Genomic DNA, 114727 nt, shown 5'->3' with positions numbered 1-114727 from the left:
CATCGCGCTCGATTACCGCCTTCCCATCGCCAACGCGATCCTCACCACCGAAAACCTAGCGCAGGCCGTCGCACGGCAGACCGACAAGGGCCGCGACGCAGCCCAGGTCGCCGTCGAGATGGCGCAACTGCTGGCCACCCTTTCATGACCGAAGACACCACCAAGGCAGGCGGCGCCAAGCCCCGCCAGTCGCGCACGGGCCTCACCAGCACCGGCGCGCGCAAGGCTTCGGCCAAGTCCAACCGCAGCCGCGCACGCGAGTTCGCGCTGCAGGCGCTCTACCAGCATCTGGTGGGCCGCAACGACCCGACCGACATCGACCATTTCACGCGCGACCTCGCCGGCTTTCACAAGGCCGATGCGGCGCACTACGACGCGCTGTTGCACGGCTCGATCGAAGGCGCCGAGCAGCTCGACGCGCTGATCCGCCCGCTGCTCGACCGCAAGTTCGAGGAAATCTCGCCGATCGAGCACGCCGTGATGTGGATCGGCGTGTACGAGTTTCAGAACTGCCCTGACGTGCCGTGGCGCGTGGTGCTCAACGAGTGCATCGAGCTCGCCAAGGAATTCGGCGGCACCGACGGCCACAAGTACGTGAACGCGGTGCTCAACGGCCTGGCGCCGCAGCTGCGCCCGCTCGAAGTGGAAGCGGATCGCGCTTCCGGCAAGGCGAAGGCATGAGGAGCGCCGCACGGCCGCCCGAAGGCGCTCGCCCCCTCGCTTGCGAGGGGGAAGGCGAAGGCGCGCAGCGCCGCAGCCTGGGGGAGCCATGAAAATTTCGACGCGCGCGGAGCGCATCGAGCCCTTCTATGTGATGGAGGTGGCGAAGGCCGCCGGCGCACTGGCGCGCGAAGTGGCCCACACGGACCGGCCGATGATCTTCCTGAACATCGGCGAGCCCGATTTCACCGCGCCGCCGCTGGTGCAAGAAGCGGCTCTTCGCGCCGTGCGCGCCGGCGCCACGCAGTACACGCAGGCGACTGGCCTCGACCACCTGCGCGAACGCATCAGCGGCTGGTACCGCGAGCGTTTCAACGTCGACGTGCCCGCCCGCCGCATCGTGGTGACGGCCGGCGCCTCGGCTGCATTGCAGCTCGCATGCCTCGCGCTGATCGAATCGGGCGACGAGATCCTGCTGCCCGATCCGAGCTACCCCTGCAACCGCCACTTCGTGAGTGCGGCGGACGGCAAGGCGGTGCTCATCCCGACCACGGCCGAAGAGCGCTTCCAGCTCACCGCCGCCAAGGTCGAGGCCGCCTGGACGGACAAGACGCGCGGCGTGCTGCTCGCCTCGCCCTCCAACCCGACCGGCACCTCGATCGCGCCCGACGAGCTGCGCCGCATCCACAAGGTCGTGTCCGACCGCGGCGGCATCACGCTGATCGACGAGATCTACCTGGGCCTCTCCTACGACGATACCTTCGGGCAGACCGCGCTGGCCATCGACGACAACGTCATCAGCATCAACAGCTTCAGCAAGTACTTCAACATGACCGGCTGGCGTCTGGGCTGGCTGGTGGTGCCCGAAGTGCTGGTGCCGGTGGTCGAGCGCCTCGCGCAGAACCTCTTCATCTGCGCGAGCACGGTGTCGCAGTACGCGGCGCTCGCCTGCTTCGAGGACGCGAGCATCGCCGAGTACGAACGCCGCCGCGCCGAGTTCAAGGCGCGCCGCGACTGGTTCATTCCGCAACTCGACGCCCTGGGCCTGAACGTGCCCGTGGTGCCCGATGGCGCCTTCTACGCCTGGGCCGACTGCACCAGCTTTGCCGAGAAGCTCGGCATCTCGGGCAGCTGGGATTTCGCCTTCGAGACCATGAAGCGCGCCCACGTCGCCGTGACGCCCGGCCGCGATTTCGGCACGGCAGAAACGGCGAAGTTCGTGCGCTTCTCCACCGCGAGCTCGATGGAACACCTGAAGGAAGCCGTCGAGCGTCTGCGCGCAATGGCCGAGAACCGGGCGCAATGAGCGCAGCGCAGGGCCGCCCCAAGCAAGCTCGCGCCGCAGTGCAAAGCACGGAGGCATGCCGATGAGCTACGCGTTTCCGATCCGCGTCTACTGGGAAGACACCGACGCCGGCGGCATCGTGTTCTATGCCAACTACCTGAAGTTCATGGAGCGCGGGCGCACCGAGTGGCTGCGCTCCCTGGGCGTCGAGCAGCGCAAGCTCAAGGAAGAAACCGGCGGCCAGTTCGTGGTGAGCGAAACGCAGCTCAAATACCATCGGCCCTCCCGGCTCGACGACGAACTGCTGGTCACAGCCGATCTTCAACAATTGGGCACTGCCTCATTGATAATCGGACAGCAAGTGCTATCAAAAACAGAGCAACAGAGAATCGGCGCCGCGGCACCGGTCTTGCTGTGCGAAGGCACGATCCGTATCGGGTGGGTGAATGCCGCCACTTTGCGTCCCGCACGCATCCCTTCCCGGGTTTCGGGAACCCTCGAGCGCTGCGGCGGCTCCATGACTCAACCTTTCAAGCCATGAACCAAGATCTATCCATCATCAACCTCCTGCTCCACGCCAGCTTCGTGGTGCAAATGGTCGTGCTGCTGCTCGTGATCGTCTCGATTGCCAGCTGGGCCGCGATCATCCGCAAGTACTTCGCGCTGCGGCGCATGCGCGCGCTGAACGACGACTTCGAGCGCGAGTTCTGGTCGGGCACCAGCCTCAACGAGCTGTTTGCCTCGGCCGCCCAGAACGCCAAGTTCGCGGGACCGATGGAGCGCATCTTCGCCTCGGGCATGCGCGAATACCAAAAACTGCGCGAACGCCATGTGAGCGACCCGGCCACGCTGCTGGACGGCGCCCGCCGCGCGATGCGTGCGAGCTTCCAGCGCGAACTCGATGCGGCCGAGCAGAACCTCTCGTTCCTGGCCACCGTCGGTTCGGTGTCGCCGTATGTCGGCCTCTTCGGCACGGTCTGGGGGATCATGCATGCCTTCACCGGCCTGGCCGCCCTCACGCAGGTGACGCTCGCCACCGTGGCGCCCGGCATTGCCGAAGCGCTGGTGGCCACCGCCATCGGCCTCTTCGCCGCGATTCCCGCGGTGGTCGGCTACAACCGCTTCGCCCGCGAGATCGACAAGATCGCCATCGCCTTGGAGACCTACATCGAGGAGTTCTCCAACATCCTGCAGCGCAACCTCTCGGCCAACCCGGGCGCGGCCGCCGCTGCAACCACGGTGGCTCCGGCCAACCGCTGAGCGGAGTTCGAGCGCATGCCCGCCGTTTCATCCCGGGGCCGCGGCCGCCGGACGATCAACGAGATCAACATGGTCCCGTTCATCGACGTGATGCTGGTGCTGCTGATCATCTTCATGGTCACAGCGCCGCTCATCACGCCGAGCGTGATCAACCTGCCCTCGGTCGACCGCGCCAACAAGCAGCCCGACAAGCCCATCGAGATCGTCATCAAGAGCGACGACGAAGTGCAGATCAAGAAGGACCCGTCCACCGGCAACACGGGCAGCACGTCCATCCCCATGACCCAGATCGGCGCTGCCGCCAAGCAGGCGCAGGGCGGCGACGCCCAGCGGCCGGTGGTCATCAGCGCCGACAAGTCGGTGAAGTACGAAACCGTCGTGAAGGCGATGAACCAGCTCAAGCGCAGCGGCATCGAGCGCGTGGGCCTGTCGGTCACGACCACGGGCGGCAAATAAGGCATGTCGCTCGCACTGGATCGCCCCGAGTTCGCGCCGCCGCCGCAGCGCGGCACGCCGCGCGCCGTCGTGCTCGCCCTCATCGCGCATGCGCTGCTGATTGCCGCGCTGACGTGGGGCGTGCGCTGGCGCAGCGATGCCGACGAAGGCGCTGTCGATGCGGAGCTGTGGTCCTCCACCGTGCAGCAGGCCGCGCCGCGCCTGTCCGCACCGGAGGCGCCGACACCCGCGCCCGCCCCGCCTCCGCCCGCTCCCACGCCACCACCGCCTCCGGCAGCCAAGGCGCCCGAGCCCGCACCCGCGCCGAAGGCCCCCGACATTGCCCTGGAGCGCGAGAAGAAGCTCAAGGAGCAGAAGGAACAGAAAGAGCGCGAGCTCGAGCAGCAGCAACAACAGCAAAAGAAGAAAGAGCTCGAAGCCAAGCAGCGCGCCGAAGACGACGCCCAGCGCAAGAAAGAACAGCAGCAAAAGCTCGCCGAGCAGAAGAAGCAGCAGGAAGCCGAAGCCAAGCAGGCCGAAGCCAAGAAGGCCGAGGCCGCCGCGAAACAGGCCGCCGCCGACCGCGCCGCCACGCTCAAGCGCATGCAGGGCCTGGCGGGCGCGAGCGGCGCCGACGACTCGAAGGGCACGGCCCTGCGGTCTTCGGGTCCGTCGAGCGGCTATGCCGGACGCATCGCCGCCGCCGTGCGCCCGAACATCACCTTCCCCGATGCCGACACGGTGAACGGCAACCCGGCGGCCGAGTTCGAGGTGAACCTCGCGCCCGACGGCACCATCGTCGGCGTGAAGCTCACGCGTTCCAGCGGCCTGCCCGCCTGGGACGAAGCGGCCGAGCGCGGCCTGCGCAAGACCGACAAGCTGCCGCGCGACACCGACGGGCGCATCTTCCCGTCGCTGATCGTCTCGCTCCGGCCCAAGCGCTGATTCGCGCCAGTTCCGGACGGCCTTTCGCAAGGCCGCCCGGAACTCCGTTGTTGCCACGCTGTCTACCCGCGCACAACAACAGCCGGGCTCCGTGCCCGCACAAGAGCGCAAGATGAAATCCACCGGTCGCATCCGCTACGGGAGCAGTCCGCTGCTCGCCAGTCCCACCCCCGTCTGGCGCAGCAAGTTCATCGTGGCCAGCATCGCCTTCGGCTTCGTGCTGCTGGCCGGCCGGGCCGCCTACATCCAGGTCTTCAACCACGACTTCTTCCAGCACCAGGGCGAGGTGCGCTACCAGCGCACGCTGGAGCTGCCCGCGAACCGCGGGCGCATCCTCGACCGCAACGGGCTGATCCTCGCCTCCGACATTCCGGCGCCCAGCATCTGGGCCATTCCCGAGGACATCGAGCGCGACGATCCCGCCGTGCAGGCCAAGTTGAAGCAGGCGGCCAAGCTGCTCGGCATGCAACAGAAGGAGTTCGACAAGAAGCTGGAGGACGAAGACAAGAGCTTCGTCTGGATCAAGCGCCAGGTCGATACCGCCGTCGGCAAGCAGATCGCCGAACTCGGCATCAAGGGCATCTACCTGCGCCGCGACTACCGGCGCCAATACCCCGAGGGCGAGGCTGCCGCGCATCTGGCGGGCTTCACCAACGTCGAGGACACGGGGCAGGAAGGCGTCGAGCTGGCCTTCAACAGCGAGCTGGCCGGCAAGGCGGGCTCGCGCCACGTCATCAAGGACCGCCTGGGCCACATCGTGGAGGACACCGAGGACCAGGTGCCGCCGACCGACGGCCACGACATCCAGTTGAGCATCGACGACCGCGTGCAGTTCGTCGCCTACGAGAAGATCCGCGACGCAGTGGTCGCCAACAAGGCCCGTGCCGGCAGCGTGGTGGTGGTCGATGCGGAAACGGGTGAGCTGCTCGCCATGGCCAACTACCCGAGCTACGACCCGAACGACCGCCACAACCTCACCGGCGAACAGCTTCGCAACCGCGCGATGACCGACGTGTTCGAGCCGGGCTCGACGATGAAGCCGATCACCATCGCCACCGCGCTGCAGCTCGGGCGCGTGACGCCGCAGACCATCATCGACACAAACCCCGGCCGCATCACCGTCACGGGCGCGACGATCCACGACGACGAGAACTTCGGCGTGCTCACGGTGCAGGGCGTGATCCAGAAATCCAGCAACGTGGGCGCCACCAAGATCTCGCAGCGCATGTCGGCGCAGGAAATGTGGAACTCGTTCACCGCGCTCGGCCTCGGCCAGAAGCCGCAGACGCCCTTCCCCGGCGCGGTGACCGGGCGCCTGCGGCCCTGGAAGTCGTGGCGGCCGATCGAGCAGGCCACCATGTCGTATGGCTACGGGCTCTCGGCATCGCTGTTCCAGATCGCGCACGCGTACACGGCCTTTGCGCACAACGGCGAAGTCATCCCGGTGGGCCTTTTGAAAAGCACGAACACCGAGCCGCCCGGCGTGCAGGTTTTCTCGCCGCAGGTCGCGAGCGAGGTGCGCAAGATGATGCACATGGCCGCCGCGCCCGGCGGCACCGCCCCGCTCGCGCAGACCGAGGGCTATTCGGTCGGCGGCAAGACCGGCACCGCGCACAAGCAGGTGGGCAAGGGCTATGCGAGCAACAAGTACCGCGCCTGGTACACCGGCATGTCGCCGATCGACAAGCCCCGCATCATCGTCGCGGTGATGATCGACGAGCCCGGCGCGGGCAAGTACTTCGGCGGGCTGGTCGCGGCGCCGGTGTTCAGCCAGGTGGTGCAGCAGACGCTGCGCATCCTGAACGTGCTGCCCGACCTGCCGGTGGCCTCCATGGCGCACTGATGGCGCATTGATGGCGCGCTGGTTCACCTCGCTCGTTTAGGATCGTCGGCACCTCATTGCCGGCGCTCCTGACATGGTCGATTTCCCTCCTGCCGTTCGCCTCGAAGACCTGACCCCGCTCCCCTACCAGCAGGCCCTGGCCGCCCACTTGCAGGCGAACGAGCCCGAAGTCTGGCGCTGGGCCGCCTCCGCCGAGGCGCGCGAGGAGCACGCCGCAGCCGTGCGCGCCGACCTGCTGCGCAATTCGTACCGGCTCGATGCCGATGCCCACCCCGAGCTGCATGCGCATTGCAACGCGGCTGTGCAGCGCCTGGGCATCACGGCGCGCGTGGCGCTCTACCAGGCGGGCGACGGCACGATGAATGCCACGCTCTTCTTTCTGCCGGGCGAGGCGCACATCGTGCTCTCGGGGCCGCTCATGGAGCGACTGCAGGGCGCCGAGCTGCAGGCCGTGCTCGGCCATGAACTCGCGCACTACCTGCTGTGGGAGCGCGACGGCGGCAAGTACCACGTGGTCGACCGCATCCTGCAGGCTGCGGCCGCCGATTCCCGTGCCGACGCGAGCCACCTGCATGCGGCACGGCGCTACGGCCTCTACACCGAGGCCTTTGCCGACCGCGGCGCCTGCATCGCCTGCGAGGCGCTCGAACCCGCTGTGACCGCGCTGGTCAAGGTTCAGACGGGCCTGAACCAGGTGAACGCAGCGAGCTATCTGCGGCAGGCCGACGAAATCTGCGCCGCGCCCGAGATCCAGACCCGCGGCACCAGCCACCCCGAGGTGTTCGTGCGGGCGCGGGCACTGCGGCTGTGGACCGAGCGCCAGCCCGGGGCCGACGAATGGCTGGCCGGCGCGCTCGAAGGCCCGCTGGATATCGCCACGCTCGACCTGCTCGGGCAGCAGCGCACCGATGCGCTGACGCGGGAAACCATCGCCCAGTTGCTGCAGCGGCCCTTCCTGCAATCCGATTCGCTGCTGGCGCATGCGCGCCGCTTCTTTCCGAACTTCGCACCGCCCTCGGCGCCCTTGCCGCCACCCGCACCAGTGCCGGCCGGCGTGCACGACTACCTCGCCAGCGTGCTGGTCGATTTCGTCGCCGCCGACCCCGACCTGGACGACATCACGCTCGCCGCCGCACTCGGCCTCGCCGAAGCGATGGGTTGCGCCACGCAACTCGAAGAGCGCGTGGTGAAGGACATGCGTTTTCCCAAGCGCAGCCTCACGCGCGTGAAGCGCGATGCCGCCACGCTGCTCGAAAAGGCAGCAGCTCAACACCTGCAAGCCGCCTCCGCATGAACGCTACCGTCGCTCCCCTGCTTCAACTGCTCGACACCGCCGACACCCACGGCGGCCTGCAGACCGACGATGTGCTCAGCCTCGTGCTGCCGCTGCTGCGCGAGGTGTCCGCATTGCATGAGCAAGGCAAGGTCGCCGCGCTCGGCAGCGCCTTCGCCTATCGCGTTGACGACACACCCGCCCTCGTCCTCGCCCAGCCCGAAGGCGCCGAGCCGCGCCAGAACCGCGCAGCCATCGCACCGCTGGAAGCGCCCGCCGCCTCCGTGCTGCGCGTGGTCGGCGAACACCGCGTGACGCTCGATGCCGACGAAGGTGTCTCGGTCGAGAACCTCGCGCTCATGGCCGATGCCGCGCCCGACGCGCTGCCCACGCGCCCCGTCTATCTGCCCGGCTACACCGCGTGGGAATTGCGATTCGCACATCACGACGCGCTGACCGACATCCTCTGCCTCGGCCAGGTGCTCGCCAGCCTTTCGTGCGGCCTCGACTTCACCGACAGCGAGGAACTCGGCCGCTTCGTCGCGAACCGCGCCAACCTCTTCGCCCTCAACCGCCGGCTGCATCCGGTGGTGGGCGCGGTGATCGGCGAGATGACCGCACTCGATCGCCACGAACGCGCGCGCGACCTGCCCTCGGTGATCCGCCGGCTCGAGACCTACCGCGACCAACCGCTGGATCTCGGCCTCGACCGCATCGCACCCGCGAAAGACGGTGCAGGCCAGCGCCGCCAGGCGATCCGCGTGCACCTGCGCGATCGCCTCTTCGATCTCTCGCGCCGCAACCGCCTGCTGCATTTCAAGCCGAGCCAGACGCATGTGAACCTCACGGTGGCGAGCGTGCCGCTGGTGGTCGACATCAAGAACATCCGCGTCGACCAGCTCTGCGTGTGGGACGGCCGCTTCGCGAGCGACATCGCCACCTGCGACCCGGTGCCGCTCGCGCGCTGGCTGCGCTTCGAAGACCAACCCTACCTGCCGGGCGCACTCGACCGCATCCTGCAGGAGGCGCGGCGCGACCGCTCCGAATACGGCTTCTCGCAGCTCTCGCTGGTGATCGTGTTCCTGCGCTGGCACAACCTGAAGGAAGGGGAAGCCGAGCGGGCCGAGCGCATCGCCTCGCCGCTCCTCATGCTGTCGGTCGAGCTCACCCGCAAGAAGGGCGTGAAGGACCAGTACCTGCTCGAAGCCGCAGCTAGCGAGGCGCAGGTGAATCCGACGCTCAGGCACCACCTGCGCCAGCTCTACGGCATCGTGCTGCCCGAGAGCATCGACCTGCGCGAAACCACCATCGAGCAGTTCCACGCCCAGCTGTCTGCGCAGATCGCGGCGACCGAGCCCGGCGTGCAGCTGCGGCTCGTGAAGCAGCCCGAGATCGAATTGATCCACCAGCGCGCCCGCCAGCGGCTCGAACAGTTCAAGCGGCGCACCCGCGTGCGCAACCCCGGCACGCAGCCGGTGGCGGCGCAGGACTTCAGCTATGCGAAGGACGACTTCCGTCCGCTCGGCCTGCAGCTCTATCACGCCAAGGTGCGGCCGGTTCCGCTGACGCTGCGCGATGCGGTCGGCGCGCGGCCCATGCCGCGCGCGCCGCAGATGGCGTCCACCACGGCGCAGACCGAACAGCAGACTTACTCGCTGCATGAAAGCACCGGCAATCCCTACCAGTGGGATGTCGACCTCACCTCGGTGACGCTCGGCAACTTCAACCACCGCAAGATGTCGCTGGTGCGCGACTACTCGGCACTGAGCGAATCGGAAATCGCGAGCGATGCCTTCGACCGCGTGTTCTCGCTGCAGCCGCGCCAGGTCGATGCCGAAACGCCCGCCGCCCTGCCGCTCGCCGACCAGTGGCCCGTGGTGCAAGCCGATGCCACGCAGACCGCCGCCGTGGCGCTCGCGCGCACCGGCACCAGCTACATCATCCAGGGGCCGCCCGGCACAGGGAAGTCGCAGACCATCACCAACCTCATCGCCGACTACGTGGGACGCGGGCAGCGCGTGCTGTTCGTCTGCGAGAAGCGGGCGGCCATCGACGTGGTGTTCCACCGGCTGCGGCAGCAGGGGCTGGACGAGCTGTGCTGCATGATCCACGACTCGCAGGGCGACAAGAAGGCCTTCGTGCAGAACCTCAAGAAGACCTACGAGCATTGGCTCGCGGCGCCCGAGGAACTGGACGCCGAAACCCGCGAGCGCACGCAACTCGTCGACACGATGGATGCCGACCTGAAGGCGTTGGAACGCTTCGACGCCGCGATGCGCGAAGTGCCCGAGCATTTGGCCGTGGCGGTGCGCACGCTGATGGCGCGGCTGATCGCGCTCAAGCCGCACGATCCCGCTTTGACACCGTTGCAGGCCGAGGCCCTGCCCGCTTTCGCTGCCTGGCGAAAACATGAGGACCTGGTTGCGCGCCTTCACCTCGCGGTCACCGAAAGCCTGGGCGTGCCGTATCTGTCGGCGCATGCGTTCGCGCAACTCGCGCCCGTGTTGCTGCGGCAGGAGCGGCCGCTTGCACGATTGGTCGAGCTCAGCGACCGCGCGGCGGAACAGACCGGTCCGCATCGGGATGCGTTGACCGACGCTTGGCCGCCCCTGGGCGATGCGCCCACGCTCTGGGGCGACGCGCTGGCCGTGGTGGCCGATGCTCGCCGCGTGGCCGCGCTCGCCGCGCGCGGGCATCTCTCGCTGCTCGACACCGCGCACCCGACGAGCCTCGCGTTCGGCGAGGCGATGGCGCAGCGCCGCGCGCTGCAGCAAGTCCTGAACGAAGCCGCAGCACGCACCAGCCATTGGAAAGACAAGTTCTCGCCGAGCGACACCGAAGCCGGCCTCGCCCAGGCCAAGGTGCAGCAAAGCTCCTTGCTGCGCTGGCTCCAGCCGTCGTGGTGGCGGCTGTCGGGCGAACTCAAGCGCCGCTACGACTTCGCCAAGCACGCCGTCCGCCCGCAGCCGAGCCAGGTGCTCGAAGAACTGCTGGCCGAGCACACGGCCCGCGCGGCGGTCGGCAAGCAAACCGCGGAGATCGAAGCCACCTACGGCTGCACCGACCCTGACGACTTCGTGCAGCAACTCGACGCCCTGCGCCGCGGCGATGCGACGGGCACCGGCGTGCGCGCGGCCTTCCACGCGCACCTGCGCACCGAACCCGGCGCGAGCCGCAACGTCGAACGGCTGGCCGCCCTCGGCGAACGCACCGACGCGCTCGATGCCCTGTGGCACGACCTGCTCGACGACCCGGCCGCACAACCGCTGGCTTCCCTCGAAGCACTTGCCCGCACGCTGCGCGAACAGGCCGACACCCTGCCGACCGTGCTGCCGCACCTGCAGGAACTGGCCGATGCCGACCCTGCCTTGGCCAAGGCCCTGCGCACGCTGACGCTTGCACCCGACGCCATCGAATACGCCGTCGCGCGCGAAGGCCTGGAGCGCGTCTACCGCACCGAGCGCTGGCTGCCGCGCTTCGACAGCGCCGCGCTCGCGCGCCATGCGCAGCGCCTGGCCGAGGGAGAGCGCAAGCTGCTCGATCGCAATGCCCGCACGCTCGCCGCCGCGGTGCGCCAGCGCTTTCGGGAGCACGTGCGCACCAGCGCCCTCCCCGCGAGCCAGCTCGACGCCGGCGGCAAGCTCTTCAAGAAGAGCTACAACGCGGGCCGGCGCGAGCTCGAGCACGAGTTCGGCAAGACCATGCGCTACAAGGCGATCCGCGAACTCGCCTCGGGCGAGACCGGCCAGGTGGTGCGCGACATGAAGCCGATCTGGCTCATGAGCCCGCTCTCGGTGTCCGACACGCTGCCGCTCGCGGCCGACCTCTTCGACGTGGTGATCTTCGACGAGGCGAGCCAGATCCCGGTGGAAGAAGCCGTGCCCGCGCTCTACCGCGCGCCGCAGATCATCGTGGTGGGCGACGAGATGCAGTTGCCGCCGACGAGCTTCTTCTCCTCGGGCCGCGACCCCGAGGACGACACCGTCTCGGTCGAAGACGAAGGTGACCGCATCGCCGTGGTGCTCGATGCCGACAGCCTTTTGAACCAGGGCGCGCGCAACCTGCCGGCCACGCTGCTCGCCTGGCACTACCGCAGCCGCTACGAGTCGCTGATCGGTTTTTCGAACGCGGCCTTCTATGCGGGCAACCTCTTCACCATTCCGGACCGGAGCCTGCCTTCGGACGCGCGCGACGAGATCCTCGTGCAGTCGCGCACGCCGACCGAAGAATCAGTCGCCGCGAATGTAGACGCCCTGCTCTCTCGCGCCATCAGCTTTCACCGCGTGACCGATGCGGTGTACGAGAACCGCATCAACGACGGCGAGGCGCGCCACATCGCGCAGCTGGTGCGCGAGCTGCTGAAACGCGAGACCGGGCGCAGCCTGGGCATCGTCGCGTTCTCCGAGGCGCAGCAGACCGAGATCGAAGCCGAACTCGATGCGCTGGGCGCCATCGACACCGACTTCGCCGCGCGCCTGGAAGCCGAGTACGTGCGCGAGGAAGACGACCAGTTCTGCGGCCTCTTCATCAAGAACCTGGAGAACGTGCAGGGCGACGAGCGCGACATCATCATTTTGAGCATCTGCTACGGCCCGAACCCCGAGGGCCGCATGCTGATGAACTTCGGCCCGATCAACCAGCGCGGCGGCGAGAAGCGGCTCAACGTGATCTTCAGCCGCGCGCGGCATCACATGGCCGTGGTCTCGACGATCCGCCACGAGGCGATCACCAACGACCACAACGAAGGCGCCGCGGCGCTCAAGCAGTTCCTGCGCTATGCGGAGTGTTTGTCGCGCGGCGATTCGGCGACGGCGCGGCGCGTGCTCGAAAGCATGAACCCGCTCACGCGGACCAGCGGTGCGCAGCACGCGCGTGCGGACGAGGTGACGGCGCAGCTCGCGGCCGCGCTGCGTGCGCGCGGCCATGCGGTCGACGAACAGGTGGGACAGTCACGCTTTCGCTGCGACCTCGCGCTGCGTGCGCCGGAGGCCGGGCACTACGCGCTGGGCATCCTCGTGGACACCGCGACGCACTACGAGAACCGCAACGTGCTCGAGCGCTATGTCTCGCGCCCGCGCGTGCTCGATGCGTTCGGATGGCAGGTGGTGCAGGTGCTCGCCAAGGACTGGCTGCACGCGCCGGAGGCCGTGCTCGAGCAGATCGAGTCGGCGCTCCGGAAGAAAGGCAAGAAGGCAGCGGCGGAAGAACCCGCCGCCGCCGAGGTCATCAGCGCACCAGGCTCAGCCGCTTGACGTCCAGCTCGGCCTTGTTGCCGACGAGGTCCTTGTCGAACTCGCCCGTGATCTCGACGCGCACCTTGTCGTCGATCTTCACGCCGGCCGGGAAGTGCTTGGCATCGATCTCCACCTTCATGCGGCCGCTGTCGTCGGCAAAGGTGTAGTGCTCGCCGCCGTCATGCGAGACGATGAAGCCGCGCAGCGTGGCGTGCTGGTCGTCCTTGCCGGTGTCCAGCAGTTGCTTGACCGTCATCGTCGGCACGGTGCTCGGGCCGGCGTACTGAGCGAAGGCGGTCGACATCGCCAGCGACATGCCGAGCGCGAGCGCGGCGGTCTTCAGGGTTTTGGTCTTGGTATGGGTATTGGTCATGGCCATCGTTCCTCCTTGAACGGCTTGGTTGTGAAGAAACAGATGGACGCCGGAGGCGCCCAAATGTTCCACGACCCTCGAAACCCAGGGGCCATTCACTCGTAGACGATCAGCGCCTTGCCCGCCTCCGCCTGGGCCGTCCAGCTCGCGAGCGCGGCATCGGTCGGGAAGAACTTGGCGCGCTCGCCCAGCTGCAGCTCGACCTGCGCGCCGCCGCGCGCCATCGACAGGCGCACCGGCAGGCCTTGCACGAGGTCGCCGACTTCCGTCTGCTCGGTGCGCGGCGGAAAGTCCTTCACCAGCCGCGCGATGTCCGGCGCCTTGCCATTGACCGCCACGCGCAGGAACTTGCCGAAGCGGCAGCGCGCCGTCGCGAGGTCCCACACCTGCTGCACCTGGAAGCGCGCCTCGAAACCGCCGCGCGCGGGTTGCAGCCGGCCGCTCACGATCACGAGCTCGTCGTCTTTCAGCGTGTTGCGGTTGGCGTTGATGAGCGCCTCGTCGGCCGTCGCGTCGATGGACTCCGACTTGTCGTCGAGCTTGAAGATCGCGAGCCGTCCGCGCTGCCCGTTGATCACGCGGAAGTCGCTCACGATGCCCGCGATGACCTGCTGGTCGCGGCTGTCGAGCAGGTCGCCGATCTCGCGCTTGCAGAAGCGCCGCACCTCGTGCGAGACCTCATCGAACAGATGGCCCGACAGGTAGAAGCCGATGGCGGTTTTTTCGAGCGTCAGCCGCTCCTTCACACCCCACGGTGTGGCGTCGACCAGATCGGGTTCGGCCGTGGCCGAGCCGTGCTCCGCGTCTCCGAAGATGTCGACCTGCGCAGCATTGGCGGCCGTCGCGCTGGCGAATTCGAAGGCGCGGTCCACCGAGGCGATCAACGCCGCGCGGTTCTGCTGGATCGCATCGAACGCGCCGGCCTTGATGAGCGCCTCGACCGTGCGCTTGTTGATGCGCTGGCGATCGATGCGCACGCAGAAATCGAACAGGCTCTTGAACGGCCCGCCCTCTTCGCGCGCCCGCACCACGGCCTCGACCGCGAGCTGGCCCGTGCCCTTGACGGCACCCAGGCCGTAGCGGATCACCTTGTCGGTGACCGGCTCGAAGCGGTAGTTGCCGCGGTTCACGTCCGGCGGCTCGAAGGTGATGCCGAAGTTCTTCTGGGCGTCTTCGAACAAGAGCTTGAGCTTGTCCGTGTCGTCCATTTCCACGGTCATGTTGGCGCAGAAGAATTCGGCCGTGTAGTGGACCTTGAGCCAGCCCGTGTGATACGCGAGCAGCGAGTACGCGGCGGCGTGCGACTTGTTGAAGCCGTAGCCCGCGAACTTCTCCATCAAGTCGAAGATTTCGTCGGCCTTGTCCTGCGGAATGCCGTGCGTGGCGAGCGCGCCCGCGCGGAATTTCTCGCGGTGCTCGGCCATCTCCTCGAGCTTCTTCTTGCCCATCGCGCGGCGCAGCAGGTCGGCGCCGCCGAGCGAGTAGCCGCCCAGGATCTGCGCGGTCTGCATCACCTGCTCCTGGTAGACCATGATCCCGTAGGTCTCCGAGAGCATCTCGGCCACGGCCGGGTGCGGGTACTCGACCTCTTCGCGGCCGTGCTTGCGCGCCACGAAGCTGGGAATCAGGTCCATCGGGCCCGGACGGTACAGCGCGTTCAGCGCGATCAGGTCTTCCAGGCGCGTGGGCCGCGCATCCTTCAGCATGCCCTGCATGCCGCGGCTTTCAAACTGGAACACCGCCTCCGTCTTGCCTTCGGAGAAGAGCCGGTAGGTGGCCGCGTCCTTGAGCGGAATGTTCTCGAACGCGAAGTTCTCCTGGCCCTTGTGGCGCGCGACGATGAACTCTTTGGCGATCTCCAGGATGGTGAGCGTGGCCAGGCCCAAGAAGTCGAACTTCACCAGGCCGATGGCCTCGACGTCGTCCTTGTCGTACTGGCTCACGGCCGAGTCGCTGCCCGGCTGCTGGTAGAGCGGGCAGAAGTCGGTGAGCTTGCCCGGCGCAATGAGCACGCCGCCCGCGTGCATGCCGATGTTGCGGGTCATGCCTTCGAGCTTCTGCGCGAGCTCGACCAGCATGCGCACTTCTTCTTCCTTCTCGATGCGCTGCGCGAGCTGCGGCTCCATCTCGATGGCGTAGTTGTTCTTGTCGCCCTCGATCTTTTTCTCGGGCGGGTACTGCAGCGTGACCGACATGCCCGGCTTGTTCGGAATCAGCTTGCTGATGCCGTCGCAGAACATGTAGCTCATGTCCAGCACGCGGCCCACGTCGCGGATGGCGGCGCGCGCGGCCATGGTGCCGAAGGTGGCGATCTGACTCACGGCGTTGCGGCCGTACTTGTCCTTCACGTAGTCGATCACGCGGTCCCGGTTGCCCTGGCAGAAGTCGATGTCGAAGTCGGGCATCGAGACGCGCTCGGGGTTCAGGAAACGCTCGAACAGCAGCTTGTATTCGAGCGGATCGAGGTCGGTGATCTTCAGCGCATAGGCCACCAGCGAGCCCGCACCCGAGCCCCGGCCCGGGCCCACGGGGCAGCCGTTTTCCTTGGCCCACTTGATGAAGTCGCCCACGATCAGGAAGTAGCCGGGGAAGCCCATGTTCAGGATCGTGTTGATCTCGAACTCAAGCCGTTCCACATAGCGCGGCCGCTCGGCATCGCGCTTGGCCGCGTCGGGGTAGAGATGCGCGAGGCGCACCTCCAGCCCTTCGAACGACTCTTGCCGGAAGAAGTCGTCGATCGGCATGCGCACGCCTTCGCTGACGAAGGGCGTCGGAAAGTCGGGGAGTTGCGGCTTGCCGAGCACCAGCGTCAGGTTGCAGCGCTTGGCGATTTCCACCGTGTTGGCCAGCGCGCTCGGCACGTCGGCGAACAGCGCCTGCATTTCGGCGGTCGACTTGAAGTACTGCTCTTCGGTGAACTTGCGCACGCGGCGCGGGTTGCCGAGGATCTCGCCTTCGGAAATGCACACGCGCGCCTCGTGCGCCTCGTAGTCCTGGCGTTCGGCGAACTGCACCGGGTGCGTGGCGACCACCGGCAGCTTCAGGCGGGCCGCGAGCTTCACGGCGGCGATGACATGCGGCTCGTCTTCGGGACGGCCCGCGCGCTGCAGCTCGATGTAGAAGCGGTGCGGGAACATGCCGGCCAGCTTCAGCGCCAGTTCGGCCGCGCGCTCGCCCTGGCCTTGCAGCAGCGGCACGCCCAGCGGCCCCGCCTGCGCGCCCGAGAGCGCGATCAGCCCGCCCGAAAGCTCTTCGAGCCATTCGAGCTTGCAGGCCGCCTGCGACTGGCCGCGGCCGACGTTCTGCGTCCAGGCGCGTGCGAGCAGTTCGGACAGGCTCAGGTAGCCCTCCATGTTCTGCACCAGCAGCACGAGGCGGGTGAGCACGCCGGGCTCCTTGCCCAGCCCTTCGATGAAGATTTCAGCGCCGATGACGGGCTTGACGCCCTTGCCCCGCCCCTGCTTGTAGAACTTGACCGCCCCGAACAGGTTGTTCAGGTCGGTGATGGCCAGTGCGGGCTGCTTGTCGGCAGCGGCGGCCTTGATGACTTCGTCGATCCGGTTGGTGCCGTCGACGACGGAAAATTCGGTGTGCAGGCGCAGGTGAACAAACATCCCGCCATTGTAGAAACCGGCACCTTCACGATGTGGGTTGGCAATCCCTAAATCGCCCCGCCGGCAAGGGAAAGACCGCGGCGGCCCGCATCCGGCCCGGCGGCGCCACCTAGAATCGCGCCCCGTGCAAGAGATCCTGAACATCGCGGCCTACAAATTCGTGGCCATCCACGACAGCCCCGAGCTGCGTGAAGACCTGCGTGCCCGCACCCAGGCGTTGGGCCTCATGGGCACCATCCTGCTGGCGCCCGAAGGTATCAACCTGTTTCTGGCGGGCACCGCCGACGCCATCCACACCTTCCTGGCCGACCTGCGCGCCGATGCGCGCTTCGCCGACCTCGAGACCAAGGAAAGCTGGTCCGAAACGCAGCCGTTCCGGCGCATGCTGGTGAAGCTCAAGCGCGAGATCATCCGCATGGACCATCCCGCCATTCAGCCGGCTGCCGGGCGCGCCCCGGGTGTCGACGCCCTCACCCTCAAGCGCTGGCTCGACCAGGGCCACGACGACGAAGGCCGCGAGATCGCATTGCTGGACACGCGCAACGACTTCGAGGTCGACGAAGGCACCTTCGACGGCGCGATCGACTGGCGCATCACCAAGTTCACCGAATTCCCGCCCGCGCTGAAAGCGCACCGCGCCGAATTCGAAGGCAAGACCGTGGTGAGTTTCTGCACCGGCGGCATCCGCTGCGAGAAGGCCGCGATCCTGATGCGCGAAGAAGGCGTGGAGCATGTGCTGCAGCTCGAAGGCGGCATCCTCAAATACTTCGAGGAAGTCGGCGGCGCGCACTACCACGGCGACTGCTTCGTGTTCGACGGTCGGCGCGCATTGGCGCCCGACCTGAGCGCACGCGCGGCCGATGCCAGCGCCCGCGCGTCGGAAGACATCGACCTGGGCCGCGGCCTGAAGAAATAACCGGCACCAAGCGGCACTCACCGGCAATCCCTCATGCGCATCCTCCTGGTCGAAGACGAACTGGACATGGCCTCCTGGCTCATCCGGGCGTTGACCCAGAGCGGCTTCGTCGCCGACCACGCGCCCGATGCGCGCACCGCCGAAGCCTTCATGGCCGGCACCGAATACGACGCCATCGTTCTGGACCTGCGCCTGCCCGACAAGCACGGCCTGAGCGTGCTGGCCGACATGCGCGATGCCGACGACCGCACGCCCGTGCTCATCCTCACCGCGCAGGGCGCGCTGCAGGACCGGGTGCGCGGCCTCAACCTCGGCGCCGACGATTTCCTCACCAAGCCCTTCGAGTTGGTCGAGCTCGAGGCGCGCCTGGCGGCACTGGTGCGGCGCAGCCGCGGCAAGCAGCATCCACGCCTTCAGTGCGCCTCGCTCTCGTACGACAGCGAGAGCCATGCCTTCACGCTGCGCGGCACGCTGCTGTCGCTCACGCCGCGGGAGCAGGCCGCGCTCACCGCGCTGCTGATGCGCAGCGGCGCGCCGGTCGGCAAGTCGCAGCTCTTCGCCAAGGTGTTCACCAACGACAGCACCGCGGGCCCCGACGCCATCGAGGTGGTGCTGCACCGCCTGCGCCGCAAGCTCGCGGACAGCGACGTGCGCATCGTCACCGTGCGCGGGCTGGGCTACATGCTCGAGGGCATTGCCGATGGACCCCCAGGCTCCGCCCCACCCGCCGCGGACTGAGCCGCAGCGCTTCGGCGTGCGCGCACGCCTGCTCGCGCTGCTGCTGCCGGGCATCGTCGCGCTGCTGGCGCTGGACAGCTGGAACGACTACCGCACGCTCACCGATTCGCTGGTGGTCGCCTACGACCAGAGCCTGCTCGAACCGGTGCAGGCGTTGGCCAACGGCATCGTGGTCGCGAGCGACGGCAGCGTGCGGGTGCAGGAGGCCTTCTCGGTGCAGGCGATGTTCGAGTCCACGCACCTGCGCTACAAGTACCTGCACGTCGGCGTGCAACGCATTCCCAAGGGCGGGACGCTCGATCCCAGCGCGCCCGAAGAAACGCTCATGGGCGTGCCCGGCCTGCCCCGCCCCGCACAAACGCCGGCCGACGGCACACCGGTGTTCTACGACGCGGTGCACGAGCAGCACCCGGTGCGCGTGGCCGCGCTGCGCCAGACGGTCTACGACAACACCCGCTCGGGCGCCGCCGCGTACAGCGTGCTGATCCAGGCCGCCGAGGGCACCGGCCCGCGCCTGCAGGCGCAGAACGAATCGCTCAGGCAGGAGCTGCTGCGCGACGCGCGCATGGTGCTGGTGATGGCCGTGCTGGTGTGGCTCGGCGTGGCCTGGACGCTGCGGCCGCTGGAACGGCTGCGCCGGTCGTTGCGCGAACGCCCGCGCGACGACCTGAAGCCACTCGACGCGAGCGGCGTGCCGCAGGAGGTGGTGCCGCTGGTGGACGCGGTCAACCACCACATCGCGGACCACCGGCGCATGGTCGCGGAGCAGTCGCAGTTTCTGGCCGATGCCTCGCACCAGCTGCGCACACCGCTGAGCATCCTGTCGATCCAGGCCGGCTACGCGGTGCGCGAGACCGATCCGGCGCGCATGCGCGAATCGCTGCACGCGATCGTCGCGCAGCTCGCGCGCACGCGGCGCCTGAGCGAGCAATTGCTGGCGCTGGCGCATGCGACGACTGAAGAGGAAATAGCTGGCGGCACCGAGCCCGCGGTGGTCGACCTCAGCGACATCGCGCGCGCCGTGGTGCTGCAGTACCTGCCGCTCGCACGCGAGCACGACCAGGACCTGGGCTGGGTCGATGCGCGCGGCGAACCGGAAGACGAAGACGAGCCGCCGCCCCTGCCGGTGAAGGCCAACGGCGCCGAGCTGCACGAGGTGCTCGCGAACCTTGTGCACAACGCCATCAAGTACACGCCGCGCGGCGGCAACATCACGGTGACCGTGCGGCGCGAGGCCTCGCATGCACTGGCCGAGGTGTGCGACAGCGGCCCGGGCATTGCGCCCGAGCGGCGCGACAGCGTGTTCGAGCGCTTCCATCGCGACCCGTCAACCGACGCCGCCACAAAGGGCGCGGGCCTCGGCCTCACCATCGCGCGCAGCTATGCGCGGCGCAACGGCGGCGAGATCGAACTCGACAGCGCCGACATGCCGGAGAGCGCCAACGGCGGCGGTCTCCGCGCGATCCTGAAGCTGCCGCTGGCGGTCGGTTCCTCTTAGGGTTTTCGCGGGTAGCGCTGTAAGCAATTACACGTATTTTGAGCTTCGCGGGCCCTCCGAAGCCTTCGTCGAAAGGCGATTGAAAGCCTCGATTCCTAGACTGCGCTCCTTCCAAATCGAAGGAGACTCAATGCACCCGCACGGTGAAGATCCGGCCTCGCACGCGCTTCGGCCCGCCCCCAAATTCAAGAAGGATTACTACGGCGGCGCGTTGCTCGTGGTCATCGGCCTCGCGGCCGTCTATGCCGGTGTCGGCTACCGCGTCGGCGAGCTGGCGCACATGGGACCGGGCTTCTTCCCGGTGGCCCTCGGCGGCCTGCTCGCGCTGACCGGCCTGCTCATCGCCCTGTCCGCGCGCGGCGACAAGCCCTCGAGCGGCGAAGAGGCCGCTTCGCACGGCCATCCGGGCGGCATGCCCGACCTGCGCGGCGGCATCTGCATCATCGTGGGCATCCTGTCGTTCCTGCTGCTGGGCGAATACGGCGGCCTGCTGCCGGCGACCTTTGCGATCGTGTTCATCTCGGCGCTCGGCGACCGCGACAACACGCTGACCGAGGCGCTGCTGCTGGCGCTTGCGATGTGCTTCATCGCGGTGGTGGTGTTCTGGTGGGCGCTGAAATTGCAGCTGCCGTTGTTCCAGTGGGGAGGCTGAAATCATGATCGGTCAATCGCTCCACGACCTCTGGTTCGGCTTCGGCGTCGCGTTCCAGGGCTCCAATCTCCTGTGGTCGTTCTTCGGCGTGCTGGTGGGCAACCTCATCGGCGTGCTGCCGGGCATGGGCGCGCTGCAGGCCATCTCGATCCTCTTGCCGCTCACCTACGCGATGCACCCGGTGCCCGCGATCCTGATGCTGGCGGGCATCTTCTACGGCTCGCAGTACGGCGGTGCCATCGGCGCCATTTTGATGAACATGCCCTCGCACCCGCCGCATGCGGTGACGTGCCTCGATGGCTACCCGATGACCAAGCAGGGCAAGGGCGGCGTCGCGCTCGGGGTGACGATGATCGCCTCGTTCTTCGCGGCCTCGGTCGGCATCATCGTGATGATCTTCGCCTCGCCGCTCCTGGTGCAGATCGCGTTCAAGTTCGGCCCGACCGAGATCTTCTCGATCATGCTGCTGGGCCTGCTTGCGGGCTCGACCATGTCGCGCGGCTCGCCGCTCAAGGGCGTGGCGATGACGATCTTCGGCCTCCTGTGCGGCGTGGTCGGCACCGACGTGAACAGCGGCAGCTTCCGCTTCGCATTCGGCCTGCCCGAGCTGAGCGATGGCCTCGAACTGGTGGCCATCTCGATGGGCCTCTTCGGCGTGGCCGACTTCCTGCTCAACGTGAACCGCATGAAGGCCATCGGCGACACCGGCACGCTCAAGCTGAGCGACATGCGACCGAGCAAGGAAGAACTGAAGCGCGCCTTCCCCGCGATGATCCGCGGCACCATCGTGGGCACCGTGTTCGGTGCCATGCCCGGCACCGGCCCGACCATCACCACCTTCATCGCCTACGCGCTGGAGCGCAAGGTGTCGAAGACGCCCGACAAGTTCGGCACCGGCATGATCGAAGGCGTGGCCGGCCCCGAGGCCTCGGCGCATTCGAAGACGCAGGTCGACTTCATCCCGACGATGAGCCTCGGTATTCCGGGCGACGCGGTGATGGCGCTGATCCTCGGTGCGCTGCTGATCCAGGGCATCCAGCCCGGCCCGCAGCTCATCACCGAGCATCCGGACATCTTCTGGGGCCTGATCGCCTCGTTCTGGATCGGCAACGTGATCCTGGTGATCCTGAACGTGCCGATGATCGGCGTGTGGGTGAAGCTCCTGAAGGTGCCTTACAAGTACCTGTTCCCTGCCGCGATGTTCTTCATTGCGACCGGCGTGTACAGCACGCAGAACAGCCTGTTCCAGATCTGGGAAGTGCTGGTGTTCGGCATCGTCGGCGCCGTGCTGATGACGCTGGAGTTCTCGGTCGCGCCGATCCTGCTGGGCTTCGTGCTCGGGCCGATGGTGGAAGAAAACTTCCGCCGCGCGCTGCTGCTCTCGCGCGGCGACATGTCGGTGTTCGTCACACGGCCGATCAGCGGCACCTTCATCGGGTTGTGCGTGCTGCTGCTGGCCGGCGTGGGCTTCTCGGCATGGCGCGGTCGCGCGGGCCGCAAGGCGATGATCGAACTGCCGAAGGCGCCCGATGGTGCGCCGCCTGCGGAGGCCGTCTCGATCGGCGGCAAGTAAGCCTCAGGCGAGAAAAGAAAAAGGGTCCGACCAGTCGGACCCTTTTTTTCGTTGGCGCTTCTTTCTACTTGAGCTTCTGCGCGAACGCCAGCATGCGCTCGCCGTCGGCGTCGGTGAACACCACCGCCGGCGTGAGGCCCACATAGCGCCCGCCTTCGTGCGGCCGGGCCTCCACGAGCTGCAGGCCGACGAGCTTGCCGCTCTTGACGTAGCGCGTCTCGATGTAGATGCCCGTCTGGCCCTTCTTGTTGATCGGCAGTTGCGCGACGGCGGCGTAGTCGTCGGTCTTGAGCAGGTGCGTGATGCGGTCCTTCAGGTGGAAGTCGTACCAGGCCTGTTCATAGACCATCGACTCGCCGGTCTGCACATGCTTGAGCATGATCACCAACTGCCGCTTGAAGAGCTTGAGCTCCTTCATGAGGAACTCGAAAAGATCGCCGTATTCGCCCGGTGCAACCTCGGGGGTTCGGAAAACTGCCATGTGCCTTGCTCCCTTTCTGGGGATGTCGTTGGGACGGCGATCCCCTCGATCGCCGTTTGCGGGGCGCAGCTTACTACCCGTGTGTGAAGGTGAGTTCGGGGCGGCGATCACGCCCTGGACAAAGAAAGACCAGAGATCAGACAGGCGTAGTGCCCGTATCCGGCTCGCGCACGCCAAAAGGCTTGCCCGGCAGCGGAATGAATTCGGTCTCGCCGGGCACATAGCCCATGCGTTGTGCGGCCCAATCGGCACCAGCTTCGAGAATCCGCTCGCGCCGGCTCGAAACGAAATTCCAGGTGATGTAGCGCGGACCGTCGAGCGGCGCGCCGCCGATCACCATCAGGCGCACGGCAACTTCGGACGTCAGCACCGCGCCCTGCCCGTCGGGCAGCACCGCCATCGTGTGCGCAGGAATCGCCTCGCCATTGACGCTCGCATCGGCATCGACGGCGTAGATGGCCAGCTCGGGCGCCATCGCAGGCAGCTCGAAGCGGCCACCCGCAGGCAAAGCGATGTCGAGGTAGACCGTCTGCACCAATGTCTTCACGGGGGAGCGCTGGCCGAAGGCCTCGCCCACCAGCACGCGCACATGGGCGCCCTGCTCCACCACTTCGGGGATGGCGCTGGCCGCCGTGTGCTCGAAGCTCGGCTCGACCTCTTCATGCGCCTGGGGCAACGCGGCCCAGAGCTGCAGCCCGTGGTTCACGTAGGTGTCGGCCTTCAGGCGCTCGGGCTTGCGTTCGGAGTGCACGATGCCGCGCCCCGAGGTCATCCAGTTGATCGCGCCGGGCAGGATCTCCTGCACGCTGCCGAGGCTGTCGCGATGCATCATCGCGCCCTCGAAAAGATAGGTGACCGTCGCGAGGCCGATGTGCGGATGCGGCCGCACGTCGTGCTCGGTGCCGGGCTTCTCGGTGGCCGGTCCGAAATGGTCGAAGAACACGAAGGGCCCGACCGAGCGGCGCTGCGCGGCGGGCAGGAGGCGCCTCACGTTGAAGCCACCGCCCAGGTCTTTGTCGTGCGGTTGAAGCAGTTGGGGCAACTGAGTCTGGGCGTTGGTATCGGTCATCGTGGGCTCCGTGGGTGGCTGGGTTTTATCCGCGCGATCTTGCCACTGCGGCAATGCGCTCGCCGAACGCGCGGGCGGTATCGAAGTCGCCCTTGAACATCTCGGCCGGGCTCGCGTCCGATGGCGATTGCGTCAGCAGGCCGCCGTAGCCGCCCACATAGTTCATCGACTCGCGCGTGGCGGCCTTGTTGTTGGTCGGAAGGATCCCCATGCTGACCCAGATGCCGCTGTGCTGCATCGCGAGCGTCCAGAGATACGCCATGGTCGTGACCTTGTCGCCGTTCATGGTGGCACTGTTGGTGAAGCCGGCGAAGAGCTTGTCTTTCCAGCCCTGCGTGTACCAGACCTTCGACGACGCATCGGCGAATTTCTTGAACTGCCAGCTCACGCCGCCCATGTAGGTCGGCGAGCCGAAGACGATCGCGTCGGCCGCGGCCAGCGTCTCCCAGCCGCCTTCGGGCAGGTTGCCGTCGGCGTCGATGGCGAGCAATTGCGCGCCGGCGGATTCGGCCACGGCTTGCGCGATGCGTTGGGTGTGGCCGTAGCCGGAATGGAAGACGACAACGATGTTTGCCATGTTCGGGTGCTCCTTGTGTTGCGGTTCGGGGGTGGATCAGCGCTTGTCGATGCTGAAACGACCGGGGCCAAAAGCGGCGAAAGCGAGCAGGCCACCGGCAATCGCGATGTTCTTGTTGAAGTTGATCTGCTGCATCATCTTCATCGCATCGGGCACCGCCCAGTACTTGTGGAAGAACAGCGCGGTGGCCACGGTGAAGATCGCCATCGCAATGGCGGTCCAGCGGGTCTTGAAGCCCAGCAGCAGCGCGATGCCGAGGCCGAGTTCGACCACGATGGCGATCACGGCGGCCACTTCCGGCAATGGCAAGCCCACCGAGTTGATGTAGCCCACGGTGCCCGCGAAGCCCATGAGCTTGCCGATGCCGGCGGGGATGAACAGGTATGCGATCAGGATGCGGCCGATCAGCGCCAGGGTGTCCTGGGCAGCGTTGGGGGTGGTGGTGGTGGTTGCCATGGTTGAAAACTCCTCGGTTGTTGAAATAGAAACGGGACAGGGGAAAACAAAAAGCCGGGCGACAGGCGCCCGGCGGTGGATCAAGCGGTCAGGTCGAACACCAGCACTTCGGCATCCTTGCCGGCGCCGAGCGTCAGTTGCGATTCGCCTTCGAGCATCGCAGCGTCGCCGCCCACGAGCTTCTGGCCGTTCACTTCGAGCTCGCCGCGCACCAGGTGCACGTAGCTCTTGCGCGCCGGGTCGAGCGCGAGGCTGGCCTTCTCTTCACCGTCGAGCAGTCCGGCGAAGAGACGCGCATCGGCATTCACCTTCACCGAACCTTCGCTGCCGTCGGGCGACGCCACCAGGCGCAGCTTGCCGCGCTTCTCGGCATCGCTGAACTGCTTCTGCTCGTAGCCGGGTGCGATGCCGCGCACATTGGGCTCGATCCAGATCTGCAGGAAGTGCGTGGTCTCGTCCTTCTTGTGGTTGAACTCGCTGTGCATCACGCCGCGGCCGGCGCTCATGCGCTGGACGTCGCCCGGCGGAATGGATTCGATGTTCCCCATGCTGTCCTTGTGCGCCAGTTCGCCCGAGAGCACGTAGCTGATGATTTCCATGTCCTTGTGGCCGTGGGTGCCGAAGCCGGCGCCCGCCGCCACGCGGTCTTCGTTGATCACCCGCAGGTTGCCGAAGCCCATGTGGGCCGGGTCGTAGTAACCGGCGAAGGAAAAGCTGTGGAACGAGCGCAGCCAGCCATGGTCGGCATAACCGCGTTCCTGTGATTTACGGACTTGCAACATCGTCAAACTCCTTTTGGCCGTTCCCCGTGGGGATGTTCTGGCCTTCTTCGTATGCCGCGCCGGATGCGCAGCGGATGTGAAGAACTTTAGGCCCGCACCCCCGAGTGAAAAGCGCCTGGTTTTGATGGCATCATTCAAATTTTTTGATCAATCGATGGAGCCACCATGCCCAGCGCCAGAGACGTACTGACCCCCGACGCGCTCGCCATGCTGCAGACCGTGGCCAACACCGGCAGCTTTGCCGGCGCGGCGCGCGCGCTCAACCTCGTGCCGAGTGCATTGAGCTACCGGGTTCGGCAGATCGAGGATGCGCTCGACGTGCTGCTGTTCGACCGCAGCGCGCGCCAGGCCCGCATCACCGAGGCCGGCGCCGAGCTGCTGCGCGAATCGGCGCGCCTCTTGAACGAGATCGACGCGGTGGCCAACCGGGTGAAGCGCGTGGCCACGGGCTGGGAGCCGATGCTGACCATCGCGGTCGACAGCGTCATCGCGCGCGATCCGCTGCTCGACCTGGCCACCGCCTTCTTCGCGCTAGAGCCGCCCACGCGGCTCAAGCTGCGCGACGAAACGCTGCTCGGCACCATCGAGGCGCTGACCAGCGGCGAGGCCGATCTCGCCATCGGCGCGGTGCTCGATGCCGCGAGCCTCGCCTTCACGGCCACCGGAATCCGCAGCCGACCCATCGGCGAACTGTGCTTCGTGTACGCGGTGGCACCGCACCACCCGCTCGCGCGCCTGCCCGAACCGCTGACCGACGAAGTGCTGCGCCAGTACCGCGCGGTCGCCGCGGCCGACTCGGTGCGCAGCGGGCCGAGCATGACGGTGAATCTTGTCGGCGGGCAGGACGTGCTCACCGTGCCGAGCATGCAGTTCAAGCTCGCGGCGCAACTGCATGGGCTGGGCGGCGGCTTCCTGCCCGAGCCGATGGCGCGGCCGTACATCGAGGCGGGCCACCTCATCGAGCGCAAGACCGAGCGCACGCCGCCGCTCGGCACCATGCATTGCGCATGGCGCGTGCGCAGCGCGGGCGGGCCGGGGCGTGCGCTCGAATGGTGGCTCGCGCAGTTCGAGCACGAGGCCACGCGGCGCGCGCTGCTCGAGCGGCATCGGGGACGCTGAGGAAACACCTAAGGGTCAGTCCTCCTGCCGCCCTCGCAGACCGAGGTAGAGTGCGGACACATTCATCGTCTCCCTGTCAAAAGAAAAGAGTCCGCCATGACCACTCGTGCAACTGCAAAGCAGACCGACCGCCACCGAACCCCCTCCACCCCCCGCCACTACGCCGTCGTCGGCGCCGGCATCGCCGGGGTAGCCGCTGCACGCACGCTGGTGCAGGCGGGCCACAAGGTCACGCTGTTCGAACGCGAAGCCGCACCCGGTGGCCGCATGGCGAGCATCGACACGACCTTCGGCCGCTTCGACAGCGGCGCGCAGTACTTCACCGTGCGTGATCCGCGCTTTGCGCTGGCGCTCGAAGCCACGCCCAGCCTCTGCCGCCCCTGGAGCGCCAACCTCGTGCGCGTGCTCGACGCCCACGGCCGCGTGGCCGAAGCGGCACTGCCGGGCCGTGAGTCGCATTGGGTCGCGCAGCCCGGCATGGACGCGCTGGTCGCCTACTGGGCTGCGCCGCTGGGCGGCAACCTCATCACGAACACGCAGGTCACGCAGATCGAGCCCGATGCGCTCGACCCCAAGCGCTGGCAGTTGCGCACCGCGGGCGAAGACGATTCGCAGCATGTGTACTCGGGCTTCGACGCCGTGCTGCTCGCCGTGCCGCCTTCGCGCACCCGCGCGCTGCTGGGCGACGGCAAGCTTTCCGCCGCCATCAGCCAGAAGATCGAGCCGGTGCGCATCGCGCCCTGCTGGACGCTGATGATCGCGTTCCCCCAGGCCAACCAGGCCAACATGTCGCACCTCGGCCCGCAGTGGAATGCGGCGCGAAGCACCCACCACCGCGTGGCATGGCTCGCGCGCGAATCGTCCAAGCCCGGCCGCGAACGCATCGAGCGCTGGACGCTGCAGGCCAGCGCCACCTGGTCGCAGGAACATCTGCGCGACGACGCACCGCGCGTCGAAGCCAAGCTCCTGCGCGCCTTCGCCGAGATCACCGGCATCCACGCCGTGCCCTCGCATGCGCAGACGCGCTGCTGGACCGAGGCCCAGACGCAGGTGCCAGTTGGCAAGACCCACCTGTGGGATGCCAAAGCCCGCATCGGCGTGGCCGGTGACTGGTGCACGGGGCATCGGGTGGAAGACGCGTTCCTCTCGGGCCTTTCGCTGGCGCTTGCAGTGATCTGATCGATTCGCGGGATGCGTGAGACCGGCCGTTTCGCGCCCTCGCCCACCGGGCCGCTGCACGCCGGCTCGCTGGTGGCCGCGCTCGCAAGCTGGCTCGACGTGCGTGCGCGCGGCCCGCAGGCGCGCTGGCTGATCCGCATCGAAGACGCCGACACCGAGCGCTGCCTGCCCGGCATGGGCGAGCACATGCTGCGGCAGCTCGCCGATTGCCATCTGCTGCCCGACGAAACGCCCGTGTGGCAGACACAGCGCACGGCGCTCTACGAGGCGGCGCTGCAGCGGTTGCAGGCCCTCGGCCTTGCCTACCCCTGCGGCTGTTCGCGCAAGGACATCGACACCGCGCTCGCCCGGCTAGGCCACCGGCACGAACGGCATGGCGAGCGCGTGTACCCCGGCACCTGCCGCGACGGCCTGCACGGCAAGCCCGCGCGGGCCTGGCGCTTTGCCACCGAAAAGTTCGAATCGGCACAGCCGGGCGAACTGCGCTGGACCGACCGGCGCCTGGGCGAGCAGCGCCAGGACGTCAGCCGCGAGGTCGGCGACTTCGTGCTGCGCCGCGCCGATGGCCCCTGGGCCTATCAGCTCGCCGTGGTCGTAGACGACGCCGAACAGGGCGTGACCGACGTGGTGCGCGGCGAGGACCTGGCCGACAACACCGCGCGCCAGATCCTGCTGCAGCGCGCGCTCGGCCTGCCGACCCCGAGCTATCTGCACACGCCGCTGGTGCGCGGCGCCGATGGCGACAAGCTCTCCAAGCAGAACGGTGCGACGCCCATCGACACCGCTACACCCGAAGCGGCATTGGCCGCGCTCGACACGGCCGCGCGCGTGCTCGGCCTCGGCCCCGCGACAGCCACATCCTGCGCGGCTGCGTTGGCCGGCTGGGTGCCCGAATGGCACGCTCTCTACAATTCGCGGCCGTAATGACCTTTCCCGACACCGTGCCCCACGACCTTCCGCCCAGCGACGACCACACAGACGACAGTGCCGGCGACAGCGACAACAACAAGCCGCATCCGCTGCACCGCCGCCTCAAGAGCTTCGTGAAGCGCGCCGGCCGCACGACCGACGGCCAGGCGCGGGCCTTCTCCGAGCTGGGCCCGCTGTTCCTCATTCCCTACACGCCCGAGCCGCTCGACCTGACGGCAGCCTTTGGCGGCCGCGCTGCGCCCACGGTGCTGGAGATCGGCTTCGGCATGGGCGAGGCCACCGCGCACATCGCCACGGTGCGGCCCGAGACCAATTTCTTCTGCTGCGAGGTGCACGAGCCCGGCGTCGGCGCCCTGCTCAAGCGCATCGGCGAGCAGTCGATCCCGAACATCCGCATCTGCGCGCACGACGCGGTCGACGTGCTCGACCACATGCTGCAGCCCGGCACGCTGGCCGGCGTGCATGTGTTCTTTCCCGACCCGTGGCACAAGAAGCGCCACAACAAGCGCCGGCTGATCCAGCCCGAATTCGTGACCAAGCTGGCGCAGCACCTGCGCCCCGGCGGCTACATCCATTGCGCCACCGACTGGCAGCCCTACGCCGAGCAGATGCTCGAGGTGCTGTCGGCCGAGCCGCTCCTGCGCAACACGGCCGAGGCCTATGCGCCGAAGCCGGAATACCGGCCGCTCACCAAGTTCGAGAATCGCGGCATCAAGCTGGGCCACGGCGTGTGGGACCTGGTGTTCGAACGCGCCTGAAGCCCTCAGCTACTCGGCCTGGAAGCGGAACGGCAGCCGCATCCGGGTGCGCACCGGGCGGCCGTCCGCCGATCGTGCCGGATCGAAGCGCCATCCCTTGAGCGCATCGGTCACCGCCTTCGACAGCAGCGGATGCGGCGAGCGTTCGATGCGCACGTCTTCCGGCACGCCTGCTTCACCCACGTAGAAGACGGCGATCACCTGGCCTTCCACGCCCTCGTTCGCCAGCGCGGTCGGATAGTCGGGCAGGCGCCGCTGGCGGATCACCGGATCCTTCTCGATGGCGGGCGCCTGGGGCCGCGTGGCTGCGGTCGGCGGCGCACTGATGACCATGGGCGGCGGCTCCGGCGCGGCGTCCGGCGACGGTGCCGGAACGGGCTGCGAGATTTCCACCACATCGCGCGGCGGTACGGTGCATCCCGCGAGTGCCACGCACAACCCCACACCGCCCCAGAGAAAAGCAAGTTTCATAAGGGAATTCTGTAGCAGCCCCGCCTATCGTCTTGGCCTCGATATTGCTACACTTTTTTACTACTGTAAGCAAAGGGTGTCCAGATGAACACGTCACGCAGGGAATGGCTGGGCAAGGCGTATGGCGCGCTGCTGCTGGGAGGCGGCATCGGCATGACCCACAGGGTCTCGGCGCAGACGCGCACGGCCGGCGCAGCGCGCGTCGTGCTGCTCGGGCAATCGGTGCCATTGACGGGCGGCGCCTCCGAAATCGGCAGCGCCTTCGCGGCGGGCAGCCGGCTCGCGGTGAGCGACTTCAACACGCGCAACGCCAGCACCGGGCTGCAGCTGAAGCTGGTGCAACTCGACGACGGCTACGACGCGGCGCGCGCCACCGCCAACGCACGCACCCTGCTCGGCGCCCAGAAGGCCGACCTGCTCTTCGGCTTCGTCGGCACCGCCAGCAGCGAGGCCGGTGCGAACGTCGCCACGCAGCAGGGCAGCCTGCTCTTTGCGCCGTTCGCGGCCTCCGACAACCTGCGCAGCGCCGATCACCCCAATGTGTTCCACGTGCGGCCCGGCATGATCGACGAGGCTCTCAAGATCGTGCGCCAGTGCGCCACCGTGGGGCAGACGCGCGTCGCGCTCGTGGGCGACGACGACGCCATGGGCCGTGCCGGCCTGGCCGCCGTGCAACAGGCCATCGCCGAACTCAAGCTCACGCCGCTGGTCGCGAGTGCGCTGGTGCCCGCGGGCGGCGACAAGCTCGATGCCGCGCTGAAAGAAGTGCAGAAGCAGTCGCCCCAGGCCATCGTGCTGGTGTCGCTCTCGGGCACCACCGCCAGCGCCATCCGCAAGCTGCGCAAGAGCGGCTACACGGGCAACTTCATGGCCTTCTCGATCGTGGGCATCGACCCGCTCTACGCGGAGCTGGGCAAGGACATCGGCGGCATCGTGATCTCGCAGGTTGTGCCCTCGCCGCGGCCCTCGGCCATTCCGATCGTCAAGGAGTACCTCGCGGCAGTCGACAACTCCGATCAGACCGCGTCGTACGAAGGGCTCGAAGGCTTCATCGCCGCCAAGGCCGTGGGCGAAGCGGTGCGCCGCGCGGGCCGCGGCTTCAACACCGCGACCCTGCAGCGCACGATGACCGCGATGACCGACTACGACGTCGGCGGCTTTCGCATCAACCTGCGCCCGGGCCTGCGCGACAACGTGCGCAGCATCGACCTGATCAGCATCTCGGCCGACGGGCGCGTGCTGCGCTGAAGCGCACCGGCGTCCGTCAGACGGCGCTCGCCGCCTCGTCGATCAACGCCGCCACCTCCACCGGCTTCGATGCCAGCGAAGCGTGGCTCGCAACCAGCGTGATGATCTTGCGTGCGCCCAGGCGCGCCGACATGCGCTCCTGGTTGGCCGGCGCGATCATGCGGTCGTCGCTGGAAATCTGATACCAAGAGGGCTTCTTCTTCCATGCCGGCGAAGTGATGGCATCACCGAAGGTGCTGGCCAGCGGCGCCTTCTGCGTCACGCCCATCACGAGGCCTTCTTCGGCGCTCAGGTCCTGGCAGAAGCTCTCGTGGAATTTGTCGGGCTTGACCCACAGATAGCCGTCGCTGTCGGGCGCGAGGTTGGGCACCGCGACCGGTGGATGCTGCTCGGTGATGGCGCCGGGGCTCTCGCCCGCGTCGGGCGCGAAGGCCGCGATGTAGACCAGCCCAACCACGTTGGGCAAATCACCAGCCTGCGTGATCACTGCGCCGCCGTACGAGTGGCCCACCAGCAGCACCGGCCCCTGCACTTTCGCCACAAGTTTGCGCATGCGCTCGGCATCGTCGGCCAGCGAGGTCAGCGGCAGCTCGACCGCGCGAATGCCCGTGTGGCCCTTGCGCGAAAGCTCCACGATGACCTTGCTCCAGTGCGCCGCACCGCCCCAGAAACCATGGACCAGAACGACCGTCGGTTTGTTGCTCATGATTCGAATACTCCCTGTGAAAACTAAAGACCGCCGGGCCACCATGACACGGCGGGGGCGCATTTATACGCCGCCCTGTGCGCGTTTTCGGTGACACCTATTCAGCCGGTACTGACAAGCCGCTGCAGCGCATCGAGCGACAGCAGCTCGATGCGCCCGTAGCCCAGCGCAATCACGCCCTCGCCCGCCAGCGCATTGAGCTCCTTCGAGAGCGTCTGGCGCGTCACGCCGAGCATCATGGCCAGCGCCTCTTGCGGCAGTTGCAGGCTGTGCCGCAGGTGCACCGATTGCGTCGCATCGCCGCGCGCGAGCACCAGCAGCCGGTGCGCCACCCGCGCGCGCAGGCTGCGCAAGGTGGCGTCTTCCGCGAGGCCGTAGAGCATGCGCACGCGCGCCGCGAGCATCGCGCCGATGGCGTTGGAGAACACCACGTCGCGCATCTGCCGCGCGAAGGCCTCGGGCGGCACCACCAGGAGGTCGAGCGCTTCAAGCGCGGTGGCGTCGTGCGTGCGCGGCGAGCCGTCGATCAGCGTGATCTCGCCGAACCAGTTGCCCGGCTCCAGCACCGCGAGGATGGCCTCGCGCCCGTCCTGGCGCAGCGACGAGATCTTGATCGTGCCCGCCACGAGTCCGTAGAAGCCACCGCCCGCCGCTTGAATCGGATCTCCCTGGCGGAACACCATGGTCCCGCGCCGCACGTGGATGAGCTCGGCCGCGCCCACCAGCGCGTCGCGCTGCGCGCGCGGCATGCTGGTGAACCACGGGTTGCCCTCCAGCGCGGCACGGTGCGGGGCGGAGAGGCGCGGCTTGGAGGAAGGAGGCATCGGAAAGGCTTAGTTGCCTGTGAGCACAGGGGTTTACCAGCACCCCACATTGTCAAATTCTTGACAGTTGAGCGTCAAGTGCAGGTCTACAGTGGCCGCCACCCCACGGACGAACAACGGAGACGACACGATGAATGCAAGGGCAAGTTTCACGAGCATGCAGGAGAGCACGCGCGAAGACTGGCAACTGATCGGCGGCGAGTTCATGCAGTTCTCGCGCGGACTGCCGGAGCGCGTGATCAAGCACCTGCAGATCCTCGAAGGCGACTACGGCGGTTTTCCCGTCGACCGCTACACCCACTCGCTGCAGACCGCCACCCGCGCGCTGCGCGACGGGCGTGACGAGGAGTACGTGGTGTGCGCGCTGCTGCACGACATCGGCGACACGCTCGGCAGCTTCAACCACCCCGACATCGCGGCCGCCGTCCTCAAGCCCTTCGTGAGCGAGGCCAACCACTGGATGGTGCAGCACCACGGCATCTTCCAGGGCCACTACTTCTTTCACCACATCGGCCTGGACCGCGACATGCGCGAGAACTTCAAGGACCACCCGCACTACGAGCGCACGGCCGAGTTCTGCGCGCTCTACGACAACCCGGCCTTCGACCCGAAGGCCGAGACCTTGCCGATCAGCGAATTCGAGCCCATGCTGCGCCGGTTGATGGCGCAGCCCAAGCAGAGCATCTACAAGACCGTGCTCAAAGAGCCGGCCGCGGCCTGAACCGAACCCAAAGGACACATCCCCATGAACGCAAATTCCCAATCCGAAATCCAGAAGCTCGTTTCCGCCGAAGAGTGGCAACTGCGCGTCGACCTCGCCGCCTGCTACCGCCTCGTCGCGCTCTACGGCTGGAGCGACCTCGTGTTCACGCACATCAGCGCGCGCGTGCCCGGCCCGGAGCATCACTTCCTCATCAATCCCTACGGTCTGATGTTCGACGAGATCACCGCGTCGAGCCTCGTGAAGGTCGACCAGCAGTGCAACAAGATCATCGACTCGCCCTACCCGGTGAACCCGGCCGGCTTCGTGATCCACAGCGCGGTGCATGCCGCGCGCGAAGACATCCAGTGCGTGCTGCACACCCACACCAAGGCCGGCATCGCGGTGAGCGCTCAGAAAAATGGCGTGCTGCCCATCAGCCAGCAATCGACCTTCGTGCTGGCCTCGCTGGCGTATCACGACTACGAAGGCGTGGCCTTCCGCGACGACGAGAAGCCGCGCCTGCAAGCCGACATGGGCCACGCCAACTTCCTCATGCTGCGCAACCATGGCCTCCTGACCTGCGGCAAGACCATTGCCGATGCGTTTCTTTCGATGTACACCTTCGAGAACACCTGCCAGATCCAGATCGCGGCGCAATCGGGCGGCAGCGAACTCACGCATGTCGACCCGAGGATCATCGATGGCGTGGGCCAGGCGATGAAGGTGCAAAGCGGCGGTCTCGGCGGCATGTTCGTCTGGCCTTCGCTGATCCGGAAACTCGACCGCATCGACGACAGCTACAAACAATAAGACGCGTCGACCCCGGTTTCCACGGCTGCCAGCGCCCGCGCGACGGGTGCGGGCAGCCATTTTTTTAGACAGAAGAAGCAAAGAGGAGACACAACCCATGGACGCCACGCTCATCGTGACCCGGTTCCTGTTCGGCGCGCTCGCGCTCGTGATGTTCGGGCTGGGGCTGTCGCTCTCGCTCGCCGACTTCCGGCGCCTGTTCAAGCACCCGAAGGCGGTAACCATCGCGCTCGTGCTGCAGGTCATCGGCCTGCCGCTCGCCTGCTACGCGATCATCGTGGGCTTCGGGCTCTCGCCGGTGTTCGCCATCGGGCTCATGCTGCTGGCGGCCTCGCCAGGCGGCATTTCGGCGAACCTCTTCTCGCACCTCTTCGGCGGCAACGTGGCGATGAACATCTCGCTCACTGCGGTGAACACGCTGCTGTCGATCGTCACGCTGCCGCTCATCGCCAACTGGGCGATCGGCCATTTCGCGCAGAGCGGCCAGGTCGTGCCGCTGCAGACGCGCAAGCTGGCGGAGGTGATCGCGGTCGTGATGGTGCCGGTGGCCATTGGCATGTTCGTGGCCTCGCGCAAGCCCGGCTTCGCCGCGCGCATGGAAAAGCCGACCAAGATTTTCAGCGCCGTGGTGCTCGCGGTGGTCACGGTGCTCGCGATCGCGAACGAGTGGAAGACCATCACCGCCACCTTCGCGGAGATCGGCATTCCGGTGCTGCTGTTCAACCTGGTGAGCCTGCTCGCGGGCTACTACCTGAGCCGCGCCGCGGGCCTGGACAAGCCGCTCGCCACCGCCATCAGCTACGAGATCGGCATCCACAACTCCACGCTCGCCATCTTCATCGCGGTGAGCGTGCTCGGGAGTTTTCCGCTCGCGCTGCCGGCCGCCATCTACTCGGTGGTGATGTACATCACGGCCCCGCTGTTCGGATGGTTGCTGCTGCGGCGCGGCCAGGCGGCTGTTGTGCCTGCGCGATGATGCGCGCATGGAACTGAGGCAACTGCGCTACTTCGTCAAGGTCTGCGAACTGCGCAGCATGGGCCGCGCGGCCGTGGAGCTGGGCGTGGTCACCTCGGCGCTGAGCCAGCAGATCAGCCGGCTCGAAAGCGAACTCGCCACGCGCCTCCTGCAACGCAGTTCGACGGGCGTCACGCCCACCGATGCGGGCCTGGCCTTCTTGCAGCAGGCACAGCTCACCTTGCGCCATGCCGACGACGCGGTGCGCGCGGCGCAGCAGGCGCGCCTCTCGGGCCATGTGAGCGTGGGCCTCGCGCCCACCACCGCCACCGTGCTCGGCGTGCCGCTGATGCGCGCGATGCAGGAGCGCTACCCGGAGGTGCGGCTGCACATGGTCGAGGCGCTTTCGGGCCACCTCACGACGATGCTGCATGCGCGGCAGCTCGACCTGGCCGTGCTGTTCCAGACCGACACGCCGCGGCGCTGGAGCGTCGCGCCGCTGCTGGCCGAAAAGCTCTTCGTGGTCGCCTCGCCTACCCTGGCCGAACGCCCCAAGGGCACCAAGGTGCGCCTCTCGCAATTGGCCGATGTGCCGTTGATCCTGCCGAGCGGCAGCCACGGCCTGCGCGCCACGTTGATGGCCGCCTTTCTCCGGGCGCGCGTCACGCCACGCATCGTGGCCGAGGTCGACGGCCTCGCGCTGCTCATGGACGCGGTGCGCGCCGGTTACGGCGCCACGGTGCAGCCTGGCGCGGCCACCGCGCGGCACGACCGCGACGACCTCGAGCTCACGCAGATCAGCGATGCCCACGTCGGCCGCCGCAACCTGCTCGTGAGCCTGTCGGACGACGAGCTCTCGCCGGCCGCGCTGGCCGCGCGCGTGGTGGTCGCCGACACCGCCCGTGCCCTCGTGCGCGAGGGCCGCTGGACAGGCGCGAGTCTTCTCGAAAACTGAACACCCGTTGCCTGTTCAGGCCTTTCGCGTGAAGGCCGCGCTCCCTAAAGTCCCGTGGATTCCAAGGAGACCCACGAGTGACAGATGTACTGGTTGTCGGTGGCGGAAATGCCGCACTGTGCGCCGCGCTGATGGCGCGCGAGGCCGGCGCTTCGGTGCTGCTGCTGGAAGCCTCGCCCAAGGAGTGGCGCGGCGGCAATTCGCAGCACACCCGCAACCTGCGCTGCATGCACGACGCACCGCAGGACGTGCTGGTCGATGCCTACCCTGAAGAGGAGTACTGGCAAGACCTCTTGAAGGTGACCGGTGGCCTCACCGACGAGCACCTCGCGCGCCTGGTGATCCGCGCCTCCTCGAACTGCCGCGACTGGATGCGCAGCCACGGCGTGCATTTCCAGCCGCCGCTGTCGGGCGCGCTGCACGTGGCGCGCACCAACGCTTTCTTCATGGGCGGCGGCAAGGCGCTGGTGAATGCCTATTTCCGCAGCGCCGAAAAGCTGGGCGTGCAGATCCGCTACGACACGCCCGTGGCCTCGGTCGAACTCGACGGCGACCGCTTCGTGGCCGTGCGCACCGAGGCCGGCGAGCGCATCGAAGCGAAGAGCTGCGTGCTGGCCTCGGGCGGCTTCGAATCGAACCGCGAATGGCTGCGCGAGGCCTGGGGCCAGAACGAGCGCGGCGAATGGCCGGCCGACAACTTCCTTATCCGCGGCACGCGCTTCAACCAGGGCGTGCTGCTGAAGTACATGATCGCCGCGGGCGCCGACAGCATCGGCGATCCGTCGCAGGGCCACATGGTGGCCATCGATGCGCGCGCGCCGCTCTACGACGGCGGCATCTGCACGCGCATCGATTGCGTGTCGCTCGGCGTGGTGGTCAACCGCGAGGCGCAGCGCTTCTACGACGAGGGCGAAGACTTCTGGCCCAAGCGCTATGCGATCTGGGGCCGGCTCGTGGCGCAGCAGCCGGGGCAGATCGCCTGGTCGGTCATCGACCAGAAGGCGGTCGGCCGTTTCATGCCGCCGGTGTTCACCGGCACGCAGGCCAACACGCTCGGCGAACTCGCGCAGAAGATCGGCCTGGACGAAGCCACCTTCGTTCGCACAGTGCAGGACTACAACGCCGCCTGCCGCGTCGGCCGCTTCGACCACACCGCACTGGACGACTGCCACACCGAAGGCATCGCGCCCGCCAAGACGCATTGGGCGCGCCCGCTGGACACAGCGCCCTTCTACGCCTACCCGGTGCGCCCCGGCATCACCTTCACCTACCTGGGCCTGAAGGTGGACGAGACCGCCGCTGTGCGCTTCGGCGGACGCGCGAGCCCCAACCTGTTCGTGGCCGGCGAAATGATGGCCGGCAACGTGCTGGGCAAGGGCTACACGGCCGGCGTCGGCATGAGCATCGGCACGGCCTTCGGCCGCATCGCCGGCACGCAGGCGGCGAAGGCCGCACGCGCAGCAAAGAACCTTTCGAAGAATTCCCCGGAGGCCGCCCTTGCAGCAACTCACTGATCTCGTCGCACGCGCCCGTGCGGATGCCAACGGCATCGGCAGCGCTTCGTCGCGCGTGATTCCCATCCGCCCCGCCCTGCCGTTGACCGCCAGCGAGGGCGAGGTCGCGCGCATCCTGCAGATCTGCAACGCCTGCCGCTACTGCGAAGGCTTCTGCGCCGTGTTCCCCGCGATGACGCGCCGGCTCGAATTCGGCAAGGCCGACACGCACTACCTCGCGAACCTCTGCCACAACTGCGGCTCGTGCCTGCATGCCTGCCAGTACGCGCCGCCGCACGAGTTCGCGGTGAACGTGCCGCAGGCAATGGCGCAGGTGCGCATGCAGACGTACCACGACTACGCCTGGCCGCCCGCGATGGGCGCGCTCTACAAGAAGGCCGGACTCACCGTCGCGCTGGCCCTCGCGGGCGGGCTCGCGCTGTTCCTGGTGCTGGCCGTCGCGATGTCGGGCTCGCTGTTGCACGAGCCGCTTGCCGGAAACTTCTACGCGATCTTTCCGCACAACTTCCTCGCGCTGGTGTTCGGCGCGGTGTTCCTCTTCGTGATGTTCGCGCTGGCCATGGGCGTGCGGCGCTTCTGGCGCGAGGTGTCGCCCGCGAACGATCCGGGCAATGCGCCGTCGATGCCCGGCGTGCGTGGTCCGGCGAGCGCTGAAGCGGCACACGACGCGCTGCGCCTGAAGTACCTGGGCGGCGGCCATGGCGAAGGCTGCAACAACGAGGACGACCGCTTCACGCTCTGGCGCCGGCGCTTCCACCACTTCACCTTCTACGGCTTCATGCTGTGCTTCGCCTCGACCTGCGTGGCGACGCTCTACCACTACCTCTTCAACCTGCACGCGCCCTATGCGCTCACGAGCCTGCCGGTGCTGCTGGGCACCGCGGGCGGTATCGGCCTCGTGATCGGTCCCATCGGCCTGCTGTGGCTGAACCTGCGCCGCAACGCCGCGCACGGCGACGTGGCGCAGCGGCCGATGGACCGCGGCTTCATCGCGCTGCTGCTGCTCACGAGCGTGACCGGCCTCGCGCTCCTCGCATGGCGCGACACGACCTTCATGGCGCTCCTGCTCGCCGTGCACCTGGGCGTGGTGATGGCGCTCTTCCTCACGCTGCCCTACGGCAAGTTCGCGCACGGCATCTTCCGCTCGGCGGCGCTCTTGAAGTTCGCGATCGAGAAACGCCTGCCCAGCCGCCTGCAGCTCGGCGCCGACTGACTTTCACCGCTATCGAAAGGAACCCCACGATGACGAACCCTGGTGTGCTCCAGATCCCCTCCATGAAGGACAAATGCTCCGCCGCCGAATGGCAGGCCCGCATCGACCTCGCCGCGTGCTACCGGCTGGTCGACCTGTACGGCATGTCGGACATGATGGCCAACCACATCTCCTCGCACGTGCCGGGCGAACACGGCGCGTTCCTCATCAACCCCTACGGGATGATGTACGAGGAGATCACCGCGTCCAGCCTCATCAAGGTCGACGCCGACGGCCGCATCCTCTCGTCGCCCGATTTCGGCGACCTGAACTACGGCATCAACAAGGCCGGCTACGTGATCCACAGCGCGGTGCATGCCGCGCGGCCCGACGTGGCCTGCGTGATCCACACGCACAGCTGGGCGTCGATGGCGGTGTCGTCGCTCGAATGCGGGCTGCTGCCGCTCACCCAGACGGCCATGCGCTTCCTGAAGATCGGCTATCACGACTACCAGGGCGTGGTGCTGAACACCGAAGAGCAAGCATCGCTGCTCGCGGACCTCGGCGATGGCGAGGCGGTGATCTTCCGCAACCACGGCGCGCTCGTCGTGGGCCGCAGCGTGGGCGAGGCTTTCAACTGGATGCACCGGCTCGAGCTGGCCTGTCGCGCGCAGATCGGCGCGATGTCGTGCAACACGCCGCTGAAGGCCGTGCCGCAAGAGGTGCTCGAGGAAACCTGGAACAACTACCAGCCCGGCACCCGCCGCCCCTACGGGCTCATGGAGTGGCCCGCGCTGCTGCGCAAGCTCGACCGCATGGACCCGGGCTTTCGCGACTGACGCATGCAACACACCGAAGAACAGCAGAGACAACGCCCCATGAAGAGAAGACTCGTTCCCGCCGTGCTGGCGGCGCTCGCGGCAGCGACCTTCGCGCTGCCCGCCCTCGCGCAGAAATTCCCGCAGAAGCCGGTCAGCCTCGTCGTGCCGTTCGCGCCCGGCGGCAACCTCGACGTCGTCGCACGCACGCTGGCACCGGCGTTGGGCCAGATCCTCGGCCAGTCGGTGATCGTGGACAACCGCGCGGGCGCGGGCGGTGCCATCGGTGCCTCGTACGTGGCGCGTGCGCAGCCCGACGGCTACACGCTGCTGGTCAGCACGCCGAACGCACTCGTCGTGCTGCCGCTGATGACAAAGACGACCTACGCGCTCGACAACTTCGCCCCCATCGGCCTCGCTGCCACCACGCCGCTGGTGATCGCGGTGCGCGGACAAGGCCCGTACAAGGACATCGACGCCGTGCTCTCGGCCGCGCGCGGCAAGCCGGGCCAGGTCACGGCCGGCCATGCGGGCCCGGGCACCACCAACCATGTCGCGCTGCTGCAGCTCGAGCAGGCCGGCAAGCTGAGCCTGAACACCGTGCCGTACAAGGGTTCGGCCCCGGCGCTCACCGACCTTCTGGGCGGGCAGATCGACCTGGTGGTGGACCAGCTCACGAGCTCGGCCGCGCACATCCAGTCGGGCATGCTGCGCGCGGTGGCCGTGATGTCGAAGGACCGCGATCCCGCATTGCCCAACGTGCCCACGCTGCGCGAAGCCGGCCTGAAGGATTTCGACGCCACCACCGCGACCGGCCTGCTTGCGCCCGCCGGCACGCCGCCGGATGTCATCAACGCGCTCAACGCAGCGCTGCGCAAGGCGCTGGCCGACGAGAACGTCAAGCGCCACCTCGTCTCGGTCGGCAGCCCCGGCAAGGCCTCGTCGCCCGACGAATGGCTCGCGATGCTGAAGAAGGAAGACGCGGGCGCCCGGCTTCTTGCCAAGAGCGGCAAGCTCAAGGTCGACTGAGAGGACGCACGCACCATGACCCGCCCCTGCCTGCCTCCCCGCAATGCATTCACGCCCGTGTCTTTCGCGCTGCCGCCCGGCGCGTGCGACAGCCACGCCCATGTCTTCGGGCCCTACGACCGCTTTCCTCTGGCGGACGACCGCAGCTACACACCGGGCGAATACCCCGGCGAAGCCTTCATCGCGCACCTCGACCGGCTGGGCCTCTTGCGCGGCGTGCTGGTGACCGGCAGCGCGAGCGGCACCGACAACGGCGCGGTGCTCGCCGCGCTCGCGCAGTACCCCGAGCGCCTGCGCGGCATCGCCGTGCCCCAGGCGGACACCAGCGATGCGGAACTCGACCGATGGCACGCCGCCGGCATCCGCGGCGTGCGCTTCAACCTCTTCAAGCGAGACGGCCATGCCGTGTACCGCAACGGCGTCGGCATCGAGGTGCTGGAAGCGCTGGCGCCGCGCCTCGCCGAGCGCGGCTGGCACGCGCAGATATGGATCCACGCGCCCGACCTCGTCGAACTCGCGCCGCGTCTGCTGCGTCTCGGCCTGCCGCTCGTTATCGACCACATGGGCCGCATGGCGGCGTCGCGCGGCATCGACGACCCGGGCTTTCGCACGCTGTGCCGGCTGCTCGCCGAAGGCAAGGCCTGGACCAAGATTTCGGGCGCCGACCGCAACACCGGCATGGGCCCGCCCTATGCCGACATCGACCCCTTCGCCACCGCGCTGCTGCAGGCGAACGCAGAGCGCGTGGTGTGGGGCACCGACTGGCCGCACATCAACTACTTCGAAGCGCAGCAGGTGCCGGACGACGGCGCCCTGGTGAACCTGCTCGCGCGCTGGCTGCCCGACGAGGCGCAGCGCAGGCGCGTGCTGGTCGACAACCCGGCGGCGCTGTACGACTTTCCTCCGCCCGTGTAGAGACCTGAAGACAAAGGATCAGAAAAATGAAACGAGACAAGCCTTCCTCCCTCTTCCTGCAAAAGCTCATGGGCACGGCCACCGCCGTGCTGCTGGCTGCCGGCCTCGGCTCCGCGCCGCGCGCCGAGGCGCAATCCGCGTACCCCAACAAACCTGTGCGCGTGGTCGTCGCCTTCACCGCGGGCGGCACCACCGACATCCTCGCGCGCGCCGTGACGCAGCAGATGTCCGAGAAGCTCGGCCAGCCCTTCGTCATCGACAACAAGCCCGGCGGCGGCGGCAACATCGGCACGGAGTTCGTGGTGCGCGCGCCGGCCGACGGCTACACGCTCATCGTCAATTCGGTCGGCCCGATGGCCGTGAACCAGACGCTCTACAAGAACATGACCTACGACCCGCTCGCCGACCTCGTGCCGGTGGTGCAGATCGCCGACGTGCCCAACGTGCTGGTCGTGAACCCCGAGGTGCCCGCGAAGACGATGGAGGAGTTCATCGCCTACGCCAAGGCCAACCCCAACAAGCTGAACTACGGCTCGACCGGCATCGGCACCTCGTCGCACCTGTCGAGCTACATGCTCAGCAAGCGCATCGGCGCCGAGACGCTGCACGTGCCCTACAAGGGCGCCAACGCGCTGACCGACCTGCTCGCGGGGCGCATCCAGTTCATGTTCGCGACCATTCCCTCGGTGATCCCGCACATCCGCGCGGGCAAGCTGCGTGCGATTGCGGTGAGCAGCCTGAAGCGCTCGCGTTCGCTGCCAGACGTGCCGACCGTGGCCGAGAAGGGCTTCGCCGGCTTCTCGGCGGGCTCGTGGTTCGGCTTCTTCGCGCCCAAGGGCACGCCGGCGCCGGTGATCGCGTTGCTCAACAAATCGGTGAACGACGCGCTGCCTTCGCTCGAAGCGCAGATGATCCGCGAGGGCGCCGACCCGGTGGGCGGCACCCCCGAGCAGTTCGGCAAGTTCACGCGGCAGGAGTACGACAAGTGGAAAGTGATCGTGCGCGAGTCGGGCGCAACGGCGGAATGAATTCGCCACTGCGCATCTTGATGACGCCAGCGGCCGAACGGCAGGCGGGGGCGGGTCTTTCCGATGCGCTCGGCGGGCGCGCGTACGTGGTGGTGAACCCCGGAGACGATGCGGATGTCGCCTTCGTTTCGCGCGACGTGACCGGCCTCTCGACCAAGCACGAGGTGCTGCCCCACACGCAGCAGTTTCACGACGCCTTGCGCAACGCACCCTCGCTGCGCTGGGTGCATGCGCATTCGTCGGGCGCCGACCGGCCCGTGTACGGCGAGCTGCGTGCGCGCGGCGTGGAAGTGACGACTTCGTCGGGCGCCAATGCGGGCGTGGTCGTGCAGACCGCGCTGGCCGGCGTGCTGATGCTGGCGCGCTGCTTTCCGCAACTTCTCGCGGCGCAACGCGCGAAGACCTGGGCGCCGCTCGTGGGCAGCGGGCTGCCGCGCGACCTGGCAGGGCAGACAGCGGTGATCGTGGGCTGGGGCCCGATCGGACAAGGCATTGGGGCGTTGCTCTCCGCGCTTGGCTTGCACGTGATCCCCGTGCGCAGCAGCACAAGCGCAGACAGCGTGCGCTTTGAAGACATCCACACTGTCCTTCCGCGCGCCGACTGGCTGCTGCTCGCCTGCCCGCTGACCGACCGCACGCGCGGCCTCGTCGATGCAGCCGCGCTCACATTGCTGCCGCACGGTGCGCGACTCGTGAACGTCTCGCGTGGCGAGGTCGTCGATGAACCTGCGCTCATCGCAGCCCTCCGCGGCGGTGCGCTTTCAGGCGCCTACCTCGACGTGTTCGCCCACGAGCCCCTGCCGGCCGAATCCCCGCTGTGGGACATGCCGAACGTGATCGTCACGCCCCACACCGCCGGCCACTCGGACGGCAACGAGGCGCGGGTCGCCGCGCTCTTCCTCGACAACCTGAAACGCTGGAACGAAGGCCGGCCGCTGCTGAACCGCGTGGCCTGACGCCATCCCCTTTTTCAAACAACAACACCAAGACCCCACGACCATGAACCGAAAGAATTTCCTTCGCACCGCCGTCGCCGCACTGATGCTCGCCACGGGCGCGTCTTCGGCACTTGCCGCCGACTGGCCCACCAAACCCATCACCCTCATCGTTCCCTTCGTGGCCGGCGGCACCACCGACATCGTCGCGCGCACCATCGGCCAGAAACTCTCCGAGGCGCTCAAGCAGCCGGTGATCATCGACAACCGCGGCGGCGCGGGCGGCACCGTGGGCGCGACCATCGCCTCGAAGGCGCCGGCCGACGGCTACACGCTGTTCCTGGCAACCATCGCGCATTCGATCGCGCCGGGCCTCTACAAGAAGCTCGCCTACGACTTCCAGCGCGACTTCGATCCGGTGGCGCTCGCTGCCTCGACGCCCAATGTGCTGATCGTCAACGACAAGGTGCCCGCGAAGACCGTGGCCGAGCTTGTGGCGTACATCAAGGCGAACCCGGGCAAGGTCAACTTCGGCTCGGCCGGCAACGGCAGCACCGAGCACATCTCGGGAGAACTCTTCCGCTCGATGACGAAGACCGACATCGTCCACGTGCCCTACAAGGGCGGCGCGCCGATGATGGCCGACCTCATGGGCGGCCAGATCCAGATGGCCATCGAGACCAGCCCCTCGGCCTCGCCGCACATCAAGGCCGGCAAGGTGCATGCGCTGGCCGTGACGACGAAGACGCGTTCGCCCGCCTACCCCGGCGTGCCCACGCTAGACGAAGCGGGCCTCAAGGGCTACGACATGACGACCTGGTTCGCGCTGATGGCGCCGCACGGCACGCCGCCCGACATCGTGCAGCGCCTGAACACCGAACTCGCCCGCGCGGTGCAGCAGCCCGACGTGGTCAAGCGCTTCGAGGAACAGGGCGTGACGGCCGGGAACATGAAGCCCGCCGAGCTTGCGAAGTTCATCGGCAGCGAGACGACGAAGTGGGTCAAGGTGGCGAAAGAAGCCGGCGCTACCGCCGAGTGATGCGGCAGCGCAAGACATAGCCCTACGGGCACGACGGAAACCCGCTTGCCGGGGGCGAAGGGCGTTGTCTGCAGAATAGGCGGCCATGCACGTTCGAAAAGCGGCGCTCGCCGCCCTCCTCCTCTCCCTCTCGTCCGGCTTCCTTCCCCCCGCTTCAGCCGCCTCGGTTCCCGATGACCCCGCAGCCACCGCCGCGGCGGACGCGCGCATCGAATCGCTGATCGCGCGCATGACCGTCGAGGAAAAGGCCGGCCAGCTGAGCCTGTACGGCCCCGCGGACATCGACACCCCCAACAACCCGCAGGCGGGCTGGCGCAACGGCCAGCAGGAGACGGCCGACGTGCGCGCCGGCCGCCTCACCGGCCTCTTCAACAACGCGGGCCTCGAAGGCAAGCGGCGGTTGCAGCAGATCGCGGTGCGCGAATCGCGCCTCGGTATTCCGCTGATCTTCGGCGCCGACGTGATCCACGGCTTTCGCACGATCTTCCCGATGCCCTTGGCCGAGGCCTCCAGCTGGGAGCCCGCGCTGGCCGAACGCACCACGCGCGCGGCGGCGGTCGAGGCCACGGCGGACGGCTTTCGCTGGACCTTCGCGCCGATGGTGGACATCGCGCGCGATGCACGCTGGGGCCGCGGCCTCGAGGGCGTGGGCGAAGACCCGTTCCTCGCGCGCCAGTTCGCTGCGGCGCGGGTGCGTGGTTTCCAGGGCAGCAGCCTCTCGAACGCCGATTCGATGCTTGCCACACCCAAGCACTTCGCGGCCTACGGCGCGGCCGAAGGCGGGCTCGACTACAACTCAAGCGACATCTCGGAGCGCACGCTGCGCGAGGTCTACCTGCCGCCGTTCCGCGCAGCCATCGACGCGGGCGCGCTCTCGGTCATGAGCGCCTTCAATGAAATCGGCGGCGTGCCCTCGACCGCGAACCCGGCGCTCTTGACCGGCGTACTGCGCGACGAATGGAAGTTCAAGGGATTCGTGGTGTCCGACTTCACGGCCGATGAGGAACTCATCGAGCACGGCTATGCCGCCAACGGCCGCGAGGCCGCCAAGATGGCCTTCATGGCCGGCACCGACGTGAGCATGCAGAGCGGGCTCTACATGCGCCACCTGCCCGACCTCGTGGCCTCCGGCGAAGTACCGATGGCGCGGCTCGACGAGGCGGTGCGCCGCGTGCTGCACGTCAAGCAGAAGCTGGGCCTCTTCGACGACCCGTTCCGCAACCTCGACGGGCCGCCCGCCGCCCAGCGCGCCGAGAACCCCGAGTTCATCGCGCTCGCCCGCGAGGACGCGCGACGCTCCATCGTCATGCTGAAGAACGAAGCCAAGCTGCTGCCGCTGCCCAAGGCCGGCACGAAGATCGCGCTGATCGGTCCGTTCTCCGAAGGCACGAAGGACCTGATGGGATCGTGGAGCCTGTTCCCGGGCCAGTCGGCGCCGGTGGGCATCGACGAAGGGCTGCGCGCCGCACTCGGGCCCGATTCGTCCGTGACGATCGCGCGCGGCTCGAACGTCGAATCGCCGCTGCCCGGCGGCATCGAGGCCGCCGTGGCTGCCGCGCGCGATGCCGACGTGGTGGTGCTGGCCATCGGCGAAAGCCAGAAGATGTCGGGCGAGTCGCGCTCGCGCAGCGACATCGGCCTGCCGCAGCCGCAGCAGGACCTGGCCGAAGCCGTGGCCGCCACCGGCAAGCCGGTGGTCGTGCTCCTGAGCAACGGGCGCGCGATGGCGCTCAAGGGCGCGGTGCGCAACGCGCGCGCCATCCTCGTGACCTGGTTCCTCGGCGTGCAGACGGGCCACGCCATCGCCGACGTGGTGTTCGGCGACTTCAATCCTTCCGGCCGCCTGCCGGTGAGCTTTCCGCAGACCGCCGGCCAGGTGCCTTACTACTACGCGCACAAGCGCACCGGACGGCCCTCGCCCGAAGGCGCGCCGGGCACGTCGTTCAAGACGCGCTATGTCGATGCGACGAACGAGGCGCTCTACCCCTTCGGCTTCGGCATCGGCTACGCACCCGTGCGCTACGACAGCGTGGAGCTGAGCGAAGACCGCATGGGGATGGGCGACACGCTGCGCGTGCGCGCCACGGTCACCAACACCGGCATGCGCGAGGCCGAGGAAGTGGTGCAGCTCTACCTGTCGGAGCGCGCCGCGAGCGTGACCCGGCCGGTGCGCGAGCTCAAGGGTTTCCAGAAGGTGCGCATCGAGCCGGGCGCATCGAAGGTGGTCGAGTTCACGCTCACCGCGGCCGACATGGCATTCATCGGCCGCGACATGAAGCCTGTGGTCGAACCCGGCGAGTTCGACCTGTGGGTGGCGCCTTCGGCTGCGAGTGGCATCCGAAAGCGCTTTGTGCTCACCCGCGAGTGAAGCTCGAGTGAAGCGCGAGTGAGCCGGGCGGCTTACTCGCCGCTCGCCGTCGCGGAAGGCAGGTTCGCCGACGCCACCGGCGGCTGCACCTGCGATTCGAGGATCTCGGTCGGATGCATCGCGTTGTTGGCGCGCACAGCCTCGGCCTGGACCTGCGCGCGGTCGGCGCCCGCCACAGACGGCTGCACCTGCGACTCGGCGATCTCGGTGGCGTGCATGCTGTTGTTGGCGCGCATGGCGTCCGCGGCCACCGCGTCGCGCGACTGGGTCGAGTTCGACATCTGCGGATAGTCGGGGTCGCCGCGCCCGCCCGCGTATGCGAGTGGGGCCAGCATCAGCACCGGCACGGCGGCGATGCAAAGGGCTGCAATACGGACTCTCATGGTGTCTCCTTGAGTGATTGGTTCTTTCACTCTAGGACGGCGCACTTACAGGCCAGTGAGAGCTTGCTTAGACCTGCGTGAGAAGGCGCGCCGGCAGGCGCACGCCTTCTCACGCATTGCGAACTCAGTCGAATACGCCCGTGAACGCCACCCGACTCACCACGCCCGAACTGGTCACGCCCGCGCCGAACGTGATGCTGTAGCGGCCGTCTTCCGAGGTGCGGCGCAGCGACCCGCCCATCGCGTTCTCGCTGCGGAAGTTGCCCAGGCCCACGGCGTAGCTGACCTTGCCGGGCACCACCGGGGCAGCTTCCATCGCCGCGACACCCGCGATGCCCGCATACGCGCGCCGTGCGTTGTCGCTGATCTCGTTCTGCAGGCGCGCAGCCGTGAGGTCGGTGTAGGCCTTGCCGAACGGCAGGCCCTGCGCCGCGACGGTGTCGGTGTAGGCGTTGGCCGAGGCCACGCCGTTCTGCACCATGCCCTGCACCTGGCCCACGTTGGTCGCGTCGGTCGGTGCGCTGCCGGGCGCCACGCCGGTGAGCTGGCGGTTGCCCAGCGCCACTTCGCCGGCCGACGACTGCAGCCCGGCCACGCCGGTGGCCACGTAGTTCGACTGCGCGCCGCGCATGGTCACGCTGCCCGCGCCGAGCGCCACGCTGTTGGCGTGCTGCACGAGCGCATTGGCACCGAGCGCGATGCCCGCATCGGCCCGCGCCTCTGCGCCGCTGCCGATGGCCATTGCGTTGTCGGCGCTGGAGCGCGCCGAGGTGCCGATCGACAGCGTCTGGCTCGCGTTCACGTAGATGCCCGCGTCGTTGCCGATGGCGATGTTGGCATTGCCGCTCACATGCCGGCCCGCGCCATTGCCCTGTGCCATGTTGTCGTTGCCGATCACACCCTGCCCGGCCGTTGCGCCGAAGGCCTGGTTGCGGTTGCCCTGCACGCCGCCGCCCGCGCCCTGTCCGGTCGCGATGTTGCTGTTGCCCGAGACCTGCGCGCCGGCCATCTGGCCCGAGGCCTGGTTGTTCGACCCCGTGACGCCCGCGCCTGCGCCCGCACCGCTGGAGATGTTGTTGCTGCCGTTCACGTCGCGGCCCGCGCTGTTGCCATAAGCCTGGTTGTTGTTGCCCGTGACGTTGCCGCCGGCGCTGGTGCCGTAGGCCTCGTTGTCGGAGCCCGTCACATGCTGGCCGGCATTGGAGCCGGTGGCGTCGTTGCGGTTGCCGGTGACGAACTGGCCGGCGGCGTAGCCGTTCGAATTGTTGTAGTCGCCGGTGACGTTCTCGCCCGAGCTGCGGCCCATGGTCTGGTTCCAGCCGCCCTTTACGTCGGTGCCCGCGTAGTAGCCGATCGCCTGGTTGGCGTTCTTGCCCGACACGTTGGTGCCCGCGCCCTCGCCGATGGCCAGATTCCAGTTGGTGCCGACGTTGTTGCCCGCGCCCTCTCCCATCGACACGTTGTTGCTGCCGGTCACGTTGCTGCCGGCGTTGGTGCCGATGCCGGTGTTGTCGCTGCCTGTGACGTTGCTGCCCGCACCGTTGCCCATCGCGTTGTTGTTGCTGCCCGCGACGGTCATGCCCGCGTTCGTGCCGGTCGAGTTGTTGTCCGAGCCGGTCACGCCGCTGCCGGCGTGAAAGCCCGTCGCATTGTTGTGATTGCCCGTGACGTTGTCGCCTGCACTGCGGCCGAAGGACTGGTTCCAGCCGCCCTTCACGTCGGTACCGGCCTGGAAGCCGATGGCCTGGTTGGCGTTGTCGCCGCTCACGTTGGTGCCCGCGCCGTCGCCGATGGCCAGGTTGTACTTGGTGCTGACGTTGTTGCCGGTGTTGGTGCCGATCGCCTGGTTGTTGGTGCCGGTGACGCCGGTGATGCCCGTGCCGGTGCCGATCCCGAGGTTGGACTTGGCCGGGTCCCAGGTGATGGTCTGGGCATGGCCGAGACCCACACCCGAGCCGAGCGCGACGGCCAGCCCGACCAGGGCTGCGCCGCGCGTTGCGCGCTTGTGTTTCATGCTTCTCCTCTTTGTTGTCGTTGAAGGTGCGCGTTCAGACGGCCGACAGATGCAGTGCCATCGCCGGATCGCTCACGCTCGGCTTGCCCGTTTCGACGCGGCCCGAGAAGCGGCGCTCGAAGTTGTCGGCGGTCACGGTGAAGTCGTACCAGTGGCCGCTGTTCTCCAGGTTCCAGTGCAGGAGGCCGGTGGCGCCCGCGGCCACGTCGAGCGACCAGGGACCGTCGGTGCGGTAGGCATTGGCCTTGACCGACACCGTGCCGGCGCCCGTGCCGGCGCCCGTGCCGGTGTTGTGCACCTTCACGTAGACCTGGCCAGCGGCCGGGTCGTAGCAGACCTGCACTTCGGGCTTGAAGGCCGCGGCGTCGGTGGCCAGCGCGTCGCCCTTGAAGGTGCGCACGAAGCCGTTGCTGCTGTACACCCACAGCTCGTACTTGCCGCTGTCGGTGGCGCCGGCGTTCCAGTAGTCGGTGAGCTGCTTGCCGGCTTCCACGGTGTAGCGGCGCGGAATGCGGTCCAGGTGCAGCTTGTCGTAGACGTGGAACACCGCGCCCTGGTTGCCGGTGTTGCTGAAGATCAGCGACACGAGACCGCGCGGCTCGATGCGCGCGCTGGTGTGCAGCTCGTAGGGCAGCGCGCGCGAGAAGCGCGTGCCGGTTTCCTGGTACAGCGGCTGCGGCGTGGCGGGGGCCTTGGTCACGGCGCCCGTGTTGCCCAGCAGCTTCTGCGCCGCATTGACCGCGGGATAGCCGCTCGTGTCGGGCAGCTTGGGAACGACCGGATCGTTCGGGCTCACGAAATCGAAGCACGAGGTGAGATCGCCGCAGACCGCACGATGCCATGGGCTGATCGCGTCGATCGTGATGCCGAAGCGCTGCTCCAGGAAGCGGCCCATCGAGGTGTGGTCGAACACCTGCGAATTGACCCAGCCGCCCTTGCTCCACGGCGAGACCACGTACATCGGCACGCGCGAGCTCAGGCCCCAGGGGCGCGTCTTGCCGCTGGTGGTGTCGGCCGCGTTCAGGTAGCTGCCCACGGAGGCGTCGAAGTATTCGCCGTCCAGCGGCACGGTGGACTTGCCCATCAGCTCGCCGTTGGCGTCGTACGAGGGCACCGCGGGCATCGCCAGGTGGTCGAAGAAGCCGTCGTTCTCGTCGAAGGTGACGAACAGTGCCGTCTTGCTCCAGACCGCGAGGTTCGAGGTCAGCGCGGTCAGCACGTCGGAGATGAAGTCGGCCGCGCCGGCCACGCCTTCGCTGCTGCCCGGATGCTCGGCCAGCGCCTGCGTGGGCAGCACCCACGAGACCTGCGGCAGGGTGTCGTTCAGCACGTCCTGCTTGAGCTGGGCGAGGAAGTTCGTGGCGCCGTCCGCCGTCGCGGGTCCGCCCGTGAGGCCGTGCTCATAGATCGGCGAGCCCGGCTGCGCGGTGCGGAAGCTCTCGAAGGCCAGGCAGCCGTTCATGGCGCCCGTCCAGTTGTTGTTCATGTTCTGGTAGATGTGCCAGGTGATGCCGGCCTTCTGCAGCACGTCGGGCAGCGTGTCCCACTTGAAGGAGTTGTTGACGTACTTGTAGTTGTAGGCACCCGTCGCATCGGTCTGGCCCGTGCCGTCGGTCTTTTGCGCCCGTCCCGCGACCCAGTTGGAGGGGCTGGGCCAGCAGCGCGAGTTCACCGGTTCGGAATCGGTGTCCGTGCTGTTGATGCCCTTCTTGCGCAGTTCCGGATTGAAGTTGGAGCCCGACCAGAACACGATGCGGTTCGGATCGGTGCCGGTGAGGATGGAGCAGTGATAGCCGTCGCAGATCGTGAAGGCATCGGCCAGCGCGAACTGGAACGGAATGTCTTCGCGGAGGTAATAGCCCATCGTCGCCTGGTTCTTGAACTGGATCCAGCGGTCCATCTTTCCCTGGTTCCATGCGCCCTGCATGTCGGGGAAGTTGTGCGGCGTGCCCGAGCCGATCAGCGCATTGGCGATCGTGGAGTCACGGCGGAAGGGCTGGATATCAGGGCCGCCGACAACGGAGTTGGGCTGGAAGTACACCGGCTTGCCGTTGGCCAGCGGAATCGGGAAGCGGTCGCCGAAGCCGCGCACGCCGCGCAGGGTGCCGAAGTAGTGGTCGAAGCTGCGGTTCTCCTGCATCAGGATCACGATGTGCTTGATGTCCTTGATGGTGCCGGTGTCGACGGCAGCCTCGACGGCGAGCGCCTTGCGGATCACGGGCGGCAGCATCGTCAGGGCCGAGGCGGCGCCGATGGCGCCTGCCGACTTGCGGAAGAAATCGCGACGGTTGGTGGTGTTCATGGGTGGTCTTTCAACGCGGGGAATTAGGGGGCTGATCGGTTGTCGATGGACGCTGTCAGGGCGCGCACTTCAAGGCGGGCTGCTGGGGTTGGTCGCCGCCCGGCTGCTGCGGGCCGCTACCGGCAGGCGGCGTCTGGCCCGGCGGAAGGATGGGCAAGCCGCCACTGCCGCCGCCACCACCACCGCAGGCGGCGAGGCCAAGGCACAAGACGAGGGCCGCCGCAGCGAGGCCGTACCGGGAAGAAGCTGATTTCATGAGGTGTCCTTTGGAGTCGGTTGGGCGTGAGGGAGGAAGCAAAAAAGCGAAATCGGAGGCAAAGCCGCTCCCCTGCGGGCCCGTGAAGGGCTCGCACCGGAGTCGGAAGAAAGTCGGGGGATGGGTGGGGCTAGCGCTCAGGCATAGCGGCTGCGCAGGCGGGCTGCGACCCTGTCGAGCACGAGGACCGTCAGGAAGATCGCGATCAGGATCGTTCCGACGTGCGCATAGTTGTACATGTCGTAGCGGCCCTTCAGTTCCTGCCCGATGCCGCCCGCGCCCACCAGGCCCACCACGGTGGCCATGCGCACGTTGCGGTCCAGCACGTAGAGCGTGTAGGCAATGAACTGCGGCATCACCTGGGGCAGCACCGCGAAGCGCATCACCTTCAGCTTGTTCGCGCCGATGGCGCGCAGTGCCTCTTGCGGCTTGTCGTCGGCGGTCTCGATGTCTTCCGCGTAGAACTTGCCGAGAAAGCCCGCCGAGTGCAGCGCGAGGGCCAGCACGCCGGCGATGGGGCCGAAGCCGTAGGCCAGCACCAGGAACAACGCGCTCACCAGCTCGGGCACCGCGCGGAACATGCCCACCACGCTGCGCGCCAGCGTGTAGACGGTGCGGTTCGGCGTGTAGTTCTTCGCGCTGCACCAGGCCAGCGGCGCGCTCAGCACGATGGCCAGCAGCGTGGCCCAGATGGCGATCTCGAAGGTCTCGAGCATCTTCACCGCCACATGCCAGAGATAGCCGAAGGGCTCGACGAGCACCTCGCGCCGGTCGACCACCTCCTCCATCTGCAGCGTCTGCGGATTGAGCTTGGGCTGGTGCGATTCCTCGGTCTCGACATGCGAGAACCAGGGCAGCTGGTTGCGGTCGAAGCCCTCGATGCGCGCGACCTCGGTGCGCTCCGAAACCTGCGGCGGAAAGAGCGAGCGCGCGATGGTGCCGAGGCCCGAGAGCACCTGCGACTGGTCGCGCAGGCCCACGGCGGCGAGCACGCCTTCGCCAGTGAGCGAGAGCATGCGGCCCATCTCCACGCGCTGGCCGGCGAAGAAGCCGGCGACGAGCACGAGGAACAGCACGACGAGGCTGCGGGTGCCGAAGGGGCGCGGCAGTTCCCAAGCGGATGCGGGTCTTGTCATTGCGCCATTTCCAGCAGTCCCGCGTGGCCGGTGTGCAATGGCAGCACGGCCTCGGGTTCGGTCAGTGGACCTTGCGGTTGCGAAGCAGTCGCGGGCCGGCCGTAGATCGCATCGAAGACCTTGGGATCGAAAGCTTCGGGCGCGCCGTCGAATACCACCGCGCCGTGGCGCAGCGCCACGATGCGGTCGGCGAATTCGCAGGCCAGCTCGATCTGGTGCAGGCTGCACAGCACCGTGGTGCCGCGCTCGCGCGCCTCGCGCCGCAGGAGCGAAAGCACGTCGTGGCTGGTCTGCGGATCGAGGCTCGCCACCGGCTCGTCGGCGAGCACCAGCGGCGGATCGAGCATGAAGGCGCGGGCGATGCCCACGCGCTGCTGCTGGCCGCCCGAGAGTTCGCTCACGCGGCGCAGCAGGTGCTGCTCCTGCAGGCCGACCGATTCGATCAGCGCACAGGCCTTGGCGCGCTGCGCGTCGGTGAACAGGCCCAGCAGCGCGCGCCATGTCGGCATCGCGGGCAGCGCGCCGGCCAGCACGTTCTCGGCGACGGTGGAGCGCAGCACGAGGTTGAACTGCTGGTGGATCATGCCGATGCGCGGCCGGACGCGGGCCAGCGCCGCGGCCACGATCGGCACGCCTTCGACCTGCACCGCGCCCTGCGTGGGCTTGACCAGCCCGTTGGCCATGCGCAGCAGCGTCGACTTGCCCGCGCCCGAGGAGCCCAGCACCACGCAGAACTGGCCGGCCGGCACCTGCAGCGAGACGCCGTCGAGCGCGCGCGTGCCGTCGGCATAGCGCATGGCGACCGAATCGAAGTTCAGCATGGCCGTGCTCAACGCTCCGCGGCCTTGGCGAGGATGCGGCCCTTGAGTTCGTCGGTCAGGAGGCCGAGCTTCTCGGCGGCGACGTTGAACTCGTCTTCCGAGAACTTCGTGTCGTAGCCGTCGATCTTGCCGCCGCCATAGCCGCGGATCATGTCGGGCGTGATGCCGGGGGCCTTGTTGACCGTCTGGAAGGCGTCCTTCAGCTTGGTCTTGAGCGGCTCGGGCAGCTTCGAGTTGAGCGCGAGCGGCGGGTATGGAATTGCGATGCTCTTCGCGATGACCTTCACCGTCTTCGGATCGACAGCGCCCTGCTTCACGGCCTTCTCGTACGAGTCGAACGAGAGCGAGGCCACATCGACCTGGTCCTGCACCAGCGCGGCCAGGCTGCTTGCGTGGCTGCCGGTCATGCGGATGGCCGCGAGGTCCTTGGCAGGGTCCATGCCGGCGTCCATCAGCATCGCGACCTGGAAGGTGAAGCTCGATGCCGAGTTGACGTCGCCGAAGGCCACGCGCTTGCCCTTCACGTCCTTGATCGCGGCGATGGGCGCATTGGCCTTGGCGAACATGCCGGCGTAGTACACCGAGGCGCCCTTCTCCACGCCGACCGCCAGCAATTGCGCGCAGCCGCGCTTGTGGGCCTGCACATAGGACACGGGGCCGAAGAAGGCGATGTCGGCGAGCTGGTTGCACATGCCCTCGACCACGGCGCCGTACGACTGGCCGACCTTCAGGTCGAAGTTCAGGCCCGTGGTGCGGGTGATGGCGTTGAAGACGGGCGCGTAGTCGGCCTTGGTGCCCGACTCGGTGCCGCCGTCGGCGGGAATCAGCAGCACGCGCAGCGGATGCTCGCGCGAGCCGTCGGCCACGGATTGCGCATGCGCCGGCAGGGAAAGCGCAGCGGACAGCGAGAAGACTGCGGCCGCGACGGCGAGGAGCTTTTTCATGATCGGTTCCTTGGTTTCGGATCGGGGTAGCGAGCGGAGTTCATCGCTCGGATGCCGGTGAGCTTAGAAACCAAAGATGACAAGAAAATGAAATTAGCTCAATTCAAAATCTCAAATCCACTGAGCAATGTTCAATACAATCCGCCGCCATGGCCGAGATACCGGTCGGCCGACACCGGAGATCCATGAGCACGAATTTCAAGACAGCAATAGCAACAGCGAAAGGCGAATGGCTCACCCAGGCCCGCCACTTGCTCGTCGACCTCGATGGCACGCTGGTGCGCCAGCAGGAAGCGATCGACGGCGCGGCCGGGCTGCTCGCGCACTTTCACGACCGCTACGCCATCGTTTCGAACAACTCCACGCACACGGCCCGGGGCCTTGCGCAGCGCCTGCGCCGGCTGGGCCTGCGCGTGCCGCCGGGGCGCATCGTGCTGGCCGGCGAGCTGGCGGTGCGGCAGCTGGCGCAGCAGCACCCGGGCGCGCGCGTGCTGCTGATCGGCAGCATCGCCTTGCAGCGCTTCGCGCGTGCCGAGGGCTGCGACCTCGTTCAGGCGAATGCCGACTTCGTGCTGCTCGCGCTGGACATGCACTTCAGCCATGCACGCCTGGCCGCTGCCGCGAACGAACTGCTGCGCGGCGCCAGGCTGATGGTGACCAATGCCGACGCCACGCACCCCGGTCCGCAAGGCCGCGTGGTGCCCGAGACCGGCTCGCTGCTCGCGGCCGTGGTCGCCGCGAGCGGCGTGCAGCCGTGGCGCGTGATCGGCAAGCCCGCGCCGCTGCTGTTCGAGGAAGGCCTGCGCCGCCTGGGCGCAGAGCCCGCAAGCACCGTGGTCATCGGCGACAACCCGCTCACCGATGCGGAAGGCGCCGCGCGGCTGGGCATCGGCTGCCTGCTGGTCGGGCAAGCACCGGGGGCGGTCGCGCCCACCGTGGCCGGGCTGTTCAGGCCTTCGCCACCTGCGCAGGAAGACGCGCCTCAGTACCTCTTGAGCGAAAGCACGTCGAAGGTCTGGCGCAACGTGCGCACCGAGGTGTCGTAGTCCGACAGCGCGAGGCAGGCGATCAGCACATCGATGATCGCCAGCTGCGCGAGCCGGCTGGTCATCGCCTCGGTGCGAAAGCTGGTTTCGCGCGCCATGGTGAACAGCACCACGTCGGCAAAGGCCTGGAGCGGCGACTTGCCGAAGTTGGTGATGCACACCGTCGAGGCGCCCGCCTCCTTGGCCAGCCGCGTGGCCGTGACCGTCTCGTGCGTGCTGCCCGAATGCGAAATGGTGAGCACCGCCACCCTCGGATCGGTGAGCGAAGCGCTGATGGCCTGCACGTGCGAATCGACCACCACCTTGGCATTCAGGCCAATGCGCAGCATGCGGTAGTGGGCGTCTTCGGCGATGGTGGCGGAGCTTCCGATGCCGTAGATCTCGATGCGCTCTGCCGCGCGAAAAAGCTTGACCGCGCGCTCCAGCGCCTTCGCGTCGAGCGTGGCCTGCGTGTCGCGCAGCGTCTGCACATTGCTCTGGAAGATCTTGCGGATCACCGCGTCGGCCTTGTCCTGCGGATCGAGGTCTTCATGGATGAACTGCACCGGCTGCACGATCTCCTGTGCGAGCGCGATCTTGATCTGCTGGAAGCCGGTGGCGCCGAGGTTCTTGCACAGGCCCACGATGCTGCCTTCGCTGGAGCCGGTGCGCTCGGCCACCTCGCTCACCGACATGTGGACCACCTCGCGCGGGTTCTTCACGATGAAGTCGGCAATGCGCTGGCCCACGGGGCCGAGCGACGACCACAGCGTCTCGATGCGTGCCAATACCGCCGAGACCTGGCCGTCCGGCAACTCGGGCGGCGGCGTACCGGCGGCCTTGATGACCTTGGAACCGGCGGATCTGGGGGGGCTGTTGCGCTTCATGGGGCGCGAGCTTACCCGCCCTCGATGGCGGTTTCGTGCGGCGCGCAATGCGCAGCACCTCCACAACGACGAGTAGATCGCCACCTGGACGCTCGAGGCATTCAGGACCGGACGACGAGGCCGCCGCGGAAACGAAAAAACGGACCCGAGGGTCCGTTCTTCATGGTGCCGATCTGAGCAATCGGATCAGAGGCCGGCTTGGCGCGTGAACGACACGCTGGGCTTCTTGTAGGCAGCAGGCACTTCGTCGCGGTAGAACGCGCGGCGGTCGAGGCTCGCGAACGGATCGTGGGCCTTGGCAACGGCTTCGGCCTGGATGGTCGCGCGGTTCGCGGTCGAGGTGAAGGGTTGCGCACCGGCGGTGGCACCTTCGCCGTATTCGTTGCCGGCGCGTGCGGCGGCAACGGCTTGCGGAGCGACTTCCGCACGCGACACCGACGAGTTCACGGTGTGCACGCCGTCATAGGTTTCTGCTTGCGCACCGGCGGCAGCCAGGAGCGAGAGAGCAGCAGCAGCGAGGATCTTCGAGGCATTCATTTCAATCTCCTTCAAACGGTTGGTTGGTGAGGAGAAGTTTGATCCTGAAGCCCTTCAAAAAACCGCGGCAAAAAGAATCGCGGCGTTCACAAGATTGAAACAATCGTCAATTGCTCCGGCTTGCTGCACGGCCGCGCCCTTGCGTGCAGCATCAATGCGAAATCATCCAGGGCCGCTTCGACGGCGCCGACTTCGCACCGCTCGGCGCGGTCACCGTCGCGCTGCGGCGGGACGATGCCGAGCAGCAGCCGCAGCCCGCCGGATGCTTGAAGCGCGCGTAGTCGCGGGAACTCCCCGGCTCGTGCCGCGCGCGCTCGTTGGTCTCCATCGCACTGCGCGTGCCCGAAGCCATCAACGCGAGCCGCGGTGCGGCCGAAAGTACACGCGGCGAAGCACATCCGCAGTCGGGGCACGCAGCCGGTTCGTCGCGCTGGCCCGAAGGCCGCAGCGCATCGAAGCCGCCGCATTGCCCGCAGGCGTAGTCGTAGGTCGGCATGGCTGGTTTCTCTTCAGCGCAGGTCGTGCGACAGCGGCATGTCGATGCTGCCGTCGATGAACTTCACCGGGCCCGATGCGTTGGGGTTGATGTCGAAGTCGAAGATGCCCGTGGGCAGCCACAGCGTCGCGCATGAATTCGGCACATCGACCACACCGCTGATGTGGCCTTGCACCGGCGCCGTGCCGAGGATCGAATAAGCCTGCGCGCCCGAGTAGCCGAACTTCTTCAGGTACTCGATGGCGTTCAGGCACGCCTGGCGATAGGCCACGTTCACGTCGAGGTAATGCTGCTTGCCGCTCTCGTCGACCGAGATGCCTTCGAAGATCAGGTAGTCGTTGTACTGCGGCGTGATCGGGCTGGGCTTGAAGATCGGGTTCTTGATGCCGTACTTGGCCATGCCGCCCTTGATGAGTGTGACCTTCATGTGCACCCAGCCCGCCATCTCGATGGCACCGCAGAAGGTGATTTCGCCGTCGCCCTGGCTGAAGTGCAGGTCGCCCACGCTCAGGCCCGCGCCATCGACGTACACGGGGAAGAACACCTTGGAGCCGCGCGAGAGGTCCTTGATATCGCAGTTGCCGCCGTGCTCGCGCGGCGGCACCGTGCGCGCGCCCTCTGCTGCTGCCTTCGCGCGTGCTTCGCCGGTCATCCTGCCCATGTGCGCAGTGCCGGCGAACGGCGGATTCGCAAGGCCGGGCACGCGGTCCGGGTCGGTGGCGATGAGCTTGCCTTCGCGCTCGTTCCACATGTCCAGCATCGGCTTGTCGGGCAGGCAACCGATGAGGCCCGGATGGATCAGTCCCGCGAAGTTGACGCCCGGAATGTGGCGCGAGCTCGTGAACATGCCCTTGAAGTCCCAGATCGATTTCTGCGCCTCGGGGAAGTGATCGGTGAGGAAGCCGCCGCCGTTCTTCTTCGAGAAGAAACCATTGAAGCCCCAGAGGCTGTCCTGCTTCGCGCCGATATCCAGCAGGTCGACCACCAGCAAGTCGCCGGGCTCCGCGCCCTTCACGCCCACCGGGCCCGAGAGGTAGTGCACCGTGCTCAGGTCGATGTCGCGCACGGTCGTCGGCGCTGTCGTTGTTCTTGATGAAGCCGCCGGTCCAGTCGAAGGTTTCCAGGATGAAGTCGTCGCCGGGGTTGACCCAGCAGGCCATCGGGATGTCCGGGTGCCAGCGGTTGTGGATGTTCTCGTTCTCCGTGGGTGACTTGGTCAGGTCGACCTTGATCAGCGTGTCCGTCATTTGCAGTGGCTCCTGGGGTTGTGGTTAGACAGAGAGATAGGCTTTGATGTGATCGACATCGGTCTTGTCGCGCGCGGTCTCGTGCACCAGCCGGCCGCCTTCGATGACGAAGAGCCGGTCGGCCACGTCCATCGCGAAACTCAGCACCTGCTCGGACACGACGATGGTGATGCCGCGCAGCTTGCGGATCTCGTTCAACGCCTTGGCGATGTCCTTGATGATCGAAGGCTGAATGCCTTCGGTGGGCTCGTCGAGCAGCAGCACCTTGGGGTCGGTGACGAGTGCGCGTGCAATCGCAAGCTGCTGTTGCTGACCGCCCGAAAGGTTGCCGCCCTTGCGGCGCTTCATGTCCCAGAGCACGGGGAACAGCGCGTAGATCTCTTCGGGAATGCGCCTGGTCTTCGAGTTCTCCAGGCCCGTCTGAATGTTCTCTTCCACCGTGAGCGTCGGGAAGATCATCCGGCCCTGCGGCACGTAGGCGATGCCCTTGGCCACACGGCGGAAACTCTCGTCGCGCGACACGTCCTGACCGGCCACTTCGATGCGTCCGCTCTTGATCGGCAGCACGCCCATCAGGCTCTTGAACAGCGTGGTCTTGCCCATGCCGTTGCGGCCCATGATGGCGACGGTTTCGTTGGCATGGCCTACGAACGAAATGCCGTGCAGCGCCTCGCTCTGACCGTAGGCGGTGTGCAGGTCGTCGACCTTCAGCATGATGTTGCTCATCTCGATGACTCCGGGTTTTTGTGTGCTGGTCGTTGTCGTTCGGGGCGTGTGCACAGGCCACCGGGTACTCCCCTCCGCGAATGTCCCCCGGGCTTCGCCCTCCTCCTTGATTTCGCTGCGGGGAGCACCCGATGCCCTGCGCACTTGCGAGCGCTGCCGGCAGATCGCCGATCAACGACTGCACTGAAAAACGAGCACGCCGATGGGGTGCCTTGCGCAGCGAAATCAAGGAGGAGGCGAAGCCGGGGGACATTCGCTTCGCCGCGTACCCCGTCGGCGTGATCGCGCCCTGAACGACGGTGTTTCATCTAGTGCCCCAGATAAACGTCGATGACCTTCGGGTCCGCCTGCACCTTCTCCATCGGCCCTTCGGCGAGGATCTTTCCCTGATGCATCACGGTGACCTTGTGCGCGATCTGCTTGACGAAGGCCATGTCGTGCTCGATGACGATCACCGCGCGGTTCTGGCAGATGCGCTTGAGCAAGTCGGCGGTGAGTTCGCGTTCGCGCGCGCTCATGCCGGCGATGGGCTCGTCGAGCATCAGCAGCTCGGGCTCCTGCATCAGCAGCATGCCGATTTCCAGCCACTGCTTCTGGCCGTGGCTCAGCAGGCCCGCTTCGGTGCGCAGTTTGTCCGCCAGGCCGATGTCATCGGCCACCGCCTGCACCTTGGCCTTGACCTCGTCGTCGCACTTGAACGCCAGCGCACCGAACACCGAGCGGCCTTTCGGAAAGGACACCTCCAGGTTCTGGAACACGCTGAGGTTCTCGTAGATGGACGGCGTCTGGAACTTGCGGCCGATGCCGAGCCGCACGCGCTTGTGCTCGGCCATCTTCGTGAGCTCGGTGTTCTTGAACTTGATGCTGCCGGCACTGGCCTTGGTCTTGCCGCAGATCAGGTCGAGCAGCGTGGTCTTGCCGGCGCCGTTGGGGCCGATGATCACGCGCAGCTCGTTCTTGTCGATGTAGAGCGTCAGGTCGTCGATGGCCTTGAAGCCGTCGAAGGAGACGGTGAGGTCTTCCACGGCGAGCGCGAAGTCGGTGTTGCTCATGAGGGTGTTCCGGGTTCAGGCGCGTTGGCTGCCGACACCTTCAGGCAGGTGGGGTTCGGGCGATACGACGGGTGCCGCGGGCGTCATCGGCATGGCGGGCGGCGGTTGCACCGCGGCCTCGCGCAGCGCCTGGCGGCGGCCCTTCCACCAGGGCTTGATCTTCTCGTCCCACAGGCCCGCCAAGCCCATCGGGAACGCCATCGTCACGCCGATGAAGAGCCCGGCCATCAGGAAGAGCCACAGGTCCGGAAAGCTCTCGGAGAACAGCGTCTTGCCCGCATTGACCAGCAGCGCGCCGTACACCGCGCCCACCAGGCTCATGCGCCCACCGACCGCGCAGAAGATCACCATCTCGATGGAGGGCACGATGCCCACGAAGCTCGGCGACATGAAGCCCACTTGCAGCGCGAACATCGCGCCACCGATGCCCGAGAGCCCGGCCGCGAGGCAGAAGATGAAGACCTTGAAGTTCGACACGTCGTAGCCCGAGAAGCGCACGCGGTCTTCCTTGTCGCGCATTGCGAGCAGCAGCGTGCCGAGCTTGCTGGTCTGGATGAAGCGGCACAGGAGGATGCTCGCGACCAGCAGGCCGACGCACACGTAGTAGAGGATGTACTTTGCGCCGTCGGTGCGCGTGTCCCAGCCCAGCATCGTCTTCAGGTCGGTCATGCCATTGACGCCGCCAGTGTAGCCCTGCTGTCCGATGATGAGCACGGTGCAGATCAGCGCCACCGCCTGCGTGATGATCGCGAAGTACACGCCGCCCACGCGGCGCTTGAACATCGCGAAGCTCACGAGCCAGGCCAGCGCCATCGGTGCGAGCACCACCAGCGCGAGGCTCAGCGGCAAGCTCTTGAAGGGCAGCCACAGCGCGGGCAACTCGGTGATCTGGTTCCAGTCCATGAAGTCCGGAATGCCGGGGGTCGACTGGATCTTGGTGGTGATCGGGTCGGAGGCTTCGAGCTTCAGAAACATCGCCATCGCATAGCCGCCGATGCCGAAGAACACGCCCTGCCCCAGGCTCAGCACGCCGCCGTAGCCCCACACCATGACGAGCCCCACGGCGACGAAGGCGTAGGTGAGGTACTTGCCCACGAGGTTCAAGCGAAAGATGTCGAGCGAGAGCGGCAGCACGACCGCCAGCAGCAGCACCAGCAGCAGGAGACTGCCCAGCTGGTAGCGCAGGATCGAGGCCTTGATGAAATTCATCGGAACGTTCTCCAGGAAGAAATCGGGTTCATCAACGACGCACCTTGACTGCAAAGAGGCCTTGGGGCCGCATCATCAAAATCAGCACGATCAGCGAGAGCGTCAGCACCTTGGCCATCGAGCCTGTCATGAAGAACTCGGAGATCGACTGCGTCTGCGCAATGCCAAAGGCCGAGACCACGGTACCCAAGAGGCTCGCGGCGCCGCCGAAGGTGACGACCAGGAAGGCATCGACGATGTAGAGCGAGCCCGAGGTCGGCCCGGTCGATCCGATGGTGGTGAAGGCCGCGCCCGCCATGCCGGCAATGCCGCAGCCGATGGCGAAGGTCAGGCGGTCGGTCTTCATGGTGTCGATGCCGGTGGCATTGGCCATCGTGCGGTTGGCCACGGTGGCGCGCACGCGCAGGCCCCAGCGGCTCTTGTGCAGCGCGATGAGCACGCCGCAGGTGACCAGCCCGGTGAGCGCGAGCACGAAGAGGCCGTTGATCGGAATATCGAGGCCTTCATGCGGCGTCCATGAGCCCATGATCCATTCCGGCAGCGTCGGGCTCACTTCCTTCGGGCCGATGAAGGTGCGGAAAATCTGCTGCAGCCCCAGGCTCACGCCCCAGGTGGCGAGCAGCGTGTCGAGCGGGCGCTTGTAGAGGTGGCGAATCAGCACCCACTCCACGATCCAGCCGACGATGAAGGCGAACACGAACGCCAGGCCGATGGCGATCGGAAAGTAATACGGCATGAACGCGGGCGCCATCCGCTCCGTCACCTGTGCGGCCAGGTAGATCGAGTAGGCGCCGATGGTCATGAACTCGCCATGCGCCATGTTGATGACGCCCATCTGGCCGAAGATGATCGCGAGGCCCAGGCCCATGAGCAGCAGCACCGCGAAGAGGCTCAGCCCCGCGAAGCCCTGCATGAGGCCGATGTTCATCATGTCCGACAGAGTCATGGCGACAGGTTCCAGGTATTTGGATGTTGGCCCTTCCCCCTCCGGGGGAAGGTTGGGATGGGGGCTCGGCGGCGCTCGCGAGCGCAAGGCTTTATCGATGGCCGCTGGCCCCCACCCCAACCCTCCCCCGGGAGGGGAGGGAGAAAGGCAAAGACTTACTGGTAGCCCTTGGGGAACGGATCGGGTTTGATCAACTCAGCCGATTCGGCAACCACCTTGAACGTCCCGTCGAGCTGCCCCTGCCCGATGCGCGCCTTGCTCCACAGGTGATGGTTCGCGTCCAGCTTCACGTAGCCTTCGGGCGCCGTCTTCAACTCGATGCCCGGCGAACCCGCCACGACCTTGTCGACATCGAAGCTGCCGGCCTTCTCGACCGCGGCCTTCCACAGCCATGGACCGAGGTAGCCCGCCTGCGTCACGTCGCCGATGACGGCGTCCTTGCCGTACTTGGCCTTGAAGGCGGCCACGAACTTCTTGTTGTTCTCGTTGTCGAGCGACTGGAAGTACTTCATGGACGAATAGAAGCCCGCGAAGTTCTCGCCGCCCACGCCGGTCATCTCGTCCTCGGTCACGGCCAGCGTCAAGAGGAACTGCTTGTCGCCGGTGATGCCCGCGGCCTTCAGCTGCTTGTAGAAGGCCACGTTGGACCCGCCCACCACGGCAGCGAAGATGCAGTCGGGCTTGGCGACCTTGATCTTGTTGATCAGCGAGTTGAAGTTGGTGTGGCCCAGCGGGTAGTACTCCTCGCCCTTGACCGAACCCTTCTGGAAGTTCTCGATGTGCTTGCGCGCGATCTTCATCGAGGTGCGCGGCCAGATGTAGTCGGAGCCGACGAGGAAGAAGGTCTTGGCCTTCTTCTCCTTCGCGCCCCAATCGAGGCCCCAGATGATCTGCTGCGTGGCCTCTTGCCCGGTGTAGATCACGTTCTTGCTCTGCTCCAGGCCTTCGTAGAAGGTGGGGTAGTACAGGAGGCCGTTTTCCTTCTCGAACACCGGCAGCACGGCCTTGCGCGAGGCGCTGGTCCAGCAGCCGAAGACGGCCGCGCAGTGGTCGTTGACCAGGAGCTTCTTCGACTTCTCGGCGAAGGTGGGCCAGTCGGAGGCGCCGTCTTCCTTGATGACCTTGATCTTGCGGCCGAGGATGCCGCCCATGGCGTTGATCTGGTCGATGGCCAGTTGCTCGGCCTGGATCGAGCCGGTCTCCGAGATGGCCATGGTGCCGGTGGACGAATGCAGCTGGCCCACCGTGACTTCGGTGTCGGTCACCGCAAGCTTGGTGGTGTTGACCTTGGCGGTGGGGAACTGCGACTGGCCGAAGCTCAGGCCGCTCAGGCCCATCACGGGCAGCGCGGCGGCGCCCTGCAGCAGGCGACGACGGCGCAAGGCCATGGCGTCGAGGGCATCGAAGGAAGGATCGGAATCACGCGGCATCAGGAACTCCAGGCAGGTTGAGAAGCAGGTTGGGAAGGGTGAGCCGCGCACCATCGCAGTGCATCGGACGGTGCCCCGAGCACCATGGCTGGTACTTTAGAAATCAGTTCCTCTCCGGCGAATACGTCATTCAACGTAGCGGCGGGAACCCGTCCTGCCCGCAGACTCGCAAGCCGGCCACGGGGGAAGAAGGCACAGGGAGCGCTTCTTGCTGTACCTGCCCATGCCACCGCCGCCGCGAGAACCCGCCATGACATCCGTCTCCGGACAGAAGATCTTTCGCATCCGCCGCGACTACAACGCCTGGGTCGCGAACGAGACGCTGGAGGACTACGCGCTGCGCTACACGCCGCGCAGCTTTCGCAAGTGGTCCGAATTCCGGGTGGCGAACGCGGCTTTCGGCGCCACGTCGTTCCTCGCGCTGGAGGCGATCGGCGGGGCCATCGCACTGAGCTACGGCTTCTCGAATGCGCTGTGGGCGATCCTGGTGGTGGGGCTCATCACCTTTCTCACGGGCCTGCCGATCTCGTACTACGCGGCACGGCACGGCGTGGACATGGACCTGCTCACCCGCGGCGCGGGCTTCGGCTACCTGGGCTCCACGCTCACCTCGCTCATCTATGCGAGCTTCACCTTCATCTTCTTCGCGCTGGAGGCGGCGATCCTCGCGCTCGCGCTGCAGATGTACCTCGACTGGCCGCTGTGGCTGCTGTACCTCGTGTCGTCGATCGTGATCATTCCGCTGGTGGCGCGCGGCATCACGCTCATCTCGGGGCTGCAACTCTGGACGCAGCCGATCTGGATCGTTCTCTTCGTGTGCCCCTTCATCGCGGTGATGGTGAAAAAGCCCGAGCTCTACGCCGACTTCACCGGCCTCGTGGGCCGCACCTCCGACAGCAGCGGCTTCGATCCGCTGATGTTCGGCGCGGCGGCCACGGTGGCCTTCTCGCTCGTGGTGCAGATCGGCGAGCAGGTCGACTACCTGCGCTTCCTGCCCGAGAAGACCGCCGCCAACCGCGGCCGCTGGTGGACCGCGGTGCTGGTCGCGGGGCCAGGCTGGATCGTGCCGGGCATGCTCAAGATGATGGGCGGCGCCTTTCTCGCGTTTCTCGCGCTGCAGCACGAGATACCGGCCGCGCATGCGGTCGAGCCGACGCAGATGTACCTCACGGGGTTCTCGTACGTGCTGCGCGATCCGGCGTGGATCCTCGGCGTGACGGTGCTCTTCGTCGTCGTCTCGCAGATGAAGATCAACCTCACGAACGCCTATGCGGGGTCGCTCGCCTGGTCGAACTTCTTCGCGCGGCTCACGCACAGCCACCCGGGTCGCGTGGTGTGGCTGGTGTTCAACGTGGCCATCGCGATCCTGCTGATGGCGCTCGGCGTGTTTGCCGCGCTGGAACATGTGCTGGGCTTCTACAGCAACATCGCCATCGCCTGGGTCGGTGCGCTGGTGGCCGACCTCGTCATCAACAAGCCGCTGGGCTGGAGCCCGAAGACCATCGAGTTCAAGCGCGCGCACCTGTACGACATCAACCCCGTGGGCCTGGTCGCGATGCTGGTCGCGGCCGCGCTAGCGATGCTCGCGTATTCGGGCGCACTCGGCCAATGGGCCAAGGCTTTTTCGCCCTTCATCGCGCTGGCGACGGCCATGGCGGTGTCGCCGCTGCTCGCGTGGAAGACGCGCGGCCGCTACTACCTCGCGCGCACCGACATCGACCGATGGGCGCCCGGCCAGAGCGTGAAGTGCTCGGTGTGCGACAACAGCTTCGAATCGGAAGACATGGCGCACTGCCCGGCCTACAGCGCGCCGATCTGCTCGCTGTGCTGCACGCTCGAATCGCGCTGCCACGACCGCTGCAAGACCGACTCGCGCGCCGCCGAGCAGATGAGCGGGTGGCTGCAGGCGCTGCTGCCGCCTGCGCTCTCCGCGCGGCTCAACTTCCGCGTGGCGCACTATCTTCTGGTGGCCACCTCGCTGATCGCGCTGCTCGCCACCGTGGTCGGCGTGGTCTATGCGCAGGAGGCCATCGCGGGCACGAGCGACCCGACCTTGTCCACGGCCTTTCTGAAGGTGTTCGCACTGCTGTCGGTCGTGGCCGCAGTGGCCGCATGGTGGGTGGTGCTGGGCAGCGAGAGCCGCCAGATGGCGCAGGAGGAATCGAACCGCCACAACAATCTGCTCGCGCTGGAAATCGAAGCCCACCGCCGCACCGACGCCGCATTGCAGACCGCCAAGGAAGCGGCCGAGGCAGCAAACCAAGCCAAGACGCGCTACGTCGCGGGCATGACGCACGAACTGCGCACACCGCTCAACAGCATCCTGGGCTATTCGCAGATCCTGCTCAAGGGCGATGCCGCCGCACCGCCGCGCGAGGCGGTGCAGACCATCCACCGCAGCGGCGAACACATGCTCGGCCTCATCGACGGCCTGCTCGACCTCGCGCGCATCGAGGCCGGCCGCCTGCAGCTGGAACCGGCGCCGCTCGCGCTGCCGGCCTTTCTCGACCAGTTGGTGCACATGGTGCGGCCGCAGGCGGAGAACAAGGGCCTGGCCTTCGTCTTCACGCACGCAGGGCAGTTGCCGGCCTGGGTGCATGCCGATGCCAAGTGGCTGCGGCAGATCCTCATCAACCTGCTGACGAACGCGGTGCGCTTCACCGACAGCGGCACCGTCACGCTGCATGTGGACGCGCGACGCGAGGTGCTGCGCTTCGACGTGGTCGACACCGGCATCGGCGTCGCGCCGCAGGACCACCTGCGCATCTTCGAGCCCTTCGAGCGCGGAGCCGCGGGGCGCCGGCGCGGCGAGCCGGGCACGGGGCTGGGCCTCACGATCACCGCCCTGCTGACTTCGCTGATGGGCGGCGAGCTGGTCCTGGCGCAGACCTCGCCCGCGGGCAGCACCTTCAGCGTGCGCGTGTACCTGCGCGAGGTCGCCGACCCCGGCCCGCAAGCCAGGGGCGGTGCCCTGCGGCAGCCGGTGTCGGGCTACATCGGCGCGCGCCGCACGCTGCTCGTGGTGGACGACCAGCCCGTGCAGCGCCAGATGCTCGCCGGCATGCTGATGCCGCTGGGCTTCGAGATTCGCGAGGCCGCGAGCGGCACCGAGTGCCTGGACAGCCTGCGCGAAGAGCTGCCCTCGGCGATCCTGCTCGACCTCACGATGGACGACATGGACGGCTGGCAGACCGCCACCTCGGTGCGCGCCTCGGGCTTCAAGGACATCCCGATCATCATCGTCTCGGCCAACATGTTCGAGAACCAGACCGAGCGCTTGAACGCCGCGGGCTGCCAGGCCTTCGTCGGCAAGCCGGTGATCGAGTCGGAACTCATCGCCACGCTGGAGCGGCACCTGGGCCTCGAATGGCTGACGGCCAGCGACGCGATACCCCCCGCGAGCGAAGAAGAAAGCGCGCTGCGCCCGCCGCAGCTCGTGCTTTCGGAAGACGATCGCGCCGAGCTGATGCGCCTCGTTCAGATGGGCCATGTACGCGGCCTGCAGACCGTGCTCGACCGGCTGGCCGCCGCGTCGCCCGCCGCGGCCGCTACCTGCACGTGGCTGCGCGGCATGGTCACCCGCTTCGAACTCGACAACCTCCGCAACGCACTGGCAGAAGATGCAGACACTCCCCTTGCCCAGCCATGAATCCGAGCGCCCCGTGGTGCTGGTGGTGGACGACGCCCCCAGCAGCCTGGGCATGCTGTGCGACACGCTGGAGGCCAGCGGCTACACCGTGCTGGTCGCTGCCGACGGCGAGGCCGCGCTGCAGCGGCTCGAACTCGTGGTGCCCGATGCGATCCTGCTCGACGGTTTGATGCCTGGCCTCTCGGGTTTCGAGACCTGCCGGCGCATCAAGGCCAACCCGGCGTGGGCGCACATTCCCGTGCTGTTCATGACCGGCCTTTCGGAAACCTCGCACGTGGTCGAAGGCTTCGAATGCGGCGGCGTGGACTACGTGGTGAAGCCGATCCGCGCGCAGGAGGTTCTGGCGCGCCTGCACACGCACGCGCGCAATGCCCGCATCACCCGCATGGCGCGCGATGCGGTCGATGTGGCCGGCATGGGCGTGGTGTTCGTGGACACGCGCGGGCGCATCGCGTGGCGCTCACCGCAAGCGGCGCTGTGGCTGCACGCGCTCGAAGACCCGGTGTCGCCGGGGCTGCTGCCGCGGTCGCTCGAAGGGGCGCTCGTGGCGGGCGCGGCGATCGTCATCGGCACCGCGACGGGCATGCGGCTGTCGGTGCGCAACCTGGGCGCGGCGGCGCTCGGCGAAACCATGCTGCTGTTCGCGATGCAGCGCGACGGCACCGCTGGCGCTTCGTCGGCGCGGCTGGCCGAAGCCGCGCTCACACCGCGCGAGACCGAGGTGCTGTCATGGCTCGCCAAGGGCAAGACCAACCGCGACATCGGCGAGATCCTGGGCACCAGTCCGCGCACGGTGAACAAGCACCTGGAGCACATCTTCGAGAAGCTCGGCGTGGAGACGCGCGCAGCGGCCGCGGCGCTCGCGAGCGGGCAGCTCGCCTAGGAGGGGGTGGGTACCTACCCCCGGGTTTTCCGGTCATTGAATGCGCCTGTGTTGCTCTGCAGAATGAATGCATCACCGGAGAAAAAAATGCTCTCGAAACTGCGGCCGTTTTCCTCCCCTTCCCTCTCCCCCGAAGACGCCTATCGGCAGAAGTTTCTCGACAACACCGACGAGAACCTCTTCATGGGTTCGTTCGAGAGCTTCGCCGCAGCGGAAGCCAACGCGCCGCCTTCCAAGGCCGTGGGCTACGACCATGCCGAAGCGGCCGGTCTCTACAGCCCGCAGATCTATTTCTACGACTACCCGGGCCTGTTCTGGCTGGGACGCTCGATCGATGCGGGCCTCACGCGCGTGTTCGATCTCGGCGGCCACATCGGCATCAAGTACTACGCGTTCCGCCGCGTGCTGAGCTACCCCGACAGCCTGCGCTGGACCGTGTGCGACGTGCCCAGCGTCATCGAGCAAGGCCGCGCCACGGCCGCGCAGCGCGAGGTGAGCGGCCAGCTCGCCTTCACCACCGACTACCGCGACGCCAGCGGCTGCGATGTGCTGTACGCCTCGGGCAGCCTGCAGTACCTGCCGGTGCGCATCGACGGCATCCTGTCGTCGCTGGCCGCGAAGCCGCGACGCATCGTGCTGAACACGACGGCCGTGCACCCCGAACGCACGCTCTACACGCTCAACAGCATCGGCGTGGCCGTATGCCCCTACCGCATCGAGCACCACGAGGGGCTGCTCGCGACGCTGACGCAGGCGGGCTACAAGCGGCGCGACGTGTGGCGCAACGAAGGCAAGCCGATCGAGGTGCCCTTTGTGAGCGGCGGCGACCTGCCCTATTACGCGGGGTGCTGTTTCGACCTGGCCTGAGGGGCGACCAGTGGGGCATGCGCCCCCTTGATCTGGAACCGGCTCGGTACACTGCCCCGGCTTTTCATATCAGGGAGAAAAAACATGTCTGTCGCCTTCAGGCGCCTGCGGCGCCTCGCCGCGCTCTGTCTCGCCGGATCCGGCATCGCCTTTGCAGCCGAGCCGCCAGATTCGCCGCCACCACCACCCGCCCCTATTCCCGTGCAGGCCTTCGCGGAACTCCCCGCCATCGAGATGCTGCGCATGTCTCCTGACGGACGTGGCGCCGCCATGGTCCAGAACGTCGAGGGCAAGAGCTACGTAGTGGTGAGCGGCTTCGGCAACAAGCCGAAGATCGTCCTGCGCACCGACAACGACAAGTACATCGTCTCGTCGCTTCGTTGGGCCGGCAACAAGCGCCTGTTGATCGGCGCCTTCTTTCCCGACCACCGGCGCGGCGTGGCGACGGGCGAGACCCGGCTGATCGCGATCGACCCCGACGGCAGCAACCTGAAGGCGGACCTCGCGAGTGCGCTGCAGAACGGCCCCTTCTTCGAGCGGCAACGGCACATGCCGCAGTACCAGGACCGCATCGTCGGCGCCCTGCGCGACGAACCGGAAACGGTGCTGATCGCCTATGACGCGCAATCGCCCGGACAGCCCGATGTCTATCGCCTGGATGCGCGCACCGGACGGTCGCGCCTGCTGCAACGCAACCTCGGCGGCATCCGCCACTGGATGGCCGACCCCCAAGGCGTGGTGCGGCTGGGCAGCGGCTCGACGCGTACCACCTTGCGCGTGATGGTCAAGCCGCCCGAGTCGCAAGGGCGCCCGTCCGAATGGGCAGCTCTTGCCACCTACGACGGCACCGACCCCACGGAGGCTCGCCGGCAGGCACTCACGCCACTGGGCTTCGACGCCGATCCGCGCTTTCTCTATGCCCTTGCGCCTGTGGACGGGCGCAACGCGCTGGTGCGCATCGACCTGCAGGACCCCGCGTTTCCGCGCCAGACGCTGCTGGCCGATGCCCGCTTCGACATACGCGGCGACCTGATCCGGGACCCGGCAACGCAGCGCGTCGTCGGCATCGAGTACCGCACCGACGTGCCCCGCCTGCTGTACTGGGACGATGCGGCTCGGCAGCGACAGGACGCGCTGGACCGCGCTTTGCCGAAGCGCGGCAACCGCATCGTGAGCGACGACGAAACGGGGCAGCGCAGCATCGTCCTGTCGGTCCAGGGTTCGCGGCCGCCGAAGTACTACACGATGGACTGGGCGAGCGGCACGCTCGGGCTCATCAGCGACACGCACCCTGCCCTGGAGAAGCAGCCGCTGGCCACGCCCAAGCGCGTTGCGCTGCGTAGCCGCGACGGCCTGCAGCTGGAAGGCTACCTGACCCTGCCGCCTGCACGCGAGGCCAAAGCCGAAATGGCCGGCGCTCCGTCCGCCCACAGCTTGCCCACCATCATGCTGCCGCACGGCGGCCCCGCATCGATCAACACCGGCAGCTACGACTATTGGGCGCAGTTCTTCGCCAGCCGTGGCTGGGCTGTGCTGCAGATCAACTTCCGCGGATCGATTGGCTACGGCCAGGACTTCCGCGAAGCCGGCCGCCGCCGCTGGGGCCTGGAGATGCAGGACGATCTCGCCGATGGCCTGCGCTGGCTGGTCGAGCAGGGCATTGCCGATCCGCAGCGCGCCTGCATCGTGGGCGGCAGCTACGGCGGTTATGCCGCGTTGATGGGGGCGGTGAAGGACCCCACGCTCTATCGCTGCGCCATCAGCTTTGCCGGCCCCTCGGACCTGCGCGACCTGCTCAGCCATTCGCAGAACTACATGGGCTATGAACTGGGTGCCGAAGCGGAAATCGGCACCTGGTGGGGCGATCGCGAAAAGCTGCGCCAGACCTCACCGGCCCTGCGTGCCGCGGAGATCCGCGTGCCAGTGCTGCTGGTCCACGGCGCCAACGACCTCATCGTGCCGGTAGAGCAATCGCGCGACATGGCCGAGGCGCTGAAGAAGGCGAACCGCACCGATGCACGCTACGTCGAACTGCCGCTCGGCGACCACAGGCTGAGCCGCGAGGAAGACCGGGTGCGGGTGCTGACGGAGATGGAGCAGTTCCTGCGGAAGAACCTGGAATAGGCGAGGATCCGTCCCGCTTTGCCCCGCTTCAGACCGCGAACAACGAATCCAGGTTTGCAAACGACTTCATCTCGATCGCATTGCCCGAGGGGTCGAGAAAGAACATCGTCGCCTGCTCGCCCGGCTCGCCCTTGAAGCGGATGTAGGGCTCGATCACGAACTTCGTGCCGCGGGCGACGAGCTTGTCGGCCATGGCCTGCCATTTGTCCATCGGCAGGATCGCGCCGAAGTGGCGCACAGGCACGTCGTGGCCGTCCACCGCGCTCAGGGCCTTGTGGCCGCACTCGTCGGGCGCGAGGTGCGCCACGATCTGGTGCCCGTAGAAATCGAAATCCACCCACTGCGGCGCACTGCGCCCTTCCGGACATCCCAGCAGCTCGCCGTAGAACGCGCGGGCTTCGGCGATGTCGCGAACGGGGAAAGCCAGGTGAAAAGGGATGCGTGTGTCGTGGGTGCTCATGGGATCCGCCGCATTGGCGCTCAGTGGAAGAGGTCGAAATACCCCGACTTTAGGCAACGAGCCTCATAGGCGAAAGCGATATATTTCTTCGCTGAGTCCCGATAATTTTGATGAGTCAAACATGATCAACGAACTCCAGACCTTCATCACCGTCTGCCGCCACGGCACCTTTGCGGCGGCGGGCGAGCGCATCGGCCTCACGCAATCGGCGGTCAGCAGCCAGATCAAGCGGCTCGAAGAGAGCCTCGGCTTCGCGCTCTTCGACAGGACGGGACGCTCCGCCACCCTGAATGCCGCAGGCGAGACGACGCTGGCGCGCGCCGAGGAGATCTGCGCCCTCTACGCCAGGCTCGGCGACGTGCCCGACGACGCCGCGAACCGCGGGCTGCTGCGCATCGGCGCCATCGCCTCGGCGCAGCCGACGCTGGTGGCGCGGGCGCTGGCCCGGCTGCGGCAAAGCCTGCCGCTGCTGCGGGTGCATGTCTCGCCCGGCGTGTCGATGCGGCTGATGGACGACCTCGATGCGGGCAGCATCGATGCGGCCGTGATCATCCGGCCGCCCTTCGGCCTCCTTCCCGATCTGGCGTGGCAGCCGCTGGTGCAGGAGCCCTACGTGCTGATCGTGCCGGCGGGCACGCCCGCAAGGAAGGATTGGCGCACCCTGCTGCAGGAGCAACCGTTCCTGCGCTACGACCGCGCGTCGTTCGGCGGGCGGATGGTCGAGCGCTTCCTTCGGCGCCAAGGGCTGCAGGTCAGCGATTCCGTCGAGGTGGACGAGATCCCTGCCCTCATCCATCTCGCGGCGAAGGGGCTGGGCGCCGGCCTCGTTCCGTTGGTCGAGGCGCACCTGCCGCTGCCGCCCGGCGTTCGCGCGCTGCCGCTCGGCGAGCACACATTCCATCGCGAAGTCGGCCTGCTCCAGCGCAAGCCGCGGGCCGGATCGCCGGTGGTCGCGCACTTGGCGCAGTGCCTTGAGGAAGCAGCGAAAGTGCCCCGGGCGAGAGGATCTGGAAGGCCCGCCACTCGGTATTAACCATTAATGCGATGAAGGCTGACTGACAGCCCCGGCTTCTACGATGGCAACTGCGGGCAGCACGGCACCGGGCCGCCGCCCTCTTCCTCCAGGAGACATCGTGAAGCCCCTTTCCCCTCTCTTCTCTCTCACCCGCCGCGCTGCGCTTCCACTCGTCGCGGCCCTCGTTCTCGCCGGCTGCGGCACTGTCGGCAACAACAAGGCAGCCACCGACGACATCCACGTCATGACCTCCGGCGGCTTCACCGCTGCCTACAACGGCCTGCGCCCCGAGTTCGAGCGCAGCAGCGGACGTTCGGTGAAGACGGCGTACGGCGCCTCGATGGGCAACGCGCAGGACTCGATCCCGAGCCGCCTTGCGCGCAACGAGCCGGTCGACGTGGTCATCCTCGCGCGCCCCGCCCTCGACGACCTCGTCGCCAAGGGCAAGGTGGTGCCGGGCAGCCAAGTCGACCTCGTGCGCTCGGCCATCGGCTTCGCGGTGCGCAAGGGCGCGCCCCGGCCGGACATCAGCACCGTCGATGCGCTCAAGCGCACGCTGATCGCGGCGCCGTCGATCGCCTACTCGGCAAGCGCGAGCGGCACCTACTACGAGACCGAGTTGCTCAAGAAGCTCGGCATCGAAGACCAGGTCAAACCCAAGAGCAAGCGCATCCTGAGCGAGCGCGTCGGCACCGTCGTCGCGCGCGGCGATGCGGCGCTCGGCCTGCAACAGGTGAGCGAGCTGCTGCCGATCGCCGGCATCGACTACATCGGCCCGCTGCCCGCCGATGTGCAGCAGAACACCGTGTTCTCGGCCGGCATCGCCACCGCGTCGAAGCAGCCCGAGGCGGCGCGGCAGTTGATCCGCTACCTGAACTCGCCGGCCGCCGCGCCCACCATCGCCAAGACCGGCCTAGAGCCGCTCACGGCGCGCTGAGCCTGCCGCCGGCGGCGCTCGCTCGCTAGCTAGCTAGCTAGCGCGACTCGATCAGCGCCTTCACCCTTCGCGCGAGCACATCCATCTCGAACGGCTTGGTCATCACATGCATGCCGCGATCGAGATGGCCGTGGCTCAGCACCGCGTTCTCCGCGTAGCCGGTGATGAACAGCACCTTGAGCCCCGGCCGCGCGGTGCGCGCCGCATCGGCGACCTGTCGGCCGTTCATGCCGCCGGGCAGGCCCACGTCGCTCACCAGCAGGTCGATGCGCTGCCGCGGCGACTGCAGGATGCGCAGCGCGCCCGCGCCGTCGGCGGCCTCCAGCGTGGCGTAGCCGAGGCCCCGCATCACCTCCACGATGATCATGCGCAGCGCGGGTTCGTCGTCCACCACGAGCACCGTGTCGCCCTGGTCGGCGCGCGGCGCGAGCGTGGCCTCCACCGGTTCGCTCGCGGCTTCCTCCTGCTCGTCGTGGCGCGGCAGATAGAGGCTGACCGAGGTGCCCTTGCCCAGCTCCGAATAGATGCGCACCTGCCCGCCCGACTGCTTGGCGAAGCCGTAGATCATCGACAGGCCCAGGCCCGTGCCCATGCCGATCGGCTTGGTCGTGAAGAAGGGATCGAAGGCCCGCGCCACCACCTCGGGCGTCATGCCCACGCCGTTGTCGCTGACGGTGAGCGACACGTACTGGCCAGTGGGCATGTCGCGCTCCTGCGCGGTGCGCACATCGACCCAGCGGTTGGCGGTTTCGATCACCAGCTTGCCACCCTCGGGCATGGCGTCGCGCGCGTTGATGCACAGGTTGAGCAGCGCGTTCTCGAGTTGGCTCGGATCGGCATGCACGTTCCACAGGCCCACCGCCGCCACCACCTCCAGCGAAATCTGCGGGCCGAGCGTGCGGCGCAGCAGCTCTTCCATGTCGGAGACCAGCCGGTTGGCATTCAGCGGCTTCGGCTCCAGCGTCTGGCGCCGCGAGAACGCCAGCAGCCGGTGCGTGAGCGCCGCCGCGCGCTTGACCGCGCCCTGCGCCACACCGATGTAGCGCTCCATCTCGGCGGGCTTGCCATCGAGCCCGCGCCGGCGCATGAGCTCCAGGCTGCCGCTGATGGCGGCCAGCAGGTTGTTGAAGTCATGCGCGAGCCCGCCCGTGAGCTGGCCCACGGCTTCGAGCTTCTGGCTTTGGCGCAGTTGCTCGCGCGCAGCTTCCAGTTCGGCGGCGCGCTCCTCGACCTGCCGCTCCAGCGACTCGGCAAAGGCCTGTAATTCGATCTGCGCCTCGCGCCGCGCAATGGCCGAGCGCACCCGGTCGCCCGTCTCGCGCACGAAGTCGAGTTCGTCGCGCGTCCACTCGCGCGCCTGCCCGTGGTTGAGGTACAGCAGCCCCACCAGCCCGCCGCGTTCGGTGAGCGGCATGTTGACCACCGCGCGCGCGGTGATCGCGTCCAGCGCATCGGCGTTGTCGCGGGTGCGGGGGTCGAGCCGCGCATCGGCGAAGGCCACCGTCACGCCGCGCAGCAGGTCCTCGATGTAGGAGCCGTAGTCGCGAAAGTGCAGCAGGCCCGCGAGGCTGGCGACGCCGGGCGCGGTCCAGTCGCGGTCGATCGAGATCGTCTCGGCCGCCTTGTCCACCAGCCCGTAGCCCGCGCGGTCCACGCCCAGCCGCTGGCCCAGCATGGCCGAAGCCACGTAGGCGATCTCGGCGGGGTCGTCGATGTCGCGGATGCGGTCGCCCAGTTCCATGAGCGCAAGCCGGCGCGACTCCGCCTCGCGGAAAGTCTCGTTGGCCACCTGCAGCTGGAACTCGGCCACGCGCTTGGCGCGCCGGTCGGCCGCCTCCTTCAAGGCGCGCTCCAGCACCACCGGCAGCCGCGCGAGGCGCCCCTTGCTCACATAGTCGGTAGCGCCGCGCTTGAGCAGCTCGACCGCGTTGTCCTCGCCGATCACGCCCGACACGAAGACGAAGGGCGTCTCGGGCGCCACGCGCTGCGCGATCGCCAGCGCCTCCGCGCCGGAGAAGCCGGGCAGCTCGTAGTCCGACAGGATCAGCGCATGGCTGCGCTCGCCCAGCGCCGCGACGAAGCCGCGCTCGTCGCGCACCACATGCGTCCGCGCCTGCGGCAACGCCACGGAAAGGGCCTCGCCCAGGAGTTCGACGTCGAAGCGCGAGTCCTCCAGGATCAGGACGTCGATCGGTCCGGGCGTCACCGAGCCCGGAACATCCGCAGCATCCGGGGCGTTCACCGCGTCAGCCATGTCCACATCGTCCAGCACGCTCGCGACGCCGGGCCTATTCATGTCGGCGCGTCGCCTTCAAGGAACCTGGCGGCGGCTCGTTGAGCACCGCCCAGAAGACTCCCAGTTCGGCGATGGCCGAGACGAACTGGTCGAACGCCACCGGCTTCACCACATAGGCGTTCACGCCCAACTCGTAGCTGCGCAGCACGTCCGACTCTTCCTGCGAAGAGGTGAGCATGACCACCGGAATGCTGCGCAGCGCCGCGTCGGCGCGCACCGCCTGAAGAACCTCCAGGCCGGTCACCTTGGGCAGCTTCAGGTCCAGCAGGATCACGGCCGGGTTGCCCTCGGAGCGCGCGGCGTGTTCGCCCTCGCGCCGCAGGTAGTCGAGCGCTTGCGCGCCGTCGCGCAGCACGATGACATCGTTCGCGAGCTGGCTGCGCTCCAGCGCGATGAGGGTGAGTTCCAGGTCTCGCTTGTCGTCCTCGACGAGCAGGATCGGCTTAAGCATGTTTTCCTCCGTTGTCTGGCGGCGTGCCCACCGCGTGTTCATTGCCCGGTTCCCGGTTCGGCAGGATGAAGCCGAAGGTCGCACCCTCGCCCATCGCGCCCTTGGCCCAGACCGTCCCGCCATGGCGCTCGACGATCCGCTTCACGTTGGCCAGGCCGATGCCCGTGCCTTCGAATTCCTCGGCCTGGTGCAGCCGCTGGAACACGCCGAACAGCTTGTCGACGTACTTCATCTGGAAGCCCACGCCGTTGTCCTCGACCTCCAGCCCGCTGCCCAGGTCGCTGCGGATCGCGCGCACCGCAATGCGCTGCGGATCGCGGGTGCGCGAATACTTCACCGCGTTGGCCAGCAGGTTGCGAACGGCCACCTGCAGCAGCAGCGGATCGGCGTAGAGCGCCGGCAGTCCGGGGTCGACTTGCCACTCGATGCGGCGCGCCGGCTCCAGCCGCGCGAGTTCGTGCGCCAGGCCTTCGACCAGCGATTCGGTGTCGACCATGCGCTGCTTCAGTGCGGCACGGCCCATGCGCGAAAAATCGAGCAGCGCATCGACCATCTGTCCCGCGAAAGCGGCCGCATCCTTGACGTGGCCGAGGTAGCGGTGCGCGCGTTCGCTGAGCTGCTTGCCTTCGGTCTGCGCGACGAGATCGACGTAGCCCGCGATGTGCCGCATCGGCGCGCGCAGGTCGTGCGAGACGGTGTATGAAAAGGCTTCGAGCTCCTTGTTGACGCGGCCGAGCTCGGTGGCCACGGCCGCCAGTTCTTCCGCGCGGCGCAGCACCACGCCGATGAGCGCCTGGCGCAGTTCCACCGCAGCGCCCACTTCGGCCGGGGTCCAGGCCGCCGAACGGCCGCGCACCTCCTCGACCCAGCTGGAGAAGCTGATGCGCGGATGGATGCGCCCGCTGGCCGCGGCCTTCGGCTTCTTCGGATCGCCGGCCCACTGGATCGTCTGCACGATCTCGGGCCGGAACCACAGGATGAGGTGCCGGTGCACCTGCGAGATCGAGATCGCGAGCACGCCAGCCGCCACCTCGCGGAACTCGTTCGCCGCCGCGAAGTGCGCGGGCAGCTCGCTGCTCTCGTAGACCTCGGTGCCGAGGCCGGCGATCCAGCTCGCCAGCTCCTGCACCTGCGCGCGCGCGGGCACGTCGCCCACGCTCCAGACCTCGTCGTCCAGCACCACGGCCGCGCCGGTGGCGCGTGCCAGCCGCAGCATGAGCGACGACTCCGCCACCAGCCGCTGCAGCGTGGCGTCGCTGTCCGCGAGGTGCGAGACGATCTGCAGCGTGAGCTGGCGCAGCTCCAGCCGCTCGGCCACCGCGACGTTGCTCTCCTTCGACTGGATCTGCAGCGACAGCAACTGCCCCAGGTGCTCGCACGCCAGGCGGGTGCCGGGGTCCAGAAAGCGCGGCTGGTGGTCGTGGCACGAGATCAGCCCCCACAGCCGCCCGTCGATCACGATCGACACCGACATGGACGCGAGCGTGCCCATGTTGCGCATGTACTCGAGGTGGATGGGCGACACGCTGCGCAACTGCGCCTGCGAGAGGTCGAGGTCGGCCGCGGTGAGCGCCGGGTCGGCGGCACGCAGCGGCACCGGCGTGTAGGTGGCGTCGGCGATCAGCCGGAAGTGGTTGACCAGGTACAGCGCGCGCGCCTGCTGCGGAATGTCGGAGGCTGGAAAGCGGTGGCCGGTGTAGCTGTCGTAGCCGGGGTCAGCCTCCTCGGCCAGCACCTCGCCATGGCCGACCGCATCGAAGCGGTAGATCAGGCAGCGGCCGAAGCCGGTCAGGCGCTTCATCTCGGCCGCCGCCAGCTGCGTGAGCTGTTCGAGCGTGCGCGCTTCCTGCAGCTTCGGCAGGAAGACGCGCCCGAGCGAATAGATCGGCGCCTCGTTGCCGGCGGCGGGCAAGGCGGCCTCGAACTCGGCGAACAGGTGGCGGTCGCTGCGGTGCGCGGCGACGTCGAAGGTCTCATGCGCCACGCGCAAAGCGCCGAGCGACACAGGCGTCGCGCCCGGCGCGAGCGCGGGCAGCACCAGCCCGCGAAGCACCTGCTGCGCGGCATCGAGTTGGCCGTCGGGCCAGTTGTCGCTCCAGGCGACGAGCTCGAGGGAATCGGGCTCCAGCACCAGCATGCGGCCATGCGGCTGGATCGATCCGGGAACGCGAATGGGCTCGAGGTCGCAGGACGACAGGTCGACCTCGGGCGGCCGCAAGGCGTGGGGGGTTGGGGTGGTCGCGTGAGGCTGGGGCACGTTCAATCGGCGCGTGCGGCGGCGCGCTGGGTCCGGGAAAAGAATCTGAAAAAACGGGTGGCGGGGATCATGCCTCGGCGTCCTTGGGGGATCTCGTCGGCCGTTTCCTACAAACCCTGCAATCCGAAGCGGGGCATGAGGCTGCGAAAGCCCGCGACCGCTCCGCGGCGGGCTGCGTCGATGGCCAACGGGTCCGCCAGCGCGGCACCGAGCTGGGCGACGAATTCCTTCCATTGCGCCGCAAACCCGCCGGGCGCATCCACCGGCTGGAAGTACCGCAGCGGATGCGGCGCGAGGCGTGCACCGAGCCGCTTGCGCATCGCCATGCCGCCGAGCTGGGAGCCTTCGAGCACATAGGCCAGGCCCCAGGCGAAGGCGGGGTCGCGTGCGGCTTCATCGGCCAGTCCAGGGACAGCGGATTGAAAAGCGCTCTCTTGCCCGCTGGTGTTCGATGCCCCGAGATCGTCGAGATCGAGCGCAAGCGCAGCAAGCCGCCGGTCGGTGCGCCGGGCGATGCGTTCGAGGCCCGGCACGCCGGAAGCGGCGAGCGCGTCGCGCACCGCCTGCAACCAGGGCCGAAGGGCGCGCAGGTGCCCCGCGTAGTCGGCCAGCGATGCATCGTCCCGCGCGATCGGCAGGCGGCTGTCCAGCGCCTCATGCAGCGCGTGTGTGGCGGTACGAAGGGGGCGCAGGACGTCGGCGATATCGGGCGGGTTGGTCGTCATGAAGCAGGCGAAACGGCAAGTCGGAGCGACCGAGGCGGATGCTCGATCCAGGGTAGACCGAGCCTACGCAAACGCCGCGCGGCGCCGGTGGGCGCGCTTCCCTTTCTCCAGTAGGAAATCCGGCCGGCCCCCACGTAAACTGGCCGCAGCCTCTGCCTCGCCCTCTTTTTTTCCTCCGACTTTTCCTGGAAGAACGCACGCCGTGACTCAGCCCCAGCCCTCACCCGCCCTTGTCTCCGCCTTCGCGCCCAGCGGCACGCTGCGCGCGTCCATCAACCTCGGCAATCCGATCCTTGCCAACAAGGACGCCGCGAGCGGCGAGCCGGTGGGCGTATCGATCGATCTCGCACGCGAGTTCGCGCGCCGGCTCGGCGTGAGTGTCGAACTCGTGGTGTTCGAGAAGGCCGCGGCCTCGGTCGATGCGGTGAAGAACGAGAAGGCCGACATCGGCTTCTTCGCCCTCGACCCGGCCCGCAGCGAAGGCCTGCGCTTCACCGCGCCCTATGTGCTGATCGAGGGCAGCTACCTCGTGCCCGAATCGTCCGCATTGACCGACAACGCGCAGGTCGATGCGCCGGGCCACCGCATCTCGGTCGGCTCGGGCAGCGCCTACGACCTGTTCCTCACGCGTGAAATCAAGCAGGCCGAGATCGTGCGGCTGCAAGGCGCCGGGCCCGCACTGGCGGCAGTGCGGTCAGGTGAAGTCGAAGTGGCAGCCGGCATTCGCCAACTGCTCGAAGGCGAAGCGGCACGCGCACCGGGCGTGCGTGTGCTGCCGGGGCGCTTCATGGTGATCCAGCAAGCCATGGGCACCCCGGCGAGCCGCGGTGCCGAGGCGCAGGCGATGCTTGCGGCGTTTGTCGAGGAGATGAAGGCAAGCGGGTTTGTGGCCGATGCGCTCGAGCGCCACCGGATCGAAGGGGCGATTGTCGCGCCGTAGTTTTTCGGGCGACTGTCTGTGTTCGGGGGCGTGTGTTCAGGGCGGGTGCACAGGCCACCGGGTACTCCCCTCCGCGAATGTCCCCCGGCTTCGCCTCCTCCTTGATTTCGCTGCGGGGAGCACCCGATGCCCTGCGCACTTGGACGCGCTGCTGGTGGATCGCTGATCAACCAGTGCTCTGAAAACGAGCGCGCCGATGGGGTGCCTTGCGCAGCGAAATCAAGGGGGAGCCCGAAGGGCGGAGGACATTCGCGGAGCAAGGTACCCCGTCGGCGTGATCGCCGCCCTGAACTGAACCGACCCAAACGAACGACCCGCAAGCCGTCAGAGCTTGTAGGCCTCCACCGGCCCCTGCGAATAGAACAGGAAGTACCCGGTCTCCGTCTTGAAGCTGTTCTTCTGCCACCCCGGCGGCACCTTGAAGATCGCGAGCTGGTCGCTCGACACGCCCACGAACTTCGTGTTCTCGCTGTCGGTGGTGATCTTGGTCCAGCGCTCGCGCGTCACCGGCTGCATCTGCATCTTGGGTTCGCTCCACTCGGGCGTGCGCACCTTGTCGCGCATGATGTAGCGGTTGCCCTGGCGCTCGATCTTCACGACTTCCTTGAGCGCGCCATTCTTCTTGATGGCGTAGACGCCGACCAGCTCGGCTTCGGGTCCGCCGCCCGCGCCGCAGCCGGCCAGCAGCGAGACGCAGGCGCCCGCCACGATGTACTTGAACAGGTTTTTCATGATGGTCATGGTGTGAGGCATGAGCCGCCGGACGCACCCGAAAAGGTGCGCCCGGCGGGCATCACGCGTGGGTCAGATGTGAATCACGAGGCTCGGTCAGCGTTTGTCGTTCTCGCGCAGCTTCAGGCTGCCCTGGAAGCGCAGTGCGTGCGGGTACTCTTCCTTCTCGCCCGCATCCACCGCCGCCATCTTCTGCTGGCTCAGGTCCGTCTTGGCGAGCAGCGGCGCCGGCAGGTTCAGCACGCCCTTGATCTGGTCGTACTGCACCTGCGTGATGCGGCCCACTTCCTTCAGGCGGAACGCGTCGCGCTCGATGTTCAGCAAGAGCGGCTTGTTGGCCGCGAAGTTCTGCACCTTGGCCAAGAGGTCGCTCCACGACTGCGCGCTGTAGTTGCTCACGTAGTAGTCCTGCCCGGTCGGCCCGGCCAGCACCGCCGTGCAACCCGGCAGCTCGAGCTGCACCGCGTTGTTGGACATCACGAAGGTCTTGCGCTGCTCCATCGAATTGCCGTACGCCAGCGTGACGGGAATGGTCCACGTCGAGGCCGGGAACTGGTTCTGGTTGGGGAACGATTCCTGGCTGATGTTCACGTAGGTGCGGTCGCCGGCGCATTGCGCGTCCACCGTCAGGAGCGGAATCCCCGTCTGGCGGATGAGGCTGTCGCCGATGTCGCTCACCTTCTTGTCGGTGACCTTCTCCAGCGAACTCCAGAGGCGCGACGGCGTGACGTTGCCGTATGCGTAGTCCTTCAGGTAGATCTGCAGGCCCTTCTGCATCGCCTCTTCGCCGATGTAGTTCTGGATGGTCTCCAATACATGGCTGCCCTTGTTGTAGACGAAGATCGATGGGCTGATGAAGCCGAAGGAGCCCGCATCGTTCAGGTTGCGCTGCACCGGCACTGCTGTGTTTTTCAGGTCGGCCACGATCACGTTGTGCTTGTCGAGCACGTAGTCCGAGAAGCTGTAGTACTCGGGGTGGAACTTGATGGTGGTGCGCCTTTCGAACCAGCGCGCGAACGATTCGTTGAGCCACACGTTGTCCCACCAGTCGAGCGTGACCAGGTCACCGAACCACTGGTGCGCGATCTCGTGCGTCACCACCGTCACCGAGTACAGCGTGGGCTTGTCGCCCGGCCTGGTCAGCACCGAATCGGCGAACTCGAAGATCGAGCCCCAGTTCTCCATGCCGCCGAACCCGGTGTTGGGCTTGTTGTCGTAGCTGTCGTTGGCCGCGACGGTGTCGAACTTCTTGAAGGGCAGCGGGATGCCGGTGTACTTGTAGTAGTAGTCCATCGACACCTTGGTCCACTCCATCGCGAACTTGGCCCAGTCGGAGCGGCCCGGCGGCGTGAACCAGCGCAGCGGCATGTCGCTGCGGTCGAGCGGATTCTTGAAGGTGTCGGCCAGGATGTCGAACTTGCCGCCGCCGAAGAAGGTGAGGTACATCGGCATCGAAGGCGTCTTCTCGAAGGCCACGCGCTGGTAGCCGTCGGGCAGCTTCGTCGCCTCGATCTGCGCGGCGTTCGACACCGTCTTCCAGTCGCCGGGCACTTCGGCCGAGATCTCGAAGGTGTGGCGGAAGGCCGGCTCGTCCCAACCCGGGAACCACTGCCGCGCGTAGTTGGTTTCGCCCTGCGTCACGATGGCATCGCTGCTCACGCCTTCGGGCGTGGAGAGGCCCACCTTGAAGATGCCGGTGGCGGCCGAGCAGAACGGGTTGCGCGCCATCTCGGCGGGCGGGCAGTACTCCGCATCGGAGAACTGGATCTTGCCGTCCCACTCCATGTGCAGCAGGTACTTGCCCTTGGCGATCTGGCCGTCGTTCAAACGCAGCTGCACGAAGTCGCCAAGCGTCTGCGGCGTGGGGATCAGCGGGATCGCTTCGCCCGGATTCGACACCTTGCGCAGCGTGGTTCGGCCTTTGGCGAAGTTGAGGTTGTGTGCAGCGACCACGATCGCATCGACGGGCTTGAGCACTTCGATCTCCACATCGCCGCGGCCCACGAAAGTCTTGAGCGCCGCATCGGGACGGAACCACAGCTTGTAGTTGCTCGGCCAGACGGTGTCGGGCAATTCCATCGGCTTGGCCGACTTGTCGACCGCGGACACGGCGGCAGGTGCCGGCACGCCGTCGTCCGGTGTCTTTCCTGTGCTGTCGGATGCCGGGCCGGAGGTGATCGGGCCTGAAAGGCCGACACCCGAACCGCCACCGAACGAAGGGCTACTGTCTCCGCCGCCGCCGCAAGCCGTGAGAACGGCAAGGGTCACTGCGGTGATGGCAAGATGATTCACGAGGGAGTAATTGAGTTTTTTCATGATCGCCTTTTGGTAAGGACATTGCGCTGTCCTTGCATGCATCGGCGGGTAGCCGGTGATGCGCGGAGACGCGCGGTGATGGAAGAACGACTGACGCTGCGAACAGGCAGCACCGCACCCTCCCGGCGAACAAGACGTTCGTCAGGACAAAACGGAACCACCGGAATTTTTCTTAAGTCGATGTGCTGCGTACAAGCGAATGCACGTGCGACACCAAGCCACGCTGCAAGCTATGCAGGCGGCCCCAGGATGCGGGGGGTGATGGCTTCCATTCCCGTCGGATCGCGGGTGGATGGGATGCGGGGGGAGCGGGCCTTAAGGCTTCTGTGTGCCTTAGTACCCGTGCATCGACGCTGGCCGTTCATGCGCAGCAGAAACGACACGCGTTGTGCTCGTCAGGATCAGAATTCTTGCGGCTCTTGTCGTTGATATCACGCGCATTCCCTCGTCCATTGAATGCGCTCAGTTGTAGCTGATCGAATGCGACATCTCAACGACTCACGGAACTTTTCGCTCTCAAAATGTTCGCGTGCGATAGGACGAATGGAGTCACCGCATTCAATGCGTGCCGTGCGATACGAAGTTGGTTTCGCAGATGCGGCACATGCGCGGCGCGCGTACGAAAACTCGTAGTCGTCGAGTGTGACGATGCAGCCACACTCCCTGCCTCAAGGCGATACAGGCGCTACAAAACCTGTGAATGCGCGGCGCTCGAAGCCACGCGCGTGCGTTCGCGCAACCACAGCACGAAGCCGCAGCCGAACACGATGACCTGCGTACCTATGAGCAGCGCGAAACCTGCGAAGAAGCCGGATGCGGATGCGGCCGACGCAGTGGCTGCGCCCGATGCCGACGAGCCGTGCGACACCGCGCTGATCACGCCGCCCATCAACGCCGGCATGAAGCCCGCCACGAGGCTCCCTGCCCCGTTGGTCACGCCGAAGGCGCTCGCGGTGTGCTCGGGCCGCGAGCAGTATTGAATGGTGCTCGGGATCGCGGGGCTCTGCAGTCCCCAGAAGAAGTTGGCCGCAACGAGGCAGCACGCCGCAGCGTACGGATCGTGCGCGTTGATGGCCATCAGCACCGACAGCGCCACGCCCACGCTCGCCCCCATGAAGATGAAGGGCACGTGCTCGCGTTCGATCTTGTCGATGACGACGCCGCTCACGAGCACGGCGAGCACCGTCGCGTACTGCGGCAACGAAGCGAGCCAGCCCATCTCTCGCAGCGAGAAGCCGCGCGCTTCGTGCAGGTACGTGGGCAACCAGTTGCTGCTGCCCCAGAGATAAGCCAGCGCCGCCGATGTGAGCAAGGTGATGAGGAACAGGTGCCGCGTGTGAAGCGCGCCCTTCACGATTGCGCCCACGCGCGCCATTGCTTCGCCCAGCGACGAAGGCCGCGCCGCGTCTTCCTTGCCGGGCGGCATGCGCACGAATGCGAGCACCAGCGGAATGCCGAGCGCGATGTTCATGATGCCCAGCACATGGAACGAGGTGTCCCACTGGAACTGCGCGAGCAGGTAACCCACCAGCGGATAGCCAATGGCCAGCCCGATGCCCGTGCCCATGTTCACCAGCGCGTTGGGCTTGCCGTTCTCGTCGCTCTGGAAGTGCGCCTTGATGTATGACGAAGCGAGCGAGAACAGCGGCCCCTCCGACACGCCCAGCAGCACGCGCGAAGCCAGCAGCAGGCCGTAGCTGTTGAACATCGGCGAAGCCCACGTCACCACGCCCCACAGGATCAATCCGTAGATCAGGCTGCGCCGCACGCCGAAGAGCGCCGAGCAGAACGGCGTGAGCACGAAGGCCGAGACGCCATAGCCGAGCATGAACGCCGTCGCCAGCAGGCCCTGGCTCACGCGGTCGTTCGCCGCGAGGCCCACATGGTTCAGGAACGCGGCGTCGGTGATCAGCACCGCGATGTTGATGCGGTCCACGTACGAGATCGCGACGATGACGAACAGGGTGGCGACGCCGTACCAACGAAGGTGTTTGCTCTGCATGGGGGTGTGTTCGTGTTTGCTGCGACGGCGCGTGCGCCTAGAACATGTGGCGCATGCCGAACTCGGTCCCGGTGGACGCACGGTTCGGTGCGGTGATCGCGCCCGCGAGCGCCTGCGCGGCGCCGTTGCTGTTGCTGATGCGCGCGATGGTCGCGTACAGCGCGGTGCGCTTCGAAAGGTTGTGCACGTAGCCGATGGCCAGCTTCGACGAGGTCGGCTTCAGTGCGGCGCCCGCTGGCTCCAGCCGGTAGCGTGCGTACGAAGCCTTGATCTCTCCGACGCCGATGGGCAGCTGGAAGCCGATGAGTGCGCCCTTGGCATCGGTCGTGCCCTTCGACTCGGTGTACAACTCGCTCGTGAGCTTCAGGTTCATGAGCGACGGACCGAAGGTGTAGGCCGCGCCGAGGTTGGTCACGCGCAGGTCGCCGCTGGCGTAGCGCGTCTTGCCGGTGGCCAGTGCGATGTTGAGGCCGCCGTTCTGGTAGCCGAAGCGCAGGCCCGTGTGGTTGCCATCGCGCTTGTTCGACACCCGCGTGCCCGGCAGCACCGAGTTCGAATCGTTCTCGCCCATCGCGTACATCACCTGCCCGTAGAAGCCGCCGAGCGAGGCCGGCAACAGGTAGCCGATGCTGTTCGATGCGCGCGTGCCTGTCGGCGCGACGAGGCCGCCGAGCCCCGAGAAATAGATCTGGTTGGCGCCGATGCCGCCGCCCGTGCCGAAGGGATCGAAGATGGCGGTGTTCCAGAACGCGGGCACGTAGTCGCGGCCCAGGCGCACTTCGCCGAACGAGCCGGCGAGGCTCACGGTCGAGCGGCGGTTGAAGCTCAGCACGCCCGCGGTGCCATTGCCGTTCGCCTGGTTGTTCGAGTTCGAGGGAAAGCCCAGCGCGCTGTCGTTCTGCAGGCCCATCTCGAGCCAGAAGTTGGCCGAGTAGCCGCCGCCCAGGTCTTCGGTGCCGCGAAAGCCGAGGCGGCTGAACATGTTGCCGCTGTTGGAGAGCTGCGTCTTGTGGGCCGAGCCGTCGCCGCTGCCGCGCGTGTAGGTGACGGCTGCATCGACCACGCCGAAGAGCGTGAGGGAAGATTGGGCCAGCGCTCCGCCAGCCACGCTGGCGGAGGCCAGCGCGATCAAGTACTTTTTCATCGGATTTTTCGGGGTGGTTTTTCTGGCCGTGCGCCTCAGATATCGAGCACCAGCCGCTCGCCCTTGCAGCGAGAGACGCAGATCATCATGGTCTTGTTGGACGCACGTTCGATCTTGGTGAGGATGCCGTCGTGGTGCTCGACTTCGCCTTCGAGAACCGCTGTTTCGCAGGCGCCGCAGACGCCTTCCTTGCAACTGTGGTCGGGGTTGAGCCCGGCGTCGATGAGGCTGTCGAGGATCGACTTGCCGGCCGGCACTTCCACGCTCTTGCCGCTCTTCGCGCACTGCACCACGCAGCCTTGCGTGGCGCTCGGCGCCTCCACATGCACGGCGGCGAAACGCTCGATGTGCGCGTTGGCATAGCCCAGTTGTTCGCAGCTCTTCTCGAACGCATCGAGCATCGGCGTCGGCCCGCAGCAGTAGTAATGGCTGCTGGCGCCCTTGCCCGCCAGCAGCTTCGCGAGGTCGGGCGGTGCGCCCTTCTCGTCGTCGAAGTGCCAGGTGAGCGGGATCGCCTTCTCTTTCGCGAGCGCCTCGATGGCTTCGCAGAACGCGGACTCCTTGCGGGTGCGTGCGCAGTACAGCAGTTCCACCGGCTGGCCGATGGCCGCGAGCCGCTGCAGCATGCACCAGATGGGCGTCACGCCGATGCCGCCGGCCACGAGCACCGAGCGCTCGGCATCCTCTTGCAGCTTGAAGTTGTTGCGCGGCGCCGAGATCGGCAGCGTCATGCCCACGCGCAGTTGCTGGTGCACATAGCGCGAGCCGCCGCGGCTCTTGCGGTCGTTGAGCACGCCGACCACATAGCGCTGACGGTCGCTCGACGGATTGCACAGCGAGTAGCTGCGCACCAGCCCGTTGGGCAGATGCAGGTCGATGTGGGAGCCGGCTTCGAAGGCCGGGAAGTCCACGGCGGGCGTGGCCGGCCGGAACTCGACACTGACGATGCCGTCGGCCTCGTAGCGCATCGTGTGTACGAGGGCGTTCAGCGTGGGAGAAGACATGGGCGTGCTCGCTTCCCGGTCAGGCCGTCGCGGCTTCAGTGGCTTCGGCCAACTGCGCTACGGCGAGGTTGCGCATGTGGCGGCGCAGGCGAACGATGCCCAGGTCGTGCTGGTACAGGTTCTCGTGCTGGTTGGCGTCGGGCTCCATCTCCTCCAGCATCACGCGGTCCTGCTCCAGAACATGCCAGTGGCGCGCCTCCAGGCGGTTCTTGTAGAGGAAGCGCCAGGTGTCGCGCTCCCAGCCCTTCGCGAGCTTGCGCACGCGCCAGAAGAAGGTGGCCGTCATGCCATTGGCCATGGGCGAGAACGCGCCGATGATGATGAAGTTGCCGCCGGGGCCGCCGGTCTTCGGGTACGGGATCTCCAGCCGCATCCAGTGGATGCCGGTGTCGGCCCATTCGGTCCAGTCGAAGTTGACGTTGCGCTGGCCTTCCTTCTCGAACACGAAGCCGATGTCGGTCTGGCGGATGCCGAACTTGGCCGACGAATCGCCCTCGGCCATCGAATGCGACTGCTTGTGCAGGTACGTGCCGTGCATCGGGTCCATCACGTTGTCGAGCACGTAGCGGTAGTCGCCCTTCCACTCGGTGTAGCAGAGGAAGCTGCTGTACTCGGCCTCGTCGGTGAGCTGCTCCGGCAGCACGAGCGGCGGCGGAATATCGACCGGCTCCTTCGCGTTGTAGAGAAACACGGCGCCCGCGCGCTCCTGCACATGGAAGTGGCGCGTGGCTTGCGAGCCTTCGAGCTTGCAGCCGGGGCTGCCGGGCACGCGCGTGACGACGCCGTCATGGCGCACCTCGACGCCGTGGTACGGGCACGAGAGGCGATCGCCCAGGATCACGCCCTGCGACAGCGGCGCGCCGCGGTGCGGGCAGCGGTCTTCCAGCGCATGCAGCACGCCTTCGCCGTCGCGCCACAGCGCGAGCTTGCGGCCCAGGCGCCGCAGGGAGATGGGGTTCTCCTTGATGAAGTGCGAGGGGCAGATCGGGTACCAGAGGTCTTTCAGGCCGATCTCGAGCAGATGGTCGACCGGGTCGGCGGGAACGGGAGTGATGGCGATGGTCATGATGGTTCCTCTCAGGCAGCGAGCGCAGCCATCTCCTTGCGGTACAGCGCTTCGGTCCAGGGCTGGCCGCCGGGGGTGGCGAGGCCGCTGTCGTTCAGGCGCTGCACGAGGCCGCCGAGGTCGTGGATGCCATCGGCAAAGGCGCGTTCGATCACGTCGCCCAGCAGGTCTTCGTAAGTGGTCGCGGGGCGCTGGCGCGCCTGGTGCGGTTGGAGATAGCGGTCTTGTTGCATCGTGGGCCTCCGGGGGTGAGGTGAAATGAAATCAGGCGGTGGCTGCGGTGGGCTCGCCCAGCGGCACGGCCCAGGCGTCGTAGCCGTAGACCCAGTCCGCATTGCCGCCTTCGCGCAGCCAGTTGTTGCCGCGCGAGCCGAGCTGCACCTGGCTGGCGCGTTCGATGCGGGCTTTCTCGTAGCTCTTCAGCGCCTCGGCTGCATCAGCCATTGCAACGCCTTCGAGGTGGCGCGACAGCACCACAGCGTCTTCGATCGCCATGCCTGCGCCCTGCGCCATGAACGGCAGCATCGGGTGCGCGGCGTCGCCCAGCAGCGCCATGCGGCCTTCGGCCCATGCGGGCATCGGGTCGCGTTCGTAGAGCGCGGTCTTGAGCACCGTGTCGCAGGCATCGAGCAAGGCGCGCGCCTCAGGGTGATAGGCCACGTACTGTTCGCGCAGCTCGTCGACGCTGCCGGGCGCGGTCCACGATTCGAGGTGCCAGGTGTCCTGCGGCGTGGTCGCGAAGATGAAGATGTCCTTGCCGCGGTTCAGCGGGAAGGTGACGATCTGGCTCTGCGGATTCGGGCCCCACCACTTGGTGAACGCGCCGAGGTTCGGCACGCCGGCCACGCGCTCGGCGGGCACGACAGCGCGGTAGGCGACGATGCCGGTGAAGCGCGGGCTCTCGGCACCGAACATCGCGGTGCGCACGCACGAGTGGATGCCATCAGCGCCGAGCAGCACGCCGACACGCGCGCTGGTGCCGTCGGTGAACGAGAGGGTCACGCCCTCTTCATCCGCGGCGATCTTCTCGGCGCGCTTGCCCAACGCGACGCGCTCGGCCGGGAACATGTCGGCCAATGCGGCCAGCAGGTCAGCGCGGTGGATGGTGAGCTGAGGTGCGCCATAACGCTCTTCCGCCGAATCCGCCATCTCCAGCCGCGAAGTTTCTTCGCCGGTGTCGTAGGTCCGGCTGATGCGATGCGACGGGCGCGCCGCCGTGACGCGGGCCGCTTCACCGACGCCCAGGCCGTCGAGCGCACGCACCGCGTTGGGCGTGAGGTTGATGTCCGCACCGACGCGGGCGAACTGCTTGGCCTGCTCGAACACGACCACGTCGTGCCCCGCGCGCCGCAGCGCGATGGCAGCCACCAGGCCGCCGATGCCGGCACCGACGATGCCGATGGTGGATTCGCTTGTCTTCATGATGTCTCTGCCTGGTTCTTGCTTGCGGCTCACTCGGCCACGATGTTGCGGGCCTTGATGATTCGGGCCCACACGGCTGTTTCTTCGCGGATGTGCGCAGCGAATTCGGAGGGCTTCATCGCCGCATCGGTCATGCCCTGCACCTTCAGGCGCTCGCGCACATCGGGCTGGGCGAGCATCTGCGCGGCATCTTTCGCGAGCTGCTCGACCACGGTGGGCGGCGTGCCCTTGGGTACCAGCAATCCGTACCACGAGGTCACGGTCACGCCCTGGATGCCCTGCTCCGCCAGCGTCGGAATATCGGGTGCCGCCGCACTGCGCTTGGCCTCGGTCACGCCCAGCGCGATGAGCTTGCCGTTCTTGATGAAGGGCATGGTCGCCGGCAGGTTGCTGAACATCAGCGGCACCGAGCCGCCGAGCACGTCATTGAGCGCAGGCGCCGTGCCCTTGTAGGGCACGTGCAGCAGGTCGATGCCGGCCTGCTGCTTGAAGAGTTCGCCCGCCAGGTGCAGGCCGCTTCCCACGCCGGGCGACGCATACGACAGCGTGTTCGGCTTGGCCTTGGCCATCGCGACCAGTTCCTTGGCGCTCTTGATGCCGGACGACGGCGCGGCCACCAGCACGTTGGGTGCCTTCGCGAGCATGGTGACGGGCACGAAATCTTTCTCGATGTCGAACGGAAAGTTCGGCATCAGCGTCGGGTTGATCGTGAGGTTGCCGGCCGGCACGACGAGCAGCGTGTGGCCGTCGCCCTTCGCGCGCTTGACCTTGTCGATGCCGATGTTGCCGGCTGCGCCCACGAGGTTTTCGACCACCGCCGCCTGGCCGTAGCGCTTGGCAAGGCCGTCGGAGAGCACACGCGCCAGCGTATCGACCGGTCCGCCGGGCGGGAACGGCGAGACGATGGTGAAGCGCTCGCTGGAGAGCTGCTTCTGTGCATCGCTCTGCGCATGCACCGGCATGACGACAGCGGCCAATGCGGCGAACAGAAGGGAGATGGAAAAACGTCGTTGCATGGTGGTGATCGCGTCAGTCATTTCTTCTCGGTGAGAAAGGCGCCCTTCGGGCCTTCCGCGTTCTTCTGGCGGCGCGTGTTGCCATCGAGACCGCCATCGACCGCCCATTCGGCGAACACCGTCGGACCGGGCTCGAACTCGCGCGGCTGCCAATCGGCGGTGAGCTGGTCTTCATCTGCGTAGTACTCGATGAGTCCGCCGGCCGGGTTCTTGAAGTACCAGAAGTACGCCGAGGACACCGGATGCCGCCCCGGGCCGAGCTGCGTTTCCCAGCCGCGGCGCGAGAAATGCAGGCCGCCGCCGAACACTTCGTGGATGTCGCGCACGGTGAAGGCCACGTGGTTCAGGCCGCGCTTGCCCGAGGGGATCTGCAGCAGGAACAGGTCGTGGTGGCCGCCCTCGGCCGCACAGCGCATGAAGGCGCCGCGGTTCGGGTAGCTGTCGGACGAGACGAAGCCGAAGCGATCCGCATAGAACGCGCTGGTGCTCACCACATCGCTCACGAAGAACACGACGTGGCCGACTTCGATGGGCGTCGCGCGCTCGTAGATCGGCGCGGGCTTGTTCACGCGCAGCTTGGCGTTCCAGGTGTTCATTGCGCCGCAGTCGACCTCGACTGCGCGCTTGCGGCTGACCTGCAGGCGCACGGCAAGGCCGTTGGGGTCGATGCAGCCGGTGCGGCGTACGCCATCGACGGTGGCGTCGAAGAACGCCGGGTCTTTCGAGATGGCGGCGGCGTAGCGGTCGAGGTCCGCGTCGCTTTCAACGCCCCACACCACTTCGCGCAGCGTCGGGCCTTCTTCCATCGCGGGCGGCAAGTTCGCCTTGTCCAACGCCGCAACGACAACCTTGCAGCCGTTGAGGCACTCGAAGACGAGTTCGTCGGGCGCTTCCGACTTCAGCGCGAGGCCCCAGTCCTCGAAGAACCGGCGGCAGGTGGGGAGGTCGTCCGCCCCGTAGGTGATCTGATCGATGCCTAGAACGCTCATGGCCGTGTCCTCTTCAGTTCGCCCATGGGAGCGGTTGGTCGTTGGTGCCCCAGTACATGCTCTTCTGCTCCATGTACTGGAAGATGCCCTCGCGGCCCTTCTCGCGGCCGAGGCCGCTGTCGCGCCAGCCGCCGAACGGCGTCGAGACCGAGAACTGCTTGTAGGTGTTGACCCAGACCGTGCCGGCCTGCACCGCGCGGCCGAGCTTCCAGGCGCGCTTGAAGTCACGGCTCCAGACGCCCGCGGCGAGTGCGTAGACGCTGTCGTTGGCCTGCGCGATCAGCGACTCCTCGTCGTCGAAGGGCATCGCGACGAGCACCGGGCCGAAGATCTCTTCCTGGCTGATGCGCGCGCTGTTGTCCAGCCCTTCGATGATGGTCGGCTTGTAGAAGTAGCCGCTGTCGTAGCCGGCGCCGTGCGGGCGCACGCCGCCCGTGCGGATACGGCCGCCTTCGGACACGCCGAGGTCCACATAGCGTTCGATGCCTTCGCGGTGCTTGGCCGTGATGAGCGGGCCCATCTGCGTCTGCTCCAACGCCGGATCGCCCACGCGCAGCGCATTGGCGCCTTCGGCCAGCCGCGTGAGGAACTCGTCGTAGATGCTGCGCGCGACGAACAGGCGCGAGCCCGCGATGCACGATTCGCCCGACGAACTGAAGATGCCGTAGAGCACGCCGTTCACCGCGTGGTCGAGGTCCGCGTCGTCGAGCACCATCGTGGGCGACTTGCCACCCAGCTCCAGCGACACCGGCATCATCTTGTCGGCCGCGATGTGGGCGATGTGCTTGCCGGTGGTGGTGCCGCCAGTGAACGACACGCGCTTGACCAGCGGATGCTTCGTGATCGCGTCGCCGATGACCGAGCCCTTGCCCGGCAGCACGCTGACGATGCCCTTGGGCACGCCGGCCGCTTCGCAGATGCGCGCGAGTTCCAGCGCCATCAGCGGCGTGACCTCGGCGGGCTTCACCACCACCGCGTTGCCGGCTGCGAGCGCTGGCGCGAGCTTCTGCGCTTCGCTCGCAATCGGCGAGTTCCACGGCGTGATGGCCGCGACCACGCCCATGGGCTCGTGCACGCTCATCGTGACGAAGGCACCGCGCGACGGCGTGATGGTCTCTTCGAGCGTCTCCAATGCGGCCGCGAAGAACTGGAACGTGCCCGCGGCGCTCGCTACGAGGTTGCGCGTTTCGTTGATCGGCTTGCCGTTGTCCAGGCGTTGTTTCTGCGCGAGCGATTCGCTCTCTTCGCGGATCAGCTGCGCCACGCGGTGCAGCACTGCCGCGCGCTCGTGCGGCAGGCGCTGCGCCCAGCCGCTGGTGCGGAAGGCGTGGTCGGCGCGGGTGATCGCCTCCTCCACGTCGGCGAGGCTCGCGGCCTTCAGGCGCGCGATCGGCTCGCCGGTGGCGGGGTACAGGCTTTCATACACGTCGCCGCCGCCCAGGCGCCATTCGCCGGCAATGCAGATCGGGAGAAGTTCGGAAGAAATCATGTGGGCGAATCGAAAGGTCAGATGGCGAGGGGTGCGACACGGTTGCGCAGCGCACGCACCGCGCTGTACACGGTCAGCGCCGAGGTCTTGGGATTGGCCGCGAGCGGCTTGTTGCGCATGGTCAGCTCGAAGCTGCCGAAGGCGCCCTCGGCCTCGACGGTGTGAACGTTCTCGGCGGTGGCGGGGTCGGCGATGAGGCGCACCTGCGTCTTGTCGAGCCCGAGGCCAGCGAGCGAGACGGTGGCCGCGACGTTGGCGTTCTTCGGATAGAGCAGCGCCGCTTCGCGCGCGCTGCCTTCGAAGATCACCGTAGCTTCTGTCAGCGCATCGAGGTCGCGGCCCTGCTCGGCCGGCGTGCCCTTCCAGGCCTTCGGGGGCTTCCGGCCGGTGTAGCGCACGCTGTCGAGCCCGCCGATGCGGGCCGCGGCGAGCGCATCGATTGCGCCGATGGCGCCAGGGATCAGTTGCACCTGCGTGCGGCCGGCGATGGCGGCGGCTTCGAGCTTTTCAGCGAGGCCAGCGGCCGACAACGCGCCGACCGAGGCGACCACGCAGGGCGTGCCGCGCGCGAGCGCCGGTAGCACATGCTCTTCGATGGCTGCGTGCCCGGCCGTCTCGACCACGAGGTCGATGCCGGCAACCGGCACCATGCTCGTCACTTCTGCGCCCGGCACCGCCTTCTGCGCGGCGGCCATGCCTTCGGTGGGCACGACAACGACGGTCACCCGCAGGGCCGGATCGTCCCGCAAGAGGTCGAGCACCGCGGTGCCGATGGCGCCGCAGCCGATGAGAGCGATGCGTGTGATGGCGGTCATGGGTTGGGCTCCGCTCGCTCTCACTGCGCCGTGCCGAGCGCGGGAATCTGCGTGACCGTGTTGGTCGGCGGGCCGGCGAAGCTGGTCTTGAAGCCGCCGATCGACAGCATGTCGATCTCGAGCAGGAAGGGGCCGTCGGTGGAGAGCGCTTCGTCCAGGCGCGCGGGCAGATCGGCCAGGTCTTTCACGCGGGCGTGCGGCAGCGCGATCGACTTGCACAGCAGGTCGTAGTCGGGCGTGTGCAGCTCGGCGTAGCACTGGCGGCCGCCGTACTGCGCGTCCTGGATGTTCTTGATGACGCCGTAGCTCTTGTCGTTCATGAGCACGATCACCATCGGCGCCTTCTCCTGCACCATGCACGCCAGTTCGCCCAGGTTCAGGATGAAGCCGCCGTCGCCGGCCAGGCAGAAGGTCTTGCGGCCCGAGCCGGTCACCGCCGCGCCGATGGCCGCGCCGATCGCCATGGGCATGCCCTGGCCGATGCCGCCGCCCGTGGCATGCACGCCGGCGCTGGGTTCGAAGATGCGCAGTTCGCGGTTGCCCCAGGTGCTGTTGGAAACGGTCACGTCGCGCACCCAGTTGAACTGGCGGCCCGCCACCGACTGCAGCCGGCGCACAAGTTCGGCGTACGGGCCGAGGCCGTCGCGCAGCGTGGCCACCGCCTGGTCGTGCGCGGCGCGCAGGTCGACCAGCAGTTGCGGATCGGCCTTGTAGCCGGTGGCTTCGAGTCGGTCGGCCAGGCCTTCGAGGGCCAGCGACGAATCGCCGCAGACAAAGGCCTCAGAGGCGTAGCAGCGGCCTTCGGCGGCGGCATCGGCGTCGATGCGATACAGCGGGCGCGGCAGCTTCAGTTCGTACTTGAGCGTTTCGTTGCCGCGCAGGCGCGAGCCGACCACGAGCATCGCGTCGCAGGTTTGATAGAAGGCCTCGACCGGCTTCTGGATGTTGTAGGCGCCGAGCGAGCCGGCGTCGTCCTCGGGCACGGTGCCGCGGCCCTGCGTGGTGGTGACCACGCCGAAGCCGAGCTTCTGCAGGCGCTGGATCGCCGATCGGGCATGGCGTGCACCGCCGCCGATCCACAGCAGCGGACGCTTGGCGGTTGCGAGGCGCGCGGCCAGCGCATCGAGGCTGGCGGCCGAGGGCACGGGGCGCTCGACGGGCAGCGGCGAGAGGTCGGCCGGCATCGTGGTGAGGGCCGACTGGATGTCGATCGGAATCTCCACGCTCACCGGGCCGGTCGGCGCCGTCAGCGCGAGCTGCACCGCACGCTTGAGCGTGCCGAGCACCGTTTCCACGCTGCGCACGCGCAGGGCCGCCTTCGACACCGCCTTGAGCATCGTGAGCTGGTCGGGCGCCTCGTGGATGTACGACATGCCCTTGTCCAGGTACGGCGTCTCGATCTGCCCGGTGATGTGCAGGAGCGGCGCACCGGCGGTCAGCGCCTCGACCAGGCTGCCCGCGATGTTGCCCGCGGCCGGGCCGGTGCTGGTGATGCACACGCCCAGGCTGGCGGTGGAGCGTGCATAGGCGTCGGCCATGTTGCCCGCGCCCGCTTCGCCGCGCGAGGAGACGAAGCGGATGGTGCCGCGCTGCGCGAACGCATCGAGGATCGGCATGTTGTGGATCGAGATCACGCCGAAGGCCGCCTTGACGCCGCACTGTTCGAGAAAGGCCGCGACGACTGCGCCCACCGTGACCATGTTGTTGTTGGGTTTATGCATGGCGCGAATGGCCTCCGGAAATGTCGATGTGGCTGCCCGTCGTATAGGACGCGAGGGGCGAAGCGAGGAAAAGGATCGCGCGTGCGGCTTCGGTCGGAAGCCCCAGGCGACCCAGCGGGATGTGTTTGGTCTTCGCGAGCTGGGCGCTCCATGCGGCCCAGTCCTCGGACTTGTCTTCGCGCGCCTCGAAGCGGCGGCGCCACTGGCCGGACTCGACGAGACCGATGAGGATGCCGTTGACGCGCACGCCCTGCGGTGCGAACTCGGTGGCCATCGAACGCACGAGGTTCAACAGGCCCGCGCGTGCGGCCGAGGTGGCGACCATGTGCGGCTCGGGCTGGCGCGCCAGCAGCGAGTTGGCGCAGACGATGGCGGCATCGCCCAGCACGGCGCGCTGCGCGGCGAGCTGCGGAAGGAAGGAGCGCGTCGGATGGATGACGGAGAAGAACTTCAGGTGCAGCTCCTCCATCCACGCCGCGTCGTCGGTGTCCGCGAACGTGGAGACACGCCCCTGCCCCGCGTTGTTGACGAGCATCGAGGCCGGGCCGAGGGCGGCCTCGCTCGCTGCGGCGAAGGCTTTGACTGCGGCGGCGTCGAGCACATCGCACGGCTGCGCGAAGAGCTTCGCGTTGGGGAACTGTTCGCGCAGGCCGGTGACCGCACGGTCCAGCCGCTCGGCGTTGCGGCCGCACAGCGCAACGGCGGCGCCGCTCGCGAGCAGCAGCTCGACGGTCGCGAGGCCGATGCCCGAGGAGCCGCCCGTGACCACGGCCACGCGGCCCGCCAGCGCGTCGGCGGCGAAGAAATGGGAAGGTGCCTGCATCGTCACGTCCGTCATGTCGTCACGCGCTGCGAAGCGGCACCACCTTGTTGCTGCGCGCAGGCGAGTAGTTCAAGAGGCCCGAGATCTCCTCCGCGGTACTGCGCACGCGCAGCACCATCTCGTCCATGCGGTTCTCCTCGATGTGGCCCGAGGTGATGGTCGCGCCCAGGGCAGCAACGATGTGGCCGCTGTGGTCGCGCACCGGCGCGGCGATGCTGGAGATGTTCGATTCGAAGAAACCTTCGCCCAGCACATAGCCGCGGGTGCGGTCGGCCTGCACCATGTCGAAGAGTTCGTTCACCGTCTTGGGCGTGCTCGGCGAGAAGGTCTCCAGCTTGTCTTCGGGGTAGAGGGCGCGCAGCTGCGGCAGCGTCAGGTCTTCGAGCAGCACGCGGCCCAGCACCGTGGCGTGTGCCGGCAAGCGCGTGCCCACGGTGACCGAACTGGCGAAGGGCGTCGGCGGCGCGACCTTGGCGACGTAGACGATCGAACGCCCGTCGCGCACCACCAGGTTGCAGGGCGTGCGCAGCTCGTCGCACAGGCGGTTGAGCAGCGGCGTGCCGAGCTGCGTGAGCTCCAGCGAGGCGAGGTATTCGAAGCCCAGGCGCAGCACCGCGAGGCCTAGGCGGTAGTCGCGGCCGCCCTCGGCGCGCTCCAGGAAACCCATGTTCTCCAGCGTGGTGAGCAGGCGGAAGACGGTCGAGCGCGGCAGGTCGAAGCGACGCGCCAGCTCGGGGGCGGAGAGCGTGCGGTTCTCGCGGCTGAATTCGCACAGCACGCGCAGGCCGCGCTCCAGCGCCGGCACGTTGTAGCGGTCTGCGCCCTCTTCCATCGCTTCGCTGTTGTCGTTGGTGGTCATGTGTTGGTTGTTCCCTTGGGTTGTTCTGCGGCGGTCCGCATCAGTCGGCGAGTGCCTCGCGCAGCAGCGCGGCGACGGCCTCGGGCCGCTCCACGTAGCTGGCGTGCCCGGCACCGTCGATGGCTTCGAGCGTCACCCCGCAGCTGCGCGCGACTTCGGCGCAGGCTTGGGGCATGGTGACGACATCGAGCGTGCCACAGGCCACGCGCACCGGCATCGCGGGCGGCAGGTCGGCCAGCAGGTTGCCGTGGCACAGCAACTCGACGGCCTGGCGGTAGCCGCCATCGTTCAGGCGGGCCATGTTCCAGCGCACCCATTGACGTGCGAGCTCGCTCGCGGAATCGGAGACGAGCCGGCCCGCGCGCTTGGCGGCCATGCCGGCGATGCCGAGTTCGTCGAGCGTGGCGAGGCGTTCGGTGCGCACCTTGGTGCGGGCTTCGGCGCGCGACGGTGCGCCATAGCCGGCGGCCGGGCTGATGAGCACGAGGCGGCGGATGCGCGAGGCAATTGCTGAATCTTTCCGTGCGGCCGATGCCGCGGTGAGCGCGCCGAGCGAGTGGCCGACGAGCACGCAAGACTGGACATCGAGCGCATCGAGCAAGGCATGCAGGCGGTGCGCGTAGTCGGCTGCGGAGGGTGCGGCAGGCGCGAGCGGCGTTGATTGGCCGTAGCCCGGCGCATCCCATGCGATCACGCGGGCCTGCGGAGCCAGCAGCAAGGCGACGTTGAGCCACGAGGCCGCGCCCGAGCCGATGCCGTGCAGGCACACGAGGGCCGGCCCTGCGCCGCGCTCGCGCACCGACACCACCGCGCCACCGCCGACCGGCACGTCGCGTGCGGGAAAGCGGGCGTCGAGCAGCGCCAGCTCGGAAGCCGGCAGCGTCAATGCATCGATGACCATCGCGTCGCTCATCCGGTCCTCAGCGCTTGATCTTCGCGAGCGGGTGATCGGCCGGGTACGTCGGCGTGATCGGCTTCTTCGCACCGAGCATCACGCACATCAGCGCGTCTTCGTCGCCGATGTTGATCTCCTCGCGGTACACGCCCGGCGGCACCGAAATCAGGTCGCGGTCGGTCATGATGGTTTCGAAGCGCTCGCCGTCCTTCTCGATCACGACCTTGAGCTTGCCGCGGATGAGGAAGAACACCTCTTCCACGTCGGTGTGCAGGTGCGGCGGGCCTTCGTGGCCGGCGGGGATCACCATGGTGGAGAAAGTGAAGTGCTCCGACGGCACGGTGTTCACGTCTTTGGCGACGCCGGTGCCGCCGGTGCCCACGTAGCGCATCTGCGCGCGGCGGTACTTGGGGTCGAAGTCGGCCTGGAACTTCAGCGCGTCCCAGTCGTACTTGCGGGTTTCGTAGCGCGCGATGCGGGTGTTCATCCACTCGGCGAGGCTCGTGCCTTCGGGCTGCGCCAACGTGCTGGCGGCGGCGTCGGTGATCTTCTGTTGTTCGGACAAATCGCTCATGGGTTCACTCCTTCGTCGGAAAAATTCGTTCAGTCAGTGCATCGCAAAGCCGCCGTTGACGGCCAGCAGCTGGCCCGTCACGAAGCGCGAGAGGCCGGACAGCAGGTACAGCGTGGCGCCGCAAACGTCGGCGGCCTGCTGCTCCCGCGGAATGGCGCGGCCTTCGAGGTATTTCTGGTGACGCGCCATCGGCACGTACTCGGTCGCCTCGACCAGCGTGAGCCCCGGCGCCACGGCGTTGACGGTGATGTTGTCGCCGCCCCATTCGCGCGCCAGCGAGCGCGTCATCGAGATGACGGCGCCCTTGCTCGATGCGTAGGCCAGCAGGTTGGGCGCGCCCCAGAGGGCGGTGTCGGAGGCGAGGTTGACGACCGCGCCACGGCCGCTTGCAGCGAGCGCGCTGCGACAGGCGCGGCCCGTGAGCCAGGTGCCGCGCACGTTGACGCTCATCACGCGGTCCCACATGTCGATCTCGAGCTGGTGCGCATCGCGGCCGCCCGAGTTGGTGATGGCGGCGTTGTTGACCAGGCCGTCGAGCCCGCCGAGCAGGCGGATCGCCTCGCCGGCGCAGGCGTCGATGGAAGCCGGTTCCGACAGGTCGACGGTGAGCGCATGCGCCTTGTGGCCCGCATCGCGCAGCGCCTTCGCTTCGGTTCCGGCGAGCTCGCCGAGGATGTCGGCCAGCACCACGCTCGCGCCCGCCGCGGCGATGCAATGCGCAAACGCAAGGCCCAGGCCGCGCGCGCCGCCGGTCACCAGCACGCGGCGGCCCGCCAGCAGGTTGGCGGGCAGCTCGGCCAGCAGCGATTGCAGGCTCGACGGATCGGGAATGGCTTTGAGTTCGGTCATGGCGTGTTCAGTCGGCCTGGATGCCGAGTTCCTTGATGACCTTGCCGAAGCGCGCGTAGTCGGCCGCATTGGTCTTGCCGAGCACATCGGCATCGCCGCCCACCGGCGTGGTGCCGAGCACGGCCATGCGCGCGACGATGTCGGGCATCTTGAGGATGTCGTTGAAGTGGCCGTTGAGCGTCTTCACGATCTCGGGCGGCAGGTTGCGCGGGCCCCAGAGGCCGTTCCAGGCGACCACCTCGACGTCCTTGTAGCCCAGTTCCGCGAGCGTCGGCACAGTGGGCGCGAGCGGCGAGCGCTGGCTCGAGGCCACGGCCAGCGCCTTCAACTTGCCGTTGGCGAAATACGGCGCCACAGGGCCGAGCGTGATGAAGGTGACCGGCACATGGCCGCCCAGCACGTCGTTGACCGCGGGCGCCACGCCCTTGTAGGGCACATGCGCGAGGTTCGCACCCGAGGCGCGGGCGAACATCTCGCCCAGGATGTGCATCGGCGAGCCGCTGCCCGGGCTCGCATACGAGAGCGGCTTGCCGGTGCCCTTGGCCGCAGCGACCGCGTCCTTCGCCGTGGCGAATCCGCTGCCGGCGCTCGCCACGAGGAACAGCGGCAGGCTGCCGGTCTGCACGATCGGCGTGAAGCCGTTGAGCACGTCGTAGCCCGCACCGCCGTTGGTCTTGAGCACCAGCTGCGCGATCGAGAAGGTGCTGGGCGCGAGCAGCAGCGTGTAGCCGTCGGGCGCCGCCTTCGACACGTAGCTGCTGCCGATGATGCCGCTGGCACCCGGGCGGTTGTCCACCACCACCGGCTGCCCCACCCGCGCCGAGAGCTTCTCGGCGTAGAGCCGCGCCAGCGCGTCGGTGTCGCCGCCGGCCGGATAGGCGACCACCAGCGTGATCGGCTTGGCGGGGTAGTTCTGTGCCCAGGCAAGACCGGTGGCGCAAACACCGGCCATGGAAATGGCGGCTGCGATGGCAAGGCGGCGTGTGTGTTTCATGGGTCCGTCGTGGTTCGCGTTTTGTTTCATTAGAGAAACAACGATTTATTAATGGAACGCACGAAGGATAAACACGAAGACAACTTCGTGACTAAGTAGAAACCCTAGCCATCGCAACCCAACGTAAACAGGGCGGCCTTTCGGACCGCCCTGCTCGGAGATGGGGAGCGCGCCTGCTAGCCGCCGTAGCGCGCCACGGTCAGGCCTTCCATGTCGATCTCCGGCGCCTTGCCGGCGATGAGATCGGCCATCACGCGGCCGGTGCCGGCCGCCATGGTCCAGCCGAGCGTGCCGTGGCCGGTGCTCAGCATCAGGTTGGGAATGCGCGTGGCACCGACAACGGGCGTGCCGTCGGGCGTCATCGGGCGCAGGCCCGTCCAGAAGGAGGCGTCGCGCACGTTGCCGCCCTTGGGGAAGAGATCGGTCACGACGTGTTCGAGCGTGTCGCGCCGGCGCGGGTTGAGCGCGAGGTCGAAGCCCGAGAGCTGCGCCGTGCCGCCCACGCGAATGCGGTCGCCCAGCCGCGTGACGGCCACCTTGAAGGTCTCGTCCATCACGGTGGATTCGGGTGCGCCGCCGGCATCGGTGATCGGCACGGTGATCGAGAAGCCCTTGACCGGGTACACCGGCAGGTCGATGCCCAGCGGCTTGACCAGCGCAGGCGAGTAGCTGCCGAGCGCGACCACGTAGCGGTCGGCGGTGAAGCTGCCCTGGCCGGTGCGCACCGCGGTCACGCCCTTGGCGGCATCGTGCTCGATGGCCTGGATGTTCACGCCGAACTTGAAAGTGACGCCCGCGGCTTCCGCCAATTTGGCCAGCGCCTGCGTGAACTTGAAGCAGTCGCCGGTCTCGTCGCCCGGCAGGCGCAGCCCGCCGACGAACTTCTCTTTCACCGCCGCGAGCGCAGGCTCGTACGGCAGGCAGCCGTCGCGGTCGAGCACCTGGTAGGACACGCCGGACGCCTTGAGCACTTCGACGTCCTTCGCGGTGCCGTCGAGTTGCTGCTGCGTGCGAAAGAGCTGCAGCGTGCCCTGCATGCGCTCGTCGTACTGGATGCCCGTATCGGCGCGCAGCGCCTTCAGGCAATCGCGGCTGTATTCGGCCAGCCGCACCATGCGGCCCTTGTTGAGTTCGTAGCGCGCCTGCGTGCAGTTGCGCAGCATCGAGAGGCCCCAGCGCCACATCGCCGGATCGAGCATGGGTTTGACGACCAGCGGGCTGTGCTGCATCAGCATCCACTTGATCGCCTTCACCGGAACGCCCGGCCCGGCCCAGGGCGCCGAGTAGCCGGGTGAGACCTCGCCGGCGTTGCCGAAGCTGGTTTCGAGCGCGGGCGCCGGTTGGCGCTCCAGCACCGTCACCTCATGCCCGGCGCGCGCCAGGTAGTACGCCACCGAGGTGCCGATGACACCGCTGCCGAGAATCAGGACCTGCATGAGAACTCCCTCTTTCTGGATGGCCAGAGCGGCCCGAGGGTACAGGCTAGGGCCTGTTCACTCCACGAAAGGGGTCGCGAAGCTCGCCACAGCCCGCCCCTCGGCGTTGCGCTCCTTGTGCGTGCGGACGCACGCACGGCGTCGCGCGCCTTGATGGGCGGGCTGTGGCGAGCTTCCCTCCGGGTTGCTTCGCCAAGGGGTCGTCTGCGGCGTTGCCCGAGCTTGCAAGGCACAAGCCTTGCCGCGCCCGGGCGCCTTGCAGCCAGCCCCTTGGCGAAGCAACGCGACCCCTTTCGTGGAGTGAACAGGTCCTTGCTACAGGCCGAGAGCGTCTTGCAATCGCCGTGCCGGCCAGTGCTCGGGTTGCTGCGGCCAGGCTTCGAGCAGCGCGACCATGCGCGCATTGCGCGGTGCGCTCAGCCCGTGCTCCTGCGCGAGGCGCACCACCTCTCCGCTGAGCGCATCGATCTCCGTGCGGCGGCCGAGCGCGAGGTCGTCGGCCATGCTGGAGCGCGCCTTGGCATCGATGCGCAGCATGCGCGCCGCGACGATGCGAAAGAGCCAGTCAGGCAGGCGCAGCAGGCTCGAAAGCCGCTGCGCCGGCACGGCCGCCACCTGCGCAGGCGTGATGCCGCTCACGCCGAGCACACCGAGCGTTTCGTCGATGAGCGCTGCGAAGCACCGGCGGTACCCGCGATGCATCAGCTCCTCGCGCAGCGGCAGGCCCGAAAGCGCATTGACCGGGTTGTTGAGGTTCAGCAGCAGCTTGCCCCACTGCACCGGCAGCAGGTCGGCATGCAGGTCGACCGGCACGCCGGCGCGCTCGAACATGGGCAGCCACGGGCGCAGCGCCATGTCGTCCTTCGCGGCGAGCCGCCCGGGTGTGCCGCGATGGAAGGCGCCCTCGCCGATCTCGGCCACGTTGTACGGCACCATGCCCGGCAGCACGTTGAGCGACGGGCCGGCGTGCGATGCGGCCGCGCTGTTGGAGATTCCGTTCTGCAGCGAGACGACCGTGGTGCCCGCGGGCAGCGCGAAGGCCAGTTCGCCCGCCGCTTCGGCGGTGGCGCCGCTCTTCACGCAGAGCAGCACCAGCGCAGGCTTTGCGCCGACGGGCACCTGCTCGCACAGGCGCAGCGCCGACGGAAGAATGTGGTGCTTCGCGCCGTCGAGGTCGCTGAGCGAGAGGCCGTGGTCCGCGAGCTTTTTCAGCACGCGGGGCCGTCCGACGAAAGTGACGGGCACGCCCGCCGCGGCAAGCCGACCGCCGATGTAGCAGCCGATGGTGCCCGCGCCCATCACGAGCACCTCGCCGGGTGGCGCGCCAGACTCCTTGCCGGGCAGCGCCTCTGTCATCAGACGCGTTCCGAGACCCAGCCCTGAACCGACTTCAGCGCGGCAGGCACGCCCGCCGCATCGGTGCCGCCGGCCATGGCCATGTCGGCCTTGCCACCGCCCTTGCCGCCGACCTGCTGCGCCACGAAGTTGACCAACTCGCCGGCCTTCGCCTTGCCCACGGTGTCGGCGGTGACGCCGGCCGCGATCTGCACCTTGTCGCCATCGACGGCCGCCAGCACGATGATGGCGGTCTTGAGCTTGTCCTTGAGCTTGTCCATGGTGTCGCGCAGCGTCTTGGCGTCGGCGCCGTCGAGCTTGGCGGCGAGCACCTTGATGCCGTTGATGTCGACCGCTTGCGCGATGAGCTCGTCACCCTTGGACGACGCGAGCTTGCCCTTGAGCGAACCCACTTCGCGCTCCAGCGTCCTCACCTGTTCCAGCACCTGCGAAAGGCGCCCCTGCAGTTCGGCGGCCGGCGACTTGAGGGTGGCGGCCACGCTCTGCACGGTCGATTCGAGGTCCTGCAGGTAGGTGAGCGCGTTGGCGCCGGTGACCGCTTCGATGCGGCGCACGCCGGCAGCCACGCCGCCTTCGCTCACGATCTTGAAGAGGCCGATGTCGCCGGTGCGGCCCACGTGGGTGCCGCCGCAGAGTTCGCGGCTCGTGCCGATATCGAGCACGCGCACGGTCTCGCCGTACTTCTCGCCGAACAGCATCATCGCGCCGGTCTTCTGGGCCGATTCCATGTCCATCACGTGCGCCTGCGTGGCGACGTTGGAAAGGATCTCGGCATTCACGCGCTTCTCGATCTCCAGGATCTGGTCGCGCGTGACGGGTGCGTTGTGCGCGAAGTCGAAGCGCGTCTTGTCGGCATCGACCAGCGAGCCCTTCTGCTGCACGTGGTCGCCGAGCACTTCGCGCAGGGCCTTGTGCATCAGGTGGGTGACCGAGTGGTTGCGCATGGTCGCGTTGCGGCGCGCGCCGTCGACCGCGGCCTTGACCGCGTCGCCGACCTTGAGCGTGCCCTGGGTCTGCGTGCCGTGGTGGCCGAACACGTCGGCCTTGATCTTCTGCGTGTCTTCCACGCCGAACTGCACGCCTTCGGCGCTGAGCACGCCCTGGTCGCCGACCTGGCCGCCGCTCTCCGAATAGAAGGGCGTGGTGTCGAGCACGACGATGCCGGGCTGGCCTTCCTTCAGCTCGTTGACGGCAGCGCCTTCGAAGTACAGCGCGACGACCTTGGCGCTTTCCTCGAGGTGTTCGTAGCCGGTGAAGGTGTTGCCCGCGCCGGTGTATTCGACGTTGCGGTCCATCTTGAACTTGCCGCCCGCACGGCCCGCGGCCTTCTGCTTTTCCATGGCGACGTTGAAGCCGGCCTCGTCGACGCTCACGCCGCGCTCGCGGCACACGTCGGCCGACAGGTCGAGCGGGAAACCGTAGGTGTCGTGCAGCTTGAAGGCGACGTCGCCCGGCAGCGTCTTGGCGCCGCCGGCCAGCGCCGCATCGAGGATTTCCATGCCGTTGGCGAGCGTCTCGAAGAAGCGCTCTTCCTCGGCCTTGAGCGTGTCGGTGATCCGCTTTTCGTCGGCCACGAGCTTGGGGTACGCATCGCCCATGAGCTTCACGAGGTCGGGCACGAGCTTGTGGAAGAACGGCTTCTTCTGGCCCAGCTTGTAGCCGTGGCGGATCGCACGGCGCACGATGCGGCGCTGCACGTAGCCGCGGCCTTCGTTCGAAGGGATCACGCCGTCGGCCACCAGGAACGAGGTGGCGCGGATGTGGTCGGCGATCACGCGCAGCGAGTTGTTGCCCAGGTCTTTTTCGCCGGTCTCGCGCGCCGCGGCCTTGATGAGCGCATCGAAGATGTCGATCTCGTAGTTGCTGTGCACGTGCTGCAGGATCGCGGCCAGGCGCTCCAGGCCCATGCCGGTGTCGACGCAGGGCGCGGGCAGCTTCTTGACCGAGCCGTCGGGCTGCATGTCGAACTGCATGAACACGTTGTTCCAGATCTCGATGTAGCGGTCGCCGTCTTCATCGGGGCTGCCGGGCGGGCCACCGGGGATCTCGGGGCCGTGGTCGAAGAAGATTTCGGAGCACGGACCGCAGGGACCGGTGTCGGCCATCATCCAGAAGTTGTCGGACATGTAGCGGCCGCCCTTGTTGTCGCCGATGCGCACGACGCGCTCGGGCGGCAGGCCGATTTCCTTGGTCCAGATGTCGTAGGCCTCGTCGTCCTCGATGTAGACGGTGGCCCAGAGTTTTTCGGCCGGGAGCTTGTAGACCTTGGTCAGCAGCTCGAATGCCCAGGTGAGCGATTCGCGCTTGAAGTAGTCGCCGAAGCTCCAGTTGCCCAGCATCTCGAAGAAGGTGTGATGCCGCGCGGTGTAGCCCACGTTCTCGAGGTCGTTGTGCTTGCCGCCGGCGCGAAGGCAGGCCTGGACCGAGGCCGCGCGCACGTAGTTGCGCTTGTCTTCGCCGAGGAACACGTCCTTGAACTGGACCATGCCCGAGTTGGTGAACATGAGGGTCGGGTCGTTGCCCGGCACCAGCGAACTCGACGGCACCACGGTGTGGCCCTTGGAGGCGAAGAAATCGAGAAAGGTCTTGCGGATGTCCGCGACCGTGAATGTGGGCTGGCTCATCTTTGGATTTCGTCTTCTGTCGAGGGCGGCCTGGCGATGGCGACCTCTTGTCGAAACCACTGCGTCGAACCGACCTAACTGCTTGATTTGCTTGAACAAACGATTATAGGTTTGCCCATGGCGCCCGGGCGTGGCCGGGGCCAACTGCATGATCGGGGCGCCGCGGCTAATATGCGCCCTGAAGCCCGCGCGGACGAACCAATCGTGGCGGGCTTCGTCCTATTCATATGCACAACATGAATCAAGGAGTCCGCATGCCAGGTCTTGAGGCCGAACACTGGAAGATCGAGGACCTCGATTTCTCTCGCATCGCACTCGACAGGGTGCGCCCGGACGAGAATCTTTTCTACCTCGTGACCTCCGCCTCGTTCATCGAAAGCGGCTCGGACCTGTACACGCACAACCTGGTCGATTTTTTCCGCGGCGACGACGAAGTCACCGACTGGCTCTCCAACTACTGGGAGCCCGAGGAGTTGCAGCACGGTCAGGCCCTGCGCGCCTATGTGCGCCATGTGTGGCCCGAATTCGAGTGGGATACGGCCTATCGCGGCTTTCTGGAGGAGTACGCGACCTACTGCAAGGTCGAACTGCTGGGGCCGACCCGCGCTCTCGAGATGACCGCCCGCTGCGTGGTCGAGACCGGCACCGCCACCTATTACCGCGCCATGGCCCGGGCCACCGACGAGCCGGTGCTGAGCGACCTGGCGACCCGCATCGCGACCGACGAGGTCAACCACTACAAGCACTTCTACCGGTTCTTCCGCCGCTACCGGGAGCAGGAAAAACTCAGCCGTTTCCGCGTGATCGGCACCATCGGCCGGCGCACGCTGGAGCTCAAGAGCGAAGACGCCGACTGCGCGATCCGCCACGTCGTGAAGGCCCGGTCGCCCCATCGCGCCGACGACACGGCCTATGTGCAGCAGCTGAGCGCGCGCATGAACAGCACCATCCGCACCAACCTGAGCGCCGGCAGCACATTGAAGATGCTGATGCGGCCGCTGGAGTTGCCTGCCCGGGTGCAGACGGTGATCCAGTACCCGATCAAGCAGTTCATGCAGCACGTGTTCCTGCGCTAGCTGCCTCGGAGCCCCCTCCACCCTTCATCCCTCCCTGGGCATCACGGGAAAAATCGGTCCCGGCCGACAAGGGATGGGCCGTTTTTCCGGCCTTGTCCTGCATGGGTTTTTCGTGCTCGCATGATTGAATTGGTATCCGAATTTTTCAGGAGCAACAACGATGGAGGCCAAGGCATCACGCCTCGGGGGACGGACAAGCGACCTGCTGGGCATCGGCGTGCCAGGTTTGGACGACGTGTTGGGCGGGGGCCTCGAACCCAACCGCCTCTACCTGGTGGAGGGAACGCCGGGCGCCGGCAAGACGACCATCGCCCTGCAGTTCCTGCTCGAGGGCGCCAGGGCGGGCGAATCGGTCCTGTACGTCACGCTCTCCGAAACCGAGCACGAACTGCGCGGCGTGGCCAACTCGCACGGCTGGGACCTGTCTGGCATCCATGTGCGCGAGATGCTTCCCGCGCAGGACAGCCTCCACCCCGAGGAGCAGTACACGATGTTCCACCCTTCCGAGGTGGAGCTGAGCGAAACGACGTTGCGCATCCTCAGCGACGTGGACGCCCTCAAGCCCTCGCGCATCGTCTTCGATTCGCTGTCGGAGTTGCGGCTGCTGTCGGGCACATCGCTGCGGTACCGCCGGCAAATTCTCGCGCTCAAGCAGTTCTTCGCGGGCCGGCAATGCACCGTGCTGCTGCTGGACGACATGACCGCCACCGAGCACGACCTGCAGGTGCAGAGCATCGCGCACGCCGTGCTGCGGCTCGAGCAGCTCAACTCCGACTACGGTTCGGCGCGGCGCCGCCTGCTGGTGGTCAAGTACCGTGGGCAGGCCTATCGCGGCGGCTTCCACGACTACAAGATCCATCGCGGGGGTCTGCAGGTGTTTCCACGGCTCGTGGCGTCCGAGCACGCGACCAACGGACCGCTGGTCAAGATACCCAGCGGCATCGCGGAACTGGACGACCTGCTGGGAGGCGGTCTCGAGAAGGGAACGAGCACCCTGTTCGTCGGCGCGCCGGGCACTGGCAAATCGTCGGTGGCCGTGCAGTTTGCCGTTGCCGCGGCCCGGCGCGGCGAATGCGCCGCGCTCTTCATCTTCGACGAGAGCGTCAACACGCTGCGCACGCGCTGCGCCGGCCTGGGGATGGACCTGGAGCCGTACATCGCGTCGGGCCATCTGCGCATCAAGCAGGTCGACCCCGCCGAGCTCTCGCCGGGCGAACTGGTCCACGAGATCCGCCTGGCCGTGACCGAGCATGCCGCGAAGGTCGTCGTGATCGACAGCCTGAACGGCTATCTCAACGCCATGCCCGACGAGCGCTTTCTCATCGTCCAGTTGCATGAACTGCTCACCTACCTCGGGCAGGCCGGCGTGGCCACGCTGCTGGTCGGCGCGCAGCACGGGCTGATCGGCATGCAGATGCAGACGCCCGTCGATGCCAGCTACCTGGCGGATGCGGTCGTCCTGCTGCGCTACTTCGAGTTCGAAGGCGAGGTCCGGCAGGCCATCTCGGTGCTCAAGAAACGCGGCGGCGCGCACGAGCGGACCATTCGCGACTTCTCGATGACCAGCAGCGGGTTGCATGTGGGCGAGCCCCTGCGCCACTTCAGGGGCATCCTGAGCGGCATTCCTGTGCCCATCGATGGCGTCACCGCCAGTCCGCCGTGACGACGAACGCAACGGCCTCCACCATCACGCAAGAAGACACGCAACTGCGCGTCCTGCTCAGGACGGCAACTTCGAGGGACGCCGTGATGGCGACGGCCGTGCTCGAACGCGCCGGCATCGCCACCCGGGTCTGCGCCACGCTGCACGAACTGGTGCTGGAAATCGGCCAGGGTGCAGGCGCCATCCTGGTGTCCGAGGAAATGCTGTCGGGCGACGGTGCCGCCGCGCTGTCTGACGCGGTGTCGGTGCAGCCGCCCTGGTCGGACCTGCCGGTGCTGGTGCTGGCCCGCCAGGGCGCCGATTCGCGCGCCATCGCCGTGGCCATGGAAGGCATGGCCAACGTCACGGTGCTGGAGCGGCCGATACGGGTGGCGGCACTGGTCAGCGCACTGCGAAGCGCCCTGCGGGCCCGGCGGCGCCAGTACGAGCTGCGCCGCATCCTCGATGACCTGAGCGAAGCCGACAAGCGCAAGACCGAGTTCCTCGCCACGCTGGCGCACGAGCTTCGCAACCCGATGGCGCCGCTGAGCACGGCGCTGGCCATCCTCACGCGCAAGCCGCTCACGCCCGAGGCCGCACTGCCCTACTACCAGCTCATGGGCCGCCAGATCGACCACATGGTGCGCCTGGTGAACGACCTGATGGAGGTCTCGCGCATCACCCGCGGGAAGATCGAACTCCAGCTCGGCGAGCTGATGGTCGACCAGGTGATCCGCGATGCGGTGGAACTCAGCCGCCCGCTGATGGACGCAGGCCGGCACCGGCTGCAGGTGCATGCAGCAGATACCCCGCTGACCGTCGAAGGCGACGGCGTGCGACTCACGCAGGTGTTCTCGAACCTCCTGAACAACGCGGCCAAGTACACGCCCGAAGGCGGACGGATCGACGTGTTCGTCGAGCGCGACGGCACGAATGCGGTGATTCGCATCCGCGACAACGGTGCCGGCCTCCCGCGGGACATGCTGGCGTCGATTTTCGACATGTTCGTGCAGGTGAGCGGCACGGCCAGGGCCGCCCAAGGCGGCCTGGGCATCGGACTCACGCTGGTGAAGAGCCTGGTGGAACTGCACGGCGGCACGGTCAGCGCGAAGAGCGATGGCCTCGGCCATGGCAGCGAGTTCGTGGTGACGCTGCCATTGGCGATCGCGCACGACGCGGGCGTCGGGAAGCGCGCGGCGCCCTCGACCGAGGCGGCCATCGCGCGACACGACATCCTCGTGGTCGACGACAACCGCGACGCGGCAGAGTCGCTTGCGGCATTGCTGGGCCTCCTCGGGGCGCGCACTGCGGTGGCGTTCAGTGGCGCCGAAGCGCTGAAGATCGCGGAAAGTTTTCGTCCTTCGCTGGCGATCCTGGACATCGGCATGCCCGGAATGGACGGCTGCGAACTGGCCCGCAGGCTTCGGGCCGACCCGGCGCGCAGCGGGCTGACGCTGATCGCCCTCACGGGCTGGGGCCAGCCGGACGACAGGGTGCGCATTGCCCAGGCCGGCTTCGACCATCACCTGCTGAAACCCGTCGACATGGAAGAGCTGTCGATGGCGCTGCGGCGGCTGGCGCAGCGCTAGTCGAAGGGCGCTTCAGGCGCCGCTGAATTGGCGCAGCGCGCGATGGCCGAGCCGGGTGAGTTCGGTCACCGTTGCCACCGGCACGCCGGCCTCGGCGGACCGCTTCGATGGAAGCACCGCCTTGACGCAGCCCTCCATCAGCAGGGCCTGTACAGCGGCAATGCCTTGCGCGCCCGCGACGGTGGCAGGCAATCGCTGCGTGGAGAGGTAGTGCAACAACGTGTGGCGCATCTTCTTGAATCCCTGGACGCTTGATGGAGATGCGGAGCGCAGAGAAAGAAATCTTGACGACCTTCAGCCTCGAGGAACCGCTCGATGAGCGGGTGCAAAAGCAGATGCAGAAGCGACCTCTACCAACGCCGGAAGACCGTCAAGATTCAGTATCGTTCTCCAACCTTAAGCCGGGCTGAAGACCGGTTGTGCGTCCTTGCAATCAAGGTACCTAGGTTAGTGATGCGCCCGGTCTCCCGCCAGTGCCGAAAGTCATCTGCAACCGGCAGCCTTCCTGATCGAGTCTCTTACAGATGCTGCGCGACGATCACCACCGCACCGGCCAGCGAGATGGCTCCACCAATGACTTTTCTCAACGTCTTCATGCGACTCTCCAACAGTGAGCCGTCAATGGTGCCGCGTCGGCGCCCGCCGCGGGTTTGACAATATTCATCCCCGGGATAGGGACGGCCATCAGGTCGCGGAGGTCAGGCCCGGCTTGCGGTTGCCGTCCAGCGAATACAGCTGCGGCCGGTCTTCGGCGAGTACGTCGGCAGGCCCCTGCTCCGCGCCGCGCGGTTGCCGATAGAGCTCGCTCTCGAGCCGCCTCACACGCTCTGCGTACATCCGCGCCAATGCGCTGTGGTGCTCGGCGGCCGCTTGATGTTCGATGCGAGCCATCTGTGCTTCCTCGAGCAATGCCGAAGCCCTTTTGAGGTATGCGGTATGGCTGGGACGAAACAAGAAGTCGAAGGTCATTTCATGCTCCTTGCCGCAAAAAGTGCGGTGAAGAGATGTTCCTCCCGCGAGCCCCATGACGTCTGTCAGAGCGCACCTACCCCGGTTTCTGCAACCACTTTTTACCTAGCACATGCCCATGTCAGGTTTTCCATTTCCGATGGGGACAATGTTGTGGAAAACCATGTGTGAAGAGTTCAGGATCGTTGCCTGGCGTGGCCTGCAACACGGTGCCTGCAAAAGCAGCAGCAGGCGAAAAATATTTGGATGCGTTGCAGATTCCGTTCTTTGCCGGGCACAAAAGCGCGATCTGCTACAATCCGCCTCCGCCCGGACTTGCTCCGGGTGTTGCCTGGCCAGGCAAGCCGAATCTCACACCGGCGCGTCGAAGTCACTCCGACGAAAAAAATAACAGGTGGCTTCCGCAATTGAACATTTGCCGTAACCGTGGACCGCGTGAGAGTTCACGACCACATTCCCGAAAAAGCCCGCCTCGTGCGGGCTTTTTCATGGCCGATCGATCAGCCTAGCCCGGAATTTCGCTCTCGAGTTCCCGCTCCGTTCCGCGCGGAAGCTCGGCCAGGAACGTCGACACGATGATTGCCGCCGCCCGATCAACCTCGAGCACATCGGTAATGCCGAACTTGAGCGAAGCCGTCTTGCCCATGGAGCCGAGCGGCCTGCGCAACTCCAGAAGAACCTCGGTCGCCAGTTCACGATCGGTGCGCGCGCGGCCGTCGGGCCGCATCACCCATCGGTCGACCTGGTGGAACGGCATGCTGCGAAAAACTCCCACGACGGGGAAATACTGGAACCGCTCTTCATCGAGCCGGATCGGAATGCTGAAGCGGCACACGAATGTGTCCACCTCAGGTGACAGTTCATTCATAACTCCCATGAGACACCTCTTTTTGTTGCAAGAGTGTGCTGCAGCGGTCCGTACATTGGGAATGGTTGGCCTGCGACATAAGGCACAACAAGACACAATTACACAAACTTGATGGCTTGAACTGGCATTAATTCACAGCCCTTTGGAACGCCAAGCCCAAAAAAAACCCAGCACACGGCTGGGTTGAATCTCTTCAAGTGCTGTCACACACAGAGAACTCGCAGTTCGAAGCGAGTCCGCAAAATCTAGGGCTTCGCACAAGCCCCCTCTGTCGGACGAGACCGACACTTCAGACCGATCCGCCGTCCGCTGGGCTCCAGCGCCTGCCAAATACTTCACGTTTTTAGGTGTGTCCTACGCGAACAGCCTATTTTTGGCTTACAGCCGATAACAACTGCTCCGCCGACGATCAAGGGGCTGTCACGCAACAGGGCCGCATAGAAGAAGAGCTCTCTGTTTCGTCCTTAGAGCGCCCTCAAAGGGCTCCTCGAACCCGCTTCGGCGGGTATTTTTTTGCCCGGGCGGTTCTGGGGTGGCCTGGACACAGCACCAATCAGCGCTCGCCGTCTGACGATGTGCATGGCCATCGCCGATGCGTAGACGCCACGCGCACTTCTGCGCGACTGTGACCATTCGCGGCAATATCGTTACGACCTGTTGAAGGCGGCGGCGCCGAAGCTGGCATTCGGCGCCGCATGCCCAGAGGACGGCATCGAGTCTTGTCATCCGCGGCGCCCGTGGGCTCCAGAGGCAAACGGAATCGCGTGGCATTCCCGCATGTCGATCGGCCCCGCCCGTGTCAACCCCGGCCGACTCAAACGAATGTAGGACTCCGCCCGGTGCAGTGGAAAAAAGTAGATGTGAAGTTTTCACACCTTGTTTCTCCCCGAAGCAGGTTGGACCGCGTTTTCGACGTAACTTTATTGCACCGCAGCATGAGTAATCCAAAAAATCGAAGCTGCGGATTGGGTGTTCGGGAGGGTCGCGTCAGGTCTGTTTTTCATCACCGAGAGGCATGCCGTTTTTGCACCGGCATGCCGCCGACGTTCTTCTTTTAAGAGGTGGCTATGCCAGCGTTCAGACCCATTCCTTTTCCGTCGAAACCGGGCCAGCCGCATGCGGCCGCTCGTGTCCCCGAGGCCCGCTCGCCCGCCAGGGGCAGACACGGTCGCCCTCGGCGCCAGCGGGGTGCGCTTGTTCCCAAGCTGGCGGGCTATGCGCTGCTGGCATTCGTCCTGTGGCTGATGATTGCCACGCTGGTCAAGCCGCTGCTGTCTTCGCA

Annotated in this window: 100 protein-coding genes and 1 pseudogene (2 of these 101 only partly in view); 45 read left to right on the top strand and 56 right to left on the bottom strand. The window is 67.2% G+C overall.

All coding sequences use genetic code 11. The annotated features are described in order from the left end of the window. From ribH to QF040_RS03935, 10 genes are all read left to right on the top strand, one after another. On the top strand, positions 1-148 hold the final stretch of the coding sequence (ribH, locus tag QF040_RS03980) for a 6,7-dimethyl-8-ribityllumazine synthase (RefSeq protein ID WP_306876919.1). The gene continues 314 nt to the left of window position 1, outside the view; only the last 148 of its 462 coding nucleotides appear in the window; its start codon lies beyond the left edge, outside the window; it ends in the stop codon at positions 146-148. After that, entirely contained in the window at positions 145-681 is a 537-nt protein-coding gene (gene nusB, locus QF040_RS03975; RefSeq protein WP_429609935.1) for a transcription antitermination factor NusB, read from the top strand. Before ribH ends, nusB begins: the two co-directional genes overlap by 4 nt. Before the next feature lie 88 nt (positions 682-769). Beyond that, positions 770-1966, top strand: a complete 1197-nt coding sequence (locus QF040_RS03970; RefSeq protein WP_429609934.1) for a pyridoxal phosphate-dependent aminotransferase — start codon at positions 770-772, stop codon at positions 1964-1966. 61 nt (positions 1967-2027) lie between these two features. After that, complete coding sequence (locus QF040_RS03965; RefSeq protein ID WP_429609933.1) at positions 2028-2486, top strand: YbgC/FadM family acyl-CoA thioesterase; 459 nt, start codon at positions 2028-2030, stop codon at positions 2484-2486. Then, positions 2483-3205 (top strand): protein TolQ, encoded by a 723-nt coding sequence (gene tolQ / locus QF040_RS03960; RefSeq protein ID WP_013541940.1) that lies wholly within the window; start codon positions 2483-2485, stop codon positions 3203-3205. The genes QF040_RS03965 and tolQ overlap by 4 nt, the downstream gene beginning before the upstream one ends. Before the next feature lie 15 nt (positions 3206-3220). Then, the gene (locus tag QF040_RS03955) at positions 3221-3661 is read left to right on the top strand and encodes an ExbD/TolR family protein (protein ID WP_206178787.1); all 441 of its coding nucleotides are present in this window, start codon (positions 3221-3223) and stop codon (positions 3659-3661) included. 3 nt (positions 3662-3664) lie between these two features. Next, a complete protein-coding gene (locus QF040_RS03950; RefSeq protein ID WP_306876925.1) occupies positions 3665-4585 on the top strand; it encodes a cell envelope integrity protein TolA in 921 nt (306 codons plus the stop codon). Between the two features lie 112 nt (positions 4586-4697). Then, a complete protein-coding gene (locus tag QF040_RS03945) occupies positions 4698-6428 on the top strand; it encodes a peptidoglycan D,D-transpeptidase FtsI family protein (protein ID WP_429609932.1) in 1731 nt (576 codons plus the stop codon). Positions 6429-6501: 73 nt separating this feature from the next. After that, a complete protein-coding gene (locus QF040_RS03940; protein ID WP_429609931.1) occupies positions 6502-7722 on the top strand; it encodes a SprT-like domain-containing protein in 1221 nt (406 codons plus the stop codon). Beyond that, a complete protein-coding gene (locus QF040_RS03935; RefSeq protein ID WP_429609930.1) occupies positions 7719-12953 on the top strand; it encodes an AAA domain-containing protein in 5235 nt (1744 codons plus the stop codon). Before QF040_RS03940 ends, QF040_RS03935 begins: the two co-directional genes overlap by 4 nt. Here QF040_RS03935 and QF040_RS03930 read toward each other — a convergent pair. Continuing rightward, positions 12928-13308: a YgiW/YdeI family stress tolerance OB fold protein gene (locus QF040_RS03930; protein ID WP_307507915.1), complete on the bottom strand. Its 381-nt coding sequence runs from the start codon at positions 13306-13308 to the stop codon at positions 12928-12930. The two genes, QF040_RS03935 and QF040_RS03930, sit on opposite strands and share 26 nt — an antisense overlap. A 95-nt stretch (positions 13309-13403) precedes the next feature. Next, positions 13404-16922: a DNA polymerase III subunit alpha gene (gene dnaE / locus QF040_RS03925; RefSeq protein ID WP_429609929.1), complete on the bottom strand. Its 3519-nt coding sequence runs from the start codon at positions 16920-16922 to the stop codon at positions 13404-13406. 124 nt (positions 16923-17046) lie between these two features. On the opposite strand from dnaE, the gene QF040_RS03920 reads away from it, so the two are divergent. The 5 genes from QF040_RS03920 to QF040_RS03900 all read left to right on the top strand — a co-directional run bounded on the left by QF040_RS03920 (position 17047) and on the right by QF040_RS03900 (position 22299). Then, positions 17047-17838 carry a sulfurtransferase gene (locus tag QF040_RS03920; RefSeq protein ID WP_307685145.1) on the top strand — a complete coding sequence of 264 codons (792 nt, stop codon included), beginning with the start codon at positions 17047-17049 and terminating at the stop codon, positions 17836-17838. 33 nt (positions 17839-17871) lie between these two features. Continuing rightward, positions 17872-18576 carry a response regulator gene (locus QF040_RS03915; protein WP_429609928.1) on the top strand — a complete coding sequence of 235 codons (705 nt, stop codon included), beginning with the start codon at positions 17872-17874 and terminating at the stop codon, positions 18574-18576. After that, positions 18539-20074, top strand: a complete 1536-nt coding sequence (locus tag QF040_RS03910; protein ID WP_429609927.1) for an ATP-binding protein — start codon at positions 18539-18541, stop codon at positions 20072-20074. The genes QF040_RS03915 and QF040_RS03910 overlap by 38 nt, the downstream gene beginning before the upstream one ends. Positions 20075-20204: 130 nt before the next feature. Next, on the top strand, positions 20205-20726 hold the full coding sequence (locus tag QF040_RS03905; RefSeq protein WP_013541951.1) for a tripartite tricarboxylate transporter TctB family protein: 522 nt from the start codon (positions 20205-20207) through the stop codon (positions 20724-20726). A gap of 4 nt (positions 20727-20730) precedes the next feature. Then, entirely contained in the window at positions 20731-22299 is a 1569-nt protein-coding gene (locus tag QF040_RS03900) for a tripartite tricarboxylate transporter permease (protein WP_429609926.1), read from the top strand. A gap of 64 nt (positions 22300-22363) precedes the next feature. On the opposite strand, the gene QF040_RS03895 is transcribed toward QF040_RS03900, so the two are convergent. The 5 genes from QF040_RS03895 to QF040_RS03875 form a co-directional block, all read right to left on the bottom strand. After that, on the bottom strand, positions 22364-22780 hold the full coding sequence (locus tag QF040_RS03895) for a hypothetical protein (protein ID WP_429609925.1): 417 nt from the start codon (positions 22778-22780) through the stop codon (positions 22364-22366). A 136-nt stretch (positions 22781-22916) separates the two neighbouring features. Then, positions 22917-23849: a pirin family protein gene (locus QF040_RS03890; RefSeq protein ID WP_429609924.1), complete on the bottom strand. Its 933-nt coding sequence runs from the start codon at positions 23847-23849 to the stop codon at positions 22917-22919. A 25-nt stretch (positions 23850-23874) separates the two neighbouring features. Further along, positions 23875-24426 carry a flavodoxin family protein gene (locus QF040_RS03885; RefSeq protein ID WP_013541955.1) on the bottom strand — a complete coding sequence of 184 codons (552 nt, stop codon included), beginning with the start codon at positions 24424-24426 and terminating at the stop codon, positions 23875-23877. Between the two features lie 36 nt (positions 24427-24462). Then, the gene (locus QF040_RS03880; RefSeq protein ID WP_429614610.1) at positions 24463-24909 is read right to left on the bottom strand and encodes a DoxX family protein; all 447 of its coding nucleotides are present in this window, start codon (positions 24907-24909) and stop codon (positions 24463-24465) included. Positions 24910-24962: 53 nt separating this feature from the next. Then, on the bottom strand, positions 24963-25664 hold the full coding sequence (locus QF040_RS03875; RefSeq protein WP_013541957.1) for a pirin family protein: 702 nt from the start codon (positions 25662-25664) through the stop codon (positions 24963-24965). Positions 25665-25829: 165 nt separating this feature from the next. On the opposite strand from QF040_RS03875, the gene QF040_RS03870 reads away from it, so the two are divergent. From QF040_RS03870 to trmB, 4 genes are all read left to right on the top strand, one after another. Further along, a complete protein-coding gene (locus tag QF040_RS03870) occupies positions 25830-26783 on the top strand; it encodes a LysR family transcriptional regulator (RefSeq protein WP_013541958.1) in 954 nt (317 codons plus the stop codon). A gap of 96 nt (positions 26784-26879) precedes the next feature. Further along, positions 26880-27962 (top strand): NAD(P)/FAD-dependent oxidoreductase, encoded by a 1083-nt coding sequence (locus QF040_RS03865; protein ID WP_306876941.1) that lies wholly within the window; start codon positions 26880-26882, stop codon positions 27960-27962. A 12-nt stretch (positions 27963-27974) separates the two neighbouring features. After that, positions 27975-28886, top strand: a complete 912-nt coding sequence (gene gluQRS / locus QF040_RS03860) for a tRNA glutamyl-Q(34) synthetase GluQRS (RefSeq protein WP_429609923.1) — start codon at positions 27975-27977, stop codon at positions 28884-28886. Then, the gene (gene trmB, locus QF040_RS03855; protein WP_306876943.1) at positions 28886-29650 is read left to right on the top strand and encodes a tRNA (guanosine(46)-N7)-methyltransferase TrmB; all 765 of its coding nucleotides are present in this window, start codon (positions 28886-28888) and stop codon (positions 29648-29650) included. The genes gluQRS and trmB overlap by 1 nt, the downstream gene beginning before the upstream one ends. Before the next feature lie 9 nt (positions 29651-29659). On the opposite strand, the gene QF040_RS03850 is transcribed toward trmB, so the two are convergent. After that, the gene (locus QF040_RS03850; RefSeq protein ID WP_429609922.1) at positions 29660-30121 is read right to left on the bottom strand and encodes an energy transducer TonB; all 462 of its coding nucleotides are present in this window, start codon (positions 30119-30121) and stop codon (positions 29660-29662) included. Between the two features lie 84 nt (positions 30122-30205). Here QF040_RS03850 and QF040_RS03845 point away from each other — a divergent pair, with 84 nt between their 5' ends. Continuing rightward, entirely contained in the window at positions 30206-31369 is a 1164-nt protein-coding gene (locus QF040_RS03845) for an ABC transporter substrate-binding protein (RefSeq protein WP_429609921.1), read from the top strand. A 16-nt stretch (positions 31370-31385) separates the two neighbouring features. Here QF040_RS03845 and QF040_RS03840 read toward each other — a convergent pair whose 3' ends face one another. Together QF040_RS03840 and QF040_RS03835 are read right to left on the bottom strand one after the other, a co-directional pair. After that, a complete protein-coding gene (locus QF040_RS03840; protein ID WP_429609920.1) occupies positions 31386-32075 on the bottom strand; it encodes an alpha/beta hydrolase in 690 nt (229 codons plus the stop codon). Between the two features lie 101 nt (positions 32076-32176). Continuing rightward, on the bottom strand, positions 32177-32899 hold the full coding sequence (locus QF040_RS03835; RefSeq protein ID WP_429609919.1) for a Crp/Fnr family transcriptional regulator: 723 nt from the start codon (positions 32897-32899) through the stop codon (positions 32177-32179). Positions 32900-33029: 130 nt separating this feature from the next. Between QF040_RS03835 and QF040_RS03830 the strand changes: the two genes are divergently transcribed. From QF040_RS03830 to QF040_RS03770, 13 genes are all read left to right on the top strand, one after another. Further along, positions 33030-33620 (top strand): HD domain-containing protein, encoded by a 591-nt coding sequence (locus QF040_RS03830; protein ID WP_429609918.1) that lies wholly within the window; start codon positions 33030-33032, stop codon positions 33618-33620. A gap of 24 nt (positions 33621-33644) precedes the next feature. Next, complete coding sequence (locus tag QF040_RS03825; protein ID WP_257859358.1) at positions 33645-34412, top strand: class II aldolase/adducin family protein; 768 nt, start codon at positions 33645-33647, stop codon at positions 34410-34412. A 97-nt stretch (positions 34413-34509) separates the two neighbouring features. Beyond that, on the top strand, positions 34510-35388 hold the full coding sequence (locus QF040_RS03820; protein WP_429609917.1) for a bile acid:sodium symporter family protein: 879 nt from the start codon (positions 34510-34512) through the stop codon (positions 35386-35388). A gap of 7 nt (positions 35389-35395) precedes the next feature. After that, positions 35396-36322, top strand: coding sequence for a LysR family transcriptional regulator (locus tag QF040_RS03815; RefSeq protein ID WP_198789603.1), 927 nt, complete (start codon positions 35396-35398; stop codon positions 36320-36322). A 77-nt stretch (positions 36323-36399) separates the two neighbouring features. Beyond that, positions 36400-37836 carry an FAD-dependent tricarballylate dehydrogenase TcuA gene (gene tcuA, locus QF040_RS03810; protein ID WP_429609916.1) on the top strand — a complete coding sequence of 479 codons (1437 nt, stop codon included), beginning with the start codon at positions 36400-36402 and terminating at the stop codon, positions 37834-37836. Further along, the gene (gene tcuB, locus QF040_RS03805; RefSeq protein ID WP_429609915.1) at positions 37820-39049 is read left to right on the top strand and encodes a tricarballylate utilization 4Fe-4S protein TcuB; all 1230 of its coding nucleotides are present in this window, start codon (positions 37820-37822) and stop codon (positions 39047-39049) included. Before tcuA ends, tcuB begins: the two co-directional genes overlap by 17 nt. Positions 39050-39078: 29 nt before the next feature. Beyond that, positions 39079-39867, top strand: coding sequence for a class II aldolase/adducin family protein (locus tag QF040_RS03800; protein ID WP_429609914.1), 789 nt, complete (start codon positions 39079-39081; stop codon positions 39865-39867). Between the two features lie 39 nt (positions 39868-39906). Further along, complete coding sequence (locus tag QF040_RS03795) at positions 39907-40875, top strand: tripartite tricarboxylate transporter substrate binding protein (RefSeq protein ID WP_429609913.1); 969 nt, start codon at positions 39907-39909, stop codon at positions 40873-40875. A 15-nt stretch (positions 40876-40890) separates the two neighbouring features. Beyond that, on the top strand, positions 40891-41790 hold the full coding sequence (locus QF040_RS03790; RefSeq protein WP_429609912.1) for an amidohydrolase family protein: 900 nt from the start codon (positions 40891-40893) through the stop codon (positions 41788-41790). Between the two features lie 68 nt (positions 41791-41858). After that, positions 41859-42818 carry a Bug family tripartite tricarboxylate transporter substrate binding protein gene (locus tag QF040_RS03785; protein ID WP_429614609.1) on the top strand — a complete coding sequence of 320 codons (960 nt, stop codon included), beginning with the start codon at positions 41859-41861 and terminating at the stop codon, positions 42816-42818. Beyond that, positions 42815-43774 carry a D-2-hydroxyacid dehydrogenase gene (locus QF040_RS03780; protein WP_429609911.1) on the top strand — a complete coding sequence of 320 codons (960 nt, stop codon included), beginning with the start codon at positions 42815-42817 and terminating at the stop codon, positions 43772-43774. The genes QF040_RS03785 and QF040_RS03780 overlap by 4 nt, the downstream gene beginning before the upstream one ends. Before the next feature lie 43 nt (positions 43775-43817). Continuing rightward, positions 43818-44792, top strand: a complete 975-nt coding sequence (locus QF040_RS03775) for a Bug family tripartite tricarboxylate transporter substrate binding protein (protein ID WP_429609910.1) — start codon at positions 43818-43820, stop codon at positions 44790-44792. Between the two features lie 85 nt (positions 44793-44877). Then, on the top strand, positions 44878-47160 hold the full coding sequence (locus tag QF040_RS03770) for a glycoside hydrolase family 3 N-terminal domain-containing protein (protein ID WP_429609909.1): 2283 nt from the start codon (positions 44878-44880) through the stop codon (positions 47158-47160). Positions 47161-47192: 32 nt separating this feature from the next. On the opposite strand, the gene QF040_RS03765 is transcribed toward QF040_RS03770, so the two are convergent. The 7 genes from QF040_RS03765 to QF040_RS03735 form a co-directional block, all read right to left on the bottom strand. Then, the gene (locus tag QF040_RS03765; protein ID WP_429609908.1) at positions 47193-47543 is read right to left on the bottom strand and encodes a hypothetical protein; all 351 of its coding nucleotides are present in this window, start codon (positions 47541-47543) and stop codon (positions 47193-47195) included. 124 nt (positions 47544-47667) lie between these two features. Then, positions 47668-49557, bottom strand: a complete 1890-nt coding sequence (locus tag QF040_RS03760; protein ID WP_429609907.1) for a YadA family autotransporter adhesin — start codon at positions 49555-49557, stop codon at positions 47668-47670. Positions 49558-49591: 34 nt separating this feature from the next. After that, on the bottom strand, positions 49592-51859 hold the full coding sequence (locus QF040_RS03755) for a phosphocholine-specific phospholipase C (RefSeq protein WP_429609906.1): 2268 nt from the start codon (positions 51857-51859) through the stop codon (positions 49592-49594). Positions 51860-51914: 55 nt separating this feature from the next. Next, entirely contained in the window at positions 51915-52115 is a 201-nt protein-coding gene (locus QF040_RS03750; protein ID WP_429609905.1) for a hypothetical protein, read from the bottom strand. Positions 52116-52252: 137 nt separating this feature from the next. Continuing rightward, positions 52253-53251: a phosphonate ABC transporter, permease protein PhnE gene (phnE, locus tag QF040_RS03745; protein WP_429609904.1), complete on the bottom strand. Its 999-nt coding sequence runs from the start codon at positions 53249-53251 to the stop codon at positions 52253-52255. Next, a complete protein-coding gene (phnC, locus tag QF040_RS03740) occupies positions 53248-54072 on the bottom strand; it encodes a phosphonate ABC transporter ATP-binding protein (protein WP_307507953.1) in 825 nt (274 codons plus the stop codon). Before phnC ends, phnE begins: the two co-directional genes overlap by 4 nt. Before the next feature lie 8 nt (positions 54073-54080). After that, a complete protein-coding gene (locus tag QF040_RS03735) occupies positions 54081-55016 on the bottom strand; it encodes a phosphate/phosphite/phosphonate ABC transporter substrate-binding protein (RefSeq protein WP_429609903.1) in 936 nt (311 codons plus the stop codon). Positions 55017-55201: 185 nt separating this feature from the next. Between QF040_RS03735 and QF040_RS03730 the strand changes: the two genes are divergently transcribed. Beyond that, complete coding sequence (locus tag QF040_RS03730; protein ID WP_429609901.1) at positions 55202-56062, top strand: HAD-IIA family hydrolase; 861 nt, start codon at positions 55202-55204, stop codon at positions 56060-56062. Here QF040_RS03730 and QF040_RS03725 read toward each other — a convergent pair. The 9 genes and pseudogenes from QF040_RS03725 to urtA all read right to left on the bottom strand — a co-directional run bounded on the left by QF040_RS03725 (position 55999) and on the right by urtA (position 64571). Continuing rightward, entirely contained in the window at positions 55999-56928 is a 930-nt protein-coding gene (locus QF040_RS03725) for a MurR/RpiR family transcriptional regulator (RefSeq protein ID WP_429609900.1), read from the bottom strand. The genes QF040_RS03730 and QF040_RS03725 overlap by 64 nt on opposite strands. 186 nt (positions 56929-57114) lie before the next feature. Next, complete coding sequence (locus QF040_RS03720; RefSeq protein WP_429609899.1) at positions 57115-57465, bottom strand: alpha/beta hydrolase; 351 nt, start codon at positions 57463-57465, stop codon at positions 57115-57117. A gap of 151 nt (positions 57466-57616) precedes the next feature. Beyond that, positions 57617-57961, bottom strand: a complete 345-nt coding sequence (locus QF040_RS03715) for an FmdB family zinc ribbon protein (RefSeq protein ID WP_306876951.1) — start codon at positions 57959-57961, stop codon at positions 57617-57619. Between the two features lie 13 nt (positions 57962-57974). Beyond that, positions 57975-59208, bottom strand: a pseudogene (gene fmdA / locus QF040_RS03710) (formamidase). A gap of 24 nt (positions 59209-59232) precedes the next feature. After that, complete coding sequence (urtE, locus tag QF040_RS03705) at positions 59233-59922, bottom strand: urea ABC transporter ATP-binding subunit UrtE (protein ID WP_257860511.1); 690 nt, start codon at positions 59920-59922, stop codon at positions 59233-59235. Between the two features lie 320 nt (positions 59923-60242). Further along, on the bottom strand, positions 60243-60986 hold the full coding sequence (urtD, locus tag QF040_RS03700; RefSeq protein ID WP_429609898.1) for an urea ABC transporter ATP-binding protein UrtD: 744 nt from the start codon (positions 60984-60986) through the stop codon (positions 60243-60245). 15 nt (positions 60987-61001) lie between these two features. Continuing rightward, on the bottom strand, positions 61002-62195 hold the full coding sequence (gene urtC, locus QF040_RS03695) for an urea ABC transporter permease subunit UrtC (protein ID WP_013541975.1): 1194 nt from the start codon (positions 62193-62195) through the stop codon (positions 61002-61004). Between the two features lie 31 nt (positions 62196-62226). Beyond that, complete coding sequence (gene urtB, locus QF040_RS03690; protein WP_429609897.1) at positions 62227-63141, bottom strand: urea ABC transporter permease subunit UrtB; 915 nt, start codon at positions 63139-63141, stop codon at positions 62227-62229. A 155-nt stretch (positions 63142-63296) separates the two neighbouring features. Continuing rightward, entirely contained in the window at positions 63297-64571 is a 1275-nt protein-coding gene (urtA, locus tag QF040_RS03685) for an urea ABC transporter substrate-binding protein (protein WP_013541977.1), read from the bottom strand. A 250-nt stretch (positions 64572-64821) separates the two neighbouring features. On the opposite strand from urtA, the gene QF040_RS03680 reads away from it, so the two are divergent. The 4 genes from QF040_RS03680 (at position 64822) to QF040_RS03665 (ending at position 72094) form a co-directional block, all read left to right on the top strand. Beyond that, positions 64822-68220 carry a hybrid sensor histidine kinase/response regulator gene (locus QF040_RS03680; RefSeq protein ID WP_429609896.1) on the top strand — a complete coding sequence of 1133 codons (3399 nt, stop codon included), beginning with the start codon at positions 64822-64824 and terminating at the stop codon, positions 68218-68220. Then, a complete protein-coding gene (locus tag QF040_RS03675) occupies positions 68192-69103 on the top strand; it encodes a response regulator (RefSeq protein ID WP_429609895.1) in 912 nt (303 codons plus the stop codon). Before QF040_RS03680 ends, QF040_RS03675 begins: the two co-directional genes overlap by 29 nt. Before the next feature lie 87 nt (positions 69104-69190). After that, a complete protein-coding gene (locus tag QF040_RS03670; protein WP_429609894.1) occupies positions 69191-69970 on the top strand; it encodes a TIGR04325 family methyltransferase in 780 nt (259 codons plus the stop codon). 84 nt (positions 69971-70054) lie between these two features. Further along, positions 70055-72094, top strand: coding sequence for an alpha/beta hydrolase family protein (locus QF040_RS03665; protein WP_429609893.1), 2040 nt, complete (start codon positions 70055-70057; stop codon positions 72092-72094). A gap of 28 nt (positions 72095-72122) precedes the next feature. Here the strand turns inward: QF040_RS03665 and QF040_RS03660 are convergent, their stop codons facing one another. Continuing rightward, positions 72123-72554: a VOC family protein gene (locus tag QF040_RS03660; protein WP_257859331.1), complete on the bottom strand. Its 432-nt coding sequence runs from the start codon at positions 72552-72554 to the stop codon at positions 72123-72125. Positions 72555-72675: 121 nt separating this feature from the next. Here QF040_RS03660 and QF040_RS03655 point away from each other — a divergent pair, with 121 nt between their 5' ends. Both QF040_RS03655 and QF040_RS03650 read left to right on the top strand, forming a co-directional pair. After that, the gene (locus tag QF040_RS03655; protein ID WP_429609892.1) at positions 72676-73587 is read left to right on the top strand and encodes a LysR family transcriptional regulator; all 912 of its coding nucleotides are present in this window, start codon (positions 72676-72678) and stop codon (positions 73585-73587) included. A gap of 100 nt (positions 73588-73687) precedes the next feature. Beyond that, on the top strand, positions 73688-74506 hold the full coding sequence (locus tag QF040_RS03650; protein WP_429609891.1) for a substrate-binding domain-containing protein: 819 nt from the start codon (positions 73688-73690) through the stop codon (positions 74504-74506). A 37-nt stretch (positions 74507-74543) separates the two neighbouring features. On the opposite strand, the gene QF040_RS03645 is transcribed toward QF040_RS03650, so the two are convergent. The 4 genes from QF040_RS03645 to QF040_RS03630 form a co-directional block, all read right to left on the bottom strand. Next, entirely contained in the window at positions 74544-76802 is a 2259-nt protein-coding gene (locus QF040_RS03645) for a response regulator (RefSeq protein ID WP_429609890.1), read from the bottom strand. Further along, positions 76795-77253: a response regulator gene (locus QF040_RS03640; protein WP_013541985.1), complete on the bottom strand. Its 459-nt coding sequence runs from the start codon at positions 77251-77253 to the stop codon at positions 76795-76797. The genes QF040_RS03645 and QF040_RS03640 overlap by 8 nt, the downstream gene beginning before the upstream one ends. Continuing rightward, positions 77246-79510 carry an ATP-binding protein gene (locus tag QF040_RS03635; RefSeq protein WP_429609889.1) on the bottom strand — a complete coding sequence of 755 codons (2265 nt, stop codon included), beginning with the start codon at positions 79508-79510 and terminating at the stop codon, positions 77246-77248. The genes QF040_RS03640 and QF040_RS03635 overlap by 8 nt, the downstream gene beginning before the upstream one ends. Positions 79511-79617: 107 nt before the next feature. Then, on the bottom strand, positions 79618-80235 hold the full coding sequence (locus tag QF040_RS03630; protein WP_429609888.1) for a biliverdin-producing heme oxygenase: 618 nt from the start codon (positions 80233-80235) through the stop codon (positions 79618-79620). 202 nt (positions 80236-80437) lie between these two features. Here QF040_RS03630 and QF040_RS03625 point away from each other — a divergent pair, with 202 nt between their 5' ends. Further along, the gene (locus QF040_RS03625) at positions 80438-81175 is read left to right on the top strand and encodes an ABC transporter substrate-binding protein (protein WP_429609887.1); all 738 of its coding nucleotides are present in this window, start codon (positions 80438-80440) and stop codon (positions 81173-81175) included. A gap of 324 nt (positions 81176-81499) precedes the next feature. Here QF040_RS03625 and QF040_RS03620 read toward each other — a convergent pair whose 3' ends face one another. The 22 genes from QF040_RS03620 to alaS all read right to left on the bottom strand — a co-directional run bounded on the left by QF040_RS03620 (position 81500) and on the right by alaS (position 107301). Next, positions 81500-81916 (bottom strand): hypothetical protein, encoded by a 417-nt coding sequence (locus tag QF040_RS03620; RefSeq protein ID WP_429609886.1) that lies wholly within the window; start codon positions 81914-81916, stop codon positions 81500-81502. A gap of 87 nt (positions 81917-82003) precedes the next feature. Further along, complete coding sequence (locus tag QF040_RS03615) at positions 82004-84223, bottom strand: M1 family metallopeptidase (RefSeq protein ID WP_429609885.1); 2220 nt, start codon at positions 84221-84223, stop codon at positions 82004-82006. 685 nt (positions 84224-84908) lie between these two features. After that, positions 84909-86225 carry an MFS transporter gene (locus tag QF040_RS03610; RefSeq protein WP_429609884.1) on the bottom strand — a complete coding sequence of 439 codons (1317 nt, stop codon included), beginning with the start codon at positions 86223-86225 and terminating at the stop codon, positions 84909-84911. 37 nt (positions 86226-86262) lie between these two features. Further along, the gene (locus tag QF040_RS03605; RefSeq protein WP_429609883.1) at positions 86263-87369 is read right to left on the bottom strand and encodes a porin; all 1107 of its coding nucleotides are present in this window, start codon (positions 87367-87369) and stop codon (positions 86263-86265) included. A gap of 35 nt (positions 87370-87404) precedes the next feature. Beyond that, positions 87405-88373 carry a PDR/VanB family oxidoreductase gene (locus QF040_RS03600; RefSeq protein WP_429609882.1) on the bottom strand — a complete coding sequence of 323 codons (969 nt, stop codon included), beginning with the start codon at positions 88371-88373 and terminating at the stop codon, positions 87405-87407. A gap of 19 nt (positions 88374-88392) precedes the next feature. Then, positions 88393-89439 (bottom strand): Rieske 2Fe-2S domain-containing protein, encoded by a 1047-nt coding sequence (locus QF040_RS03595; RefSeq protein ID WP_429609881.1) that lies wholly within the window; start codon positions 89437-89439, stop codon positions 88393-88395. Positions 89440-89450: 11 nt separating this feature from the next. Beyond that, positions 89451-89672 carry a recombinase-like helix-turn-helix domain-containing protein gene (locus QF040_RS03590; protein ID WP_013541995.1) on the bottom strand — a complete coding sequence of 74 codons (222 nt, stop codon included), beginning with the start codon at positions 89670-89672 and terminating at the stop codon, positions 89451-89453. A 31-nt stretch (positions 89673-89703) separates the two neighbouring features. After that, positions 89704-90861 carry an FAD-dependent monooxygenase gene (locus QF040_RS03585; protein WP_429609880.1) on the bottom strand — a complete coding sequence of 386 codons (1158 nt, stop codon included), beginning with the start codon at positions 90859-90861 and terminating at the stop codon, positions 89704-89706. A 29-nt stretch (positions 90862-90890) separates the two neighbouring features. Then, positions 90891-91898 carry a Bug family tripartite tricarboxylate transporter substrate binding protein gene (locus QF040_RS03580; protein ID WP_429609879.1) on the bottom strand — a complete coding sequence of 336 codons (1008 nt, stop codon included), beginning with the start codon at positions 91896-91898 and terminating at the stop codon, positions 90891-90893. Beyond that, a complete protein-coding gene (locus tag QF040_RS03575) occupies positions 91895-92866 on the bottom strand; it encodes a VOC family protein (protein ID WP_429609878.1) in 972 nt (323 codons plus the stop codon). Before QF040_RS03575 ends, QF040_RS03580 begins: the two co-directional genes overlap by 4 nt. A 13-nt stretch (positions 92867-92879) precedes the next feature. Further along, positions 92880-94355, bottom strand: a complete 1476-nt coding sequence (locus tag QF040_RS03570) for an aldehyde dehydrogenase (protein WP_429609877.1) — start codon at positions 94353-94355, stop codon at positions 92880-92882. A gap of 17 nt (positions 94356-94372) precedes the next feature. Beyond that, entirely contained in the window at positions 94373-95161 is a 789-nt protein-coding gene (locus QF040_RS03565) for an aspartate dehydrogenase (RefSeq protein WP_429614608.1), read from the bottom strand. Between the two features lie 29 nt (positions 95162-95190). Further along, positions 95191-96891, bottom strand: a complete 1701-nt coding sequence (locus QF040_RS03560) for a thiamine pyrophosphate-binding protein (RefSeq protein WP_429609876.1) — start codon at positions 96889-96891, stop codon at positions 95191-95193. After that, positions 96884-97714 (bottom strand): SDR family oxidoreductase, encoded by an 831-nt coding sequence (locus tag QF040_RS03555; RefSeq protein WP_429609875.1) that lies wholly within the window; start codon positions 97712-97714, stop codon positions 96884-96886. Before QF040_RS03555 ends, QF040_RS03560 begins: the two co-directional genes overlap by 8 nt. Positions 97715-97733: 19 nt before the next feature. Further along, the gene (locus QF040_RS03550) at positions 97734-98573 is read right to left on the bottom strand and encodes an IclR family transcriptional regulator (RefSeq protein WP_013542003.1); all 840 of its coding nucleotides are present in this window, start codon (positions 98571-98573) and stop codon (positions 97734-97736) included. A gap of 40 nt (positions 98574-98613) precedes the next feature. Next, positions 98614-99486 (bottom strand): alpha/beta fold hydrolase, encoded by an 873-nt coding sequence (locus QF040_RS03545; RefSeq protein WP_429609874.1) that lies wholly within the window; start codon positions 99484-99486, stop codon positions 98614-98616. Positions 99487-99493: 7 nt separating this feature from the next. After that, complete coding sequence (locus QF040_RS03540) at positions 99494-100042, bottom strand: cupin domain-containing protein (RefSeq protein WP_013542005.1); 549 nt, start codon at positions 100040-100042, stop codon at positions 99494-99496. A gap of 33 nt (positions 100043-100075) precedes the next feature. Beyond that, the gene (locus QF040_RS03535) at positions 100076-100891 is read right to left on the bottom strand and encodes an SDR family oxidoreductase (RefSeq protein WP_429609873.1); all 816 of its coding nucleotides are present in this window, start codon (positions 100889-100891) and stop codon (positions 100076-100078) included. A 7-nt stretch (positions 100892-100898) separates the two neighbouring features. Next, positions 100899-101885 (bottom strand): Bug family tripartite tricarboxylate transporter substrate binding protein, encoded by a 987-nt coding sequence (locus QF040_RS03530; RefSeq protein ID WP_429609872.1) that lies wholly within the window; start codon positions 101883-101885, stop codon positions 100899-100901. A 176-nt stretch (positions 101886-102061) separates the two neighbouring features. Then, positions 102062-103321 (bottom strand): D-amino acid dehydrogenase, encoded by a 1260-nt coding sequence (locus QF040_RS03525; protein ID WP_429609871.1) that lies wholly within the window; start codon positions 103319-103321, stop codon positions 102062-102064. 315 nt (positions 103322-103636) lie between these two features. After that, entirely contained in the window at positions 103637-104677 is a 1041-nt protein-coding gene (locus tag QF040_RS03520; RefSeq protein WP_429609870.1) for a 2-dehydropantoate 2-reductase, read from the bottom strand. Continuing rightward, the gene (gene alaS, locus QF040_RS03515) at positions 104677-107301 is read right to left on the bottom strand and encodes an alanine--tRNA ligase (RefSeq protein ID WP_429609869.1); all 2625 of its coding nucleotides are present in this window, start codon (positions 107299-107301) and stop codon (positions 104677-104679) included. Before alaS ends, QF040_RS03520 begins: the two co-directional genes overlap by 1 nt. 254 nt (positions 107302-107555) lie before the next feature. On the opposite strand from alaS, the gene QF040_RS03510 reads away from it, so the two are divergent. From QF040_RS03510 to QF040_RS03500, 3 genes are all read left to right on the top strand, one after another. After that, positions 107556-108377 (top strand): ferritin-like domain-containing protein, encoded by an 822-nt coding sequence (locus tag QF040_RS03510; protein WP_429609868.1) that lies wholly within the window; start codon positions 107556-107558, stop codon positions 108375-108377. A gap of 160 nt (positions 108378-108537) precedes the next feature. Continuing rightward, a complete protein-coding gene (locus QF040_RS03505) occupies positions 108538-110040 on the top strand; it encodes an ATPase domain-containing protein (RefSeq protein ID WP_429609867.1) in 1503 nt (500 codons plus the stop codon). Then, the gene (locus QF040_RS03500; RefSeq protein WP_429609866.1) at positions 110037-111608 is read left to right on the top strand and encodes a hybrid sensor histidine kinase/response regulator; all 1572 of its coding nucleotides are present in this window, start codon (positions 110037-110039) and stop codon (positions 111606-111608) included. The genes QF040_RS03505 and QF040_RS03500 overlap by 4 nt, the downstream gene beginning before the upstream one ends. A 12-nt stretch (positions 111609-111620) precedes the next feature. On the opposite strand, the gene QF040_RS03495 is transcribed toward QF040_RS03500, so the two are convergent. The 3 genes from QF040_RS03495 to QF040_RS03485 form a co-directional block, all read right to left on the bottom strand. Next, positions 111621-111839: a hypothetical protein gene (locus QF040_RS03495; protein WP_429609865.1), complete on the bottom strand. Its 219-nt coding sequence runs from the start codon at positions 111837-111839 to the stop codon at positions 111621-111623. A gap of 453 nt (positions 111840-112292) precedes the next feature. After that, positions 112293-112577, bottom strand: coding sequence for a hypothetical protein (locus QF040_RS03490; RefSeq protein ID WP_013542019.1), 285 nt, complete (start codon positions 112575-112577; stop codon positions 112293-112295). A gap of 505 nt (positions 112578-113082) precedes the next feature. Continuing rightward, entirely contained in the window at positions 113083-113424 is a 342-nt protein-coding gene (locus QF040_RS03485) for a hypothetical protein (protein ID WP_429609864.1), read from the bottom strand. Positions 113425-114689: 1265 nt separating this feature from the next. Here QF040_RS03485 and QF040_RS03480 point away from each other — a divergent pair. After that, a protein-coding gene (locus tag QF040_RS03480) for an HlyD family efflux transporter periplasmic adaptor subunit (protein ID WP_429609863.1) crosses the window boundary here: on the top strand, positions 114690-114727 show its 5' end (the start). The gene runs 1099 nt beyond the window's last position; 38 of the gene's 1137 nt are visible here — the first part of the coding sequence; it begins with the start codon at positions 114690-114692; its stop codon lies beyond the right edge, outside the window.

Source organism: Variovorax sp. W2I14, assembly GCF_050435205.1.
Lineage (GTDB): Bacteria > Pseudomonadota > Gammaproteobacteria > Burkholderiales > Burkholderiaceae_C > Variovorax > Variovorax paradoxus_C.
Note: the sequence above shows the minus strand (reverse complement) of the source record. Positions and strands in the feature narration are given on the sequence as shown.

Coding starts and splice junctions, on each gene's coding strand:
- nusB (WP_429609935.1), top strand. CDS start 145: ATGACCGAAGACACCACCAAGGCAGGCGGCGCCAAGCCCCGCCAGTCG.
- QF040_RS03970 (WP_429609934.1), top strand. CDS start 770: ATGAAAATTTCGACGCGCGCGGAGCGCATCGAGCCCTTCTATGTGATG.
- QF040_RS03965 (WP_429609933.1), top strand. CDS start 2,028: ATGAGCTACGCGTTTCCGATCCGCGTCTACTGGGAAGACACCGACGCC.
- tolQ (WP_013541940.1), top strand. CDS start 2,483: ATGAACCAAGATCTATCCATCATCAACCTCCTGCTCCACGCCAGCTTC.
- QF040_RS03955 (WP_206178787.1), top strand. CDS start 3,221: ATGCCCGCCGTTTCATCCCGGGGCCGCGGCCGCCGGACGATCAACGAG.
- QF040_RS03950 (WP_306876925.1), top strand. CDS start 3,665: ATGTCGCTCGCACTGGATCGCCCCGAGTTCGCGCCGCCGCCGCAGCGC.
- QF040_RS03945 (WP_429609932.1), top strand. CDS start 4,698: ATGAAATCCACCGGTCGCATCCGCTACGGGAGCAGTCCGCTGCTCGCC.
- QF040_RS03940 (WP_429609931.1), top strand. CDS start 6,502: ATGGTCGATTTCCCTCCTGCCGTTCGCCTCGAAGACCTGACCCCGCTC.
- QF040_RS03935 (WP_429609930.1), top strand. CDS start 7,719: ATGAACGCTACCGTCGCTCCCCTGCTTCAACTGCTCGACACCGCCGAC.
- QF040_RS03930 (WP_307507915.1), bottom strand. CDS start 13,308: ATGACCAATACCCATACCAAGACCAAAACCCTGAAGACCGCCGCGCTC.
- dnaE (WP_429609929.1), bottom strand. CDS start 16,922: ATGTTTGTTCACCTGCGCCTGCACACCGAATTTTCCGTCGTCGACGGC.
- QF040_RS03915 (WP_429609928.1), top strand. CDS start 17,872: ATGCGCATCCTCCTGGTCGAAGACGAACTGGACATGGCCTCCTGGCTC.
- QF040_RS03910 (WP_429609927.1), top strand. CDS start 18,539: ATGGACCCCCAGGCTCCGCCCCACCCGCCGCGGACTGAGCCGCAGCGC.
- QF040_RS03905 (WP_013541951.1), top strand. CDS start 20,205: ATGCACCCGCACGGTGAAGATCCGGCCTCGCACGCGCTTCGGCCCGCC.
- QF040_RS03900 (WP_429609926.1), top strand. CDS start 20,731: ATGATCGGTCAATCGCTCCACGACCTCTGGTTCGGCTTCGGCGTCGCG.
- QF040_RS03895 (WP_429609925.1), bottom strand. CDS start 22,780: ATGGCAGTTTTCCGAACCCCCGAGGTTGCACCGGGCGAATACGGCGAT.
- QF040_RS03890 (WP_429609924.1), bottom strand. CDS start 23,849: ATGACCGATACCAACGCCCAGACTCAGTTGCCCCAACTGCTTCAACCG.
- QF040_RS03885 (WP_013541955.1), bottom strand. CDS start 24,426: ATGGCAAACATCGTTGTCGTCTTCCATTCCGGCTACGGCCACACCCAA.
- QF040_RS03875 (WP_013541957.1), bottom strand. CDS start 25,664: ATGTTGCAAGTCCGTAAATCACAGGAACGCGGTTATGCCGACCATGGC.
- QF040_RS03870 (WP_013541958.1), top strand. CDS start 25,830: ATGCCCAGCGCCAGAGACGTACTGACCCCCGACGCGCTCGCCATGCTG.
- QF040_RS03865 (WP_306876941.1), top strand. CDS start 26,880: ATGACCACTCGTGCAACTGCAAAGCAGACCGACCGCCACCGAACCCCC.
- gluQRS (WP_429609923.1), top strand. CDS start 27,975: ATGCGTGAGACCGGCCGTTTCGCGCCCTCGCCCACCGGGCCGCTGCAC.
- trmB (WP_306876943.1), top strand. CDS start 28,886: ATGACCTTTCCCGACACCGTGCCCCACGACCTTCCGCCCAGCGACGAC.
- QF040_RS03850 (WP_429609922.1), bottom strand. CDS start 30,121: ATGAAACTTGCTTTTCTCTGGGGCGGTGTGGGGTTGTGCGTGGCACTC.
- QF040_RS03845 (WP_429609921.1), top strand. CDS start 30,206: ATGAACACGTCACGCAGGGAATGGCTGGGCAAGGCGTATGGCGCGCTG.
- QF040_RS03840 (WP_429609920.1), bottom strand. CDS start 32,075: ATGAGCAACAAACCGACGGTCGTTCTGGTCCATGGTTTCTGGGGCGGT.
- QF040_RS03835 (WP_429609919.1), bottom strand. CDS start 32,899: ATGCCTCCTTCCTCCAAGCCGCGCCTCTCCGCCCCGCACCGTGCCGCG.
- QF040_RS03830 (WP_429609918.1), top strand. CDS start 33,030: ATGAATGCAAGGGCAAGTTTCACGAGCATGCAGGAGAGCACGCGCGAA.
- QF040_RS03825 (WP_257859358.1), top strand. CDS start 33,645: ATGAACGCAAATTCCCAATCCGAAATCCAGAAGCTCGTTTCCGCCGAA.
- QF040_RS03820 (WP_429609917.1), top strand. CDS start 34,510: ATGGACGCCACGCTCATCGTGACCCGGTTCCTGTTCGGCGCGCTCGCG.
- QF040_RS03815 (WP_198789603.1), top strand. CDS start 35,396: ATGGAACTGAGGCAACTGCGCTACTTCGTCAAGGTCTGCGAACTGCGC.
- QF040_RS03800 (WP_429609914.1), top strand. CDS start 39,079: ATGACGAACCCTGGTGTGCTCCAGATCCCCTCCATGAAGGACAAATGC.
- QF040_RS03795 (WP_429609913.1), top strand. CDS start 39,907: ATGAAGAGAAGACTCGTTCCCGCCGTGCTGGCGGCGCTCGCGGCAGCG.
- QF040_RS03790 (WP_429609912.1), top strand. CDS start 40,891: ATGACCCGCCCCTGCCTGCCTCCCCGCAATGCATTCACGCCCGTGTCT.
- QF040_RS03785 (WP_429614609.1), top strand. CDS start 41,859: ATGGGCACGGCCACCGCCGTGCTGCTGGCTGCCGGCCTCGGCTCCGCG.
- QF040_RS03780 (WP_429609911.1), top strand. CDS start 42,815: ATGAATTCGCCACTGCGCATCTTGATGACGCCAGCGGCCGAACGGCAG.
- QF040_RS03775 (WP_429609910.1), top strand. CDS start 43,818: ATGAACCGAAAGAATTTCCTTCGCACCGCCGTCGCCGCACTGATGCTC.
- QF040_RS03770 (WP_429609909.1), top strand. CDS start 44,878: ATGCACGTTCGAAAAGCGGCGCTCGCCGCCCTCCTCCTCTCCCTCTCG.
- QF040_RS03765 (WP_429609908.1), bottom strand. CDS start 47,543: ATGAGAGTCCGTATTGCAGCCCTTTGCATCGCCGCCGTGCCGGTGCTG.
- QF040_RS03760 (WP_429609907.1), bottom strand. CDS start 49,557: ATGAAACACAAGCGCGCAACGCGCGGCGCAGCCCTGGTCGGGCTGGCC.
- QF040_RS03755 (WP_429609906.1), bottom strand. CDS start 51,859: ATGAACACCACCAACCGTCGCGATTTCTTCCGCAAGTCGGCAGGCGCC.
- QF040_RS03750 (WP_429609905.1), bottom strand. CDS start 52,115: ATGAAATCAGCTTCTTCCCGGTACGGCCTCGCTGCGGCGGCCCTCGTC.
- phnE (WP_429609904.1), bottom strand. CDS start 53,251: ATGACAAGACCCGCATCCGCTTGGGAACTGCCGCGCCCCTTCGGCACC.
- phnC (WP_307507953.1), bottom strand. CDS start 54,072: ATGCTGAACTTCGATTCGGTCGCCATGCGCTATGCCGACGGCACGCGC.
- QF040_RS03735 (WP_429609903.1), bottom strand. CDS start 55,016: ATGAAAAAGCTCCTCGCCGTCGCGGCCGCAGTCTTCTCGCTGTCCGCT.
- QF040_RS03730 (WP_429609901.1), top strand. CDS start 55,202: ATGAGCACGAATTTCAAGACAGCAATAGCAACAGCGAAAGGCGAATGG.
- QF040_RS03725 (WP_429609900.1), bottom strand. CDS start 56,928: ATGAAGCGCAACAGCCCCCCCAGATCCGCCGGTTCCAAGGTCATCAAG.
- QF040_RS03720 (WP_429609899.1), bottom strand. CDS start 57,465: ATGAATGCCTCGAAGATCCTCGCTGCTGCTGCTCTCTCGCTCCTGGCT.
- QF040_RS03715 (WP_306876951.1), bottom strand. CDS start 57,961: ATGCCGACCTACGACTACGCCTGCGGGCAATGCGGCGGCTTCGATGCG.
- urtE (WP_257860511.1), bottom strand. CDS start 59,922: ATGCTGAAGGTCGACGACCTGCACACCGCCTACGGTCAGAGCGAGGCG.
- urtD (WP_429609898.1), bottom strand. CDS start 60,986: ATGAGCAACACCGACTTCGCGCTCGCCGTGGAAGACCTCACCGTCTCC.
- urtC (WP_013541975.1), bottom strand. CDS start 62,195: ATGAATTTCATCAAGGCCTCGATCCTGCGCTACCAGCTGGGCAGTCTC.
- urtB (WP_429609897.1), bottom strand. CDS start 63,141: ATGACTCTGTCGGACATGATGAACATCGGCCTCATGCAGGGCTTCGCG.
- urtA (WP_013541977.1), bottom strand. CDS start 64,571: ATGCCGCGTGATTCCGATCCTTCCTTCGATGCCCTCGACGCCATGGCC.
- QF040_RS03680 (WP_429609896.1), top strand. CDS start 64,822: ATGACATCCGTCTCCGGACAGAAGATCTTTCGCATCCGCCGCGACTAC.
- QF040_RS03675 (WP_429609895.1), top strand. CDS start 68,192: ATGCAGACACTCCCCTTGCCCAGCCATGAATCCGAGCGCCCCGTGGTG.
- QF040_RS03670 (WP_429609894.1), top strand. CDS start 69,191: ATGCTCTCGAAACTGCGGCCGTTTTCCTCCCCTTCCCTCTCCCCCGAA.
- QF040_RS03665 (WP_429609893.1), top strand. CDS start 70,055: ATGTCTGTCGCCTTCAGGCGCCTGCGGCGCCTCGCCGCGCTCTGTCTC.
- QF040_RS03660 (WP_257859331.1), bottom strand. CDS start 72,554: ATGAGCACCCACGACACACGCATCCCTTTTCACCTGGCTTTCCCCGTT.
- QF040_RS03655 (WP_429609892.1), top strand. CDS start 72,676: ATGATCAACGAACTCCAGACCTTCATCACCGTCTGCCGCCACGGCACC.
- QF040_RS03645 (WP_429609890.1), bottom strand. CDS start 76,802: ATGAATAGGCCCGGCGTCGCGAGCGTGCTGGACGATGTGGACATGGCT.
- QF040_RS03640 (WP_013541985.1), bottom strand. CDS start 77,253: ATGCTTAAGCCGATCCTGCTCGTCGAGGACGACAAGCGAGACCTGGAA.
- QF040_RS03630 (WP_429609888.1), bottom strand. CDS start 80,235: ATGACGACCAACCCGCCCGATATCGCCGACGTCCTGCGCCCCCTTCGT.
- QF040_RS03620 (WP_429609886.1), bottom strand. CDS start 81,916: ATGACCATCATGAAAAACCTGTTCAAGTACATCGTGGCGGGCGCCTGC.
- QF040_RS03615 (WP_429609885.1), bottom strand. CDS start 84,223: ATGAAAAAACTCAATTACTCCCTCGTGAATCATCTTGCCATCACCGCA.
- QF040_RS03610 (WP_429609884.1), bottom strand. CDS start 86,225: ATGCAGAGCAAACACCTTCGTTGGTACGGCGTCGCCACCCTGTTCGTC.
- QF040_RS03605 (WP_429609883.1), bottom strand. CDS start 87,369: ATGAAAAAGTACTTGATCGCGCTGGCCTCCGCCAGCGTGGCTGGCGGA.
- QF040_RS03600 (WP_429609882.1), bottom strand. CDS start 88,373: ATGTCTTCTCCCACGCTGAACGCCCTCGTACACACGATGCGCTACGAG.
- QF040_RS03595 (WP_429609881.1), bottom strand. CDS start 89,439: ATGACCATCGCCATCACTCCCGTTCCCGCCGACCCGGTCGACCATCTG.
- QF040_RS03590 (WP_013541995.1), bottom strand. CDS start 89,672: ATGCAACAAGACCGCTATCTCCAACCGCACCAGGCGCGCCAGCGCCCC.
- QF040_RS03585 (WP_429609880.1), bottom strand. CDS start 90,861: ATGAAGACAAGCGAATCCACCATCGGCATCGTCGGTGCCGGCATCGGC.
- QF040_RS03580 (WP_429609879.1), bottom strand. CDS start 91,898: ATGACTGACGCGATCACCACCATGCAACGACGTTTTTCCATCTCCCTT.
- QF040_RS03575 (WP_429609878.1), bottom strand. CDS start 92,866: ATGAGCGTTCTAGGCATCGATCAGATCACCTACGGGGCGGACGACCTC.
- QF040_RS03570 (WP_429609877.1), bottom strand. CDS start 94,355: ATGATTTCTTCCGAACTTCTCCCGATCTGCATTGCCGGCGAATGGCGC.
- QF040_RS03560 (WP_429609876.1), bottom strand. CDS start 96,891: ATGCATAAACCCAACAACAACATGGTCACGGTGGGCGCAGTCGTCGCG.
- QF040_RS03555 (WP_429609875.1), bottom strand. CDS start 97,714: ATGCAGGCACCTTCCCATTTCTTCGCCGCCGACGCGCTGGCGGGCCGC.
- QF040_RS03550 (WP_013542003.1), bottom strand. CDS start 98,573: ATGACCACCAACGACAACAGCGAAGCGATGGAAGAGGGCGCAGACCGC.
- QF040_RS03545 (WP_429609874.1), bottom strand. CDS start 99,486: ATGAGCGACGCGATGGTCATCGATGCATTGACGCTGCCGGCTTCCGAG.
- QF040_RS03540 (WP_013542005.1), bottom strand. CDS start 100,042: ATGAGCGATTTGTCCGAACAACAGAAGATCACCGACGCCGCCGCCAGC.
- QF040_RS03535 (WP_429609873.1), bottom strand. CDS start 100,891: ATGACCGAACTCAAAGCCATTCCCGATCCGTCGAGCCTGCAATCGCTG.
- QF040_RS03530 (WP_429609872.1), bottom strand. CDS start 101,885: ATGAAACACACACGCCGCCTTGCCATCGCAGCCGCCATTTCCATGGCC.
- QF040_RS03525 (WP_429609871.1), bottom strand. CDS start 103,321: ATGCAGGTCCTGATTCTCGGCAGCGGTGTCATCGGCACCTCGGTGGCG.
- QF040_RS03520 (WP_429609870.1), bottom strand. CDS start 104,677: ATGACAGAGGCGCTGCCCGGCAAGGAGTCTGGCGCGCCACCCGGCGAG.
- alaS (WP_429609869.1), bottom strand. CDS start 107,301: ATGAGCCAGCCCACATTCACGGTCGCGGACATCCGCAAGACCTTTCTC.
- QF040_RS03510 (WP_429609868.1), top strand. CDS start 107,556: ATGCCAGGTCTTGAGGCCGAACACTGGAAGATCGAGGACCTCGATTTC.
- QF040_RS03505 (WP_429609867.1), top strand. CDS start 108,538: ATGGAGGCCAAGGCATCACGCCTCGGGGGACGGACAAGCGACCTGCTG.
- QF040_RS03495 (WP_429609865.1), bottom strand. CDS start 111,839: ATGCGCCACACGTTGTTGCACTACCTCTCCACGCAGCGATTGCCTGCC.
- QF040_RS03490 (WP_013542019.1), bottom strand. CDS start 112,577: ATGACCTTCGACTTCTTGTTTCGTCCCAGCCATACCGCATACCTCAAA.